The organism is Paenibacillus ilasis, from assembly GCF_043195395.1.
GTDB classification, from domain to species: domain Bacteria; phylum Bacillota; class Bacilli; order Paenibacillales; family Paenibacillaceae; genus Paenibacillus_AQ; species Paenibacillus_AQ lautus.
Map to the genome: position 1 here is coordinate 173,015 of NZ_JBHDJG010000004.1, position 115,343 is coordinate 288,357.

At 50.1% G+C, this 115,343-nt stretch carries 109 protein-coding genes and 1 other annotated feature; of the genes, 60 read left to right on the forward strand and 49 right to left on the reverse strand.

The window, feature by feature from the left end; all coding sequences use genetic code 11:
* Window positions 1-3 precede the first annotated feature (3 nt).
* The 4 genes from ACETK5_RS28200 to ACETK5_RS28215 all read left to right on the forward strand — a co-directional run bounded on the left by ACETK5_RS28200 (window position 4) and on the right by ACETK5_RS28215 (window position 4,375).
* Window positions 4-366 carry a hypothetical protein gene (locus ACETK5_RS28200; RefSeq protein ID WP_394059243.1) on the forward strand — a complete coding sequence of 121 codons (363 nt, stop codon included), beginning with the start codon at window positions 4-6 and terminating at the stop codon, window positions 364-366.
* Between the two features lie 137 nt (window positions 367-503).
* A complete protein-coding gene (locus ACETK5_RS28205; RefSeq protein ID WP_100541234.1) occupies window positions 504-1,244 on the forward strand; it encodes a Bax inhibitor-1/YccA family protein in 741 nt (246 codons plus the stop codon).
* Between the two features lie 407 nt (window positions 1,245-1,651).
* A complete protein-coding gene (locus ACETK5_RS28210; RefSeq protein WP_394059245.1) occupies window positions 1,652-3,130 on the forward strand; it encodes a protein adenylyltransferase SelO in 1,479 nt (492 codons plus the stop codon).
* 255 nt (window positions 3,131-3,385) lie between these two features.
* The gene (locus tag ACETK5_RS28215) at window positions 3,386-4,375 is read left to right on the forward strand and encodes a phosphotransferase family protein (protein WP_394059247.1); all 990 of its coding nucleotides are present in this window, start codon (window positions 3,386-3,388) and stop codon (window positions 4,373-4,375) included.
* 50 nt (window positions 4,376-4,425) lie between these two features.
* Here ACETK5_RS28215 and ACETK5_RS28220 read toward each other — a convergent pair whose 3' ends face one another.
* Both ACETK5_RS28220 and ACETK5_RS28225 read right to left on the reverse strand, forming a co-directional pair.
* The gene (locus ACETK5_RS28220) at window positions 4,426-5,274 is read right to left on the reverse strand and encodes an SDR family NAD(P)-dependent oxidoreductase (protein ID WP_326111216.1); all 849 of its coding nucleotides are present in this window, start codon (window positions 5,272-5,274) and stop codon (window positions 4,426-4,428) included.
* Between the two features lie 17 nt (window positions 5,275-5,291).
* Window positions 5,292-5,687, reverse strand: a complete 396-nt coding sequence (locus ACETK5_RS28225; RefSeq protein WP_394059249.1) for a MerR family transcriptional regulator — start codon at window positions 5,685-5,687, stop codon at window positions 5,292-5,294.
* A 189-nt stretch (window positions 5,688-5,876) separates the two neighbouring features.
* Between ACETK5_RS28225 and ACETK5_RS28230 the strand changes: the two genes are divergently transcribed.
* Together ACETK5_RS28230 and ACETK5_RS28235 are read left to right on the forward strand one after the other, a co-directional pair.
* Entirely contained in the window at window positions 5,877-7,013 is a 1,137-nt protein-coding gene (locus tag ACETK5_RS28230; protein ID WP_394059251.1) for a VanZ family protein, read from the forward strand.
* A gap of 134 nt (window positions 7,014-7,147) precedes the next feature.
* Window positions 7,148-7,675, forward strand: a complete 528-nt coding sequence (locus ACETK5_RS28235) for a DinB family protein (protein WP_394059253.1) — start codon at window positions 7,148-7,150, stop codon at window positions 7,673-7,675.
* Between the two features lie 192 nt (window positions 7,676-7,867).
* On the opposite strand, the gene ACETK5_RS28240 is transcribed toward ACETK5_RS28235, so the two are convergent.
* The 4 genes from ACETK5_RS28240 to ACETK5_RS28255 all read right to left on the reverse strand — a co-directional run bounded on the left by ACETK5_RS28240 (window position 7,868) and on the right by ACETK5_RS28255 (window position 12,914).
* A complete protein-coding gene (locus ACETK5_RS28240; RefSeq protein WP_394059255.1) occupies window positions 7,868-9,031 on the reverse strand; it encodes a glycoside hydrolase family 18 protein in 1,164 nt (387 codons plus the stop codon).
* A gap of 6 nt (window positions 9,032-9,037) precedes the next feature.
* On the reverse strand, window positions 9,038-10,129 hold the full coding sequence (locus tag ACETK5_RS28245; RefSeq protein ID WP_100541227.1) for an acyltransferase: 1,092 nt from the start codon (window positions 10,127-10,129) through the stop codon (window positions 9,038-9,040).
* A gap of 30 nt (window positions 10,130-10,159) precedes the next feature.
* Window positions 10,160-11,512 carry a glycosyltransferase family 2 protein gene (locus ACETK5_RS28250; protein ID WP_394059257.1) on the reverse strand — a complete coding sequence of 451 codons (1,353 nt, stop codon included), beginning with the start codon at window positions 11,510-11,512 and terminating at the stop codon, window positions 10,160-10,162.
* A gap of 487 nt (window positions 11,513-11,999) precedes the next feature.
* Window positions 12,000-12,914 carry a phosphatidate cytidylyltransferase gene (locus ACETK5_RS28255; protein ID WP_326118565.1) on the reverse strand — a complete coding sequence of 305 codons (915 nt, stop codon included), beginning with the start codon at window positions 12,912-12,914 and terminating at the stop codon, window positions 12,000-12,002.
* 106 nt (window positions 12,915-13,020) lie between these two features.
* On the opposite strand from ACETK5_RS28255, the gene ACETK5_RS28260 reads away from it, so the two are divergent.
* The 4 genes from ACETK5_RS28260 to ACETK5_RS28275 all read left to right on the forward strand — a co-directional run bounded on the left by ACETK5_RS28260 (window position 13,021) and on the right by ACETK5_RS28275 (window position 16,153).
* The gene (locus ACETK5_RS28260) at window positions 13,021-13,557 is read left to right on the forward strand and encodes a hypothetical protein (RefSeq protein ID WP_009591201.1); all 537 of its coding nucleotides are present in this window, start codon (window positions 13,021-13,023) and stop codon (window positions 13,555-13,557) included.
* 205 nt (window positions 13,558-13,762) lie between these two features.
* Window positions 13,763-14,512 (forward strand): class I SAM-dependent methyltransferase, encoded by a 750-nt coding sequence (locus ACETK5_RS28265; RefSeq protein ID WP_100541224.1) that lies wholly within the window; start codon window positions 13,763-13,765, stop codon window positions 14,510-14,512.
* A gap of 88 nt (window positions 14,513-14,600) precedes the next feature.
* On the forward strand, window positions 14,601-15,548 hold the full coding sequence (locus ACETK5_RS28270) for a helix-turn-helix transcriptional regulator (RefSeq protein ID WP_100541223.1): 948 nt from the start codon (window positions 14,601-14,603) through the stop codon (window positions 15,546-15,548).
* 62 nt (window positions 15,549-15,610) lie between these two features.
* The gene (locus ACETK5_RS28275) at window positions 15,611-16,153 is read left to right on the forward strand and encodes a DinB family protein (protein ID WP_100541222.1); all 543 of its coding nucleotides are present in this window, start codon (window positions 15,611-15,613) and stop codon (window positions 16,151-16,153) included.
* Window positions 16,154-16,181: 28 nt separating this feature from the next.
* On the opposite strand, the gene ACETK5_RS28280 is transcribed toward ACETK5_RS28275, so the two are convergent.
* A complete protein-coding gene (locus ACETK5_RS28280) occupies window positions 16,182-16,319 on the reverse strand; it encodes a hypothetical protein (RefSeq protein ID WP_165789781.1) in 138 nt (45 codons plus the stop codon).
* Window positions 16,320-18,728: an S-layer homology domain-containing protein gene (locus ACETK5_RS28285; protein ID WP_100541221.1), complete on the reverse strand. Its 2,409-nt coding sequence runs from the start codon at window positions 18,726-18,728 to the stop codon at window positions 16,320-16,322.
* A 263-nt stretch (window positions 18,729-18,991) separates the two neighbouring features.
* Here ACETK5_RS28285 and ACETK5_RS28290 point away from each other — a divergent pair, with 263 nt between their 5' ends.
* Both ACETK5_RS28290 and ACETK5_RS28295 read left to right on the forward strand, forming a co-directional pair.
* Window positions 18,992-19,492: a cupin domain-containing protein gene (locus tag ACETK5_RS28290; RefSeq protein ID WP_100541220.1), complete on the forward strand. Its 501-nt coding sequence runs from the start codon at window positions 18,992-18,994 to the stop codon at window positions 19,490-19,492.
* A 269-nt stretch (window positions 19,493-19,761) separates the two neighbouring features.
* Entirely contained in the window at window positions 19,762-20,805 is a 1,044-nt protein-coding gene (locus ACETK5_RS28295; protein ID WP_100541219.1) for an SDR family oxidoreductase, read from the forward strand.
* A 63-nt stretch (window positions 20,806-20,868) separates the two neighbouring features.
* Here ACETK5_RS28295 and ACETK5_RS28300 read toward each other — a convergent pair whose 3' ends face one another.
* Together ACETK5_RS28300 and ACETK5_RS28305 are read right to left on the reverse strand one after the other, a co-directional pair.
* A complete protein-coding gene (locus tag ACETK5_RS28300; protein WP_100541218.1) occupies window positions 20,869-21,678 on the reverse strand; it encodes an ABC transporter permease subunit in 810 nt (269 codons plus the stop codon).
* On the reverse strand, window positions 21,675-22,562 hold the full coding sequence (locus tag ACETK5_RS28305; RefSeq protein WP_100541217.1) for an ABC transporter ATP-binding protein: 888 nt from the start codon (window positions 22,560-22,562) through the stop codon (window positions 21,675-21,677). Before ACETK5_RS28305 ends, ACETK5_RS28300 begins: the two co-directional genes overlap by 4 nt.
* Window positions 22,563-22,722: 160 nt before the next feature.
* Between ACETK5_RS28305 and ACETK5_RS28310 the strand changes: the two genes are divergently transcribed.
* Both ACETK5_RS28310 and ACETK5_RS28315 read left to right on the forward strand, forming a co-directional pair.
* On the forward strand, window positions 22,723-23,316 hold the full coding sequence (locus tag ACETK5_RS28310) for a TetR/AcrR family transcriptional regulator (RefSeq protein ID WP_100541216.1): 594 nt from the start codon (window positions 22,723-22,725) through the stop codon (window positions 23,314-23,316).
* A gap of 84 nt (window positions 23,317-23,400) precedes the next feature.
* Window positions 23,401-23,742 carry a zinc ribbon domain-containing protein YjdM gene (locus tag ACETK5_RS28315; RefSeq protein WP_100541215.1) on the forward strand — a complete coding sequence of 114 codons (342 nt, stop codon included), beginning with the start codon at window positions 23,401-23,403 and terminating at the stop codon, window positions 23,740-23,742.
* A gap of 108 nt (window positions 23,743-23,850) precedes the next feature.
* Here the strand turns inward: ACETK5_RS28315 and ACETK5_RS28320 are convergent, their stop codons facing one another.
* The 4 genes from ACETK5_RS28320 to ACETK5_RS28335 all read right to left on the reverse strand — a co-directional run bounded on the left by ACETK5_RS28320 (window position 23,851) and on the right by ACETK5_RS28335 (window position 28,496).
* Window positions 23,851-24,963, reverse strand: a complete 1,113-nt coding sequence (locus tag ACETK5_RS28320; protein WP_100541214.1) for a glycosyl hydrolase family 8 — start codon at window positions 24,961-24,963, stop codon at window positions 23,851-23,853.
* Window positions 24,964-25,228: 265 nt separating this feature from the next.
* Window positions 25,229-26,506, reverse strand: coding sequence for a polysaccharide deacetylase family protein (locus ACETK5_RS28325; protein WP_100541213.1), 1,278 nt, complete (start codon window positions 26,504-26,506; stop codon window positions 25,229-25,231).
* Between the two features lie 38 nt (window positions 26,507-26,544).
* The gene (locus tag ACETK5_RS28330) at window positions 26,545-27,285 is read right to left on the reverse strand and encodes a hypothetical protein (RefSeq protein WP_100541212.1); all 741 of its coding nucleotides are present in this window, start codon (window positions 27,283-27,285) and stop codon (window positions 26,545-26,547) included.
* A gap of 224 nt (window positions 27,286-27,509) precedes the next feature.
* The gene (locus ACETK5_RS28335) at window positions 27,510-28,496 is read right to left on the reverse strand and encodes a glycerophosphodiester phosphodiesterase family protein (RefSeq protein ID WP_100541211.1); all 987 of its coding nucleotides are present in this window, start codon (window positions 28,494-28,496) and stop codon (window positions 27,510-27,512) included.
* 207 nt (window positions 28,497-28,703) lie between these two features.
* Here ACETK5_RS28335 and ACETK5_RS28340 point away from each other — a divergent pair, with 207 nt between their 5' ends.
* From ACETK5_RS28340 to ACETK5_RS28350, 3 genes are read left to right on the forward strand one after another with little or no spacing between them, the layout of a single operon-like run.
* The gene (locus ACETK5_RS28340; RefSeq protein WP_394059264.1) at window positions 28,704-29,396 is read left to right on the forward strand and encodes an FHA domain-containing protein; all 693 of its coding nucleotides are present in this window, start codon (window positions 28,704-28,706) and stop codon (window positions 29,394-29,396) included.
* A 38-nt stretch (window positions 29,397-29,434) separates the two neighbouring features.
* Window positions 29,435-29,587: a hypothetical protein gene (locus tag ACETK5_RS28345; RefSeq protein WP_165789780.1), complete on the forward strand. Its 153-nt coding sequence runs from the start codon at window positions 29,435-29,437 to the stop codon at window positions 29,585-29,587.
* On the forward strand, window positions 29,584-31,212 hold the full coding sequence (locus tag ACETK5_RS28350; RefSeq protein WP_394059266.1) for a glycoside hydrolase family 9 protein: 1,629 nt from the start codon (window positions 29,584-29,586) through the stop codon (window positions 31,210-31,212). Before ACETK5_RS28345 ends, ACETK5_RS28350 begins: the two co-directional genes overlap by 4 nt.
* A 77-nt stretch (window positions 31,213-31,289) precedes the next feature.
* On the opposite strand, the gene ACETK5_RS28355 is transcribed toward ACETK5_RS28350, so the two are convergent.
* The gene (locus ACETK5_RS28355; RefSeq protein ID WP_100541208.1) at window positions 31,290-31,748 is read right to left on the reverse strand and encodes a hypothetical protein; all 459 of its coding nucleotides are present in this window, start codon (window positions 31,746-31,748) and stop codon (window positions 31,290-31,292) included.
* 371 nt (window positions 31,749-32,119) lie between these two features.
* Here ACETK5_RS28355 and ACETK5_RS28360 point away from each other — a divergent pair, with 371 nt between their 5' ends.
* The 5 genes from ACETK5_RS28360 (at window position 32,120) to greA (ending at window position 38,087) form a co-directional block, all read left to right on the forward strand.
* Window positions 32,120-33,553: a PTS mannitol transporter subunit IICB gene (locus ACETK5_RS28360; protein ID WP_394059268.1), complete on the forward strand. Its 1,434-nt coding sequence runs from the start codon at window positions 32,120-32,122 to the stop codon at window positions 33,551-33,553.
* A 74-nt stretch (window positions 33,554-33,627) separates the two neighbouring features.
* Window positions 33,628-35,697: a BglG family transcription antiterminator gene (locus ACETK5_RS28365; protein WP_394059538.1), complete on the forward strand. Its 2,070-nt coding sequence runs from the start codon at window positions 33,628-33,630 to the stop codon at window positions 35,695-35,697.
* Between the two features lie 16 nt (window positions 35,698-35,713).
* Window positions 35,714-36,154 (forward strand): PTS sugar transporter subunit IIA, encoded by a 441-nt coding sequence (locus ACETK5_RS28370; protein ID WP_100541206.1) that lies wholly within the window; start codon window positions 35,714-35,716, stop codon window positions 36,152-36,154.
* Window positions 36,151-37,320 carry a mannitol-1-phosphate 5-dehydrogenase gene (locus tag ACETK5_RS28375; protein ID WP_394059270.1) on the forward strand — a complete coding sequence of 390 codons (1,170 nt, stop codon included), beginning with the start codon at window positions 36,151-36,153 and terminating at the stop codon, window positions 37,318-37,320. Before ACETK5_RS28370 ends, ACETK5_RS28375 begins: the two co-directional genes overlap by 4 nt.
* 290 nt (window positions 37,321-37,610) lie before the next feature.
* Window positions 37,611-38,087 (forward strand): transcription elongation factor GreA, encoded by a 477-nt coding sequence (gene greA / locus ACETK5_RS28380; RefSeq protein ID WP_100541204.1) that lies wholly within the window; start codon window positions 37,611-37,613, stop codon window positions 38,085-38,087.
* A gap of 118 nt (window positions 38,088-38,205) precedes the next feature.
* Here the strand turns inward: greA and ACETK5_RS28385 are convergent, their stop codons facing one another.
* From ACETK5_RS28385 to ACETK5_RS28395, 3 genes are all read right to left on the reverse strand, one after another.
* A complete protein-coding gene (locus ACETK5_RS28385) occupies window positions 38,206-39,411 on the reverse strand; it encodes an MFS transporter (RefSeq protein ID WP_326111189.1) in 1,206 nt (401 codons plus the stop codon).
* Between the two features lie 283 nt (window positions 39,412-39,694).
* Window positions 39,695-39,985 carry a transporter gene (locus ACETK5_RS28390; RefSeq protein ID WP_100541202.1) on the reverse strand — a complete coding sequence of 97 codons (291 nt, stop codon included), beginning with the start codon at window positions 39,983-39,985 and terminating at the stop codon, window positions 39,695-39,697.
* A gap of 33 nt (window positions 39,986-40,018) precedes the next feature.
* Complete coding sequence (locus ACETK5_RS28395) at window positions 40,019-40,330, reverse strand: hypothetical protein (protein ID WP_100541201.1); 312 nt, start codon at window positions 40,328-40,330, stop codon at window positions 40,019-40,021.
* Between the two features lie 154 nt (window positions 40,331-40,484).
* Between ACETK5_RS28395 and ACETK5_RS28400 the strand changes: the two genes are divergently transcribed.
* From ACETK5_RS28400 to ACETK5_RS28420, 5 genes are all read left to right on the forward strand, one after another.
* Window positions 40,485-40,841, forward strand: a complete 357-nt coding sequence (locus ACETK5_RS28400) for a nucleotide excision repair endonuclease (RefSeq protein ID WP_100541200.1) — start codon at window positions 40,485-40,487, stop codon at window positions 40,839-40,841.
* A gap of 268 nt (window positions 40,842-41,109) precedes the next feature.
* Window positions 41,110-41,445, forward strand: a complete 336-nt coding sequence (locus ACETK5_RS28405; protein WP_394059273.1) for an ArsR/SmtB family transcription factor — start codon at window positions 41,110-41,112, stop codon at window positions 41,443-41,445.
* Window positions 41,446-41,470: 25 nt separating this feature from the next.
* Window positions 41,471-41,980: an SRPBCC domain-containing protein gene (locus tag ACETK5_RS28410; protein ID WP_326118578.1), complete on the forward strand. Its 510-nt coding sequence runs from the start codon at window positions 41,471-41,473 to the stop codon at window positions 41,978-41,980.
* Between the two features lie 264 nt (window positions 41,981-42,244).
* Window positions 42,245-43,306, forward strand: a complete 1,062-nt coding sequence (locus tag ACETK5_RS28415; RefSeq protein WP_394059275.1) for an LLM class flavin-dependent oxidoreductase — start codon at window positions 42,245-42,247, stop codon at window positions 43,304-43,306.
* Between the two features lie 101 nt (window positions 43,307-43,407).
* Complete coding sequence (locus ACETK5_RS28420) at window positions 43,408-43,836, forward strand: phosphoethanolamine transferase CptA (RefSeq protein ID WP_243391005.1); 429 nt, start codon at window positions 43,408-43,410, stop codon at window positions 43,834-43,836.
* A 34-nt stretch (window positions 43,837-43,870) separates the two neighbouring features.
* Here the strand turns inward: ACETK5_RS28420 and ACETK5_RS28425 are convergent, their stop codons facing one another.
* Together ACETK5_RS28425 and ACETK5_RS28430 are read right to left on the reverse strand one after the other, a co-directional pair.
* Window positions 43,871-44,599, reverse strand: a complete 729-nt coding sequence (locus ACETK5_RS28425) for a zf-HC2 domain-containing protein (RefSeq protein WP_100541196.1) — start codon at window positions 44,597-44,599, stop codon at window positions 43,871-43,873.
* Entirely contained in the window at window positions 44,596-45,084 is a 489-nt protein-coding gene (locus ACETK5_RS28430; RefSeq protein WP_100541195.1) for an RNA polymerase sigma factor, read from the reverse strand. Before ACETK5_RS28430 ends, ACETK5_RS28425 begins: the two co-directional genes overlap by 4 nt.
* 323 nt (window positions 45,085-45,407) lie before the next feature.
* Here ACETK5_RS28430 and ACETK5_RS28435 point away from each other — a divergent pair, with 323 nt between their 5' ends.
* The 9 genes from ACETK5_RS28435 (at window position 45,408) to ACETK5_RS28475 (ending at window position 53,856) form a co-directional block, all read left to right on the forward strand.
* Window positions 45,408-45,998 carry a TetR/AcrR family transcriptional regulator gene (locus ACETK5_RS28435; RefSeq protein WP_100541194.1) on the forward strand — a complete coding sequence of 197 codons (591 nt, stop codon included), beginning with the start codon at window positions 45,408-45,410 and terminating at the stop codon, window positions 45,996-45,998.
* A 91-nt stretch (window positions 45,999-46,089) separates the two neighbouring features.
* Entirely contained in the window at window positions 46,090-47,454 is a 1,365-nt protein-coding gene (locus ACETK5_RS28440; RefSeq protein ID WP_100541193.1) for an MFS transporter, read from the forward strand.
* A 42-nt stretch (window positions 47,455-47,496) separates the two neighbouring features.
* Window positions 47,497-48,111, forward strand: coding sequence for an FMN-dependent NADH-azoreductase (locus ACETK5_RS28445; RefSeq protein WP_100541192.1), 615 nt, complete (start codon window positions 47,497-47,499; stop codon window positions 48,109-48,111).
* A gap of 156 nt (window positions 48,112-48,267) precedes the next feature.
* Entirely contained in the window at window positions 48,268-49,455 is a 1,188-nt protein-coding gene (locus ACETK5_RS28450) for an amino acid deaminase/aldolase (protein WP_100541191.1), read from the forward strand.
* The gene (locus tag ACETK5_RS28455; protein WP_100541190.1) at window positions 49,452-50,786 is read left to right on the forward strand and encodes a D-arabinono-1,4-lactone oxidase; all 1,335 of its coding nucleotides are present in this window, start codon (window positions 49,452-49,454) and stop codon (window positions 50,784-50,786) included. Before ACETK5_RS28450 ends, ACETK5_RS28455 begins: the two co-directional genes overlap by 4 nt.
* A gap of 274 nt (window positions 50,787-51,060) precedes the next feature.
* The gene (locus ACETK5_RS28460) at window positions 51,061-51,489 is read left to right on the forward strand and encodes a MarR family winged helix-turn-helix transcriptional regulator (protein ID WP_100541189.1); all 429 of its coding nucleotides are present in this window, start codon (window positions 51,061-51,063) and stop codon (window positions 51,487-51,489) included.
* Window positions 51,482-52,714: an MFS transporter gene (locus tag ACETK5_RS28465; protein WP_100541188.1), complete on the forward strand. Its 1,233-nt coding sequence runs from the start codon at window positions 51,482-51,484 to the stop codon at window positions 52,712-52,714. Before ACETK5_RS28460 ends, ACETK5_RS28465 begins: the two co-directional genes overlap by 8 nt.
* Before the next feature lie 119 nt (window positions 52,715-52,833).
* Window positions 52,834-53,232, forward strand: coding sequence for a hypothetical protein (locus ACETK5_RS28470; RefSeq protein WP_243390994.1), 399 nt, complete (start codon window positions 52,834-52,836; stop codon window positions 53,230-53,232).
* Between the two features lie 138 nt (window positions 53,233-53,370).
* Window positions 53,371-53,856, forward strand: a complete 486-nt coding sequence (locus ACETK5_RS28475; protein WP_100541186.1) for a DinB family protein — start codon at window positions 53,371-53,373, stop codon at window positions 53,854-53,856.
* Between the two features lie 79 nt (window positions 53,857-53,935).
* Here the strand turns inward: ACETK5_RS28475 and ACETK5_RS28480 are convergent, their stop codons facing one another.
* The 4 genes from ACETK5_RS28480 to ACETK5_RS28495 all read right to left on the reverse strand — a co-directional run bounded on the left by ACETK5_RS28480 (window position 53,936) and on the right by ACETK5_RS28495 (window position 58,426).
* The gene (locus ACETK5_RS28480) at window positions 53,936-55,885 is read right to left on the reverse strand and encodes an FtsX-like permease family protein (protein ID WP_100541185.1); all 1,950 of its coding nucleotides are present in this window, start codon (window positions 55,883-55,885) and stop codon (window positions 53,936-53,938) included.
* Window positions 55,875-56,636: an ABC transporter ATP-binding protein gene (locus ACETK5_RS28485; protein ID WP_100541184.1), complete on the reverse strand. Its 762-nt coding sequence runs from the start codon at window positions 56,634-56,636 to the stop codon at window positions 55,875-55,877. The genes ACETK5_RS28480 and ACETK5_RS28485 overlap by 11 nt, the downstream gene beginning before the upstream one ends.
* 99 nt (window positions 56,637-56,735) lie before the next feature.
* Window positions 56,736-57,740 carry a sensor histidine kinase gene (locus ACETK5_RS28490; protein ID WP_100541183.1) on the reverse strand — a complete coding sequence of 335 codons (1,005 nt, stop codon included), beginning with the start codon at window positions 57,738-57,740 and terminating at the stop codon, window positions 56,736-56,738.
* On the reverse strand, window positions 57,737-58,426 hold the full coding sequence (locus ACETK5_RS28495) for a response regulator transcription factor (protein ID WP_100541364.1): 690 nt from the start codon (window positions 58,424-58,426) through the stop codon (window positions 57,737-57,739). The genes ACETK5_RS28490 and ACETK5_RS28495 overlap by 4 nt, the downstream gene beginning before the upstream one ends.
* A gap of 259 nt (window positions 58,427-58,685) precedes the next feature.
* Here ACETK5_RS28495 and ACETK5_RS28500 point away from each other — a divergent pair, with 259 nt between their 5' ends.
* From ACETK5_RS28500 to ACETK5_RS28520, 5 genes are all read left to right on the forward strand, one after another.
* Window positions 58,686-60,197, forward strand: a complete 1,512-nt coding sequence (locus ACETK5_RS28500) for a copper amine oxidase N-terminal domain-containing protein (protein ID WP_394059282.1) — start codon at window positions 58,686-58,688, stop codon at window positions 60,195-60,197.
* A 263-nt stretch (window positions 60,198-60,460) separates the two neighbouring features.
* Window positions 60,461-61,414 carry a DMT family transporter gene (locus tag ACETK5_RS28505; protein ID WP_100541181.1) on the forward strand — a complete coding sequence of 318 codons (954 nt, stop codon included), beginning with the start codon at window positions 60,461-60,463 and terminating at the stop codon, window positions 61,412-61,414.
* A 134-nt stretch (window positions 61,415-61,548) separates the two neighbouring features.
* Window positions 61,549-61,791, forward strand: a complete 243-nt coding sequence (locus tag ACETK5_RS28510; RefSeq protein WP_071220536.1) for a helix-turn-helix domain-containing protein — start codon at window positions 61,549-61,551, stop codon at window positions 61,789-61,791.
* Between the two features lie 4 nt (window positions 61,792-61,795).
* Window positions 61,796-62,314, forward strand: coding sequence for a peptide deformylase (gene def / locus ACETK5_RS28515; RefSeq protein ID WP_100541180.1), 519 nt, complete (start codon window positions 61,796-61,798; stop codon window positions 62,312-62,314).
* A 228-nt stretch (window positions 62,315-62,542) separates the two neighbouring features.
* Window positions 62,543-63,520: a ring-cleaving dioxygenase gene (locus tag ACETK5_RS28520; RefSeq protein ID WP_100541179.1), complete on the forward strand. Its 978-nt coding sequence runs from the start codon at window positions 62,543-62,545 to the stop codon at window positions 63,518-63,520.
* Window positions 63,521-63,606: 86 nt separating this feature from the next.
* Here ACETK5_RS28520 and ACETK5_RS28525 read toward each other — a convergent pair whose 3' ends face one another.
* Window positions 63,607-64,011 carry a YybH family protein gene (locus ACETK5_RS28525; RefSeq protein ID WP_100541178.1) on the reverse strand — a complete coding sequence of 135 codons (405 nt, stop codon included), beginning with the start codon at window positions 64,009-64,011 and terminating at the stop codon, window positions 63,607-63,609.
* 126 nt (window positions 64,012-64,137) lie between these two features.
* Between ACETK5_RS28525 and ACETK5_RS28530 the strand changes: the two genes are divergently transcribed.
* Both ACETK5_RS28530 and ACETK5_RS28535 read left to right on the forward strand, forming a co-directional pair.
* Window positions 64,138-64,479, forward strand: a complete 342-nt coding sequence (locus ACETK5_RS28530; protein WP_100541177.1) for a winged helix-turn-helix transcriptional regulator — start codon at window positions 64,138-64,140, stop codon at window positions 64,477-64,479.
* A 128-nt stretch (window positions 64,480-64,607) separates the two neighbouring features.
* The gene (locus tag ACETK5_RS28535) at window positions 64,608-66,158 is read left to right on the forward strand and encodes a BCCT family transporter (RefSeq protein WP_100541176.1); all 1,551 of its coding nucleotides are present in this window, start codon (window positions 64,608-64,610) and stop codon (window positions 66,156-66,158) included.
* Window positions 66,159-66,234: 76 nt separating this feature from the next.
* On the opposite strand, the gene ACETK5_RS28540 is transcribed toward ACETK5_RS28535, so the two are convergent.
* The 5 genes from ACETK5_RS28540 to ACETK5_RS28560 form a co-directional block, all read right to left on the reverse strand.
* Window positions 66,235-66,639, reverse strand: coding sequence for a hypothetical protein (locus ACETK5_RS28540; protein WP_100541175.1), 405 nt, complete (start codon window positions 66,637-66,639; stop codon window positions 66,235-66,237).
* A gap of 162 nt (window positions 66,640-66,801) precedes the next feature.
* On the reverse strand, window positions 66,802-67,812 hold the full coding sequence (locus tag ACETK5_RS28545; protein WP_326111161.1) for a FecCD family ABC transporter permease: 1,011 nt from the start codon (window positions 67,810-67,812) through the stop codon (window positions 66,802-66,804).
* Entirely contained in the window at window positions 67,809-68,819 is a 1,011-nt protein-coding gene (locus ACETK5_RS28550; RefSeq protein WP_394059287.1) for a FecCD family ABC transporter permease, read from the reverse strand. Before ACETK5_RS28550 ends, ACETK5_RS28545 begins: the two co-directional genes overlap by 4 nt.
* A gap of 69 nt (window positions 68,820-68,888) precedes the next feature.
* Entirely contained in the window at window positions 68,889-69,866 is a 978-nt protein-coding gene (locus ACETK5_RS28555) for an iron-hydroxamate ABC transporter substrate-binding protein (RefSeq protein ID WP_326118596.1), read from the reverse strand.
* Window positions 69,790-70,662 carry an ABC transporter ATP-binding protein gene (locus ACETK5_RS28560; RefSeq protein ID WP_100541171.1) on the reverse strand — a complete coding sequence of 291 codons (873 nt, stop codon included), beginning with the start codon at window positions 70,660-70,662 and terminating at the stop codon, window positions 69,790-69,792. Before ACETK5_RS28560 ends, ACETK5_RS28555 begins: the two co-directional genes overlap by 77 nt.
* A 324-nt stretch (window positions 70,663-70,986) precedes the next feature.
* Here ACETK5_RS28560 and ACETK5_RS28565 point away from each other — a divergent pair, with 324 nt between their 5' ends.
* Window positions 70,987-72,036, forward strand: coding sequence for an NAD(P)/FAD-dependent oxidoreductase (locus tag ACETK5_RS28565; protein ID WP_127592644.1), 1,050 nt, complete (start codon window positions 70,987-70,989; stop codon window positions 72,034-72,036).
* 76 nt (window positions 72,037-72,112) lie between these two features.
* Here the strand turns inward: ACETK5_RS28565 and ACETK5_RS28570 are convergent, their stop codons facing one another.
* Entirely contained in the window at window positions 72,113-72,724 is a 612-nt protein-coding gene (locus tag ACETK5_RS28570) for a TetR/AcrR family transcriptional regulator (RefSeq protein ID WP_394059291.1), read from the reverse strand.
* Between the two features lie 171 nt (window positions 72,725-72,895).
* On the opposite strand from ACETK5_RS28570, the gene ACETK5_RS28575 reads away from it, so the two are divergent.
* The 6 genes from ACETK5_RS28575 (at window position 72,896) to ACETK5_RS28600 (ending at window position 79,492) form a co-directional block, all read left to right on the forward strand.
* On the forward strand, window positions 72,896-74,074 hold the full coding sequence (locus tag ACETK5_RS28575) for a YhgE/Pip domain-containing protein (protein ID WP_394059293.1): 1,179 nt from the start codon (window positions 72,896-72,898) through the stop codon (window positions 74,072-74,074).
* Window positions 74,075-74,279: 205 nt separating this feature from the next.
* Window positions 74,280-74,924 (forward strand): response regulator, encoded by a 645-nt coding sequence (locus tag ACETK5_RS28580; protein ID WP_394059295.1) that lies wholly within the window; start codon window positions 74,280-74,282, stop codon window positions 74,922-74,924.
* Entirely contained in the window at window positions 74,921-76,045 is a 1,125-nt protein-coding gene (locus ACETK5_RS28585) for a sensor histidine kinase (protein ID WP_394059297.1), read from the forward strand. The genes ACETK5_RS28580 and ACETK5_RS28585 overlap by 4 nt, the downstream gene beginning before the upstream one ends.
* Window positions 76,046-76,257: 212 nt before the next feature.
* Window positions 76,258-77,193 carry an ABC transporter ATP-binding protein gene (locus ACETK5_RS28590; protein ID WP_394059299.1) on the forward strand — a complete coding sequence of 312 codons (936 nt, stop codon included), beginning with the start codon at window positions 76,258-76,260 and terminating at the stop codon, window positions 77,191-77,193.
* A gap of 29 nt (window positions 77,194-77,222) precedes the next feature.
* Complete coding sequence (locus ACETK5_RS28595; protein ID WP_100541163.1) at window positions 77,223-78,341, forward strand: ABC transporter permease; 1,119 nt, start codon at window positions 77,223-77,225, stop codon at window positions 78,339-78,341.
* A complete protein-coding gene (locus tag ACETK5_RS28600) occupies window positions 78,341-79,492 on the forward strand; it encodes an ABC transporter permease (protein ID WP_100541162.1) in 1,152 nt (383 codons plus the stop codon). Before ACETK5_RS28595 ends, ACETK5_RS28600 begins: the two co-directional genes overlap by 1 nt.
* 160 nt (window positions 79,493-79,652) lie before the next feature.
* On the opposite strand, the gene ACETK5_RS28605 is transcribed toward ACETK5_RS28600, so the two are convergent.
* The 5 genes from ACETK5_RS28605 to ACETK5_RS28625 all read right to left on the reverse strand — a co-directional run bounded on the left by ACETK5_RS28605 (window position 79,653) and on the right by ACETK5_RS28625 (window position 87,397).
* Window positions 79,653-81,362, reverse strand: a complete 1,710-nt coding sequence (locus ACETK5_RS28605; protein ID WP_100541161.1) for a DUF4855 domain-containing protein — start codon at window positions 81,360-81,362, stop codon at window positions 79,653-79,655.
* Between the two features lie 27 nt (window positions 81,363-81,389).
* Window positions 81,390-83,627, reverse strand: coding sequence for a helix-turn-helix transcriptional regulator (locus ACETK5_RS28610; RefSeq protein WP_100541160.1), 2,238 nt, complete (start codon window positions 83,625-83,627; stop codon window positions 81,390-81,392).
* A 106-nt stretch (window positions 83,628-83,733) separates the two neighbouring features.
* Complete coding sequence (locus ACETK5_RS28615; protein WP_100541159.1) at window positions 83,734-85,380, reverse strand: extracellular solute-binding protein; 1,647 nt, start codon at window positions 85,378-85,380, stop codon at window positions 83,734-83,736.
* A 164-nt stretch (window positions 85,381-85,544) separates the two neighbouring features.
* On the reverse strand, window positions 85,545-86,453 hold the full coding sequence (locus ACETK5_RS28620; RefSeq protein ID WP_100541158.1) for a carbohydrate ABC transporter permease: 909 nt from the start codon (window positions 86,451-86,453) through the stop codon (window positions 85,545-85,547).
* A gap of 11 nt (window positions 86,454-86,464) precedes the next feature.
* A complete protein-coding gene (locus ACETK5_RS28625; protein WP_100541157.1) occupies window positions 86,465-87,397 on the reverse strand; it encodes an ABC transporter permease in 933 nt (310 codons plus the stop codon).
* Window positions 87,398-87,729: 332 nt separating this feature from the next.
* On the opposite strand from ACETK5_RS28625, the gene ACETK5_RS28630 reads away from it, so the two are divergent.
* The 3 genes from ACETK5_RS28630 to ACETK5_RS28640 are packed head-to-tail and all read left to right on the forward strand — an operon-like array spanning window position 87,730 to window position 91,457.
* Window positions 87,730-89,142 carry an MFS transporter gene (locus ACETK5_RS28630; protein ID WP_243390990.1) on the forward strand — a complete coding sequence of 471 codons (1,413 nt, stop codon included), beginning with the start codon at window positions 87,730-87,732 and terminating at the stop codon, window positions 89,140-89,142.
* On the forward strand, window positions 89,139-89,963 hold the full coding sequence (locus ACETK5_RS28635) for a MerR family DNA-binding transcriptional regulator (protein WP_100541156.1): 825 nt from the start codon (window positions 89,139-89,141) through the stop codon (window positions 89,961-89,963). The genes ACETK5_RS28630 and ACETK5_RS28635 overlap by 4 nt, the downstream gene beginning before the upstream one ends.
* A gap of 12 nt (window positions 89,964-89,975) precedes the next feature.
* On the forward strand, window positions 89,976-91,457 hold the full coding sequence (locus tag ACETK5_RS28640) for a cellulase family glycosylhydrolase (protein WP_100541155.1): 1,482 nt from the start codon (window positions 89,976-89,978) through the stop codon (window positions 91,455-91,457).
* A 209-nt stretch (window positions 91,458-91,666) separates the two neighbouring features.
* On the opposite strand, the gene trpS is transcribed toward ACETK5_RS28640, so the two are convergent.
* On the reverse strand, window positions 91,667-92,650 hold the full coding sequence (gene trpS, locus ACETK5_RS28645) for a tryptophan--tRNA ligase (RefSeq protein WP_100541154.1): 984 nt from the start codon (window positions 92,648-92,650) through the stop codon (window positions 91,667-91,669).
* 51 nt (window positions 92,651-92,701) lie between these two features.
* Window positions 92,702-92,977: a binding site (T-box leader), on the reverse strand.
* Window positions 92,978-93,101: 124 nt separating this feature from the next.
* Between trpS and ACETK5_RS28650 the strand changes: the two genes are divergently transcribed.
* Together ACETK5_RS28650 and ACETK5_RS28655 are read left to right on the forward strand one after the other, a co-directional pair.
* Complete coding sequence (locus tag ACETK5_RS28650; protein ID WP_100541153.1) at window positions 93,102-94,076, forward strand: hypothetical protein; 975 nt, start codon at window positions 93,102-93,104, stop codon at window positions 94,074-94,076.
* Between the two features lie 66 nt (window positions 94,077-94,142).
* Window positions 94,143-95,723, forward strand: coding sequence for a sigma-70 family RNA polymerase sigma factor (locus ACETK5_RS28655; RefSeq protein ID WP_394059305.1), 1,581 nt, complete (start codon window positions 94,143-94,145; stop codon window positions 95,721-95,723).
* A 182-nt stretch (window positions 95,724-95,905) separates the two neighbouring features.
* Here ACETK5_RS28655 and ACETK5_RS28660 read toward each other — a convergent pair whose 3' ends face one another.
* Both ACETK5_RS28660 and ACETK5_RS28665 read right to left on the reverse strand, forming a co-directional pair.
* Window positions 95,906-96,670, reverse strand: coding sequence for an SDR family oxidoreductase (locus ACETK5_RS28660; protein WP_326118605.1), 765 nt, complete (start codon window positions 96,668-96,670; stop codon window positions 95,906-95,908).
* A 179-nt stretch (window positions 96,671-96,849) separates the two neighbouring features.
* A complete protein-coding gene (locus ACETK5_RS28665) occupies window positions 96,850-97,728 on the reverse strand; it encodes a MerR family transcriptional regulator (protein WP_394059307.1) in 879 nt (292 codons plus the stop codon).
* 15 nt (window positions 97,729-97,743) lie between these two features.
* Between ACETK5_RS28665 and ACETK5_RS28670 the strand changes: the two genes are divergently transcribed.
* The 4 genes from ACETK5_RS28670 to ACETK5_RS28685 all read left to right on the forward strand — a co-directional run bounded on the left by ACETK5_RS28670 (window position 97,744) and on the right by ACETK5_RS28685 (window position 100,129).
* Entirely contained in the window at window positions 97,744-97,872 is a 129-nt protein-coding gene (locus tag ACETK5_RS28670; RefSeq protein ID WP_279300490.1) for a hypothetical protein, read from the forward strand.
* Between the two features lie 38 nt (window positions 97,873-97,910).
* Complete coding sequence (locus ACETK5_RS28675; RefSeq protein WP_100541361.1) at window positions 97,911-98,366, forward strand: SgcJ/EcaC family oxidoreductase; 456 nt, start codon at window positions 97,911-97,913, stop codon at window positions 98,364-98,366.
* Between the two features lie 22 nt (window positions 98,367-98,388).
* Window positions 98,389-99,195, forward strand: a complete 807-nt coding sequence (locus ACETK5_RS28680; protein WP_394059310.1) for a phosphotransferase family protein — start codon at window positions 98,389-98,391, stop codon at window positions 99,193-99,195.
* Between the two features lie 244 nt (window positions 99,196-99,439).
* Window positions 99,440-100,129 carry a hypothetical protein gene (locus tag ACETK5_RS28685; protein ID WP_394059311.1) on the forward strand — a complete coding sequence of 230 codons (690 nt, stop codon included), beginning with the start codon at window positions 99,440-99,442 and terminating at the stop codon, window positions 100,127-100,129.
* Here ACETK5_RS28685 and ACETK5_RS28690 read toward each other — a convergent pair.
* The 5 genes from ACETK5_RS28690 to ACETK5_RS28710 all read right to left on the reverse strand — a co-directional run bounded on the left by ACETK5_RS28690 (window position 100,124) and on the right by ACETK5_RS28710 (window position 106,064).
* Window positions 100,124-101,212 carry a DUF418 domain-containing protein gene (locus ACETK5_RS28690; RefSeq protein ID WP_394059313.1) on the reverse strand — a complete coding sequence of 363 codons (1,089 nt, stop codon included), beginning with the start codon at window positions 101,210-101,212 and terminating at the stop codon, window positions 100,124-100,126. The genes ACETK5_RS28685 and ACETK5_RS28690 overlap by 6 nt on opposite strands.
* 2 nt (window positions 101,213-101,214) lie before the next feature.
* Window positions 101,215-103,146, reverse strand: coding sequence for an ABC transporter permease (locus ACETK5_RS28695; protein WP_394059315.1), 1,932 nt, complete (start codon window positions 103,144-103,146; stop codon window positions 101,215-101,217).
* On the reverse strand, window positions 103,121-103,891 hold the full coding sequence (locus ACETK5_RS28700) for an ABC transporter ATP-binding protein (protein WP_100541146.1): 771 nt from the start codon (window positions 103,889-103,891) through the stop codon (window positions 103,121-103,123). The genes ACETK5_RS28695 and ACETK5_RS28700 overlap by 26 nt, the downstream gene beginning before the upstream one ends.
* A gap of 464 nt (window positions 103,892-104,355) precedes the next feature.
* Window positions 104,356-105,366 carry a sensor histidine kinase gene (locus ACETK5_RS28705; protein ID WP_394059317.1) on the reverse strand — a complete coding sequence of 337 codons (1,011 nt, stop codon included), beginning with the start codon at window positions 105,364-105,366 and terminating at the stop codon, window positions 104,356-104,358.
* Window positions 105,363-106,064 carry a response regulator transcription factor gene (locus ACETK5_RS28710; protein ID WP_100541144.1) on the reverse strand — a complete coding sequence of 234 codons (702 nt, stop codon included), beginning with the start codon at window positions 106,062-106,064 and terminating at the stop codon, window positions 105,363-105,365. Before ACETK5_RS28710 ends, ACETK5_RS28705 begins: the two co-directional genes overlap by 4 nt.
* 195 nt (window positions 106,065-106,259) lie before the next feature.
* On the opposite strand from ACETK5_RS28710, the gene ACETK5_RS28715 reads away from it, so the two are divergent.
* The gene (locus tag ACETK5_RS28715) at window positions 106,260-107,675 is read left to right on the forward strand and encodes a hypothetical protein (protein ID WP_394059320.1); all 1,416 of its coding nucleotides are present in this window, start codon (window positions 106,260-106,262) and stop codon (window positions 107,673-107,675) included.
* A gap of 43 nt (window positions 107,676-107,718) precedes the next feature.
* On the opposite strand, the gene ACETK5_RS28720 is transcribed toward ACETK5_RS28715, so the two are convergent.
* The 5 genes from ACETK5_RS28720 to ACETK5_RS28740 form a co-directional block, all read right to left on the reverse strand.
* Window positions 107,719-108,924: a Ger(x)C family spore germination protein gene (locus tag ACETK5_RS28720; protein WP_100541142.1), complete on the reverse strand. Its 1,206-nt coding sequence runs from the start codon at window positions 108,922-108,924 to the stop codon at window positions 107,719-107,721.
* Window positions 108,921-110,030, reverse strand: a complete 1,110-nt coding sequence (locus ACETK5_RS28725) for a spore germination protein (protein ID WP_100541141.1) — start codon at window positions 110,028-110,030, stop codon at window positions 108,921-108,923. The genes ACETK5_RS28720 and ACETK5_RS28725 overlap by 4 nt, the downstream gene beginning before the upstream one ends.
* Window positions 110,031-110,060: 30 nt before the next feature.
* Entirely contained in the window at window positions 110,061-111,728 is a 1,668-nt protein-coding gene (locus ACETK5_RS28730) for a spore germination protein (protein ID WP_394059322.1), read from the reverse strand.
* 238 nt (window positions 111,729-111,966) lie between these two features.
* On the reverse strand, window positions 111,967-114,159 hold the full coding sequence (locus ACETK5_RS28735; protein ID WP_394059324.1) for a GH92 family glycosyl hydrolase: 2,193 nt from the start codon (window positions 114,157-114,159) through the stop codon (window positions 111,967-111,969).
* A 33-nt stretch (window positions 114,160-114,192) separates the two neighbouring features.
* Complete coding sequence (locus ACETK5_RS28740) at window positions 114,193-115,287, reverse strand: GntR family transcriptional regulator (RefSeq protein ID WP_100541138.1); 1,095 nt, start codon at window positions 115,285-115,287, stop codon at window positions 114,193-114,195.
* Window positions 115,288-115,343: the final 56 nt, after the last annotated feature.

Sequence of the window (115,343 nt, forward strand, 5' to 3'; positions counted from 1 at the left end):
AGAATGCAATATCTGAATGTGTTGTTAGAACCTTTGGATGATGAGAATCAGGCATATTTCTATGGGGAGCGCTTAAGAATCGATTATGTATTGCTTACAGCTATTCAGCGTGAAGCTGAAGAGGCCAATAAAAAGCTTCGTGAAGAGATTTATCGTCTGATGAATAACATCGTTGGGAGCCTTCACATCAATTTGTTTATCGTTAAAGTAAATTACCTAGTGGACGAAGCCATCCTTGCATTTATGGATGTTTGCGGGAACAAAAGGCAAGTTCGATGTGTTGCAAAAAAAAGACTAATGGTGTGGGTTGCAGAAGAAGATCGTCATGACTTTCAGATCTACGGATTTTATCGGCTTCATCCATAGAGTTCCCCCTTGGATTAGAGTTCCTCCTTGGATTGGTCCCATATTCGGATCATCCGTAATGCAATATTTTTCGTATCCTAAAATATTCCAAACTGTGCTAAAATGGTTACAAAAAAGAAAGTTAGGGAGGCATTTAATTGATAGGGCGCAGTGGAAATCCGACACTAAACGAAGAAACATTTGAGAAGAGTGGGTATTACAACGGCCAGGAAACGATGACGATTGGCGGAACGGTGAACAAATCGTTCATGCTGCTCGCGCTGCTGATCGGGGCGGCGGTCATTTCATGGGTTATGTATTTTAATGGGTATGATGTATTCCCGTTCATGATCGGGGGAGCAATAGGCGGCTTTGTTCTGGCGCTGATCATCAGTTTTGTGCCGAAGGCAGCGCCTTACTTGGCACCGATCTATGCGATTGTGGAGGGATTCTTCCTCGGGGCATTATCCGCACACTATGAATATCTGTATTATGGAATCACATTGCAAGCGGCTTTACTGACGATGTGCATATTCCTGGGTATGCTGCTAGCTTATAAAACAGGTCTGATCCGGGCGACCGCAGGCTTCAAAAAGGGGATCATTGCAGCAACCATCGGCGTTGCGCTTGTATATTTGTTTAGTATGGTTCTCGGCCTTTTCGGTGTGGCGGTGCCTTACCTGCATGACAGCACCCCGATCGGCATCGGAATTTCGGTTGTAATCATCATCATTGCTGCCCTGAATTTCATACTCGATTTTAACTTTATCGAAGAGGGAGCACAGCAAGGTGCACCCAAATATATGGAGTGGTACGGTTCTTTCGGTTTGTTGGTTACGCTCGTATGGTTATATATCGAAATTATCCGGTTGCTGGCGAAGCTGGCGAATCGGGATTAATATCCGGATTGGTAGGAGTAAAATCGCTGTCGAGGCATTCTCGACAGCGATTTTTTTAAGATATCAGAACGTATAAATTTCGGAGGATCTGCTGCCTGATATCGCAAGAAAAACTACCACTAAACGCGGTCCTTCTGCTTGGAGAGTATGTCGATAGACGTTTTTCTTAAGAGATAAGAAAGTATAAACATCCGAGGCTTAGCATCCTTATCTCGCAAGAAAAACTTCCGCTACATGCGGTCTGACTAATGAGAAAGTACGTCGATGGACGTTTTTCTTATGGTATGAAACGTAGCTTTAAACCAGCAGAATAATAAATTTCCTTCAGTAAACCCTACAAAGAGCGACTTGTGTTTAAATAATAAGTAGATACTGTCATCATCAACCTGCTTGAAGAAGGAGATCCCATGACCCATAAGAAAGCCATGATCGATATAGGATGGAATTTTGACAACAGTTATGCCGAGCTGCCGGAGTCCTTTTTTACCAAACAAGATCCCACGCCTGTGCGCTCACCGGAGTTGGTAATCCTTAATGAGCCGCTGGCGGCATCTTTAGGTTTGAACGCCGAGGGGCTGAAGAGCCCAGAGGGTGCAGCGATGCTCGGGGGCAACGAGATACCCGAAGGGGCCGAGCCGCTCGCCCAGGCATATGCCGGGCACCAATTCGGGTATTTTACGATGCTGGGCGACGGCCGTGCGGTTCTGTTGGGTGAACAAATCACGCCGCAGGGTGAGCGTATGGATATTCAGCTTAAGGGCTCAGGCCGGACGCCGTACTCCCGTGGAGGCGATGGTCGAGCGGTTCTGGGTCCGATGCTGCGCGAATATATCATCAGCGAGGCGATGCATGCGCTGGGGATTCCGACCACCCGCAGCCTGGCGGTGGTATCCACCGGCCAGCCTGTCACTCGTGAGAGAGAGCTGCCGGGTGCGATTCTGACCCGTGTGGCCTCAAGTCATGTGAGAGTGGGGACGTTTCAATATGTAAGGGGAGCGGGCACAACCGAGGATTTGCGGATTCTGGCGGACTACACTCTGCAGCGGCATTACCCGGAGGCTGACTTTAGTGACGGCGCCAACCGTTATCTGATCTTGCTTCAGGAGGTCATCAAGCGTCAGGCGGCTCTAATCGCCAAGTGGCAGCTCGTTGGTTTTATCCATGGTGTGATGAACACCGATAATATGACCCTCAGCGGCGAAACGATTGATTATGGCCCCTGTGCCTTCATGGATACCTTTGACCCGAATACGGTATTCAGCTCCATCGACTCCCAAGGCCGCTATGCTTATGGCAACCAGCCTTATATTGCGGCCTGGAATCTCGCAAGATTGGCCGAATCCCTGCTGCCTCTGCTGCATGAAGAAGAGGAGCAGGCCGTCAAGCTGGCCGAGGGTGCGATCGGAGCCTTTACTGATCTGTATCACGAGCAGTGGCTTGCAGGCATGAGAGCCAAGTTGGGAATCTTCCATGAAGAGGAGGATGACGAATCCCTGATCGAAGATCTCCTTAAGATGATGAAAGATCATCAGGCGGACTATACCAATACCTTCCGTGCGTTAACGTTTGACAAGCTGGAGGATACGCCTCTAAACGGCACGCCGGAATTGGCTTCCTGGTATGAGCGCTGGCAGGCGAGACTTGACAGCCAGCAGGAATCGAAGGAACAATCTCATCAATTAATGCGCAGCAGCAATCCTGCGGTCATTCCGCGGAACCATCGGGTGGAGGAAGCGCTGGAAGCAGCGGAACAGGAAGGGGACTACAGTGTGATGGAGCAGCTGCTCCACGCGCTGTCCGATCCATATGCGCATTCCCCGGAACAGACGGAATATGCGATCGTGCCTGAGCTGTCCCGTCCTTACCGAACCTTTTGCGGGACGTAAGGGTGCAGGGATGCTCCAAGAACCTCAACGAGGCCAAGCAAGAATTACCTTGCTTGGCCTTTTTCATCATTCATGAGTCGAGATGCATCAAAAAAGCCCTTGGACCGGTGTCCAAGGGCTATAAATCGCGTGGCTATTTTTTTCGAGACCTTATTCAACATCATAGCAGAACCGAAAGAAACAGTCTATATTTTTGCCCGGAAATGCCATAGAGTGGGGGAGCCGGCAAAAACAAATGAAATGGAGCGTGGTTTCATGAGTTGGACTTGTCACCTCGATGAAACAGATGTACAGGAGTATGTCGGGAAGGTTTTGGGTACCGGTTATGTGGTGGCGGATGTAACGAAGATGCATGGCGGGGCGCAAAAGGTTGTCTATAAGATCCAATGTCAAAATGGATTCCCATGCGTGTTGTATGTGTGGGATTTGACGAAGAATTATTTTCAGGAAGAAATAGCGAACGAGAGTATGCAGGAATGGTCCTTTGGGGGCCATTCGTTCGAAAGCAATAACCGATGGTTAAGGGATCATGGTATTTCTACGCCTGCTCTATATGATCTTCACACGGAACAGGACCGTTACCCGTTTGACTATGCTCTTGTTGAATATATAGAAGGACAGAAGGCGGAAGCTTACTTTCAGAACCCGGATCAACGGGTTCAGGATGAGGTCTTCGAACGGTTGGGTCACATGATCGAACGCATGCATGCAAACCACAGACAGAACTATGGAAAACCCGATCAAAGCGGGAATCAACGGGAACGATGCCATCATGTGCAGTTGAAAAATGCGAAGGAACAGCTGTCCTACATCGTCCTGCATAACGAGAGTATCCGGAAGAATCACGACAGGCTGCTCGCTGTATTGCATGAGCTGGAATCCAGGATAGATTCCCGCAAGCGATATGGCTTTATCCACGGCGAGCTGGGACCCGATCATATCCTGGTGACAGACCGTTTAGAGCCCTATCTGATTGATATTGAAGGTGCGCAATTCTTCGACATCGAGCATGAGCATACCTTTCTTGAGCTTCGATTCGGGGAGCATTACCGGTATTTGCGACATGATGGACTTGATCCGAATCGGATGTTATTTTACCGTCTGCATCACTATATCTCATTAACCTCGGGCGGCCTGAAGCTGCTTCACCGTGGATTCCCGGATCAGGCATTTGCTCGAAATTTAGCCGATTATCACGCACGCAACACGCTGCGATTCATGGAGGAATGGCAGCAAACCCGATAACAGGCCTTCATGAGATGGTCTGAAAACATCATTAACTCTGCTGCATGGGTTTAAGATATGGCTGCAAACGCCTGCTTATAGATTAGCTCTATCGTGCTAAGCAGCTCCGAACCTTGGCTCGAGAATTTCAAAGGCGTTGCTTTACCCTTGTTGAGGAAAACTCCCGTCGATTGTTGGGAGCTGCCCAGCGCTGCTTCATACAGCCGTGAAGCTCCTTGACTGGGATGGGAGAAGAACAGGTTACGGATCGGGATCATAAATTTTGGCATCCCGGCGTTTTTGGTCATGGTTGTTTTATTCCCTCCCGGACAGACGCTCCGGATCGTAATGCCATCCTTCTGTACGGCAGTGGCGATCTCCTGAGTCCACAACGATAGGGCTAATTTGCTCGCCGCATAAGGCCCAGTCAGCTTCTTGAACCCGGCAGGGGACGCCAATGTATGGTGATCGAACCGTTTGAGATACAACAACGCATTCGAAGACGTATTGATTACCGTCTTGAGGCTGCCCTTCTCTAGAAGCTCTTTCATTTCCATCAAGATGACATATGGCACCACGGAGTTTACCTCAAAATGCATCTCGCGCCCTTGTTTAGAGTAGGATAACTCGCCAAAGGAGACACCTGCGTTATTAAACAGCAGGTCGATATGATCCTCGTGTTTCTTGATCTGATCCAGCGAGGCTTGGAGATCCGTGAAATCCGACAAATCGGCCGTGTATACTCTCAGCTGCTGTGATCTAAGGCCCTCTTGTACAAGGGAATCGTCGGATGGAAAGGCAGAACGGATCAAAGCGAGGACCTGCCAGCCTTCGGATAACAATCGCTTGGTTAGCTCCAAGCCAATGCCGGAGCTTGCGCCCGTGATTAGGGCGACGCTATTATTTCTTTTAGGTGTCATGTGTATATCTCCTTTACTTAAGATTCTTCGCTGGTTGCCCTATCGGGTTTAAGCAGGGACTGATTATGGTTCAACTTGTCGTCGATGAACTGCAGTATGCGCTGCAGGTCCGAAATCTGATCGCTAATTTTCTGACGGTAACTCTGGAGCATGGCGTTCAGTTCCGGAACGGATTGAATATTTTCCTTGAAGGGAAGATGCACATAGGCTTTCATATCCTCCAGCGACATGCCGGTCTTCTTCAGGCACGTGATCAACTCCATCATTTCGGCATCCTCTATGTGATAGACACGATGGCCGTTATCTTTCCTTTTGGGAGAGGGGAGGAGCCCGATTTTCTCGTAATAGCGAATGGCATCCTCGGTCAATCCGGTTCGTTCAGACACTTGTTTGATGGAGAATGTGTCTCCCATACGTTCACCTCTTTTCTGCAACAGGGAATCCGTTGCCATAATATCGTACAACTTGGTGTTAACACCAAGTCAATATCGATTTTTACGCTCTCGTGCCCATTGGTGAAATAGATCGTAAGGTATTGCCAGCTCAATCTTTTGGAAATACTTATAGAAAGAGAAGAGTAGCTTTTAGAAAGGGAGAAAGAAATGCAAGCCTATGTATTGCCTGTTTTCATTGCACTCTCCATATGTTTTTTATTAGCGTTCTTTCTGACGCTCCCTTGGGCTGTTTATCAATATCGTAAACATGGGTACTTTAGCTTTTGGAAAACATTACTTATCTTAAGTTTTATCTTTTATGGATTAAGTGCTTTCTTCTTAGTGATTTTTCCAATACCCAGTGCTCGGAGCAATTGTACTTCGATCGATCCCGGCACGATTTTCATTCAAAATCGTCCTTTTCAATTTATACGGGATATTCAACGTGAAAGTGGATTTCATTGGACGGTCCCTTCAAGTTATATCGATTTGTTAACAACGCGGGCCTTTTATCAAATGTTTTTTAATGTTTTGCTTTTGTTTCCATTAGGTGTGTTTCTGAGGTATTTTTTTAAGGGGAAAGCGAAATGGTTTCATGCTGCTCTTATTGGCTTTGGTGTTTCACTTTTCTTTGAAATAACTCAACGAACCGCTTTGTTTGGCTATTTTGAATGCCCCTATCGTATATTTGATGTAGATGATTTGTTGACGAATACGGTGGGGACTGTCGTTGGCTTTATACTCGCTCCCATGTTGTTGGCGTTAATTCCATCGAGGGAAACCCTTAGTGAACAAAGCCATTTCTTTAACAATCAGAGAAAAGCAACCTTTGGTGCCCAACTTATGGAGGTTCTTCTAAATATTATTTTTGCCAGAGTGATAACCAGTTTTATATTCGGGCTGCTAAAGAGACCAGGAGTACTTGTTGACGAGATCATCTTTGCCATTGTTTTCTTTGTGGTTATGGTCGTTATCCCTGTGATTTGGAAAGGAAATACGGTGGGCTCTAAGATCGTTCGCATGAGATTACTTCCGAAAAAGGGGAATGGGTTAGGAAGCTTCAGCCGACGTTACAGCATTGTTTATATGCCTTTATTATGTTCGGCATTGTCGAAGATATTTTCTAATCAAATGGGTGAAGATCTTCTAGCTAACCTCTTTATAATTGGAGTGGTTTTTCTTACAGGTCTGTTATGGTTCTTTATCTTCTGTCATATCGTGATCAGATGGATCAAAAAGGACAAAGCCCTTTATTTTAATCGATATAGTCACATAGAGGCTGTAAGAATCACTGGTGAAGTGTGATAAACGGAAATATAGGATACGGATTCATGTGGAACTAAGAATAGATCGATTACGTTATTAATTCGAGACGATTCGAGTTTCCATTGGAAGTGGCACGGTGAATATGGAATGGATGGAAAGGGAGCTGAGGATTTATGAATTTTGACATCAAGGAAGCCGTTGAGATTCTGGAGCGAACGCCTGTCACCCTGGAGCACATGTTATCCGGTTTATCGAAAGGATGGCTTAAGAGCCATGAAGGGGAAGGCACCTGGAATGCCGTGGAAGTGATCGAGCATCTCATTGAAGGAGAGCGGACCAATTGGATACCACGGCTCGAATTCATGCTGCAGGAAGGCGAGGGCAAACCGTTCCCGCCCTTTGACCGTTACGCTCACTTAAACGAGGATACGGAGCGATCCATCGATGATAAGCTGCAGGCATTCAAGGCCATCCGTGCTGACAATCTGGCTAAGCTGAAGGTACTAATGGAATCCGAGCCTAGCCTCGAGCAGACCGGCCTGCACCCGGCATTCGGTGTGGTGAAATTGAGAGAGCTGCTGTCGACTTGGGTGGTGCACGATTTAACGCATACGTCTCAAATCGTGCGGGTTTTGGCCGAACGCTACCGGAATGACGTGGGGCCTTGGATCGAGTATTTGGGGATCCTGAACAGGCGTTAATGCTGATAGAAGGCAACCCCTCCCCTTGATACGACCGGGGGTAAGCACCGTGGGAGTCTTGCTGCATATAAAAAAGCCGATGATCCGCATACGATGGCGATGATCACCGGCTTTTTTCACGTATGGAGGGGTTGCTGCAGGATTTACACTCCTCCAACAGGGGCGGTCGAGCTTAATGGCAGGCACCGTATGTTACGGTTTGGCTGCTTGCTGCCTCTCGTTCAAATGCTCCGCCAGATACTTCACGATGCCGTCCTCCGCGTCTTGGGAGTACTGCCAGACCATCGCGCCTCCGAGATTCTTACTCTGGATGTAGGCCACCTTCTCCTTCAAGGCTTCTTTATCCTCGTAGCTGATGAAAGTATGGCCATCATAGAGGTAGGCGGCTTTGGCTTTGTTGTCGAAATAACGCGTGAAGCCATTTTTGTTCAGGTAGGCTTTCTCGATCTGCTTGTAGTTGAGGTTCACCTTGTCGATGTCGATAGGCGTTCCGGGAGCGAAGAGGCCGTCCTTGGTACCCTTGGCTTCTTTGACGTTTTTCCAGCCGTACGAATAAGCAGGCACGCCGAGCAGCAGCTTCTTGCTGTCGATATCATGGTCCAGATACATCGAGATAATGCCATCAATGGAGTGTTTGGATTTCCCTTGACTGTCCCCATACAGATTGGAGTTAAAGCCTGTGGTGTCGGACCACTTGCCTGTCAGGTCGTAGGTCATGACGTTGATGTAATCGACGTATTTCTCCACTTTTTTGACCTCGACATTTTGGAAATACCAGTCCTGGGTCCCAGAGGCAAACGTCAGCAGATATTTCTTGTTTTTGTGAGGCAGCCTGTAGAGCTTCTCCCGCAGTTCCTTCATCAGACTGGTGAAATTCTTCGTATCCTCCGGGCTCGCTTTCTGCGTATTCCAGGCATGGAACGCCGGATACTCCCAGTCGATATCCACGCCGTCCAGGTCCAGTTCCTTGACCAGGTTGATAATGCTCTCGGTGAAAAGGTACCGGTTGCCGTCCAGCGAAGCGTCGGAGAAGCCGTCTGCCCCGTAACCGCCTACGGCCAGCACCATCTGGGTCTTCGGATTCGAAGCCTTCAACTGCTTGATGTTATCTTTGATCTGGTTGTTGGTTGTACTGTTTTCATGGAAATAGAGATCCGTTCCTTTGATCTTGGCAAAAGCGATAAACGCGATATCCACGCCTTTCTCCGATAGTTTGATGTTTCGGTAATCCTGCCAGGCCTCCACATATACTGCGGTGATTTTCCGGTCTTCCGCCGCGGAGATCTGATAGAAATAGAGACCCATGCCAGCAAGCAGCACCACAATGAATATTTTCGTATATATCGTTATTCGCATCGTCCTTTAACCCCGCCCGCCGAATAGAATGTAGGTTGCCGTTTTGCTTAGGTTCAGCACCTTGACGGTGATGTAGCTGATGGCGAAGATAATGGAGATATTCACGATCAGACTGAGGGAGGCTTCCAGGAACGTGGCCTCGACCTCGGTTCGGCCGGATAACATCATCTCGACCAGCAGGTGAATCAGATAGATGCTGAAGCTAGCCCGGGAGACCGAGCTGATCAATTTCTGGATTTTATGGTTCACGTGATCGCTGATCGCCGCTTCCTTCTCCTTGAAGAAGATAAACAACCCGACAGCCATGAAGAAGGTGGTGACGGAATAGTTCCCGTAAAACATCTCGTCCAGGACACCGCTGCGCAGCGAGACAAAATAGGTGGCCACCGGCGTGATAAAAAACGAGATGATGCCCAGATTGTATAGGATGTTTTTGGCTTTGAGCGGCAGCTCAAAATGGAAGAGATAGTATCCCAGGATAAAATAGCCGAGGAAACCCATGAAGAACGGGATGTTCATGATCGGAATGTTGATGTATTGATCCGTTGCACGGAATACGGCATCCGAGATGAAGCGATAGGCGATACTGACGATGAACCAGAGGAGCAGATAATACCGCAGATCCTTTTCGCTGCAGGATTTGATGAATTTGCTCATCAGCGGCACCGTCATATAGATGGCAATAATGGCGTACAGGAACCACAGATGCACATAATTCCGGTCGGTCAGCAGCCGATAGCCGAAGTCAACAACGAACTCATAGGCATTCAGCTTGCTTCGCATCAGATAGTATTGATTGTACAAGCCATAAATAAGCGACCAGGTCAGAAGGGGAATGAGCAGCGGTACGACGCGTTTGGTATAGAACTCCCGGTAGGATGTAATCTTTGTGCGCAGGATCATTGCTCCGCTAATCATGAAGAAGACCGGAACGGCAAAGCGGGATATGGAGTTGAACCCGTTGCTGATCCACCAGGAGGAGGAATGGAAATCATTCGTGCTGGTGAGCACCTCCGCTGTGTAGTGCAGGATAATGACGGCAACAATGGATAGAATTCTTAGAATATCGACATAGATAATTCTTTTATTGGGAACCATGCTGTTTCAGGCAGCCTCCTTCACCATAAGTTAATTCGATCCTGCGGCAATGTTCTGGCTGATGGCAGCTACGCCTTTGCGCTCCACGAAGCCCCAGCCCTCATCATTGTCAAAATATTTGAACGTCCCCGCAATGTTAATGTACAGCAGCAAATTTCGATAGGTTAACAGCTCCGCTTGGCTGAACAAGAACATCTTTACATAATCGGAGAATGTATAGGTGCTGCCATATTTACGGCATAAGTACAGGGCGATGATGATCTGTGCCGCATTCAGCAGCACGCTCATCAGCAGGAAGATGATCGCATGCAGGATGTTCCCGCCAACGATCAGGGTCTGCCCCAGATAAAATATCGTGGTAAACGCCGAGAGCGTCCCCAGCATAAATCCGTCAATCGCAAAGAACAGGCTCACGCTGACGCTGAATTTCCGGGACAGCCTGGACCAATAGATGAGAATGCAGTCAATGAACGCCTTCTGCCAGCGAATGCGCTGCTTATAGAAATTCGGAAGATTCTCCGGACATTCGGTATAGCATACCGCTTCGGGGGCGTAGACGAGTTTTTTCTTCAACTGATTGGCTTTGATGTACTCGTGAATTTTCAGCGTAATGTCGATATCCTCCCCCACCGTGCTGCGGAAGCCGTTAACATGAACGAGAACGTCTTTATAAAAGGCGCCAAAGGCGCCTGAAATCACCACGATGGAATTAAAATACGATTGCGTAAGCTTGCGGACGTAGAAGCCGTGCGTATAATTGATGATCTGGCTCTTAATGAGCCCTCTTCCGCGGAACTTTTCAACGATGGCACCGTTCTTATCCCGTACGGCACCTTGTACAATTTTGACGGTACCTCCCAGCGCAATGATGTCGTCATCGTGAAAATATTGATTCACATACATGAGCGAATCGCCCTCCAGCATGCTGTCCGCATCCAAGGTGATCACGATATCGGAGGCGGCATAATCGATGCCCGCATTCAGCGAGTCCGCTTTCCCGCCATTGACCTTATCAATAACGTAAATATGGCGGTATCGACTCGAGCGATAGAATCCTTTTATGGGCTTGTAAGTCAGTTTACAGTCTGCCATCCTGGCATCCGGCTCCAAATCCAGGAGTTCGTCAAGCGCGGATAACGTCCCGTCCTTGGAGCCGTCGTTAATGATCATGATTTCATAGTTGCTGTAATGCAAGCCGGCCATGGCATCGATGCAATTCCGGATCGTCAGCTCCTCGTTGTAAGCGGGGACGAGCACAGAGATTGATTTTTCGGCGAGATCGGGATTCAGCTTCTTCACCTTGCTGCATAACAGCGGGATGAACGTATACAGGGTTTGAAACACGAGAAATACGCCGGCTAATCCATAAAAAAAGTACTGCAAACTCCTCACTCCTCTCTTCTCTGTCTCTCTTTGTAATGAAGACCAGTATGGTGCGCCTACTCTATGGGACTTGGATTAGGTATGCGCTGTTTCTATAGCAAGCAATGTCAAGGGATAAAATTCAGGTTTAAAGGGATAATATCATCCATTTAAAACCTTTAATTACATATAAACCCATATGACACTCTATGTAATAAACTATCGTAATTGGCTCATAAATGTAAAACCGCTCTATGGAGCAAGAAAACGAATACATAGATGCTTTTCGAGAGCAGTCTCTGTTTTGGTTCGACTTTCTATATTTTAGGAGGCTAAAGCGATTTGGCATGGTAGCCCATGGAGAACAAGGATTCAAGGGTATCGTACTAATAGGAGGATTTCATGCATTGAAAAAAGCCATAACCAAGTTGAGCCTAAGCTCGCATGGTTATGGCTTCTAAAGGTTGCAGCGCCCCGTGCTGCACCTGAGAGGTTGTCTGGCACGTAACTACATAAAGTCGTAAAAGTAACGGATGAAATGAAAAAAGATCGGTGAGGTATAGGTCAGGCTGTCGACCCGGCTCAAATAGCTTTTTTTCAAGGCATCGAATCGCCCGTCATCCCCGATTAACAAATCGCGCTTCAGCACCGAAACCGTCAAGCTGCCGAAGAAGCCGCCGAGGCTGATCAGCATGCCGGACAGAAGGCCAAATGTCGAGCTGAGCGGCGTCAGATAGGGATAGATGAGATAGGAGCTCGCGGTGGTTACGAGAAACGCGCAGGCAAAGCCTTCCCAAGTCAGATTCGGGTTCGAGGTCGGCACGATTCTTCGTTTGCCGAAATAAAGGGAGGCGATCGTGTGCACCACATCGTTCAGCTGCGTTAAGACGACGAGAAACAGCACCAGCCCTGCTCCATACTGGGGCGTGGCAAACTGGAAATAGGCCAGGTGGCTGAGACCGAACACCATGAGCATCAGGCCCCATTGGGTTGAGCTGACGCTGCGCATAAATCCCACAGTGCCTTTATTGATCAATCGCGGAAGCGGCAGCACCAGGAATACATAGATCGGAATAAACACGATAAACATCCCGTACCATTCGATGTAGATCCAATAGAATTGGACCGGTATGGTTAAATACGCCCACAGAAATAAGCGACGATCGGCTTTTCGTGTTTTGATCATCGAGAAATATTCTTTGAGCGTAAAGAAGGTTAACACCATAAGGGATAGCAGGGAAACCACCGGATTCAGAAGCGTCGCCAAGCAGAAGATGACCAGCATGCCCCACCAGGTTTTGATGCGAAATCCGACTTCGGTATAGTCGATATTCGGCTGCGTCTTGCTCATCACGTAATAGAGGAGCTGGATGACCGATAAGACGGAGAATATCAGGATTAAGGTTAAAAGCGAGCTGTCCATATGCCTATCATCACCAACTTGTCACGGGTATCATTCTTGTTCTACTAAAGGAATCATATGTTATTATGAAGGAATAATTCAATATGAATAAGGGGAAATTTCGTAAATGGTAGACGATCAATCGGTCTTTATACTGCTTACCAATACCGGAACGCTCTTTACGAAAGTCATTCAGGGCTACACGAGAGCACCTTACAACCATGCTTCGATATCCTTTAACCGGGAGCTGTCGGAGTTATATAGCTTCGGGAGAAAGAATCCGAACAACCCTCTGAACGGCGGGTTTGTAAAGGAGGATTTGAAGACGGGAACGTTCAGCAAATATCCCAACACGACGTGCGTCATCTATGAGCTTCAGGTATCGGAACGCGACATCGCGAAAATGAAGCGGGTTCTGCAGGCTTTTATCCGAAAGGACAAAAAATATTTTTATAATATATTGGGCGTCCTGGGCATCGCGCTAAAGGAACCGATCGAATTCAGCAATTCCTACTTCTGTTCGCAATTCGTGGCGGAGATTCTGCAGCGGTCCGGAGTCAGACTATGGGATAAGCTGCCCGCCTTGGTGACGCCGGACGATTTCCGCCAAAGCGAGCGCCTGCAGCTGATCTATGAAGGGAAGCTGAGCGAGTATGAGCCCTGAGTCTGTAACCAGATGATATCGGGCTTTTTTGTTGCTGGTGCAGGATGACATGAATTGGCGGAAGCCTTGCCCAACAATAAATGCTGGCTACTAAGCGAGTGTTATTATAAAATGGAATTGAAAATGAAATCGAGTTTCATCTAATGGAACTGTGATAATGATGGTCTGGATTTCGCTTATAACTTGGATGGGAGCGTGGTTTAGGATGAACAGCAAGGAACGGTTTTCGAATCGCGTCGATTCGTACACGAAGTATCGCCCGAGTTATCCGCAAGAGGTCATGGATTATTTGTACGATACGGTAGGATTGGACGGCAGGATTGCCGATGTGGGTGCCGGGACGGGGATATTCACGAAGCTGCTGCTGAAACGGGGGAGCCGCGTTACGGCCGTGGAGCCCAATCAGGCGATGCGGGAAGCTGCCGAATCGGACCTTGGAGGCGAGCCCGGCTTTCGAATGGTCTCGGGTTCAGCCGAAGCGACGGGGCTGCCTGATCAATCGGTGGATCATATCGTGAGCGCCCAGGCTTTTCATTGGTTTGACCGTGACGCGGCCCAATCGGAGTTCCGGCGGATCCTGAGACCGGGCGGGAAGGTTGCCCTGATATGGAATTCCAGGCTCACGCAGGGAATGCCGTTCCTGGAAGCGTATGAGCAGCTGCTCCTAACCTATGGCACCGATTATAAAGAAGTGGATCAGAAGAACATTGCGCACGAAACGCTGGCTGCTTTTTTCCGGGCAGGGGACATGAAGGAGGCAAAATTCTTCAATCGGCAGACGTTTGATTATGAGGGATTATGCGGCCGTTTGCACTCGTCCTCTTACGCTCCGCTGCCGGGGCATCCGAGCTACGATCCGATGTTGAACGAACTGCGCACGATATTTGAACGGAATGAGCAGGATGGCTGCGTGTTTTTTGATTACGAGACGAAGGTGTACTGGGGAAAGGTTTAAGCCACACCTTCTATTCTGGCAGAACTTCCGCCGGAACGGAAACGAACTAGACTACAGGCTTTCATCATGGAACGGGAGGTTCAGCAGCATGAACAAAACAGATCGGATGCTGGCTATCGTGCTTGAGCTTCAGCAGCGTAAGGTTGTGCGGGCTGAAGATTTGGCGTCCATATTCGAGACGAGCGTCCGGACCATCTACCGGGATATCCAGGCCCTTAGCGAAGCGGGCGTACCGGTGATGGGAGCTCCCGGGCAAGGATACTCGTTAATGGCGGGGTATTTTCTGCCGCCGGTCATGTTCACGGCGGAGGAAGCGGTGGCACTCCTCATCGGAACGGATTTCATCGAACAACGCTTTGACGCAGGATATGGTTTGAAAGCTCAGGCTTCCCGCAAAAAGATAGAGTCTATTCTGCCGGAGCCTGTCCGTGCAGATGCCTCCCGGGTTCGGAAGACCATGCGGCTGATTACTCCCGGTAACAAGGCAACTTCAGGGGAAGAGAAGGATTATGTTGGAATGGTTCGCCGCGCCATACTGGAAGAGCGTAAGGTTGAATTCCATTATGTGAAGAAAACGCCCGATTCCAAAGGCGACCGAAAGAGCTTTCGGTCGGCAGCTCCTTATGGGCTGGCATTTCTTCAAGGTTCATGGACATTAGTTGCCTGGTGTGACCTCCGGCAAGGCATTCGTCATTTTCGGCTGTCCCGTATGAAGGAACTAAGGGTCCTTGAGGAGCGTTTTGAGATGCCGCCGCATTTTAACTTGGAGGACTATCGACCTCCAGATGACCGTAACCTGTGGGTTCGGATTCTGGTAAATCCCGAGATTGCGGATCGAGTTAAGGAAGCAGGCAATTATTACATGGAGACAGTGGAAGAATGCGAGGACGGGCTGCTTGTGAGCTTTCGCATTCGCCGGCCGGAGGAGATCATGCAGTGGGTGCTCGGCTGGGGATCGAATGTCGTTGTCCTTGAGCCGGAATCCTTCCGTGACCGGATCCGCAACGAAGCGGAAAAGATGTTAAAACGCTACTGACATGACGTTGTCAGTAGCGTTTTTATATATTGGGTACAAAGACGATTAAGGGAGTGGTTGATATGAATACAACGGAAGTTTTGCAGCGGTTTGAAGAGACGGTGCAGGTTTATCTGCAGGAGCTGGATGGCTTCAGCATGGAGGAGCTAAAGTACAGACAGGCAGCGGACGAGTGGTCGATCGGGCAAATGTATCAGCACTTGATTCAATCTGCGCTATCCATGCATCTGCGAAATATTGAGTTATGTTTAAACCCGACCGGGGATGCACCCGCCTCTCCAACGGGAAAAACGGAACAAGGTATGGCGATATTCGAACAGGGCAGTTTCCCACCCATCCGCATTCAGGTTCCGCCGTCTCCTCAATATACGCCGGAGCAGCCTGCAACCAAAGAGCAGTTGATGCAAGGTTTGGATACCGTCATCCAACGAATGAGACAAACCGAGCCGAAGCTAGGTGAAGCATCCCTGCAGCATACCGTCCCCCATCCGAGGTTCGGAGGATTGCATGCCCAAGAGTGGTTTTTGCTCATCGAGATGCACTACCGTCATCATTTTCGGCAGCTGAATCGGTTAAAACAGACTTTAGAGCAGCAGCGTGTATGATGACATATCAGGCTATGGCTGTGGAATATCAGGACGTGACGCTGGGAGAAGACTTTTTTGGTGGAATAGCCAGGTAACCGCCGGGCGGCTCCAGACGCTGGATCCGCGGCAGTTCTCCCAGGATAACAAAGGACCCGTTCCATACATGGATACCCGGTGCAGGCAATTATCGAGCAGGAACGTGTACGATCCTCATCTGCCAATTCATTGCCAAATCACTCATCCCATTGATGGTAAGTCGGAACGTTCCTCCTGGGAGCTGAGTGGACAGTTTCGCTACTCCTTTCGGGGTAAGGGATATGCTGATTCCACTTCTGTCGTTGATGATGTTGTACATGAAATCTTCCTCAAGGATTAATGGGAAAATATCGATTGAGTTGCTGCTAAAATCATTATTTCCTGAGTAGTCAACAAGAATCGACAAAGGAATCGTGTCACTGTATGAGTAGACAAGTTCATTTGACATGAGGGTGAATGTTCCCTGGCTGCTGTCATAGGTGGCTTGGGTCACCGTTGGTGGCGTAAAGTCGAATGTAACAGGCAATTCGACGCTGCCGGTTTCCTTGCCGCTCTCGATGATTTTAAAGCGAAGCGATGCCGTGGAGTTCTCCTGAGCGCCAAAGATCGGTTTAACCGTTATACCGTTTGGAGACTCGCCCGATACCTGTACAAGGGACGGATCCGAAGACTCGATCTCGATATGGCCGACAACTTCATTGTCTTGAAGTATGTTCATTTCTAATTTGCCTTGGTTGTATTGATAATCGATCTGTGCGTTGCTTCCGTCACGTTTGACCTGGATCAGTTTCTGGATGCTCCGTTTATTATAGGTATCATCCACGCTTGTATAACCGGAAATAACGGTATGGGTGCCTTGTATTTTGGGGTTGAGAACAAAGGATGCGTCTTGGGCAAGCGATACCGTTAACGGCTTAACCTGAAGGCTCCGGAAAACTCCCATAAAGGAAGAAAGACCGTTATAACCTTCAGCGAGACTCTGGGGCGTTGCATCCGGATTCTCAGCTGCGGAAGAAGCGAATTGAATCGCCCCGTTAAGGCTTTCGACCGCATGTTGCGGATATTTGCCCAACGTGTTTCCGATCTCGGCGCTTTCCATGAGTGTCGTGGCTTCCTCAATCAGATCGTCCAGCATTTCCTTTACGTTGTCCGGCAAATAGGTAACGGATGCGGGACCTACGACGGGGGAAATTTTCCCCGTGAGGCTGCGGACTGATGCACCAGAATCAAGAGGGTTAAAAGCTGCCTTAACGGATCTCCCCAGCGGCAACGTCTCCGCAAGCGTGACTTCCACCTTATTCTCTATGATGCGTACACGTTCTATGGCTTTCGGGAATTTTAGAATTCCATCCTCGGTATAGACGGAAAAGTCTTCAACCGCAGGAACGAACAGAGGATTCAGGTTTTCGTTATAGGCAAATACAAGGGTGCGTTGATCGGAAAAATAAAGGGTAGGCTGTTCCATAACCCGTGCCTGCAGCACGATTGTAGAGGTAGCCGCAGATACGTTGCCTGCAGAATCCACTGCGTAGACTTTATAGTCGCCCACGGCCAAATGGGTGGTAGCTATGGCGGTTTCCGCATTGGCGGATATGACGGTTGCCTTGTTAGCGAGCTTCTGGGCAACCAAGGATTCCAGTTGGGCTTTGGTATTGGCCGTCTGTGAAGCGGGAACGAGATACACGGTGCCTGATTCGGAGCTTTTAACGACGACGTGCAGATCAGTCATGACCGGAGAGGTTGAAACCATGGTCACCGTAGGCGGTGTCGTATCGGATTGGCTGGGCGTGCCCGGATTGCTTGGAGCGGTAGGAACGCCGCCGCCGGAATTGTTGTTGGTAGATGGTGGTGGCACAGGCTTTTCAGTGGATGGAGGAGGTGTTGGATTGCCTGGCTTCGGGGCCGGATCGGGAGTTTGAGGGAGCTCTTCCTTGGCTTTTAGGAAACGGCTTGTCACTAAGGCCACGGATTGCCTGTCCGCACTGCCTGCAGGATTAAACGAGCCGTCCGTGCGGCCATTGATTAACTGCAGCTCGATAGCCGCAGCAACGGCATCCTTGGCGTAGTTTGAGATCGAGGCTGCATCGTTGAAATTCAAATTACCCAGCTCGGCAGCCTTTCCGCTTGCATCTACGCCGAGAGCCCGGATGAACAGGACGGCCATATCCTGGCGTGACAGGTTCTCACCAAAGCCAAATTCCCCATTTCCCTGGCCTTTGATTAAGCCGGCTTTGGCTGCAGCCTCCACGAATGTGTAAGAATAATGAGTGGCCGGAATGTCGCTGAATGTTGGTGACGGAGGAACCGATGATACATCCAGGGACAACGCCTTGGCCAGGATAATGGCAAAGTCCTGTCTGTGAATCTTACCGGTAGGATCAAACGTGCCATTGCCTTTCCCGTTGATGATTCCTTTGTCGACCAGCTCCAGAATGGCATCCTTTGCATAGGAATTGGAGATGTCCTTAAGCGATGTCGGAGCTCCGTACGCTGGGAAGGCGCAAGCACTCAGCAATGCCGCTGTGGTCATCATTTTTACGATTAATTTGTGTTTCAAGCATGTTCCCCCTTGTTTTGATGAATACTGTAATCCAGCTGTTTCGCTGGATTCGTGATTCTATAATATAGTTCCAGGTTCTGGGTTGGCAATCACTTTTTCCAGACTAAAGCACTAGTGAATCTAATACAGAGAATCGGGGACGATTCCTTCCCATTTATGGGGGCGTATACGGGAATTTTCTTGCAAGAATATGGTTTGAGACCCGCTCGGCCCGGGTACTGGTACACGAGTGAACAATGAGTCGAAAGGAGCGGATAGTCGTGGAGGTACATGTCAGATCATTTTTCGTGAATGATGATGGAGAGGTTCCCAACAATCCCGATCTGCCCGTCATTGTGTACAATGGGGTATTCGCGGATGACCCGAGCGGGCTGGAGGCAGCCTTTAACCGGCATCACTGGAGCGGCAGCTGGTCAGGCGGCGTATACGATTACCATCATTATCACAGCAATACGCACGAAGTCCTGGGCGTGCGATCCGGAAGCGCGACGGTCCTTGTGGGCGGCGATGCAGGGGAGCGGCTGGAGCTTGCTACAGGTGACGTGATCGTCCTGCCGGCGGGCACTGCACATATGAAGCTTACCAGTACGCCCGACTTCGAAGTGATCGGTGCCTATCCCGAAGGGAATACGCCGAATATGAGGGAGCGGAACCCGACGGACCGGGCCCAGGCGATCAACGAAATCCGAAGCGTGCCTGTGCCGGATACGGATCCTGTCTTTGGAGAGGAAGGTCCACTGCTGCATAAGTGGGTGAAATAACATAAGAATGAATGCGATATTATGAAAACGAAAAGACTTCCTCCTGCCGCGAACAGACGGGAGTCTTTCTGCACGTCACAACAGCTTATACATTCGCCTTCATGCTGGTTCACGCACGACCTCTGCAATGCTTCCTACTCCACCCTCTGCGCAAAAATCCTGTACGGTCCAAACCTTTTGGAAATTGTAATGCACCCGTGCCCATGCTATCGTAAGGGATAGAAGGTCAAGTTGCAGTCTTCTCATTATTGCTACCGGAGGTGCAGGTTATGAAAGCGCTGTTTATTGGAGGAACGGGAACGATCAGCTCGGCGATTACGAGGCAACTGCTGGAACAGGGGTGCGAGCTTTACCTGTTGAATCGGGGAAATCGAAATGACGTTCTGCCGGAAGGTGCACATATTTTGCAAGCCGATATCCATGACGAGGGTCGTGTAGCACAGCTGATTCAGGATCTTGAATTTGATGTGGTGGCTGATTTCATTGCCTTTGAACCGGCCGATCTGGAAAGAGATTACCGTCTGTTTGCGGGCAAAACCAAGCAATTCATCTTTATCAGCTCCGCTTCCGCCTATCAGACGCCACTATCCGATTATCGCATTACGGAAGGCACGCCTTTATCCAATCCATACTGGGCCTATTCCAGGAATAAAATCGCTTGCGAAGACTATCTGATGAAGCAGTATCGGGAACATGGCTTCCCGGTAACGATCGTAAGGCCTAGCCATACGTATGATGAGCGGTCCATTCCACTCGGCGTGCACGGCAGCCAAGGAAGCTGGCAGGTCGTGAAGCGGATGCTGGAGAATAAACCCGTCCTCATTCATGGGGATGGAACGTCGCTGTGGACGTTGACGCACAACACGGATTTTGCAAAAGGCTTCATTGGTTTACTGGGCAATATCCATGCCATTGGGGAGTCGGTGCAGATCACATCGGATGAGTCGCTCACCTGGAATCAAATATACCAAATGATTGCCGATGCCCTTGGCGTGCAGTTGAACGCGGTCCATGTGTCTTCCGAGTTCCTGGATGCCACGAGCACGCAGGACTTCCGCGGCTCGTTATTGGGAGACAAAGCGAATACCGTTGTGTTCGATAACAGCAAGCTGAAGCGGCTGGTGCCCGATTTCGTAGCAACCACTCGCGCCGATCAAGGAATCAAGCAGACGGTGGACTATATATTAGCGCATCCGGAGCATCAGAGGGAAGACGAAGAGTTTGATCTATGGTGCGATAAGGTCGTTTCGGCATTGGAGCAGGCAAAGTCCATTATCACGGGGGAAGCGAATAATAGAATACTAGCAGAATAAATATAGAGAGGGCATCCAATTAGGGTGCCCTTCTTGTCTTTCAGTACAAATACATATGCTGGATTACAGCGGCAGATCACGTTTTCGAAATAACACGACGGCCAAACCGAATGCGATGAGGCCGATGGCGGCTAACACGAGGGAGGTTACCGTGGAATCCCCCGTCCCGTTTACGATATCACCAGGCTGATAGAGAGAGAAGAGGGTAAGGTTGCGCATCCATTCGATCTTCTCGCTGAATTTACTGATCACATCCAGACTGAAGAACCCAAACGTAATCAACCCGGAAATGCTTCGTGCCTTCTTCTCGTCATTACAGAGCGAGGACACGAGAAAACAGATGCTGGAGATGGCAAAAAAGAGCAGGAACGCCGCTGCGTTCATCTGGATGAATCGGGCGGTATTAAATTCGTAGGAATCCCCCAGCAGCCAAGCGCTTCCGGCGAATCCGGCCAACGTCGTGACAGCCAAGATAAGGAAGAGCCCACTCGTCATAACCATGGCCTGCGTGAGCGCCACTTTCCCTCTTGTCGTCGGGGCGGACAGCAAATAGGCCATCGAGCCCTGATCGACCAATTTGGCCATAAGCTGGGTCGTCAGCTGCACGCAGACGATAGCCAGGATAAGAACCAGAATTAATCCGTAATATTCCCCGGAGATAAAAGCTTCCGCTGTACCGAAGCCATTGAGGCCGAAGGCTTTTCCGACGCCTTCCGGCATCGACGCGACCAGATCATCGATGGCTCCTGTGTTCTTGGCAATGCTGGGATATAACCAGAACATCAGGAGGATATAGAAAGCGGACCCGAAAGCGTAGTTCATCAAGCTTTTCATATAGACTTTCATCATCTGTTTATATAAGGTGACATTCATTCCGATATCCCCTTCCGATCATAATAGTTCATGAAAATATCCTCGAGGTTCTGGGTGAAGACGTCGATACTGCGCACAGGGTATTTGCCCGTCTCTTGGATAAACTGATCGTAGTTGCCCTGGACGGCTACCCTCACCCGATTGCCTTCATAAGATTCGATAAGCAGCCCCGAGCTCCGGAAGGCCTCGGCATCGCTTGGATGCACGAAGTTGACTTCGAACAGCTTCCGCTGCATGGATTGCAGCTCATGGATGTCCTTAACGGCTATGATGCCCCCGTCCTTGATAATGGCGGCTCGGTCACAGGTTCTCTCGATTTCCTGAAAGCTGTGGGATGACATCAAGAATGTTGTACCGCGGGCTTTCTCCTCAAGAACGATCTCAATAAACACCTTCTGCATCAGCGGATCGAGTCCCGAAGTGGGCTCATCCAGGATAATGACCTTGGGATTATGCATGAAGGCAGCGACGATCCCGACCTTTTGTTTCATTCCTTTGGACATTTTACGAATCGGGGTCTGAACATCGAATTGTAGACGATCGATCAATTGATTCCGCTTGGACAAGTCCCGGATCCCCTGCATATCGGCCATGAAATCCAGAAAGGTCTTTCCGGTCATCCCTTCGATAAAGGAAATTTCTCCTGGCAGATATCCTACATCCGATTGAAACTTCCCTTGTTCCCTCCAGGTATCCAGTCCATTCACCTTGACGTATCCCTGATCCGGCTTCATAAAACCCATGATGTGCCGAATCGTCGTTGATTTTCCGGCGCCATTCGGCCCTAAAAAACCAAAAACCTCGCCCGGCTCGACCGAAAATGATACATCGAAGATGCCCCTTCCGTTGGAAAATGTCTTCGTCAAATGTTGAACGGTTAACATGCCGCCACCTCCGGAAAATAAAAAATGAAATATTATAGATCGGATATTTCATATGTTATAATATACCTGGCTTGTGGTATCGTCAATGATTTCATGAAATTAATTTACGTATAAATTTCATTAATTACATAATTAATCTTAGGAGTTAGGATGAAGGGAAATGAACGGTTTTGAGAAAAGAGCGAATCTGATCAAAGAGAAGATTATGAGAACCACCTTGGAACTGGTCCGAACCTCGGAGCTGAAGCGGATTCGGATTGCCGATATATCCAAGGCAGCCAAGGTATCACAGGTGACGATTTATAATTACTTCGGCAGCAAGGAGGAGCTGCTGCGCGAGGTATTTCGCAACTATTTTGATAAGGCGATCCGGGATTTTGAGGAATATATGAGCGAAGGCCATTCCTTGAAGGAGAAGATCGAGCACATTATTTTTCTGGAGAAGGAGTCCTACAGTGATTTCCCGCCCGGATTGATCAAAGAGTTGTTAATCGATGACGAAGAATTGGCCCGTTATATGGAGGAGCAGTACAGGAACAAAGCCATTCCGCTCACCATCCAGATTATTGAGGAGGGCAAGGACAGCGGTGAGATTTCACCGGAGGTGTCGACGGACCAAGTCCTGGCTTTTATTCAGCTGTTCATGAATCAATATGAATCGATTCTGGCTATGGCCCAGCAAAGTGATGATATGGACGGCTTCCTGGAGGGAATCGTTCATATGTTCTTCTACGGTGTCTGCGGGAAGAAATAGTCCTCGTGTAAGACAAGTACTTGGCCAGCATAGGTTTCTAATATAGGGTATAGTTAGTATAAAACGAATGGAGAATACGAAACGATGTCTACTTTGCCGAATTGCCCGAAATGTAATTCTGAATATACATATGAGGATGGGAACCTCCTGGTTTGCCCGGAATGCGCTCATGAATGGGCCTTGGGGTCCGAAGCGGAGCATGATGAAGATACGAAGGTCATCAAAGACGCGAACGGAAATGTCTTGGCTGACGGCGATTCCGTAACGGTCATCAAAGATCTTAAAGTAAAAGGCAGCTCCTCTGTGTTGAAAATAGGCACGAAAGTGAAAAATATACGTTTGGTCGATGGCGATCACGATATCGATTGCAAAATCGATGGATTCGGGGCTATGAAATTGAAATCGGAATTTGTTAAAAAGATATAAATAACCAGAACGCAGTCCAAATATTCACCTGTATCATTGTAATCTTTACGGGTGTGTATATGCTCATCGGAAGTCTGTTAAGACGCTAGAGGTTCCAGCGACGAGCGATTATTTCACGGTTGGTTCTAACAGCGTCTCCGCGAGCAGAGGAAACAGATTATCAAAAGCATGCGTATTCCCATCAAACACATACCCTCCCGGATATGAGGGATCTTGGCCTCGGAATTGGATCATTCGATCATGCAATTGCCGGGCCCAAGGGAGGTCATTGGATTTCAACGCCAGGATAATAGCCAGGCCGTAAACGCCAGGCGATTCATATGCCGCGTCGGGCTTTCGTGTCTTCCGGTTGTAGCGGCCTACCAGCTGCTGATTCTGCTGGAATTCTCCCTTCAGGAATTGCATGAGCTCCTTGGGCGGCTGATCCATCTCCGCCAGATGGATGCCAACGATCAGCTGGTCAATCAGATTGACCGATGCGTCATACTCATATCGACCGGAGCCGATCTGATAGGTTTTGGGATAGAATACACCGTCGGAAGGCATGTGGGAGAGCAGATCCTGATACTGCTCATACTCTTGGCGGGACAGGATTCCGTTATTCTGCATTTCGCGCAGTGCCGATATGTCCGCGTAGACCAGGCTCAACACGGCTGCCGATTCATTTCGCTTAAAATCATGATAATCTACTAAATATCCTTGGGTTTGAGCGGAGGCCTGCAATGTGGAGCCGATCTCCTGCGCCAATTGAAGGTATTCTTCATCGCTCCAGCGCTTGAACGCCTTCAGCAGGGCGTCGAGAATTCGAAGATCATCACCCAGCGCATTGGTCGTTACCTCGGATTCACCGTCCGGCGTAAGCTTCCACCGGATATAGGGTTCCGGCTCCTGATGGAGAAAATAGGTGGTGAGAAGCTGGACGCTATCGTCGAACCGTGATCGATCACCGGATATGACGGCGTACAGCATCCAAAGCCCAAGTGACTCGGATAAAGCTTCCCTTCCGGCAACGATGTCCGGGTGCTCGGAGGAAGCGGGCTTGAGATAGGTGGCAATGGTACCATTATCGTTGGTCATATGCTCTTCAATGAACGCTGCTGTCACGTCGGGATTCTCCTTGCTGTGGATGATAGAGTAGGCTATGAAGACGATGCCGGTAAAAGCTAGAACGGCGATGATAGCAAGAATGGCTTTCTTGCGGTCAGAAATCCAGGTTGTCATAGGTTCACCTCGAACATACTTATTCTACGCTTTTGTTCCTAAAGCCTTTAAGAAGGCCGGGGGACGAATAATTATAGCTTCTCGGACCATCGTTTGTTTATCCATAATAAAAGGCCGTACCCGATGTTTACAGAACAACGGGTACGGCCTTTTCTTAAACTTCAGAGGCTAACCATTCTTATCTCGCAAGAAAAACTTCCACTAAATGCGGTCTGTCTGCTGAGAAAGTTAGCCGATAGACGTTTTTTCTTAAGGCATAGGTTGATTATTGCAAACTGACGATAGTGAGCCCCTGATCCTGCAGGTGCTTAATAATCTTCGGCAAGGCGTCCACAACAGCCTGCGATTCATGCAGGAGTATGATGGAGCCGGAAGCCTCGATATGCTGGACATAATCGAGGATTTTATCCTCGTCGCGGGTCAGCCAATCCTCGGGGTCCCGGTTCCAGAGCACCATTTTACTGCCTTGCTGCCGGCTTAACGCCTCGGTCCGATCGTCAAAGGCCCCGTAGGGCGGGCGAAAGAGGACCAGCTTCTCGTCGGTAATATGCTCGATGAGGTTGGCCACGCGGGTCAACTCTGCCTGCTGCTGTTCATAGGCAAGGCTTGGCATCTGGCTATGGGTCATGGAATGACTGCCGACGGAGTATCCGTTCGCATGGATGGCCCTGACATAGTCGGGATGCTTTTTCACGTTGGTGCCAACGAAGAAGAACGTTCCGCCAACCTTGTATTTTTTTAAGACGTTCATAATATCGATGGAGTGCTTGGATGGCCCATCATCGAAAGTAAGGGCTACATAGCCTTTGGGCAGGCCGAACGAGATGAAATCCTCCAGCTCCAGCTGCGGAAGGGAGGCAGAGGGGTTGATATCCTTCGGTTTGCTCTCCGCTTCTTTCGCCCTTAAGGCTGCCACGGGTTTCGCGATGAGGGCGCTCCGGTTCTCGGCAAGCAATTGGATGACGGTCTCTGCTTCCGCAGTGGCCGTTACTGCAGGGTGAGGACGTATGTCACCGGGATATGAGTAGTTAAATGAACTTAATAATACAACAAAAATCAAGCTCATCATGACGGCGCTTACCAGCTTAAGCGGAAGATGGCGCCGTTTCCTTGCGAAACGAGAGGTCTTTATGTGCTCTTCGGCTTGCATCTCCTCGGGCTGATCCGCTTCGGATCGATGCGTGGACAGGAAGGGCAGCGTGTGCAAGTCATCTACATGTCGGATCTTCTTGATGGACTCTAATTCGTTCCTGAAATGAACGGAGCAGGCAAATGAAAACCGCTCACTATGATCACGATATGTACGCGTAATGGAACCTATGTACTGCTGTTTGTTTGCATCCCATGCGGTATGCAAGGATAATCGGTATTTATGAACCCCGTCGAACTCCGACACGGCTGTTATATTCGCTATGGTTTCGTTATCGGTTAACCATATTAGCTCCGCCGATTCTATAAGGGATAGGTTGATTCGTAGACCGAATGCTTCGGTATCCCTCTCGATCGCCAGCAGCTCTATGATTTTGCCATAGGATTCTGACATGATGGCCCCCCTTTCTCTAGCTGTTCATGCGGATATGATTATTCCGATGGTGTATTGGAAGCCGTGGTTTTCGGTGAGAAGGAGAAGGACATCTTCTCGGTAAAATCATTGATGGTCTGCATAAGCTTGGCTTTATCATCCAGAATGTTCTGGTATTGCTCCGCGTACTTCTGGTTGGCAATCTCCAGCTCCCGGACCTTCTCTTCAAGGGAGTTGATCTTGAGCATGCTCTGATATTGCGTATTGTTAGACTCCTCATAGAGCTTGTTGTACTTGGCGGTCTCGGTTTCCAACTGGTTGGAGAGCTTCTCATACGCCAGGTTCGACGTTAGCTGGTATTCCTTGTAATCCTCCAGCAGCTGGTCGTAGGTCATCTGTTTGTTAGTCAGCACGTTCTCGAGTTCGCGGATTTCCTTGTTCTTCTCCTGAACCAGCTGATCTCTCTTGATCTGCTCATGCTTATACCGGTTGATCGTTTCGTTCGCGGTAAAGAGCTGATCCTCCAGGCCTCTATTCTTATAGGTCAACAGTTGCCGTTCCTTCAGCATGTTCTCGATCGAAACAATGACATCGAGGCCGATCTTGTCCTGGTTATCCTTGGAGAATAGCTGTTTGTTTCCTTCTGCAGCGGGCAGTTCAGGCTCCGCGGAATAAGCCGCCTCTTCTTCTGCCGCTACGGCAATATCCTCTTGTTCGGTACTGTTCTTCTCGGGCTGGTTCTGATTCGAGCGGGCACTCTTAAACCACGCCATTCCTTTTTTCTCTGTTTCCCTGGCCAAAATATCAACTCCTATATATTCAATGATTCTAGTATGTAATTAGGCTAAAAGACCCCTATTAATAGTAATCGGTAAAAACGTCCCAAAAACTTTGCCTTTCACCCCGTGAAAATAAAAAAAGCCCCGCAGCGGGGCAGGAGCTTTTTAGCGGGCGGATATTCCGGTTTACGCGGGTTATCAACACGCCCGTATGGATGAGTTGAATGACATAGGGGACCCTTCGATTATTCATTCTTCTTGATGGTCAGCTCGGGGGTGATAACGTCAACCCGATTCGTCCAAATCCCGCCGCTGTAGTCTTCCGGCAGTCGCTCCAAATCCGCTGCGGAGTCAAAGCCTTCCGACCAGCCGCCGTCCCCGGCGACGAGGATGACGCGTGTATTGATGCTGTCCATCCGGTTCAGAAATTTATCCGGCCATCCCCACAAGTAACGGGCATATTTTTCCGGTATATGCAGCTGGGTGTTTCGGCAAACCGATGGAAGGTAGCCGCTCCAGCCGGCTCCGGCGTAGGATACGAGACAGCTCTTCAGCGTACCCATCGACATGACGCGCAGGGAGGGAAGCTGTGATTTTAAAGCACGAATCGGCTCATCGTCTCCGTAAACGGTCAGCTGGCTGAGACGCTTCACCGGCAGTCCGGAGAGATACTCTGCCAGGAGTTTTCCCTCTTCGGGGTCGGTGCTTTTGATATGGATCAGGAAGGAGCCGTCAGGGAATGCCTCTAATACCTCGTCTAACGACGGAATCAGCCCGAATCCCTTTCCCCGAAAAGGATAAGTTGCTCCCTGATCGGCCGTGTAGCCATACCCGATGTCTATGTTTTTTAGCTGCTCCATGGTATAATCCTTGACCGAGCCCTCCACGTTGGTGCGGCATTCCAGGGTCCAATCATGGAAGACGGCGAACTGGCCGTCCTTGGTTGGTTTGATGTCCAGTTCCACGATATCGGCGCCTGCTTCGAATGCGGCTTTCATGGACGGAATGGTATTCTCCAGGTAAGCATGCTCCGGCACATAGATGCGGGAGGCGGTGCAAGTGTCAGCTTGAATGCCTTCCATCGAGAAGGTCTGGCCAAGCCCGCGGTGCGCCAGCAGCAGCGGCTGGGCGTCCCGGTCTTTGGTGAACAGGGATGTATTATTTACAAACAGAAATACAAACAGCACAAGAACAAACAGTATGATCTTCTTCCATCTTTTTAGTTTTCGCATGATCCAATCCCCCAAAATCGTATACAATATGCAGTAGTAGATTATATTTATCTCTATCTATATCTCTATTTAAGTTCTCTATTTAAATCCTTCTTTCCTAAATCTTAGTGATTTTGGGCGCATACTCAATAGCTGGACCATAACAATTGCATAATAGCGAACTGATAAACACAATGAGCAGTTATAATAAGAACGGGAGGGAGCATGATGGACAAATCCTCCTTTTTGATGGTGGAGCGGGGGAACCCATATGAACGTGGAGACGTCATAGCTATGACCAAACCCATAACAGTGCTTGGCCGCAAGGGCCAGCATTTTGATCCGGATATCGCGTTTGATAACATTTTTGTATCCCGGCGGCATGCAGCGCTGCTGTATCGAAACGGGAAGTTCAGCATCAAGGATCTAAACAGCAAGCATGGTACCTTCGTCAATCAGAAACGGCTGGATCCCCATGATGAAATTCCCCTTCAGCATGGAGACACCATTGTACTCGCTGGAGATCTGATCGTGTTGTCCTTCTCCATCCTCAGCATGGATGAGACGATGGACATTACCCCGCTGATCAAGCAGCTGGCGGCGGTTGAGGCCTCCGGCGGGCTTAGGCTGAATCCTTTCAAGCAGGAGCTGGTATACGGCGAGGATGTGTACGCTTTTTCGGAAAAAGAGTACAAATGCATGGAGCTGCTGGTCAACCACCAGGGGCAGTTCGTGTCCAAGGATCAGCTTAAGGTATACATTTGGCCCGAGCGAAGCTGCGGAACGGATGAAGTGCCCGATGTCAGCTCCGAGGAGCTGAATGCGCTGATCTATCGGGTGCGTAAGAAGACGCGAGGCATTCTGGACATTGAAAGCATCCGGGGAAAGGGTTATATTTTGCAAACACAAGCGGATGGATAAACGTGATCGTAAGTACACGATGAACTCAAGATGAAAACATGAGAGACAAGCTCTTCCTCACCGGCAGGAAGGGCTTGCTTTCATTCCAGTTCTATTTATCAGCGGATAAGAGGGAAATGACCATAGCTATCGAAGTTGTAAAGCATGGAAATTTCGAATTGACAATCGGAAGGGATGAGCAGAGGAGATGAACAAGGAGCACGTACAGCAAAACGGCATTGCCGTTAACCAGTTGGGTTATCGGAGCCGGGACGCCAAGATTGCCGTTATTGCCGGTCAGGGCGGTCGGTTTCACGTCGTCGATTCCCTGAATGGCGAGGTGGTTTGGCAGGGGCAAACCTCTCCGGCCATCGAGGATGCTGCCAGCGGGCAGATCGTAAGCCGGGGAGATTTCACCGCATGGGCAGTGCCAGGCACTTATCGGATCGAGGCGGAGAATGGGCAAGCGTCCGTTCCTTTTGTCATAGCCGACGAGGTATACGAGGATGCGCACCGCGCGTTATTGAAAGCGTTTTATTATTTCCGCTGCGGGGCGAAACTCGATGAGCTGCATGCCGGACCCTGGCATCACGGAGCATGTCATCTTACGCCTGCCTTCGTTCATGGAGACGAATCGCGACAGGTGGATGCCTGGGGTGGATGGCATGATGCCGGCGACTATGGCAAGTATGTCGTGCCTGGTGCCAAAGCGGTAGCCGACCTGCTGCTGGCTTTCGAGTTTTACCCGGAGGCGTTTGCTCAGCCGCTCCCACTGCCGGAAAGCGACGGCCGCCTGCCGGACGTGCTTCATGAATGCCGGTATGAGCTGGAATGGATGCAGCGCATGCAGGATGAGGCATCGGGAGGCGTGTTCCATAAACTCACCACCTTGCGGTTTCCGGCGGGAGACGTGATGCCGGAAGACGATACGGCCCCGCTGTACCTGTCGCCAATCTCGGCAACGGCAACCGGTTGTTTTGCCGGAGCCATGGCGATGTCGGCGCGGGTATATTCTCCCTACGACGAAACCTTCTCTGGGAGCTGTCTGAGAGCAGCGGAGCGCGCTTGGGCATGGCTGGAGGAACATCCGAACGCGCCGGGCTTCCGCAATCCGGCTGATATCGCTACAGGTGAGTACGGTGACGCCCAGGATGAGGATGAACGGTACTGGGCCGCGGCAGAGCTATACCGTACAACGGGGGAGGCGAGGTATCATGAGGCTTTTCAAGCTTTAGCCAAGCAGGACTCTTTCGAAAAATACGAATTGGGATGGGCGGACATGGGCGGCTATGGAACCTTCGCCTATCTGATGTCGGAGCGGGAAGAAGAGCCCGAGCTCGCGCAGGAACTGATGACGGGCCTGCTTCAGCGTGCGGATGCGCTTGCCGCTGTCAGTGCTCGGGACGGTTATGGGATCTCGCTGCTGCCGGATCAATATATTTGGGGCAGCAATATGGTGGTATTGAATCATGCGATGCTCCTGCTGGTGGCGGGAAGACTGTCTGGCTCTGAAGACTATGAGCGTCATGTGCACGAGCACATACACTATGTGTTCGGGGCCAACGTGGTGGGGATGAGCTACGTAACAGGGTATGGGGCTAAGCCAATCCTGCACCCGCATCATCGTCCTTCCGAAGGCGATGGCGTGGAAGATCCAGTCCCGGGTCTACTCTCTGGCGGTCCGAACAAGGGACTTCATGACGATTACGCGCGTGAGCACTTGGCCGGCAAGGCACCCGCAGCCTCCTTTGCCGATGTGATGGACAGCTATTCTACCAACGAGGTGGCCATCTATTGGAATTCGCCGGCTGTGTTCGTGTTATCTCATTTTGTGTAGAAGCATAAAGCATGCTAAAGAAAAAGAAACGCCGAGAGATTCTCGACGCTTCTTTTTTTGTATCGACCCGTTCATGGTTAGCGTCTTGATCGCCCCTTCACCAGCGGATGAAGCACCGTGGCTACCATACCTGAGACGATGCCGACCACTGTACCTGTCACCATGCTGCTGATGAAGGCAAAGGCTCTGGTCAGAAAGCTGTTAGCTGCTGCCGGTAGATCAGCCAGGTTGTCGCCCAGGGCCGGCGGCGTTTCGAATGCCATATTCCACAATAGCTGATGGGTAATGCCCAAGAGCAATCCATAGACTGCGCCGATGACCATTAAGGGTACAAAAGGATGTTTTACGCTATGCCGCTTCCCGAGTACATAAAGAATCCAGATGATCGGGGGAATAAAGACAAGCAGCCGGTTGATGAACCCATGGGGATCGACCCATTGCAAATCATGGGCAATCACGCGGGGCACACCGAGCAAAGCCAACAGAATGATAGTAAACATCGATAGGCCGATGTGATTTCTTGCTGGGGTGTTCATTTTGCGGGAAAACCTCCATCGTTGTAAGTTCGGATTCACGCTGTTATCCGTTATGAGGTTCAGTTTACCGAAGGAATGTTGTGAACTTATGACGGGGATGTACGCAATCCGTGAAATTACGTGGCTTAGGCGTGAAAGCTTGGAAATTACAGAATCAAGGGACGGGCTTGCTCTACGAATGAAACCGCGGTGCAGCGGTATTTTCAAAAAAACGACATGATCCTTTTAAAAGTTGTCAACAATATTCTTGACGAAACTCGCTTTTCCTTTCGTTGAGCCTTTTGCCGGGCTGACTTAACATAGAGATGTCAGATGATAGCGACACAACAACATTCCGATTTATTTTCAAATATGACTAGGAGGTCTATACGATGTCCAACGAGACAAATACAAACGCTTCCAAAGGCATTCGCGTAAGGGTACAACAGCTCGGCCGTCTCCTTAGCGGTATGGTGATGCCGAATATCGGCGCGTTTATTGCTTGGGGTCTGATTACGGCTCTGTTCATCCCGACCGGCTGGTTCCCGAACGAGAATCTGGGATCGCTGGTTGACCCGATGATCAAGTACTTGCTCCCGCTCTTGATCGGTTACACGGGCGGGCAGATGATCCACGGCAAACGCGGTGCGGTTATCGGCGCGGTTGCCACGGTCGGGGTTATCGTCGGAGCGGAGATTCCGATGTTCCTCGGGGCTATGATTGTCGGTCCGCTGGCTGCATGGGTATTGAAGCAGTTCGATAAGCTGATTGAAGGCAAAATCAAATCCGGCTTCGAAATGCTGGTGAATAACTTCTCGCTCGGCATTATTGGCGGCGCGCTCACATTGGTGGCGTACACCGGAATCGGGCCGCTTGTACAGGGCATTACCCAAGCGCTGTCAGCCGGTGTTGACGTATTGGTCAATGCCAACCTGCTTCCGCTGGTCAACATTATCGTTGAGCCGGCGAAGGTATTGTTCCTCAACAATGCGATCAACCACGGGATTTTCAGTCCGATCGCCACAGAGGAATCAGCACGTATCGGCCAATCGGTTCTGTATATGCTGGAGTCGAATCCCGGTCCGGGCCTAGGCATTCTTCTTGCCTATTGGTTCTTCGGACGTGGATCTGCCAAGTCTTCCGCGCCGGGGGCGGTTGTCATTCACTTCCTGGGCGGTATTCATGAGATTTACTTCCCGTATATTCTGATGAAGCCGGTTCTGATCCTGGCTGCTATTGCAGGTGGTGTTGCCGGCACCTTCACCTTCCAGATTCTTGGAGCCGGATTGGTGGGCCCTGCGTCGCCGGGCAGCATCCTTGCTTACTTCGCCATGGCGCCTAAAGGTGGTCTGATTGCGGTCCTGGCCGGTGTTATTGTTGCAACGGTGGTCTCCTTTGCTGTAGCGGCATTACTGCTAAAAACAGGCAAACAGACCGAAGAAGAGCCGAATTTGGAAGAAGCATCCGCCAAGATGAGAGAAATGAAAACCGGCGGCATGAACGACCAAGTCGCCCCTGCTTCGGCGGCTGTAGCTAATCTGGACAAAGAGAATGTGAATAAAATCGTGTTTGCTTGCGATGCCGGCATGGGCTCCAGCGCAATGGGCGCCTCGGTATTAAGAAAGAAACTGCAGCAAGCGGGCGTCGACATTACGGTTGTGAACTCGGCGGTCAGTGAAATACCGGATGACGCGGATATCGTCATTACCCAGAAGACACTCACCGAGCGGGCCATCGCGAAGAATCCGAATGCGGAGCATATCTCCATCGACAACTTCCTGAAGAGTCCGAGGTATGATGAGCTGGTGGAACGACTCAAAGACTAACATAAGCCTAAAACCATATGACACGCTGGCGTAGTAACGCCGGCGTTGTCTTTCATTTCATGAAGAAGGGGGCCATGCGTCTGGGACACATCACTGCCCGCCAGCGACAAATCCTTCTGCTCCTGATGAGCAGGAACGAGGGCATGACGGCTGCAGAAATAGCCGCTGAGGTCGGGGTCAGCGTCAGGACGGTTCACCGGGAAATGGAGGAGATTGAGAAGGAATTGCAGGGTACGGGCGTTCTGCTTCATAAAAAGTCGGGAACGGGTATCCGGCTGGAAGAGGAGACGCTTGGGGAGATGGCTCAGCTGCGGAAGCGCCTGCTTGCAGGAAAGCCGGCCGATTATTCCGTGGAAGAGCGCAAAATCCTTATGATGTGCGCCCTGCTTGAGGCGAATGAACCCATCAAACTGTTTGCTTTGGCTCATAGTTTAAAGGTCACCGTGCCGACCGTCAGTAATGACCTGGATGAGCTGGAGCCATGGATGAAGCGGTTTAATCTTAACCTTATTCGCCGCAGAGGCTATGGTATCGAGATTGAAGGCTCGGAAGGTGTAAGGCGATCGGCGATTTGTCGGCTTGTTGAGGAATATCTGGATTATTCCGATCTTGTCGGGGATGGATATCGTGATCAAAGCGAGCCTGTGACCGCCCGTCTGCTCTCCATGATTGATAAACCGGTGCTGCTGGATGTAGAGAAATGTTTATGGGATATGAACTGGGATTGGACCGAGGGGCTTAGCGAAAGTGCCTATACTGCCATGCTCATAGCGTTATCGGTTTCCGTAAACAGGATCAAGCAGGGGCGGAGCATAGAGACAAGGGATATTGCGGGATATGGCAAATCCTCCGCTTCAGTGGAGGAGGCAAAGGCTTTCGCGAGTCGCCTTGGCCAAACCTTGAAGATTGACTTTCACGATCCTGAAATGAAATATATCGCTCATTTGTTCGAATCTGCGAAGGACATGTCCGAGGTCAGCGAACTGGCTCACACGGATGTGGAGATGGTGGAGATCGCCCAACGTCTTATCGAACGGGTTCAGGGGCGCACCGGCATTCCGTATCAGGAGGACCGCACCCTGCGGGCAGGTCTGGTGGAACACATCGGGGCTGCCATGAAACGGATTCGGGAAGGGACCCGGATCCGGAATCCCTTGCTGAGCCCGATTCGGAAGGATTATGAGGAGCTGTTTGGAATCGTCCGTCGTTCGGTTGACGAGCTGAAGCTGGGTTTGACCATCCCGGATGAAGAAATCGGGTTTCTGGTTATGCATTTCGGTGCTTCCAGCGAACGTCTGAACCAGCTGGGGCACCATTTGAAGGCCATTCTGGTATGTTCCAGCGGCCTTAGCTCCTCAAGGCTTCTCGGGACACGACTGAATAAGGAGATGCCGCAGATTGAGGTGCTCGGCAACGTCTCGTGGTATGAAGCGGCCCGGATACCGAAGGAGCAATATGATCTCATTATTTCGACCATTGATCTTCCGCTGCCGAAGGATCGGTATGTGAGATTAAGTCCGCTGCTCACGGCGGATGATAAAGAGGCGCTGCTGCAATTCATCCAGAGCACATCCTTGACACCGGCCGGAAGCATGGCTGCAGATAAGCGAATCGAGGTAGAGCATAGGGTCGCATCATTCGAGCGTCTACGCATGCAGGCTGCCCTGATGAACGAGATCGTAACGCTTTTGGGTGGCTTCCATGTATACCACCTGGATAATCGGCAGGATGATTTGCAGGGCACATTGAACGAAGCCTTGGCTAAGGTGGTTGAACGCGGGGCTGTCCGTGATGCGGAGAAGGTGAAGGAGCGTTTGCTTGAGCGCGAACGGATGGGCACCCAGCTCATTCCGGATACGACGCTGGCCTTGTTCCATACGCGCAGCCGCTATATTTCCTGGCCGTCTCTAACCTTGTTCCGGCTGGCGCACCGAGCGCCGCTGGAGGACGGGGCGGAGGCGGGTGTCATTCTGCTGATGCTGGCACCGAAGCAGCTTCCGAAGGAGAGCTTGGAGGTGCTCAGTGAAATCAGCGCCATGCTGCTTCACTCCGAGCTGATTGAGCTGATGGAGCGGGGCAGCGAGGAAGAAATCCGATCCTATTTGGCGGAAGAGCTTCAGCATTTTTTCAATCACAGACCATAGAAAGAGGGAGATCAACATGAATAACATACTGTCCAAAGATAAAGTCATACTGAACGCAAAGGCTGACAGCAAGAGCGAAGCCATCCGCATGGCGGGAAATCTGCTTGTACAGGCAGGCCATGTATCCGAGGATTACGTGGATAAAATGCTGGAACGCGAAGAGATTGCGTCCACTTATATGGGCGGAGGACTCGCGATTCCCCATGGCACGAAAGAGGCGAAAGGCATGGTCCTCTCCACGGGATTGTCGATCGTCCGCTTCCCGGAAGGCGTAGATTTCGGAGGGGATGAGCCGGCGTTTATTGTTATTGGTATTGCGGCTGCCGGCGGTGATCACATGGAGATTCTGACGAATGTGGCGATGATCTTCACGGATGACGAAAGCATTGAGAAGGTGATGAACGCTTCCAGCGAAGAGGAGATTCTGGCGATCTTCGAAGGAGGAATGGGCGCATGAAAGCAGTCCATTTCGGAGCAGGTAACATCGGGCGCGGTTTTATAGGGCTCTTGCTGTCACAAGCCGGTTATGAGGTTTGTTTTATCGATGTGAACGAAGAGCTGGTATCGGAGCTGAAAGCACGCGGGGAGTATCCCGTCACCTTGGCCAGCGAAGGGCAGGAGACCACGATCGTTAAAGGTATCACCGCACTCAACAGCGCCTCGGAGCCCGAAGCTGCCGCACGTGCAGTAGCGGAAGCGGATCTCGTGACGACTGCGGTAGGCGTGAACATTCTGAAGTTTATCGCCGGCACTATTGCCGAGGGGCTGAAGCTTCGGCTGCAAGCGGAGTCTGCTGCCCCCCTTCATATTATTGCATGCGAGAATGCCATCGGCGGCAGTACGCAGCTGAAAGAGCACGTCTACGGGAAGCTTGATGACGAGACGAAGCAGAAGGCCGACCAGCGCGTGGCTTTCCCGGATGCAGCCGTAGACCGGATTGTGCCGCTGCAGCAGCATGAGGACCGTCTGAAGGTCGTGGTGGAGCCGTTCTATGAATGGGCGGTGGATCGCTCGCAGATGTTTGAGGATTATGTCCCTGTGGAAGGCATTCACTACGTGGACCGTCTGGAGCCGTACATCGAGCGCAAGCTGTTTACGGTGAATACCGGACACTGCTCGGCCGCGTATGTAGGGTTTCTAAAAGGCTACGAGACCATCCAGGACGCCATGAAGGATGAAGAGGTAGCGAGTCATGTCCGTGCTGTGCTGGAGGAGACGGGAGCTGCGCTCATGCATAAACACGGCTTCAACCCTTCCGAGCATGGAGCTTATATCGATACCATCCTGGAGCGGTTCCGCAACCCGGCACTAACTGACGAGGTGTCCCGCGTAGGCCGCTCTCCGATCCGGAAGCTGTCCCCGGGCGACCGCCTGGTGTCGCCAGCCATGCTGGCATTCGAAAGCGGGCTTGCGTACAAGAGCTTGGCGAAATCCATGGCAGCGGCTCTGATGTTCGATGTTCCGGAAGATCCCGAAAGCGTGGAGCTGCAAGCATCGGTCCGGGATATCGGTGCAAGCGACACGGCTTCCCAATATACCGGCATTGCCGGTGAGCATCCCATTCTGGGTGAGCTGATGGAGCAGTATGAAGCGTTGAAGGCTGATATCGAAGCGAGTTCGTAAGATGCACGTGCCGATAGGCCACGGCATTCTATCTATCTTATATAGCCCCTGGTTCTCCTTGCAGAGAAATCAGGGGCTATTATGGTTCTAACTCGGGGTATACAACGATCCTGATTTGTTCAAAATAATCCTTCATGTAGCTGTCCAAGTGGTTTAATCTTGGCAGAGGCAATCCCGTCATTGTAATTAAATTCCAAATATTCCATCCATCGATTTTCAGAAAGTTTTCGCTTATTTTCGAAATAAAGAGTACACTAGAAATAAGAAATTAAAAAGTGGATGTGATGAACATGGCAGAAGAACTGATCTTGACCCAGGAGGGCTATGATAAACTCCAGGAAGAACTTGATGACCTCAAGTATGTAAAACGCAAAGAGTTAGCGGAACGGATCAAGCTCGCGATCAGCTATGGTGACTTGAAGGAGAACAGCGAGTACCACTCGGCCAAGAACGACCAAGCGTTTATGGAAACGCGCATCATCATCCTGGAAAAAACACTCAACAGCGCCCGGATTGTCGACGCCAAGCATGTAAGCTCGAAAACGGTGAATGTTGGTTCGAATGTCGTCCTGAACGACATCGAGTTTGCAGAGAAGCTTGAATATCAGGTCGTAGGACCCGCCGAGGCAGACGTATTGAACAATAAGGTCTCCTATGAAAGTCCGCTTGGCAAAGCACTAATGGGCAAAGCGGTAGGCGATCAAGTCAACGTGGAAGCGCCGATGGGTATCGTCAAGTACGAGCTGCTGGAGATCAAAGCTCTGTAATCGCAGAGGGATAAATGAATATATAAATAAAGGCGTAACCGGGGTGCAATGTCCGGTTACGCCTTTTCAACATGGTTCGTGCTCCGTATGGCAACGAGAGTTTTGCAGCTATTGGAAATTAAGCATTAGCCGTTACGGCCTTGCGCTCATACATATAGCAGGCTGCTCCCAGAATGAAGGCGAGTCCCACCAAGCCAGCGCCCACCCAAGGCAGGGCCGTTAAGCTTAGATGGGTAATGACCAACCCACCGATAAAAGCCCCCGCCGCATTTCCGAGATTGCCCGCAGAGTGGGTTGCGGTGGAGGCAAGAGCGGGAGCGGACTGGGCCAGACTCATTACACGCACCTGCATTCCCGGCATAACGGCGAAAGAAGCAGCACCCCACAACACGATGGTCAGTACAGCCGTGACCGGGTTATGGATCGTCACGGTAAGGATGGTCAGAATGACGGCCGTCGCAAAGTAAACGCCGAGAATGGAGGGCAGCAGCTTCCAGTCGGCCAGTCTTCCGCCCACGATATTACCGACGGTTACGCCGATACCAAACAGGATCAGAATCCAGGTGACGCTGGGTTCGGCAAAGCCGGTGATCTCAATCAGCAGCGGCGCAATATAAGTGAAGACGGCGAACAGGCCGGCGTTACCAAGCGCTCCGATCAGCAGGAAGAGAAGGAGTTGTGGTCTGATAAGGGCTGTAATTTGCTGAGCGATGCTTGAAGCTTGTTCCTGCCGTAGCTTCGGAATAAAGATCAGGATGCCGATCAATGCCAACACCCCCATAACGGCAATCGCGCCGAATGAAGCACGCCAGCCCATCGTCTGGCCGATGAAGGTGCCGATCGGAACCCCGATGATATTGGCTATCGTTAATCCGGCCATCATGATGGACACCGCCCCGGCACGCTTGTCCGGCCGCACCAGGTTCGAAGCGATGACAGCTCCCACACCGAAGAAAGTACCGTGCGTCAGCGCGGTCAGCATTCGGGCACCCATCAGAACGGCATAGCTCGGAGCGAAGACCGAAATGCCGTTACCCAGAATAAACAGGCCCATGAGCAGCAGGAGCAGTTTTTTCTGTGGTATTTGGTGGGTTAGAACCGTTAGAATAGGGGCTCCTACGGCTACCCCGAGAGCGTACATCGTAATCAGCTGCCCAGCCGATGCAATGCTGACATTCAGATCATCCGCGACATTAGGGAGTATTCCCATGATAACGAACTCCGTCATGCCAATGGCAAAAGCGCCAACGGTGAGAGACAGTATAGAGATGGGAAAGGGCTCTCTGGCGCCTTTTTTCCCAGTAGCGTGTTGCGATAGATCCATGGTGTTCAAGTCAACCTTTCTGCTGTGTTGGTTAAATTTATAATCCCAATCTCCATTATCGGTTTTAAAGAGGGACTGTTACATATTATTTAATGTTGTCGGAGGATAATCAAGAACTTTATTTTTTGGGGAAAATGGATACCCTGAAAAGGGAAGCCTCTACTGAGGAAAGCTTGTCCATTATGCAAGAACTCGAGAGCGCCGAAGGGGCACTCTCGTGATAGCGGGCAGATCATTGGGGCCATTGAACGTACCTGCCGACTCCGTCCCTTAAATATTAGGGTTAAAAACAGGTGAACGACTGGATTCTTCTTAAATCGAACCCCGAGTAGACCCATCTTCTTCCTGTCCATCGGAAACCGGCGACCGAGGTGCGGCCGACGAAGGTCGGAAAAAACCAGAAGCCGGGCCCGAATCTCGGCCAAATATAGGTGATGCGAAACAAACATCCTCTGATCGCTCCCGGGTCAACAGCAAAGGCACTCGCCATAGGTTGTTGGGGGATCGTGGTTGGAGGCGGGGATAAGGGCCCTTGCAGTGGTCCCTGAGGTCCTTGCGGCGGCATAAATGCCATATTGGGTTCACTCCTTAATCGGGTTATATGGGTTTAGGTGTACAGCAGCGTGATGACAAGCAATTCGAAGAGGACAAGGGGCAGGATGACATTATTGTAGTAACCGGGGCCGAAGCCGCGCTGGTTTTCGTAGCCGGACAGACTCAAATACAGAATCCCCTTCTCGCAATGCATGATCGTCCCTTCAAAAACATCACCGTCGAGCGTTTCGACGCGAACCATCTGATTCGCATGCTGCTTGCAAAGACGGTGAATATGATCGCGAACCGATTTGATGTTGTGCATCATGTTGGGTTCAGCTTGATACAAGGTTTGTTCCTGGTGTCCGGGATATTGAATGCTCATATTGAAAAAGACCCCCATCGTTATTAGTCATACCTAGTTTCCATCCTATGCGGATGCCTAGAGAGGGGTGCTCTTGAATTTCCCGCATGGGCAAATAAGCAGATTAGTGATACGATTTAGATCAATATATGAATTGAGGAAGTGAGCGTTAGTCGTGATCAATATAACCATTCCCAAGGTGGACATTACCATTACCAAGCAGGCTGCTCCGGAGTTGAGCCACATTTACGGATTTACGGATTTTCACCTGATTCCAAGAGATCGGGGCGGGATTTTCATGTTCTACAACAGCAAGGAGGAACTCCTGTTTGTTGGCAAAGCAAGAAAGCTAAGACCGCGGATCAAGAAGCATTTTGAAGATAACGTCTCTCCGATGAAGGAGCATCGGGATGAGGTGACAAGAATCGAGGTCTGCGTCATTGAAGACGCCGTTCATCGAGAGATCTATGAAACCTATATCATTAATGAATTCAAGGCCAAATATAATGTAGACAAGGTGTTTTTTAAGTAAGGAATACGAAGGATAAAAAAACAAGAAGCAATAGACGTGGCCCGAGTAAAGCCCCGCGTTTATTGCTTTTTTTGTGTTGTGAAAAAAAATTAAAGAAATATTTAAATATTCCTTTACAGGAATATTCCTATCGTGGTATATTGTTATCAGGAAGTACGGCACCATTAAATCAGCAAAAAAAAGAGGTGATGATGGTGACATGGACAGAGAGAACAGACCATCACCGTAAACGCTATAGCAGCGGGTCTGTACCAGTCATCACAACAAGATGGAACTAACAACATTTAACGCTTTAGCCGAACCGAACCGTTTTCGTATTGTGGATCTCTTGCTGAAGGGGCCTTTAACGGTTGGAGAAATCGCTGAACGTCTTGATATTCGGCAGCCACAAGCCTCCAAGCATCTGAAGGTGCTGCTGGAAGCCGGGCTGGTGGAGGTAAGGGCGGAGGCGAACCGGCGGAACTACATGCTGCGGTCGGAGCCGTTTGTAGAACTGGACCATTGGCTCCATAATTACCGAAGCATATGGAACGAGCGCTTTGACAACTTGGATAACTACTTAGAGAAACTGCAATCGAAAGGAACAGGTAAGAAACAGGATTAACACCTAATATGAGGAGGAATGGATAATGACAAACCAAATGATTACGCGGGTTGAAGGGGAAGTACTTGTATTGGAGCGTGAGTTTAATGCACCTAGGGAGCTGGTATTCAAGGTGTTTACGGATGGAGAGCATCTTAAGCAGTGGTGGGGGCCTCGTGGATGGGAGGTTACCGTATCCAATATGGATTTCCGTCCGGGCGGCTCGTGGCATTACTGCATGAAGTGTTTGGATAAGAACCAGGGGGATTTCTACGGCATGGAATCCTGGGGCAAATCGGTGTACCAGGAGATCGAAGAGCCGGAGAAAATTGTTCTTATCGATTATTTTTCCGATGCGGAAGGCACCATTGCTGAGGGAATGCCTGCCCCTATCTCTACGATGACCTTTATGGAGCAGGATGGGAAGACCAAGCTGATCAACCGGGCAGTGTACGATTCTCCGGAGGCTCTCAAAACCGTGCTGGATATGGGAATGGAAGAAGGCATTACCCAAACTTGGGATCGCCTGGAGGAATACTTGGCAGCAAAGCAGTAAGCCAAGCTCAAATACAGGGTTAAAAGGAAACATGAAATGGCCGGAATCCGCATGGATGCCGGCCATTTTTGAATTTCTTATGCATCGAATCCACAGGATTCTCGTTATCAGTTAACTTGTAACTTGAAAAATCCCTGTTAAAAGTTCAATATAAAGATAATTGAATGATAGATAACGATGTTGACTGTCCTAAGGCATGAAACAACGATAACCTTTTGCCTGCGGTTCTAACCCTGCGGCAAAGCATAATAGGAGGAAATCATGATGGAGATTGGAGTTAGCTCGTTCGTAGAGAATTGGCCGGATGTGACGACAGGCGAAGTGATGAGCCATGCACAGCGGCTGCGCGAGGTTGTTGAGGAAATCGTGCTGGCTGATCAGGTGGGATTGGATGTGTATGGGGTAGGCGAGCATCACCGTAAGGATTATGCGGCATCTTCGCCTGCGGTTGTGCTCGCTGCGGCTGCGTCGCAGACGAAGTGGATTCGGCTAACCAGTGCGGTGACGGTGCTGTCCTCCGCTGATCCGGTGCGGGTGTTTCAGGATTTCGCCACCTTGGATGCCATCTCGAACGGCCGTGCCGAGATTATGGCGGGCAGAGGTTCGTTCATCGAATCGTTCCCGTTATTCGGCTATGATCTGAGCCATTATGATGAGCTGTTCGAGGAGAAGCTGGAGCTGCTGCTCAAAATCCGCGAGTCGGAAAAAGTAACCTGGCAGGGCGGGCATCGCCCTGCGATTCATAACTTAGGCGTCTACCCGCGGCCGGTTCAGAATCCGCTGCCGGTGTGGATTGGCAGCGGAGGCAATTCGGAATCGGTCGTAAGGGCAGGCCTGCTCGGTTTGCCGCTGGTGCTGGCAATTATCGGCGGCAGTCCCCTGCAGTTCGCGCCGCTGGTCAAGCTGTATAAAGAAGCGGCAGCTCATGCCGGGCACGATGTATCGAAGCTGCCGATCGGCTCGCATTCCCATGGATTCATTGCGGAAGAAACCGAGCTGGCAGCGGACAAGTTCTTCCCATCCACCCAAGCCAGCATGAATGTATTGGGACGGGAGCGGGGCTGGGGATACTATGACCGCGCAAGATTCGATGCGGCACGAAGCTTCGAAGGTGCGCTCTATGTGGGGGACCCGGAGACGGTCGCCCAAAAAATCATTCACCTGCGCAAGCATGTGGGCATTACCCGCTTTATGCTGCACGTGCCCGTCGGAACGATGCCTCATGATGAAGTCATGCGAGCCATTGAACTGCTGGGAACCGAAGTCGCCCCTCGGGTGCGCAAGGAAATCGACCGCTGGGAAGCGGCTGGTGAACCTGCGGAATAAGCTGGCAGCACTTTTATTGCGATGAAACGGAAATAAACGTAACTTTTTTTCGGACCCTACCGTTTATGAATTAAACGGACAAGGTGGTGTACATCTTGCGGGTGGCCAAATATTTTGTGCTGTGGTTCGTATTTATATGGATGTTTACCGGTGCGATCGTAGGCTTGGAGTATATCGAAGGATATAAGATTGCAACGACGGAATATTACGGCCTTCGTAATATGGGTTTGGTGTTGGTGATCATCCCGATCTTCTTATCATCGATCCTATATCCGGTGATCGTGCTCCCGTTGTCGTGGCTAATCGGCATGATTCGACGGGTTAGGACTTCACTCATCCTGTATGCTCTGCTGTATGCCGTGCTATGGGCCGGGGCTGGGGCTTTCCTGTTTTACGAATTCTATCAGGTTCGATTCATACAGGAATATGAGCTCCATGTCAGCACCGCAGTTATTCTGTTCGGGGTGGTCGGCTCGGTCTACGCTTGGATCGAGTGGAGATTATTGCATAGATTTGTTACGACGGTTTGAGGTTCAACAAGAGACCGCTTCGGGGCCCAAAGGGCTACCCTGGCGGTCTCTTGCTGTCATTCTCCTCGCTATTAAACTGCATCTCGACGGACTCGCTTGCCGCAGGCAGCTCCATGCCTTGTTCCCAGATGAGAATCCGGTCATCCGGCGTCCCCAGATAAAGGGCCTTGATCTGAACGCCTTCGCCAAAGCTCTTCTCATAGGCATTCCGCTCTTTAATATCATTGAAATAGTACATGTTGGATAATCCCATATTCGCGAACTTTTTCGACTTGATGATGGGACGCTTGGGTGTCATATACAAGTTTCCGTCGGCATCCGAGTCGATGCTAGCTTGATTGACGTTGTAGCCGTCGGTCATCTTCACATGATAGACAATGCGCCCATCCTTCAGCTGGCTGATATCGGATACTTGCATAACGCGGGTAGGCACGCTCGTAATGTTCCATTTGAACAGACCGACATACACGAGGAACAGGAGTCCAACCGCTAGGCAAGTAATCAATAAACCCTTGGAAAACGAGATCCACTTGGTGCGCGACCACTGGGCGGCAACTTGCTGCAAACCGGCTCCCTCCTGTTTGTTTTGCTCGATTGTTTGGGCCGGCAAGGGCATAGGGGAACTCATATGGCTCAGCACCTCACGGCAATCCGGGCAATCCGCTAGATGCCCTTCTACCAGGGCTTTGGTGTCCGCGCTGCACACATCATCATAGTACAAGGGCAGCAAATCCTGAATAATATCACACGAAACTCGGCTCACGGTCGGTTCTCCTCCTTGTACAGGCTTTGAATTTTTTGCTTGGCTCGAAAGAAGGTGACTCTTGCCCAGCTCTCGGTTTTTTCGAACAGCTGACTGATTTCGCCAAAAGACAACTCCCCGAATACCCGCAGCGTGAACACCTCTTTATACGGCTCGTCCATCAAGTGCAGAATCTGGTGGATTCGGAAAGCCTCTGCTTTATCGACGGTTTGCCATGCGATATCCAAATCGCTGCTGTGCTCGACCTGCGGTGCCGGCTCATATCGCTTTTGCTTATCAAGATAGGAGAAGTATGTATGTTTAGCGATTTGGCAGAGCCAAACGCTTAGTTTGCACGTACCTTGAAACGAATCGATATGCTTCAGCGCTTTGAAAAACGTCTCCTGTGTGAGTTCTTCCGCAACATGTTCATCTCTGCTAAGCGACAGCAGGAACAGATACACATCTTGAAAGTGTTGATGGTATATCTGGTGCAAATCCGCCACCTGTTCACCTCCTTGCCTATATGACCGGGCCGTGGCCGATTCGTTACAAGAACTTGAGAAAAAAGTTTTAGCCGGGCGATCTTCTTTATAGCGGATACCATTCGAAGCCGCCTCTATGTCGTTGGGTTGCTCCTTTCTCTTCTGGACAAATGTCCTTCTCATTATACGATCAACTGCCATGATAAGAGCAACGAGAAGAAGATGCCGGGGGAAAGGGGCCTATTTTTTGTTAAATGCTTGACAGAGCATACCCAAGAGGAATATGATAAGCTCATCAAATGACAGTAAGTACTGACATTCCTGTAGAAAGAGGGAGGGCCTTCATGGAGCATAGTGACAACCTGACCACGGATGATAAGCTGCTGCTGGCCGCGATCGACCTCATCTCTCGGAAGGGCTACAACGGGGTAACCACGATGGAAATCGCTACGGCTGCCGGCTTAAGCGAGAAAACCTTGTTTCGTAAATTCGGCAGCAAGCAGAACCTCCTGGAAACGGCTTTTGAACGCTATCATTATGGTCAAGAAATGACAAAGCTGTTTGAAGAGAAGCTGGTAGGAGACTTAAGCGAAGACCTGCTGCTTATCAGCCGGACGTATCACGAGCTGATGATTCGGAATCGGAAGCTGATCACGATCAGCGTGAAGGAGAACGATAATTTACCGGGCTTGCGGGAGATTACCAGTAAACATCCCAAACAATACATGGATGTATTGACGAAGTATTTTACCGTGATGACGGAGAAGGGCAAAGTGATCGCAGGGGATCCGGAGCTGCGGGCCATTTCGTTCATGATGATGAACTTCGGGGCGTTTATGAATGAGCTCGACTCGGAGGAACTCTTCTCTTCCGTGACGCTGGATGCCTTTATCGAGGAAAGTGTACGGATTTTTGCTAGGGCGTTAACCCCCTAGTATTTTTTTCAAACGTTATGTCAGTAAGTACTGACAGTCAATATGGTTGCCTATCGAATTCATAACAAGGTAATGAGAGGTGGTTCAGGAGATGGAAACACAGAGATTAATGCGCGTCGTGATGTTCACATTATGTCTGTCCGCCATGAGCGGATTGATGTTTAACTTCGTGCTCCCGGACATGCGGGAGGAATTCGGCCTGACGACAGCTCAAGTCAGCTGGGTCAGTTCTTCATACTCCTTGATCTATGGTGTTGGAACGGTCCTCTATGGGAAGCTCACGGAGCGGATTCAACTTCGAAATCTGATTACGATCGGTCTGCTCTTGTTCGCGGTCGGATCGCTGGTCGGCCTGTTCTCGCAGGTGTTCTGGATGGTGTTGGTCAGCAGAAGTCTGCAGGCCGTTGGAGCTGCGGCGATTCCGGCAACGGCGATGTTAATTCCGGTACGCTACATTGCACCCGAGCGAAGGGGCTCGGCTATGGCTACGGCATTCGTGGGATTGTCCATCGGCAGTGCGCTGGGTCCCATTGTGTCTTCGCTTGTAGCCAGTATTGCGGACTGGCGCTGGTTATTCAGTATTCCGCTGCTGATCTTAATTACGATTCCTTTATATCGGAAATATTTGAAGGAAGAAGAACTTCAGTCCTCCGGCCCATTCGATTGGTTAGGAGGCGGATTGTTAGCGGCGGCGGTCACCTTTCTCCTGCTTGGCGTCACGAACGGATCCTGGTGGCAGCCTCTTCTTGGGGTGCTGGCTATAGGGCTGTTGATCATACGCATTCGCACGGCTGCCGCACCGTTTGTAGATCCAGGCTTATTCCGGAACAAAAGCTATACCATCCGCTTAATCGTGATGTTTATCGTCAGTGGCATCGGGTTCTCTCTGCATTTTCTAAGTCCGTTGTTATTGTCGGAGGTGCAGGGGCTTTCACCGGGGTGGATCGGATTTGTCATGGTACCGGCTGCAATCGCATCAGCCTTGCTGGGTAAGGCAGGCGGAAGACTTGCGGACGGGAGGGGGGACACGTATCTCTTCCTTGTGGCCGTCGGATTATTGCTGGCATGCTTTGCGCTGCTGTCTTCCTTCATTGGCATATCGCCTGTTCTGATCGCGATCTTCCTAATCTTCGGACATGTGGGGCAGACGTTTGCGATGATTGCGTTATCCAATTCCGTTTCGCTCAGCCTGCACAAGGAACAAGCGGGAGTCGGGATGGGACTGATGCAGATGCTGAATTTTATATCGGCAGGCATGGCCTCAGTCGTGTACGGCAAGATGCTGGATATCAAGTCCGGCATCCACTGGAATCCCGTCCATCTCTACACGGAAGGGAATCTCTATAGCAACATATACCTCGCTTTGGCTGTGCTGCTGATAGCCATCATGCTGTTCTATTATGTTCAGTTCGGTCAAAGAGAGTCCAAGGGGATTGGATTGGAAAGTCCAAATTAAGCATTTCATGCAACATTATCATACATTATGGAGGAGATTTACATGACAACGACCTTATTTATCAAAGCCAATAACCGCCAAGGGTCCGTAACGGGGAGACTATACGACGCATTCCTGGAGAGCTATCAGGCGGCCCATCCGAAGGATACGGTAATTGAAGTGGATCTGTATAAAGAGCATATCCCGTACTTGGATGATGTGATGATAAACGGGAATTTCAAGTCTGCTATGGGAATGGACCTTACACCCGAAGAAAAGGCGATGAGTGATATTGTCACAAAACATCTGGAGCAGTTCATAGCCGCAGACAAGGTCGTGTTTGCATTTCCGCTATGGAATCTGACCGTTCCCGCCGTTCTGCATTCGTACTTGGACTACATGCACCATCCGCGCAAAACCTTCAAGTATACGGAACAAGGCTTGGTGGGGCTCTTATCCGATAAAAAGGCGGCATTGTTGAATGCTAGAGGCGGCGTATATGCGGAAGGAGACACATCCGAGATGGCGGTAAGCTTCGTTAAGAATCACCTGAATGTATTCGGCATCACGAATGTGACGACCCTTGTGATTGAAGGGCATAATCAATTCCGCGACCGGAGTGAGGAGATTATCGAGCAGGGACTGCGGCAAGCTGCAGAAGCAGCTCAAGGATTTTGAGACAGGGTGCAGTAGATTAGAAGGGGAGTTCAGCCAACCACCGGCTGGGCTCTTTTTTATTTGTATGGATGGTTGTACGCAGAAGGATAATCCGCAACCTTCGAGAATATCATGTGGCATAGGCGTGAGGGGAAACGGGAAGGTGTTGATAGAGGGATGTCGACATACGAGTATTATAAAAAGATATTCGCGGAAATCCCGAGGCCGTTCGCCTTGGTGGATCTGGACATGCTGGATGACAATGTACGGGCGATTGCGCAGGCTGCTGGGGGCAAGAAGGTACGGCTGGCCAGCAAATCGATCCGCTCCGTGGACGTGCTGCATCGTATCCTGAATTCGGATTCCATGTTTCAAGGGATTATGTGTTATACCGCAGCGGAAGCCGTATTTCTGTCAGGGCAGGGCTTCGATGATTTGCTGCTTGGCTATCCGCAGTGGCAGCCGGCAGCCATTCGATCCATCGTGGATCTGGTCAGCGAAGGCCGCTCGATTACCTTCATGGTGGACAGTGTGGAGCATGTTGAGCACATCGAACAGTTCGCCAAACAACAGAGAACCGTTACTCCGCTATGCATCGATCTGGATATGTCGGTTCATTATCCCGGCCTCCACTTCGGTGTATGGCGATCGCCCGTCGATTCGTGGGAGAGCATGTATCCCATTGTAGAACGGATTATCCGCTCCCCTTGGCTTCGTCTGGACGGCATCATGGGTTACGAGGCTCAGGTAGCGGGCGTGGGTGATCATGCCGCCGGAAAATATGTAAAGAATACGATGGTCCGGTGGCTGAAGAGCCGGTCCATCGTCGAGGTTGCCAAGCGGAGGCAGGAAGTTGTGGAGCGGCTTAACGCCATGGGAATCCGGCTCCGTTTCGTCAATGCAGGGGGAACCGGAAGTTTGGACAGCTCCCGGAAGGAAGCGTGGGTAACCGAGATTACGGCCGGATCGGGCTTCTATGCGCCGGGGTTGTTCGACCATTACGCGTCATTCCGTTATAAGCCGGCAGCAGCTTATGCCATAGAGGTGGTACGCATACCGAAGGCAGGGATCGTGACCTGTATGGGCGGGGGATACACAGCATCGGGAACAGCGGATAAGGATAAGCTGGCGAAGCCTTATTTGCCTGAAGGACTGGAGCTGTTCTCGCTGGAGGGCGCCGGTGAGGTGCAAACGCCGCTGCGCTTGCCTGCCCATGTGAAGCTCGGCCTGGGAGATCCGGTGTTCTTCCGTCATGCGAAGGCCGGGGAACTGTGCGAACGATTCAAGCTGCTGTATGCGGTGTCGCAAGGTCGTATCGTGGGTGAATATGCCACCTACCGTGGAATGGGGGAGTGTTTTCTATGAAGCAGGTCCAATGGTCCAATTGGTCAGGGTCGGTACGAACCAATCCAAGAACGGTGCTGTATCCTGCATCCATTCCGGAAGTCGTGAAAATGGTCCAGATGTGCCGGCAGGAGGGCAGGCGGCTGCGAGTGGCCGGCTCAGGACATTCTTTTACTCCCATTGCTGCATCCGAAGACTGCCTGGTCTCCCTGGACGCCATGCAGGGACTGGTCCATGTCGACGCTGAAGCCGGAACAGCCACCGTGTGGGCGGGGACGAAGCTGAAGCTGCTCGGCGAGCTGCTGTTCCAGCATGGGCTGGCACAGGAGAATCTCGGCGATATTGATGTGCAATCCATTGCGGGGGCTATTAGTACGGGGACGCACGGTACGGGCCGGGAATTCGGGAATATATCAACGCAGGTTGTCGGACTTATGGTGGTGACCGGTACAGGCGAGGTGCTGGAGTGCAGTAGGGAGTCGCACCCCGATAAGTTCAAGGCGCTGCAGGTTTCCCTTGGGTCACTCGGCATTATCGTGCAAGTGACGTTGAGGCTGGAGCCGGCTTACAAAATCGAATATGAAAGCCGGAGAGTAACCTTCGACGAGTGTTTGAAACAGCAGGCTCGATTAGCGGAGGAGAACCGTCATTTCGAGTTTTATTGGTTCCCTTATGCGGAGCCGTGCCAGATCAAGCTGATGAATAAGACGGATCAAGAAGTGACGGAACATCGGGTCAGGGATTATATCAGTGAAGTGTTGGTGGAGAATACCCTTTTCGGTCTAATCTCGGAGCTTTGCCGGATGGTACCGAAGGTAAGCCCGTATGTCAGCCGTTTCTCGGCGTCACAGGTTCCGCTCGGGCGTAAAGTGAATTACAGCCATCGTTTGTTTGCGACCCAGCGGCTCGTCCGTTTCAACGAGATGGAGTATAACATTCCGGCAGAGTCGATGAATGCGGTTATTGAAGACATGCGTACAGAACTGTCGCGTGGCAAGTTTCACGTGCATTTTCCTGTGGAATGCCGCTATGCCAAGAGCGATGATATTTGGTTAAGCCCCGCTTATGGCCGGGATTCCGCCTACATTGCGATTCATATGTACAAAGGCATGCCGTATGAAGACTACTTCCATGCGATGGAGCGCATCTTTCTCCGGTATGGCGGCCGGCCGCATTGGGGAAAAATGCATCATCTTGAGGCTGCCCACCTGAGGGAGCTGTATCCGATGTGGGAAGCATTCCGTGCGGTTCGGGAAGAGCTGGACCCGGATGGTATTCTGCTGAGTGATTATATGGGCAGGCTGTTCGATGTGTCGGGGACTGTCTCCGATTCGGTCAGTGATATTGGCTAGAACCTTATCAATCCACTTGCATAAAATCGTCCTTAGATGGCTGGCTTGTTTTCCATCGCCCAAGGGCGATTTTTTTGTTGTTCGATGTTCGCTCCCGAAAGGCGGCAAGAAGCGAATAGATCACTTCTGAAACAGGGAGAATAAGCGTCGTTATGCTGATTCGCAAGCAGCTAGCACTTGTAATTGGAAATCAATTGGGATGGACAAGGCAAAAGATCTTCTTTATAATCAATAAATAGTTACCGAAGGTAACCATTTTGAACGGAGGTCTCGTATGGACGCCCACAGACATTTTTTCCATAAATACTTTACGCTGTATCGCCCTTTCGTCAATGAGCTGAACCGTAAGCTTGAAGACTATAACCTGTATTATGCCCAGTGGTCCATTATGTACTATCTGGATGTTTACCAGTCGATGACTTTGGTGGAGCTATCCAAAATGCTGTACGTGGAGAAGCCCACGGTTACCAGAACCGTGAACGCGCTGATCAAACTCGACTATGTGGAGCAAATTCCGGTGCGTGATAAACGGGAGAAGCGCATTCAGTTATCCAAGACGGGAGTTGGCGTTGTCCAGCAAGTCCGCAAGGTGTTCGACCAATATGAACAGGAGATTATGGAAGGCGTCTCTACGGAGGATCAGGCCACGGTTATCCGTGTGATGGAGACGGTCAGAGACAACATTATTAGAAAAGGTGATTAACTTGGAGCAAGCAGACTCGCGAGAACGATTGTGGAGCAAGGATTTTTTGATTGTGTTTGGCGTCAACTTCCTGCTCTTTTTATGTTTTTATTTATTAGTGGTGATTATGTCCTCGTATGCGAAAAATGAGTTTCATGCATCAACAGGAATGGCTGGCCTGGCTTCCAGCATTTTTGTCGTGGGCGCATTGATTGGACGGTTGATCGGGGGCAGCATCATTGAGAGGGTCGGGCGCAAAAAACTTCTCTTTACCGGTCTGATCGCCTTCAGCGTTCTTATCGGGTTATATTTCATCGTAAACAGCTTGAGCGTGCTGCTCATTGTCCGGTTCTTCCACGGTATGGCCTTTGCACTCGCTTCAACGGCTACAGGCACGATTGCCGCCAGCCTGATACCGAACTCCAGAAGGGGGGAAGGCACGGGGTATTATGGGGTGAGTATCATTATCGCATCGGCCATAGGCCCTTTTATTGGCCTGATGATTAACGAACATGCTTCGATGACGGCTAACTTCACGCTGTGCGCGGTACTGGGTGTTCTCTCTTTGCTGTCCGCATTCTTTATCAATATACCGAAACTGATGCTGACCGCTGAACAAAAGAAGGATCTGCAAGGCTTGAAGCTATCCAACTTTATTGAACCGAAAGCACTGCCGATTTCGCTGGTCAGCTTCGTCATGGGTTTCGGATATTCCAGCATTTTAACGTACCTCATGATCTTTGCCGGGCAGATCAGTTTGGCTCAAGTAGCCAGTTATTTCTTTATTGTCTATGCCATTGTGGTCATTCTGTCGAGACCGTTCACGGGCCGGTGGTTTGACCAGAGAGGGGCCAACGTGGTGATGTACCCCGCGATTCTTTCGTTCGCGATTGGCATGGTGCTGCTCAGTCAAGCCCATCATGGTCCGACCTTGCTGCTCTCGGCCGTATTCGTCGGTCTGGGCTACGGTACGACGCAGTCCAGCGCTCAGGCCCTAGCCATCAAGCGTTCACCGGCTCACCGGATCGGACTTGCGACGTCGACCTTTTATATTTTCGTAGATGTAGGCATCGGGTTCGGTCCCTTTATTCTCGGCTTCCTGACGCCGCTTGTCGGTTTCCGGGGCATGTACATCGCGATGGCGATCCTACTCGCTGCGGGTATTGTACTGTATCACTTCTTAGTTGGGAAAACAGAAAAAGACGGAAACGATGGGCATGCTGTCGTGCAATCATCAACCATATAAACGGAGGAAAGACTGCCTTTGCGGCAGTCTTTTTTGTGTAGTCATGAACAGATAGGCAAGGTGGACTAAATAAGATGAGGAAGGAAATCCTAAGTAGAAAACGAAAAAGGTGAATGCACGTGAAGTCAAGTTTAACCTTCTGTCTGCTCCTTCTATGCGGCCTCCTCATCTCAGCCTCGGAAAGCCCAGCGCATGCACAACCAGAAGGAAAGCCTAGAGAGGAGCAGCTCGAGAAGGCCATGCTGCAGCAGTTATACCCGGTTATCCGATCAGCACTTCAGGATATATTGCACGAGACCTATCCTTCTTTTGGCTGCGAACGGATTCTATCCATCAACGAGCGGACAACGGTGACGGAGGATGACCATCATGCAAGTCCGGTTGATGCGATGCACGGGGCTAGCTATTTTGAGATTACGGTGGGCCTATGCAAGGGAAGCGGGGAGAAGATCGAGCTGCGTTTCAAGAATGATACGCCAACGGCGCAGTATTATTTGGACTTGTTCCATGTAAGGTAGACTCCTTCTGCTGACATGACTAGCCCAGAAAGAATGATTTTAATCATTTTCTGCGAATCACAGAGCTTCAACCTATAGTAAAATTAGTCATGATTTGTGATGCTGCTTGTTACAAGGCTATGAAGGAGTGAATGACCTATGGCGCATGCAAATGATGTTCTAATGAATCAACTGTTAGCGAATGCGAATGATCCCAGCTGGCATATCCCATTCCAGCAATCCGTGGAACATCTGACCGAGGATGAAGCGTTTTGGACACCTGCCAACGATAGTCACAGCATTGTCGAGATCATACAGCATCTGCTGTATTGGAATGAAACGTGGCAGTCCCGGTACCGCGAATCGCGGATCGATGCCGTGCCCTCGATTGGAGACAATCATCAAAGCTTTATCATTCCGGATAACGCAACCTTTACAGAGTTGAGAGACCGGTTGATAGCGGTCTTATTACAGTGGCAGGAGCTGCTGACAGAGAGCAAGCTGGAGCAGGTAGTGAACGGGTTTCCGGAGCCGGCCAAGTGGTGGGAGATCGTGAGCAATGCTGCTACACACAATGCCTATCATATCGGTCAGATTGTATATATCCGGAAGCTGCAGAAGAGCTGTAAAGCTTTGGAATGGTAATCTATGGTTTTTTACACCTGCACACGAAAAATGCATGGATGGAACCCGAATCATCTCTGGGCCCAACCATGCACCTCGCTTACAACGCTTCTTTAATTACCCGTTTATAGAACATGACCGATAACAATCCGAATATGGAATACAGCGCCGTATACAGCAGCATAACCATGACCATGGGCAGCCACAGCTCGGTTCCGAAGAAGAACCAGCCGGATTTAACGGCAAAGTAACTGTGGGACAACCCGACGATCAGCGGAATGCCGAAATTGAACAGCTGCTTGATCTGAATCCCCTTCAGCAGGTTTCCTTGAGTAAAGCCCAGTTTCCGGAGAATGGTATAATTCGGCTTCTCCTCTTCACCTTCATCCATCTGCTTAAAGTACAGGATGCATCCTGAAGTAATCAGGAAGGTAAGTCCCAGGAATCCCACGATGAACATCATCAAGCCCATATTGCTTTTCTGGTTGAAGGCCATTTCAGTCTGAGAGAGGTTCCCTGTTTCCTCGCTAATGCCGAGGCTCTTAAAGATCTGATTGGCCTGATCTACAGCGTTTGGATCCACAATATCAATGCCGAGATAGACATTAGTCTTCTTCTGGATCTTCGGATCCAAATCCTGAGCCAGCTTATCAAATACGGTCTGATCCACAATCGCTGTCGGAAGCCCGCCGCTTGCATAATAATAGGATACGTAGGCTTCCTTGTCCAAGCCGATCAGCTTCTGCTTAAAGCTTTGTTTAGGACTTATAAGTTCAATTTCTCCTGTGGTCTGAATCGCCATAAATTGCTGGATCGCGTCACTATATCCCGTGAACAGCGTCTCTCCGGGGGAAACATCCTTGCCCTTCACGCTGGCATCACTGATTACCGGGATGATCATGGAACTGGAATCCACTTGCCCAGATATCTCCAGGCTGGCCCCGATAATGTCGGATAGGTCCGCATTTACCTGGATTACGTCCCGTTCGGTCTTCTTAAATTCGATATCTTCATCCGTAAGTGCCTGGATAAAGGCAGAAAAATCCTTCTGGTCCGCTACCGCAAAATGGTTGGGTACGCTTTGCTCGGCCGATTTCTCCGCAGAATAGTAAGAAATATAGCTGAGTGACAGTAGTCCGATCGCGAGTGCGGATACGGTCGTAATGATGGTCAGCAGCAGCGCATTCGATTTCATGCGGAACATGATGGAGGAGAGGGACAGCACATCGTTCAGGGACAAATAACCGCCCTTGCTCTTTCGGATGGCGTTGAATAGAAAGCTGACCGACCCTTTATAGAACAGATAAGTCCCGATGATAACCGATCCCAAGATTAGGATCATAGCCATGAACAGCTCGTTCATGGTGGTGAAATCACCACTGAACAGCTTGGTCGACACATAATAACCGAGAAGTATGAGTCCGATGCCGAGCAATCCGAACAACATTTCGGCGAAGGACATTTTCTTAATTTGGTTCTCGGTTGTCGATACCGCGTGGAAGAGGGACAGAATGCTCTGTCTTTTGATGAACGTATAATTCATGATCATAATCAGCACGTAGATGACGGCAAACACAATGACGGTTTGGATCATCGCCTCGCTGGAGAAGGATAGAGCCGCCTCGGTATCAACGCCGGTGACCTTGAACAGAATCATCAAGATTAACCGTGAAGCCGCGAAGCCGGCAAAGATGCCGATGACCATCGAGCCGAAATACAGAATCAGGTTCTCTGCACTAAGGATTCGGAATATCTTGCCTTTGGTCAGTCCGATGAGCTGAAACAGTCCGATCTCTTTACTGCGCCGCTTAATGAAAATCGTGTTGGCATACAGCAGGAATATCGCCACGATGACTACTAACAGCACGGAGGCGGCGCCGAGCGCAGCCGCCCCCTTAACGGAGCCTTTCGCTTCATCCATCGCCGGATCATATTGCAGCGTGACAAACGCGAAGTACAGACCCACGCTGAAGATGAGCGCAAATACATACAGATAATAATTCTTGATATTTTTCTTCAAATTCCGGTAGATCAGATAATTAATGTTCATGCTGAACACCGCCTAGCACGCCTTGAGTCTTGATGATGTCATTGAAGAAGGCCTGCCGGGATTGCTCGCCCTTGTTCAGCTGGGTGTAGATCTGTCCGTCCTTAATGAAGACCACCCTAGTGCAATAGCTGGCGGCCACGGGATCATGGGTAACCATGATGATCGTGGAGTCGATCTTCTGATTTAATTCGCTTAGCTTATTCAACAGATCGGATGCAGACTTCGAGTCCAGCGCTCCCGTCGGCTCATCCGCAAAAATAATGCTCGGATCATGGATGAATGCACGGGCCGCGGAGGTCCGCTGCTTCTGTCCTCCCGAGATCTGGTTGGGATATTTATCCTTGAGCTCATAGATGCCAAGCTCGGTCGCGATTCTTTGGAACTTCTGATCGGCTTCCTTTTTGGATACCTTCTTAATGGAGAGCGGCAGCAGTACATTTTCCTTGACAGTTAGTGTATCCAGCAGATTGTACTCTTGAAAAATAAATCCCAGATGGTGCTTCCGGAACTCCGCCAGCTCCTTCTCCTTGAGGCCCGTAAACTCTTTACCCTCAATTTTGATGCTGCCGAGGCTTACTTTATCGATCGAGGAGAGCACGTTCAGCAGCGTGGTTTTCCCTGAGCCCGAAGCGCCCATGATGCTGACGAACTCGCCTTTGTCCACGCGGATGTCGATGCCCTTCAGCACTTCCTGTTTATTGAATTTGTTGCCGTAGCTTTTATGAATTTGGTTTGCTTCAAGAATTGCCAATTTCACTCACTCCTTTGTTATCTGTCCTTATCATAAAGGAGTCGAGGGGCCTTTTCCTTCGATTCGCCGAACAAAGCTCAAAAGCATGTGACATTGTTGTCACATGCCGGTAATGCTTACGACATCATTCCGTTTCGGAAAGATCAAGGTGAAGGTGGTGCCGATCCCCGGCTTCGATTCCACCTGGATGCGAATCAGCAGGGCATCGGCTACTTTTTGCGTCAGATAGAGCCCCATGCCGGTTGCGGCGCTGTCCTGATGCGAGGTGGTTGACGTGAAGCCTTTGTCGAAAATCCGGGGCATGTCCTTCGGATCTATGCCGCGTCCGGAATCCTGGATGGTGAGCCTGACATGATCATCCTTGAGATCGCTCTCGATGATGATGTCCGAAGCGTTGCTGTATTTGACCGCGTTGGTCAACAGCTGGCGGACGATAAAGCCCAGCCATTTCGCATCGCTGAGCACTTCCGTTACCTCAAGGGAAACGTCAAATCCGATGCCCTTCTGCATGCACCAGGACTTGAGCGCACGTATTTCCTGGAAGATGATCGGCTCCAGCGCGGCTACCTCGATCAACAGATCATTCCGGATAAAGGGGATGCGCTTCTGGTGCAGCTGCTGGTCAAGCAGCAGATGGATGCGGAGCCACTCATACTGGAGCTGCGCTTTTAACGTCTCATCTTCCATGCGTTCGATCATCAGCTGCATGGTGGTGAGCGGCGTTTTCACTTCGTGAATCCAGGATAACAGCTCGTCCTTCTCCCCTTGCATCTCCGTCAGACGCGTGGAGGATTCCTTCTTGAAGCGCTCGGTCTGAAGGGAGAGAATATCCATGGCAATCGCTTCAAAGGGACGCTCCGGTTCGCTGATGGCGGCTAAATCGTAGGTGTCATCCCACGCCCGGAGGCTTTTGTAGAACTTGGTTTCCCGGTTGTATCTGACGACCAGAAACACGATGAAGAACAATGTCGACAAAAAAACGATATAGAGGATGGACAGAAAAGGGATCTGGGAGTCCACGGCGGCTATGAACAGAAACAGCAGCTTCAGAAACAGGAAGAACAGAATCCAGCTTAGTCTTTCCCGGATGTAGGCCATCATCATGCATGGGCCTCTTCCGTGGCGATATAACCTTGTCCCACCTTCGTTTCGATGTAAGGATCAAGACCGAGGGGCTCCAGCTTCTTGCGCAGCCGATTGACGTTGACCGTTAAGGTATTATCGCTGACAAAATGCTCGTTGTCCCATAAGCTTTTGATCAGATCTTCCCGGCTGACGATTTGATTCTTTCGCTCCATAAGGATTTTCAGAATGAACATTTCATTCTTAGTCAGTTCAGCGGTCCCCTGAGGGCTGCTAATCGTATTTTTACCGAATTCGACGGTGGCTCCACGCCATGTTCTTAGCTCGGTCCGTTCGGTGTTGTAATTGTATACCCGGCGCAGCGTGGCCTGGATCTTGGCAATCAGGACATCAAAGTGGAACGGCTTCTGAATGAAATCATCGGCTCCAAGCTGCATGGACATAACCATATCGGTCGGATGATCGCGGGAAGACAAGAAGATAATCGGCACGTTCGAGTGGGAGCGAATCATTCGGCACCAATGGAACCCGTCAAACTTCGGCAGCTGGATGTCGATAATGACCAGGTCGGGTTGAACCGCTGTAAATTCCTGAAGTACGGCGCTGAAATCGCGGACGCCGTAAACGTCATACGACCATTGCGCAAGGCGCTCCTGCACTTCATGGAATAGGGTCACGTCGTCTTCGATTAACATAATTTTAAACAAGAGATTCACCACGCTTTATAAGGTTGTTCAGGTTGTTCAAAGCCACTTTGCAAACCTTCCCGGCTGAAAAGTTGACTGTTGAACTTGCACTTTAGGATCAGCATTTCATTCCCAGTGTATAGCAAAATGTCGATATGTGCTATCAGTGGGCACCCTTCCGCTGTGCGCATAGGACGAGGCTTAAATACCTATTTACAAACATTTCCTCCCTTCCCATAATAGAAATGAGCCTATGACCTGGGAGGGGAAAAATATCGTTATGTATAAGAAGTTCAAATGGTTGACTGTACTCGTTGCAGCTGTGCTGGTTGTCATGACAGGATGTCAGGCAGTCGGGGGACTGGATATCAACAAGGCGCTGCTTACAAGTCTTGATGTTAAATCCAGTGAATCCAAGGCAAGTATTCGATTCGAGGTGGTGCCATCAGACAAGGCCCTATCGACTGAAGATAAAGAAGCGATTGATCTCATCAATTCGTTATCCCTGAATATGGATCATGCCATCGTACAGGATAGCAAAACGGTGTCCATTCAGGGCAGTGTCCAATATTCGGACAAGAAGATTCCACTTCATATATCTATGGATTCCAAAGGAATGGCGATTCAATTGGAAGGCGCCAAGCAGCCGTTCTATCTATCGATGGATACGACCGTTCCCGGGCTGCCTGATACCAGTCAGTATGAGCAGGCGATTCAAGATGTCGTGAAGAAGGCGGCAGGGCTTGTGCTGAAGCATTTCCCGAATCCATCGACAATCACGGTGAAGTCCGCTCAGGAGAAGGTGAACGGGGAAAGCTTGAACCTGACGCATCTCCATATGGAGCTGACGGGCGAAGAGATCTTGAACATGGTTAAACCTTTCGCCGAAAGTCTGCTTAAAGACGAAGCCGGTTTGAAGCAGGTGATCGGCGATGCTTATGATGCCATTTATCCGATGATGACCAGCATCGGCGAGGCCTACGGCGAAGACGTAGAGCTCCTGCCGCAGGAATCCAAGGAAGAGGTCGTTGCGTCGCTCTACGATATCGTGCATGGCGGACTGATCGAATTCACGGAGAACTATGATGAACAGAAGAAACAGTTATTGGAGGAGCTTCCGGGATCCGAAACCGTATTTGGCAAGGATACCATCCTCAAACTGGACTATTTCTTCGATGACCAGCTGAACACACGCAAGAGTGCGCTGGAGCTGAACGTTGCACTTCCGGCTTCCGAGGAACTGCCATTGAAGTCCTTCAAGGTTTATTCTGAGAGTGAAGCATGGAACATCGGCGGTGCGGTAAAAGCGAATCAGGTAGACACGTCCAAAGGCGTGCTGGACGTCCTGAACGGAACGGTGACGCCAGGCCAAGTGCTGCGGAACTTCGAGAAGGATTCCATCATCTATAACGTGTTGAAGGATGACCTGAAGATTACGCAAAAAATGATGTTCCTCAGCCCCTCGAGCGATGATTATGGATATGGTGTCATCAAGAAGAACAATCAGAGCTTCGTTCCGCTTCGTTACCTGGCAGATCAGTTGGATGCCGAAGTAAAGTGGGTCAAAGGCTCGAAGAAAATTACAGTCATCAATGATCTGACAGGGGAAGAAATCGTATTGACCGTAGGCTCCAAAACAGCCAGCGTCGGCGGTAAAAATGTGACGCTGCAGGAAGCTCCATTCGTTCATAGCAATGGATCTACCTACGTTCCGCTCCGGTTTATGGCAGAAGCGCTCGGTGCAACGCTTCATCTGGAGGGCGACGGCTGGATTTCGGTTCAACGTGATTAATGATGATGGTTATTGGTAACGGGCATGCCTAGGTATGCCTGTTACGAAACGTATACAAGTTAAAGTAGGGGGCTGTTTCCTATCATCTTGGGATGATGGAAACAGCCTTTTTGTCATTATACTTCCTTCATCGGATTTAACTGTACCGGTACAATTGGTATTATTTCAAATCGTAACGGAGTTCTTCCTGCCGTAAGATAAGTAGCAAATGCATCAGCCTTCTGGTTGTCATGCAAAAGAGAAGATGAAGGAGAACACATATCATGAATACACCGCATACAAGCCGTGCCTATGCCGCTGCGTTAGGATATACGGCTATCATTGGTTTTTCGTTTATGTTTGTGAAGTTGGCGCTGATCGTTGCTAACCCGCTGGATACGCTGGCACACCGGTTCACCATTTCGTTCATTGTTGCATCGATTGCGCTCCTCATGGCCCGTAGAAAGGTCAAGCTGGATCTGAAACGGCTGCTGACCATCGTGCCGCTGGCCATATTCTATCCGTTCCTGTTCTTTACGCTGCAAACCTTCGGTTTGGTTTACACCTCCTCGGCCGAGGCCGGGATCATACACGCTACCGTACCGATCTTTACGTTGCTCTTGGCGTCACTGTTTTTGAAGGAACGCTCCAGCTGGGCACAAAAGCTGTTTACCGTGTTGTCAGTGACAGGGATCATCTCTATATTCGTGCTGAAGGGCGTTTCCTTCGAGACATCAAGTACGCTCGGGATTGTATTAATTCTGCTGTCGGCGCTTTCCAACGCGATATACAGCGTGATGGCCCGCAAGTTGACGCAGAAGCAGTCGGTACTGGATATTACGTTCATCATGTCACTGATCGGATTCGTGCTGTTTAACCTGATGTCGGCCGCTCAACATGCTGCGCAGGGGACGATCGTACATTATTTTGATCCGTTTTTGCATCCGTCCTTCGTATGGGCCGTTCTGTATCTTGGCGTGTTGTCCTCCCTTGGAACATCGCTACTGTCAAATTACGCATTGTCCCAGATGGAGGCATCCCGGATGGGCATCTTTAACAATCTGGCCACCGTGGTCACGATCTTTGGAGGTGTCGCCTTCTTGAATGAAGAGCTGGCTTATTATCATGTCATCGGGGCAGCGCTCGTCATTATCGGCGTGATCGGAACCAGCCTTGCAGGGAGAGCCAAGAGCGCTAGGCGGAAATCGCTCGAACGGAACGAATCCAAACCTGCTTAAGTGTCCCGAAGGGTCATCAAGATTTGTAGAGAACTACTTTCGTTAGACCCCTAAAAAATAGGCTTGAGATATTAGGCAGTACCTAATAAAATAAGGTGTGAGCTAATATTTGAATGGAACGGGAGGGGGACCCTTTGCTCGAATGGATGCTACGTAATGTGATGGCGGAGAGAGGGATATGGTCGGGAGCGGCTTTGGCGCGGCTGATGAAAGAAAAGGCGAATTACAGCCTGTCAGCTGCTTCCATTAGTGCCTTGCTGACGAACCAGCCCAGGCAGATGAAGGCAGAGACGTTAGATGCCCTTTGCACAACCTTAGAGTGTACTCCAGGTGACTTATGGGTGCATACACCTCCTTCTAGAACTAAGGGGGCTTAAGGAAATGACGGTAAAAGCTATTGTGCCATTCGGTGATCCGATCTTGCGAAAGATCGCCCGGCCAGTCGATACCGTAAATGCCAGAGCATTGAAGATTCTGGATGATATGGCTGAGACGCTGTATGACAGCGAAGGGCGCGCTGGTCTTGCCGCACCACAAGTCGGTATATTACGAAGACTTATTGTCATGGACTGCGGAGAAGGATTGATCGAGCTGATTAATCCAGAAATCGTAGAGATGGACGGGGAACAGATAGGCCCCGAAGCTTGTCTCTCTTATCCAGGGTATTATGGATATGTGAAGAGAGCCAATAAGGTTAAGGTAAAGACATGGAATCGTCAAGGCGAGACGGTGATTCTGGAAGGCGAAGATTATCTGGCCAGATGTATGCAGCACGAGATTGATCACCTGAACGGCATATTGTTTGTGGACCATGTACGGGATGGATGGTTGTATCATGAGGAGACCCATCAACGTATCGAGCTGTTTCCTGTCATTGGGTTATCCAATACAGGGACATAACGGACATGTAGACTCTCTTATGAGAAAAAATAGAACGGCCGGTTGTTTTTATATCCGGCCGTTTTTGTATATCATGCACGGCTATACTGGGGTCATAAATTTAGAAGGTTGACGGAACAGAATTGTCGTGATATTATTATCTTAAATTAAAGATGTTTTAAATCAAAATAATAATTCATGAAGGTTGGGCAAACACTTTCTAAATAGAAGAGACGGAGGAATTTAATCATGAACGGATTAAAAGGAATTCACCACGTAACAGCCATTACGAGCAGTGCCGAGAAGAACTACGAGTTTTTCACCTATGTGCTTGGAATGCGGCTCGTGAAGAAGACGGTTAATCAGGACGATATTCAGACATACCACCTGTTCTTTGCAGATGACAAGGGCAGTGCCGGCACAGATATGACCTTCTTCGATTTTCCGGGGATCCCGCAGGGCAGACATGGTACAGACGAGATTTACAAAACCTCGTTTCGTGTCCCTAACGATGCAGCGCTCGAATATTGGGTCAAGCGATTTGACCGGATGGATGTGAAGCATCAAGGCATTCAAGAGTTGTTTGGCAAAAAGACACTCGCCTTTGTGGATTTTGACGATCAGCAGTATCAGCTCATCTCCGATGAGAACAACGAGGGTGTGGCTTCAGGAACTCCTTGGCAGAAGGGACCAATTCCGCTGGAGCATGCGATTACAGGACTCGGCCCGGTGTTTGTACGGGTGTCCAACTTCGATCATTTCAAGGAAATGATGGAGAAAGTACTCCAATTTACTGAAATCGGCAAGGAAGGTTCGCTTCATCTGTTTGAGGTGGGTGAAGGGGGCAATGGCGCACAGGTGGTTGTCGAGTACAACGCCGTGCTTCCTAGAGCCCAGCAGGGCTTCGGCACTGTACACCACGCGGCCTTCCGGGTCGAGGATCGCTCGGTGCTGGAACATTGGATCAAGCGTCTGGACGACTTCCAGTTCCATACGTCAGGCTTTGTAGACCGCTATTTCTTCCAGTCCCTGTATGCGCGAGTTGCACCGCAAATTCTGTTTGAGTTCGCAACCGACGGTCCGGGCTTTATGGGTGACGAGCCATATGAAACGCTGGGCGAGAAGTTGTCCCTGCCTCCGTTCCTGGAGCCAAAGCGCGAGCAGATCGAGCGTATGGTGCGTCCAATCGATACCGTTCGCAGCACGAAGGAATTCGTGAAGGAATAATGTAATGAATCTCAAGAAGCAATCCGCTTGTTTACGACAAGGGCGGATTGCTTTTTTTGTATCGCTGAAATAATGGCTCTTACTATTCATTTCACTTCATCCGAACCAAACGGATGATCCACGATATACAGCCAGCTTCCGTCAGGTTGCTGTCTCACGATCTCGGAGGTATGTCCTTGCAGCACCAGCGGTTGGCCATCCGGGTCTGTCGTCTGCAGGGTGAACCGAGCACGCATCATAGCGATATTTTCAAACGGGATACAGTATAAATTGGTGGAGATCATCGTACCCTTCAGATGCAGCAGTTCCTCCAAAGTATGACGAAAGGAATGAATTCCGATCTCCAAGCTTCCATTGCTGTGGACATGAATACTGTCCGGTTCATACAACGCCAACACCTGATCGATGTCCCCTGAGTTATACGCGTCAGCAAATGCAGCATTCATATCCTCGGGCTTCCAGACTCGGATTGCGGGAATGGATGGTTTCATTGAATCTCCTCTTTCTGTATGATGATAGCAATAGCCTATCTGAAAATGAAAGCTGTGATAAGTACGCACAATTTTATGACATAGTCATCTATTTATGACAATGACCAAGGGGGTTAAGCAATACATATGCCATATCAGGATGAGAGGTATGGGTGCCCGGCTGAAGTGGGCTTGCACATGATTAGTGGGAAGTGGAAGCCCCGAGTACTGTATGAACTGTTTCAGGAAACCCTGCGTTTTGGTGAGCTGCATCGGAGAATACCTGAAGTATCAAGGCATGTGCTTACTGTGCAATTGCGGGAGTTAGAGGAGAGCGGCATCGTAAAACGGACGGTGTATCAAGAGGTACCTCCCAAGGTGGAGTACTCGATAACGGAGTTCGGTACCCATTTTAAAGCAGTGCTTGAGCAAATGGTCAATCTAGGCCAATTGTATATTGATTCTCAACAAGTCCCAAATAACGAATAGTACTTCAAGATAGCCTTGATCAAGAATTACCCCATGCTGCACACACTTACCGATTAAGTACATCAATTCTGGTTTAAATACAAATACTGTATAGGAATGGATGACTTAATAGCCTGAGGTGGAGCATTATGAAAGGGAGTTTATTCAAGAACATTGTGTTTACGGTTTCGGCCGTTATCATTGCCATTCTTGCTATTCTAGGGGCTGCTATGCCCGGAGCTTTCGGTGAAGTGGCAGGGTATTTGTACAGGTTCACAACGAATACGTTCGGCTGGTTCTATCTGCTCTCGATCTTTGTGATTATTATTTTTCTGATCTGGGTGGCAGCCAGTAAATACGGCACGATTCGTCTTGGCGGAGATAAGGAGAAGCCCGAGTATCCGTTCTTCACCTGGATCGGAATGCTGTTCTCTGCGGGGTTTGGTGTAGGGCTGGTATTTTGGGGCGTGGCTGAACCTATGAGCCATTTTTTTAAGACACCCTTCGGCGGCGTCGAAGCACAAGGTGTGGACGCGGCACGTGTGGCTATGGGCTATTCCTTTTTTCATTGGGGCATTAGTCAGTGGTCTGTGTTTGCCCTTGTCGGACTTGTGATCGCGTTTCTTCAGTTCCGTAAGCAGAAGGATGGGCTGGTGTCTACAGCGCTTGAGCCTGTCACCGGCTCGAAGCGTAGTGTGAAGAATACGATTGATATCCTCGCGGTGATTGCAACTGTCATGGGCATCGCGACCTCCATAGGACTTGGCGTTCTGCAGATGAGCGGTGGTTTGAACACCATTATGGGGGTGAACAACGGTGTCGGGTTGCAGTTAATGATGCTGGGGCTTATTTTCGTTGCTTATATGATCTCGTCGACAACGGGGCTGGATAAAGGGATTAAATACTTAAGCAACCTGAACCTCGCGATGGCGCTCATTTTTTTATTGTTTGTGTTTGTTAGTGGCCCCTCCGTTTTTATTCTGGAGACCTTTACATTGGCACTGGGCGACTACATTACGAACTTCGTATCGTACAGCCTGCGGCTTCAACCCTACGCCGAAGGCACATGGGTACGGGAATGGACGATCTTTTACTGGGCTTGGGCGATTGCTTGGTCGCCGTATGTAGGAGCTTTCGTGGCGAGGGTATCCAGGGGAAGAACGGTTCGCGAATTCATTGTGGGCGTGATGGTCGTGCCGCCGGTCATTGCTTGTCTGTGGATCGCTGTGTTTGGCGGGACCGCCATCTGGTTTGATCTTCATGAGAACACCGGGATTGCGGCAGCCGTTAATGCGGATGTCACGTCGGCACTGTTCCAATTGTTCAACCAATTGCCGTTTTCATCCGTCATGAACGTGCTGGCGATTATACTCATTCTGACGTTCTTGGTGACATCGGCCGACTCAGCAACCTACATCTTATCCAGCATGACCACCTACGGCAGCCTGAACCCTCCTCAAATGGCAAAAATCGTGTGGGGCACGCTCATGGCAGCCATTGCCGGCGTCCTGCTGTTTGCAGGCGGACTGGAGGCATTGCAGACGGCTTCGTTGATCGCGGCCTTGCCATTCACGGTGCTGCTGCTGTTGTTGATCATTGCCGTGGTGAAGCTGCTGAGACGCGAGCCGATTCCGATTCGGAAGGCCGATCTAAAACGGTTCCGCCGTCTGGAGGAAGCGGCCAACCGGGACAGGAAGTGAAGATAAGGGCGAGGCGGAACGTTTTTTTATTACCTGCGCGACATAGAGGGCATCCATGTGGTGCCCTTTTATTTTTTTAGGAGATAAGCTCGGACAAGACGGCAACCATAGCCAAACCAATACAAGAACAGGAAGGACATATGCAGGTAATAGGCATCCCATGAGGATAGCCCGAGGGATGGAGGATTCGTTTCTTTAAGGATCCGGACTTTATGTCGTCACCGGGGGTGTAGGCTTGCTCTCCAACTACATCTGTTCGATCCAGATCGACATACAACTCGCCGGCAAGGTAACCTATGAGGTACGTTCCTACGATGGCGATGTTGATCCAGCCTGCATTCTGTCGAGGCAGCCCGAGGTCGATCAAGAGGCCGAATATCCAGAATATGCATAGTAAACTGATCGTCACGATGATCCATAGAGGAAATGTTAACATCCATCGCTTTGCAGCTGAATCGATCACTTCCTTTGATTTTGCCATAGTACCTCCCTTTTGCTTACCGAGTTAATTATCCTTATATTACCTTATTTATGAACTCTATGTATGAGATGAAGCCATTCACTGTATATAAAAAAAAGCCCTTATTACACCTGAAAGAGTGCAATGAGGGCTTTAAGCGTTCAGTTGAAAAGAGAATAACCATTATTTTTTCTTAAGCAGCAAATACACAAAATACGGCGCGCCGATGATAGCAACCATAATGCCTGCTGCGATACCGTCGGGATCCACGATGTTGCGTCCGATCGTATCTGCGAGCAGCAGCAGCCAGCCCCCGATCAATATAGCAATCGGAATGTACATCTGATTCCGCGGGCCAACCAGCGCTTTGGCAATATGAGGGCCCATGAGTCCGATAAACGTAATGCCGCCCGTAACCGACACCGCGGATGCTGCAAGCGCGACGGCGGCCAGAAGCAGCACAATGCGTTCCTTCTCAATCGAGACGCCGACACCGATGCCTACAGGATCGCTTAACCCCAGCAGATTCATGCGCTGCGCTTTGTACAGGGTGAACGGGACCAGGATGATCAGCCAGGGCAGCAGAGCCACAATGAAGGGCCAATCGGTGCCCCATATCCCGCCCGCCAGCCACTTGGCGATAAAATCGACCTTGGTCCGCTCAGCAGACGACGTGAGCACAATCATGACGCCCGAGAGTGCCATGGAGAACCCGACACCGGTAAGCACCAATTTAACGGGCTGCAGGCCTTCGCCTTTCCGGAAAGAGAACAGGTAGATGCCCACGGCCGTTAGCACAGCCCCGATAAATGCCGCCAAGGGCAGCATGTAGATAAAGGAGCCGGCTTCGATCGGGAAGAACAGGAAAAATACGGCCACGCCGACCCCGGCCCCCGAGTTTATTCCGATAATGCCTGGATCCGCGAGATCATTTCGGGTAATGCTCTGTAGAATGGCACCTGATAAGGCGAGCGCCATTCCGGCCAGCAAAGTAATGAGCATGCGTGGCAGGCGCACATCGAAGATAATGAATTTCTCTTTGAAGCTGCCTTGGCCCAGCAGGGTTGGAATAATCCGATCATAACTTACGGACGAATAACCGAGACCCAGACCAACGAGGATAGTCACCACTGTAAGGATCAACAAGACCAGAAACGTAATACGCTGTTTTCTTAATAACGACGGATGAATCATGACAGTCCCCGGCCTCCTTTGCGTACGATAAACAGGAAGAAGGGCAATCCCATGATGGCGATCAGAGCGGCTACGGGCGTTTCGTAAGGAGCATGCAGCGTTCGTCCGACCGTGTCGGCAAACAGCATGAAGATGGCGCCCACCATGGCGGACATCGGAATGACATGGCGGTAGTCGGTTCCGACGATACCGCGGACGATATGGGGAATCATCAGGCCGAGGAAGGCCAAATTCCCCACCAAGGCCACAGAGGTTCCTGCCAGGAGGACAATCACGACAAACAGGATGCCTTTGATAGCAGCAATGTTCTGTCCCAAACCGGCGGCAACTTCTTCGCTCAGGCTAAGGATGGTCAGCTGTCTTGATAACACGATGGCAATCATAATTCCAATAAGAATAAACGGGAATATCGTCTGCAGCTGCCCCCATGATGTGCCGATCACACCGCCTGCTGTCCACATGGACACATCCTTGGATATTTTAAAATAAATGCCGATTCCTTCGGCGATGGCGTACAGGAATGCGGATACAGCTGAACCAGCCAGCACCATCTGCAAGGGAGAGAAGCCGCCTTTTCGCATGGCTCCGATGCCGAAGACCATCACAGCACCGACCGCTGCTCCGATGAAGCAGGCCACCATCATGCCAAAATAATTGGCAGCCGGCAGAAAAGCCAGTGTGAAGGCCAGCGCTGCATTTGCCCCGCTGGTAAGGCCGAGCAGGCTGGGATCCGCCAGCGGATTACGAGTAATGCCCTGCATGATAGCACCGGAGACCGCGAGCGCGGCTCCGACCAGAATGGCGGCAACCTCGCGGGGCAGGCGAATTTCGCGAAGAACGGATAATTTCTCGCCCTCCATCGAGGTGGTAAGGGCAAACCATACATCCTGGATGCTGGTTTCAGCTGCGCCGAACAGCATCGCAACGACAAACATGCCCATAAATACGATGATGCCCGCAATCAATTTGACGGAAAAAGGAATGGACCGTTTCGTAGGCATTGTCATGGAATCATCTTTTCATCTTAAAGTTGGAGTATTCAATCTAAATAAATCGGAGTAATGGCAGCCTATGTCCTAGTTGCCCAAAAAGTGTTCCGTAATGAACTCAAGCTGGTACTCCAGCGTGGTTGCATCATTAAAATAAATACGGTTTCCGTCTGCTTCGAACACGCGGCCATTCTTCACCGCCGGGATTTGCTTATACGTCTCGGTTTGCTGGAAAGACGTATCGGCATCGGCAAATTTGCTGAGAATGACATAGTCGCCGGCATATTCCGGCAGCACTTCCGCAGAAAGGGCATAATAGCCGTCCTTCAATGCCATTTCTTTCACTTTTTCCGGCATTTTCAGCTTCATTTCCTGATACAGGATTTCTGTACCGCGCCCCCAGTTATCGCCGTATACATAAAGCTGCTTATCAAAACTCTCGATCACGGACACGGTTGCGTCTTCGCCGATCTTCGCGCGAATTTCATCGCCGGCTTTTTGCGCCCGCTGCTTGAAATCGTCGATCCAGGCTTGGGCTTCTTTTTCTTTGTTCACCAGCTTGCCGATTTCAAGATGCTGCTTCAGATAATCAACTTTACCGTAGGTGAAGGTAACGGTTGGGGCAATCTCTTTCAGCTTATCCACGTTCTTGATATTGGACAGGCCGATGATGAGGTCGGGATCCAGTTCGATGATTTTTTCCAGGCTTTCATCCGTTACTTCTTCGGCATCCTTGATTTTGTCCGCAAATGCGGGATTGGCCTTGGACCAGGAATCCACGCCCACCATGTTGACGCCGAGTGCAAGCAGGTCGCCTACGTAGGAGGACAACACAATGACGCGCTGCGGATTGGCAGGCACCTCAACGGGTCCGTTCTCGGACTCGTATGTAATGGTCCCGGATGGGGCTTCGCTTTGTTCCGTTTTAGGTGTTTCGGCCGTACCTGTATGGTTGCTGCTTGTCTCCGCAGGCTTGCTGCTGCAAGCACTAAGAATGAGCAGCAGCGCTATAAATGGGATGAGTAGTTTCTTCGTAGGTGTCGTTTTGCTGTGTTTTGAGTACATCCTCTTTTTCCCCTTTTAAAAGATTGTATGTGATACAGATCGGTTTTGCCGTGCGCGGATCGCGGCCGATCTCGGCATCGATATGGAATACTTTCTTTAATACGTCATGTGAGATGACGGCTTCCGGATCTCCGGCCTGAATGATATCTCCATCCTTCATCGCGATAATGTAATCCGCGAATCTGGCGGCTTGGTTTAAATCATGCAGAACCATAACAATGGTACGCTCCTGCTCGATGTTAAGCCTCTCCAGCAGTTCCAGGATCTCAAGCTGATGCGCCATGTCCAGATACGTGGTCGGTTCGTCAAGGAAGATCATTTCGGTCTCCTGAGCCAGTGCCATCGCAATCCATACCCGCTGTCTTTGCCCACCGGACAGAGCATCCACCGAACGATATTTGTAATCCTGGGTTCCGGTAACCTCCAGCGCCCAGTCAATTACTTCCATATCCTGCTTGGTCAAGCGGCCAAAACCACGCTGATGAGGATATCGGCCATAGGAGACAAGCTCGCCAACCGTCAATCCGCCCGGTCCTTCCGGAGTCTGGGGCAGAATGGCCAGCTTTTTCGCCAGCAGCTTGGTGTTCATCTTGGCGATTTCTTCTCCATCGAGAATGGCAGCGCCGGACTGGTAAGGAATAATGCGGGTAACAGCCTTCAAAAGAGTGGATTTGCCGCAGCCGTTAGGCCCAATAATGGTTGTGATTCTTTTATCGGGAATATCTACGTTAAGACGATTCAAAATCAGATTCTCGCCGTAACCGACGCTTATTCGATCTGTACTTAGGCGAATCATCATTTCACCTCCAGAGTAGTTAGCTATCAAACGATAATGATTCTCAATTTCATCCATAAATATAATGGGGGGCCGCGTCATTGTCAATAAATATCTTAATGGAAATTTTAAATAATATTCATGTTTCAACCGAATTATATCCATATATAGATTGGCTGGGTGTTACACACCTATATATAGGCGAAATTGTGACAATATGAATTTTTTCTAAATGTTTGATTGTAAAAAGGTTGAAGGCAACGTATACTAATTGATAATGATAATCATTTACGTTACAAGGTGATCACAAGCAGCCTTTTAATCTATAGACCGGGAGTGAAATGCATGAGTGGGAAAGAGATATTTGATGTAACGGTTATTGGTGGAGGACCAGCAGGATTATATTCTGCTTTTTATAGTGGACTGCGCGGCATGAAGACCAAGATTATAGAATATCAACCCATGCTTGGCGGGAAGGTTCACGTCTATCCGGAGAAAATGATATGGGATGTCGGCGGACTGACGCCCGTTCCGGGCGCGAAGCTGATCGAACAGATGGTTCAGCAAGGTCTGACGTTTAATCCCGAAGTGCTGTTGAACGAGAAGGTTGAATCGATCGCCCGCAATGAGGAAGGGCTGTTCGAATTACATACGGCGAACTCCGGCGTGCATTTGTCTAAAACGGTTATCGTGGCGGTCGGAGGAGGCATCCTGAATCCGCAGAAGCTGGAGATTGAAGGAGCCGAGCGGTTTGAGGTGTCGAACCTGAACTATACGGTGAAGTCCCTGCAGCATTTTAAAGGCAAAACTGTCATTGTGTCCGGTGGAGGGAATTCAGCCGTAGATTGGGCGAATGAGCTGGAGCCTGTAGCGAAGAAGGTGTACTTGGCCTACCGCAAGGACGAATTGTCAGGCCATGAAGCCCAAGTCGAGCAGCTGATGAACAGCACGGCCACGTGCCAACTTAATACATCGATTACGAAGCTCATTGCTTCGGATAATCATGAGGTAATTGAGCGGGTAGAATTGACCAATAATGCGACAGGGGAAATTTCCTATCTGGCGGTTGACGAAGTCATTATTAACCATGGCTATGAACGGGATATGTCGCTGCTGGAGAACAGCGAGCTTGATATTCACCGGGTGGATGACTACTATATCGCGGGCAACGCAAGCTGCAATTCTTCCATACCGGGACTGTATGCTGCCGGCGATATCCTGCATTTTGACGGGAAGCTGCACCTGATCGCAGGCGCCTTCCAGGATGCCGCGAACGCGGTGAACAGCGCGAAGCAGTTCATTGAACCGGATGCCAAAAAGTACGCGATGGTCTCTTCGCATAACGAGATGTTCAAGGAGCGCAATCGCGAATTAGTGAAGCAATTGATCAATTAGTGATTGCAGTAAAACGAATAGATCTCATTAAGAACGAAGAAGCGAGGGGATCCCCGCTTCTCTTTTTTGCGTTTCTTTACGATTTTGGGATAATCCCTGAAGTAATCAACGGGCCGTAGTTGAGCAGCTGCGTCATCATGATCGCCATTTCTCTTGCGGATTTATTCATGCCGGACTCGATCCAGTGGATAACTAAGCCGATATTGGCCGAGGTCATATAAGCAATCAGGTAATCGCTCGGAATGATTTGATTCTCGCCTGCTGGCATTCTGAACGCATGCTTAGCAAACATATGCTCCTTCATGAACTCCCTGAATTGGCGAACGAAGGATATGTCCCCATTCGGGCCGACGATGGCCCGGAAGAAGGCGGCATGCCGGATGAGCTCCTCGAATATTTGTTCTGACGCCGGATAAGGCTCCCCCTTTACCGCATAGTCTCTGGAATCCCTGGGATCGATATGGATCACGATGTTCTCAATTTTCTGAAGCACCTCTTCTTTGATTTTATCCAGCATATCCGGCACATCCCGATAATGCAGATAGAAGGTACCCCTGTTGATATTTGCGCGATTGGCGATATCGGTGACGGTAATCGCGCTTATGTTTTTTTCGCCCATGAGCTCAAACAAGGTTTGCCGCAGCAGCTGGTTCGTCCGGATTTGCCGGCGATCCGCCTTCTTGGTCAAGGAATTCCCCTCCAGTACAATTTGAACACTTAATCAACAGAAGGCTCGTACACTGATGAGTAATGAACACTCCGCTGAAAGCTGATGATTGAACATATTTCTCTCTTCATTATAATTAACGCTGTGATCATTAATCAACGGTTTGTTCATTAACAACGAGGAGTGGTAGATATGGGTTTCTTAAGACAAAAAACGCTGTGGATCGGCGCATTGGTTGTCATTCTGGTGCTGTCGATCTTCGGCGTAGCCATGATGGGATCGATCGTGGGAGCGAAGCCGAAGTCCCTGCCCGTTGCACTGGTCGTCTTGGATCAACCGGCGGAGTTACCGAACGGCGAATCCCTTGCTGTTGGCGACATGATAAAGGGGATGCTGCAGGGAAACTCGCAGATGCCCATTCAGTGGGAGATCGTGAATTCGGAAGCGGAGGCACGGGAAGGGCTCGACAGCCAGAAGTATTATGGAGCCCTCGTACTGCCTGAGAACTTAAGCGCGGGCATCTTGTCGCTGCAGTCGCCTGCTCCGAAGCCCGCTGTGGTTCAAGTGCTGGTGAACGAGGGGATGAGCACGCAGGCATCCGCTGCAGTGAAACAGATGCTCGGGCAAGCGATGAAGATGGCGGGAGCGCAGCTCTCCAAGCAGGCACTGACCATGATCAGCGTGCAGACGGATATGCTGCAGGTAACAACAGCGCAGGCTCTCCTTACCCCGTTTGAGGTTCATGAGGAGGTTGTTCACCCTGTCGGGGTTAACCATGCAAGCGGCAATGCGCCGGGCATGCTGGTACAGATTTTATGGATCGGGTGTCTGATCATTAGCGTATTCTTGTTCCAGGCGCTGCAGAAGGCAGTGGCCGATGGCAGCAGCAGGGGAACCTCGATCGTGCTGCAGGGCGCTGCAGGTTTGCTGCTGGCCGGCCTGGCTTCCGGTTTTCTGGTGTGGATGGCATCCTCCTGGTATGGCATGGAGCTCGCGGACGGGGGCGGTGTATGGTTGATGCTGTGGCTGGCGGGTTCCGCCTTTTTCCTCCTTCAGTCGACCCTGCTCAACTGGATGGGAATCCCGGCAATGGGGATTCTGGTGCTCCTGATGTTCTTCTCGATGCCGCTTCTCAATATGGCACCGGAGTTTCTGCCGCAGGCAACGCAGGATTGGCTGTACTCGTGGACGCCGCTCCGCTTTGCTGCTTCGACTCTAAGAGATGTGATGTATTTTGATGGAGTTTCCGCATCTTCCGCGAATGCTGCCGTACTATGGTCTATTGCCGGAGGTTTCCTTGTTCTGCTGCTTGCCTCGGTGCTGAAGAAGGGGAGCCCTTCCGATAAAAGAAAGTCGATGATCGCTTCTTAATAGAATAGCTAGTGAATGGGCAGTGTGGGGTGTGCACCCGCACTGCTTTTTTACTTTGCTTAAGCAGGTTGGTTCCTACGGCTGGGTACATGACATGGCAAAGGTTAGCAACGTGACGGTCACCCTTTTCTTCAGGTGAATAAAATACTATCGTTCTTCATGATGACAGCCTGTATAATCCTGAATAAGGGAGCGTGAGCGTAAGTTGAAGATTAAAGTGATCATAGCGGACGATAACTCTTTTATCAGGGAAGGCATGAAAATCATTCTGGCCACGTTTGATGAGTTCGACGTGGTAGCAACGGTTGAAGACGGCCAGGAAGCGGTGGCCTATTGCGAAGCGCATGAAGTGGATGTGGCGCTGATGGATGTCCGGATGCCGAATCTAAACGGCGTTGAGGCCACGAAACAGCTCACGGAGCGTACCAAGACCAAAACGCTGATCTTGACGACCTTCGACGACGATGAATACATTACCGACGCGATCCTAAACGGCGCCAAGGGTTATCTGCTGAAGAATAACGATCCGGAACGGATTCGCGATGCGATCAAAACCGTGTACCACGGCCATCATGTGCTGCAGGACGTCGTGTTGGATAAAATCAAATCCGGGCTGAAGCCGGACAAGGAAGACAGCGGTACCAAGTTCGACCGGAGTCTGTTCACCGAACGGGAACTGGATATTATGGCGCTTATCGCCAAAGGGCTGGCCAACAAGGAAATCTCGAAGAAGCTGTTTATTTCCGAAGGCACCATTGCCAATCACATCACTTCGATTCTCAGCAAGACAGGTCTTGAGCATCGAACCCAGATTGCGATTTTTTATCTGACGGGGGAAGTGAATAAGTGAGCGAACGCCGAAATTATGCCGAATCGTGGATCATCGGCTTTAAAACGATTCTATTCCTGTATGTGATCGGCCAATCTTATGCCTCAGATCTTGCGATAACGCCGTGGTATATCCTTGTCATTCTGCTCTACCTGTCCGTGAATGTATCCGTCTATATTTTCAAGAGCCGGAATGTACAGCCGTTCTTCATGGTACTGGCTGTTCTTGTTGTCGCGGCTTCCTCATTCTACATCCATCCGCTGTTGTTTATGCTGCTTCCCGCGAACTTGTACGAGCTGCTGTCTTTATGCCTTCGCAGGAGCTGGATGATCCTGGTCCCCCTGTTGGTTCCAGCGCTTATGGTGCCTCACGAACTTGTCATTACCTATGTCTTTATATCCGTTTTATCCTATATCTATCTCACGATGCTAAGAACTTTTGTAAGCCGAGTCGCAACCTATCAGGAGCAGAATGAGCACATGCATCTTGAACTGGATCGGCTGACCGAGCGGCTGAGCGAAAATAATGAGTACATCCGGCAGTTTGAATACATGTTCAAGCTGGAAGAGCGAAACCGGCTGTCTCAGGAGATTCATGATAAAATCGGGCATTCCATGACGGGTGCATTGATTCAGATGGAAGCGGCCAAGCGCTTGATGGCAGCGAATCCGGACAAGTCCGCCGAGCTGCTGCAGAATGCCATCTCGATCTCCAAAGAAGGCATTGAGAGCATCAGGCTGGTCCTGAAGAATGTGAAGCCGCCTACGGAACAGCTCGGTATCAACCGGATGCGTTTATTTCTGGAGGAGTTCTCCGCTCAGCATTCGATCAAGACCGTATTGACGCATGAGGGTAATGTCGATCGAATCACGCCGCTGCAGTGGAAAATCATTCAGGATAACACCCAGGAAGCGTTAACCAACACGATGAAATATGCTCATGCAACGGCAGTCTCGTTACATATTGAGGTTCTGGGTACCATGATCAAGGCCAAGGTCAGCGACAATGGCAAGGGCATGCAGAAGGTCATCAAGGGTCTTGGGATCGTAGGCATGGAGGAGCGCGCCGCGGTCGTGAATGGAACCGTGATCGTAGATGGCTCTAGCGGCTTCTCGGTGACCACTTTGATTCCTTACAGCTAACACCCGGTAGGCTTGATTTGGCGGACTATGGAGATTGGGCCGAGGGAATTTCCTCTCCTCAAAAGGGTGAGGATTTGGGTCCTCAACAACATGAAGATTCTCATGGATAAGGATGAACTTGTGCACTATCGCAAGGGCATCCTTTTTTCGTACGATACATACAGATCAAGTCCACCGGTTGATGCGTGGATGAATATGGAGGCGAAAAACGTATGAACGTGCTGGAGATCAAAGGGCTCACGAAGAAGTTTGGGGATTTCATAGCGGTAGACCAGTTGTCGTTGAATATACGGGAAGGCGAGATCTTCGGCTTCCTCGGCGCGAACGGAGCAGGCAAGAGCACAACCATCAACATCATATCGTCGCTCATGCCCGTGACCAAAGGAGAGGTTCATATTTTGGGCAAGAATCTGATAAAGCATCGAAAGTTCGCGAAGCAGCAGATCGGCATGGTTCCGCAAGAGGTCGCGATATATGAGGATCTGACCGCCTATGAGAATGTTCATTTTTTTGCCGGATTGTATGGATTGAGAGGCTCGGAGCTTAGGAGCAGGGCAGAAGAGGCGCTTGCCTTCGTCGGACTTAGCGACAAACACAAGATGTACCCGAAGAGCTTCTCCGGAGGCATGAAGAGACGACTGAACATCGCCTGCGCGATTGCCCACAGACCGAAGCTGATCATCATGGATGAGCCGACCGTCGGCATCGATCCCCAATCGAGGAACTATATTCTGAACTCGGTCAGGAAGCTGAACGAGATGGGCAGCACGATCCTGTACACGAGCCATTATATGGAAGAGGTGGAGGAGCTCTGCACCCGGATTGCCATTATCGATCACGGCAAGATCATAGCGGAGGGCACGAAGGCACAGCTGAAGGCTATCATCACGGACCAAAAGGATATCGGAATTGAAGTGCAATCGGCCGCCCATCTCGAAGTGAGTAAGTTGGAGGAGATTGCAGGCGTCAAAACGGTAGAAGTGAAGGAAAATATCGTGCACATCAGCTCCGATGCAGAGGTTAATAACCTGAATAAAATCATTCAACAATTCACGGCGCAAGGCATTGAAATTCGTTCCGTTCAAGCCTCCGAGCCGAATTTGGAAACGGTGTTCCTGACGCTGACCGGCAGGAGCCTCCGGGATTAACAGACCAGGGAAGGGGGAGGTGGAAGGACATGAACGTACTAAGAATCGCGCTGAAGGAGATGAAGATCGTCCGGGAGCCGCGGATGCTGGTATTCATGCTGGCAACCCCGGTGCTGCTCATTCTGATCCTGGGGACGGCGCTTTCGAATGCTTTTAACGGGAGTACGGCGATTGGAGACATCCGGGTGTTATACCATAACAGCGGAACGGAACCCGCGCTTACGGAACAATGGCAGGCATTCATGCAGGAAGCGGAGCGCTCATCGGGCATCGTCTTTGAGCAAGTCAGGGAAGGCATGGACGGAGGGCAGGAAGTGAGAAACAACCGGTACACCGGTTACGTGGAAATGGACGGCCAAGGGATCCGGTATGATGGAAACAGCCGCAACAGTATGGAGAACGGGATTGTGCAGGCGATGCTGTCCGCATTTGCCGACCGGTACCGGCTGTCAGCCGAAGCCGCGAAGATGGATCCGGAATATAAGAACAAGCTGCTTGTTAATGATGGAGAGAGCTATGTGGTTGAGTCTTCCATTCAGGGAGCGAGGCAGCCGGGTTCACTTGATTATTTTGCGATTGCGGTGACTACGATGATCATTCTGTATAGCGCCTTGACGGCAGGCGGATTAATCGATAGTGAGCGAAAGCGAAATACCGCGCAGCGCCTATTGGCCTCACCGGTAACGAAAGCCGAGATTTTTGTCGGAAAAATATTGGGCACGCTCGCAATCAATGCCGTATTTGTCATTATCGTTGTGCTGATCAGCAAATATATGTTCAATGCTTACTGGGGGGATCATCCGGTCATGGTGTTCCTAGTATTGTTGAGCGAGATTCTGTTTGCGCTCAGTCTCGGGCTCGGGATCAGTTACGTGCTGAAGGGAAATGCCGCCGGGGCTGTCATCATGGTCATTATTCAACTGGCTGCGTTCTTTGGCGGAGGGTATACGCCGGTTGCGAGCACAACGGGATTCATGAGGGAGGCCGCAACGTATTCTCCCCTGCATTGGTCCAATGAAGCTCTGCTGCAGTTGATCTATTCCGGTAACGGGTCGGCAGCCATGAATGCGATGATGCTAAACGTCGGTTTTTCCATCCTGCTATTAGCTGTAGCCATGATTTCAATGCGAAGAAGGGAGGGGCTGTAATGATGAAGGATATGCTCTGGCTCATTCGTAAAACGATATTGACCTCGTCGAAGGATTATAAAAATCTGCTGCTTGTGATCGCGCTTCCTATTGTCGGCATTCTGCTATCCACTTTAATCTACAAGGGTTCCGGAGTGATTTCCGTCACCATTGGCATCGTGAATCACGATGTTGAACAGAAGGTCACGCAAGATACGATCGATTTTATGGCTCAATTAGAACATACCGAGACTTCGATCATTAGGGAATCGGAAGCGGATGACTTGATTCTGTCGGGTGAGCTCGACGCGGTGCTGGTCTTCCCGGAGGGGTTTGCGCGAGGCGTAATGCTAGGGACACCCGAGCCGGTTCGGATCGAATCGATTAAGGGAGCTCAGGTTACGGGGTATGTAAAGTCATATCTGAACGCATACGTCCAGAATATTTCATCCATGGGGAGGATAGCGGGTGGCGATGCCGCCGCGTTTAACGACCTATACAGCGGTTACCAGAATTCAACGTTTCATTTGTCTACGGCTACGGTTGCGGATCAATCGGCCAATCATGATGTCACCAACCGGACGATCGGTTACTTGGTTGTGTTCATGTTATTCTCCGCCGTGAATCTATCGGCATTGACGATCCGGGATCGCGAGAATCGTACGTACTATAGGCTATTATCGTCACCAATTACGGCCCGCAGCTACGTCTTCTCTAATGCCATCGTGAACCTCGTTCTGATGATGATTCAGATTGCGGCCACCTTGTTTGTTTTGACCCGGTTCTTTCATATCGAGCCAGGCATCCCGTTATGGCAGATGTTTCTGATTCTGTCGCTGTTCGCTCTGGTCGCGGTCAGTTTATCGCAGGTCATTGTTGCATTCTCGGACAGCACCATGATGGCGAACGGAATCCAGACGATGGTGATTATGCCAACTTCGCTGCTGGCAGGGTGTTTATTCCCGATCTCCGTGATGCCGGAAGCGATTCAGCGAATCGCCGACTTCCTGCCGCAGTACTGGCTGCTCGATACGTTCGGCAAGCTTCAGCAAGGAAGCGGGCTAAGCGATATTATGCTAAATGTGGCGATTCTGCTGGCTTTTGCCTTGGCCTTATCGCTGGTTGCTACCTACAAGTTCGCAAGAAATAGAGATACACAGAGCTATATTTAAAAATTTAATGGTGGGGTCTCCTTGTACTGCACATAGGATGGCCGACTATAAGCGATCAGGGGCTTGATGTGTTCTTGAAGTATTAAATTAAATAAAGCAAGGCCGTCCCAATCGGGATGGCCTGTGTATAACTCAAAATGGTATGAATGGCCCGGGCTATTTATGGCCTGTACTTGCCCTTTATGAGCCTATACATGTCATCATAGGTGGCGCGAACTGCCGGTTCATCAGATCGTGCCGCTTGGAGCAATGTGTCATTCCCTTGATAGTAGGCTCTAAAAGTATCCTTTGCATAACCGAGTTGGATAGCACCGTTAAGATAGTCATAATATTTCTGCCGGAAGTTGGCATCTGTCAGGATACGCTCATCGAACTCCATCTCCATCCCCATCCCGAGTGATTTAGCCCAATCAGCCGCATCCCGTACACGATCCAGCGGACTATCCGCTTGGAAGAAATAGTTTGGCTGATAGGCCACGGCATCAAAACCTAATTCTTTCCAGGTGAAGAATTGATAGCCACGCAGATGTGGAATCCAGTAGAATAACAAGTCGTTGTCATGAACGATGTTAGACGCGTGTTTTATCAACTTTGCATCATTCGTACCGTCCGGCGCTACTTCTTCGTTTAGCCAATATAATCCGGCAAGGTTAAGATTATTGTAACCCTTCGCGTCCCAGCGCTGGATCAACTGATCGATATACCAGTCGACCGCTTTCTTCTTGCTTGCGAGCGAAGCATCGGCACCTACTTGAGCGGCGTTAAAGTTCTCCGTAATACCGTCACCATCTACGTCTCCAAAATTAGTCTGTGGTTCAGCCGGGTAGGGAACCATAAGAACCACCGGGTATTTGTCGGTGGATTTACCGCCGGGCTTGCCGAGCTCCTTCATTACTTCTCCCACTGCAACGTTCAAGGCATCCAGATCTCCGTCGGTGGCGAATGTCTTATCCAGATACCATTTCCAATCGTCCCAATTGGACCCGTTAAAGGACATGGCGAATGAACGGCCAGCAGGCGAACCGAGACCCAAATAGAGAATGCCATCGAATAACCAATCACTCGGCGTTCCGTTCTGATCTACATGCGCGAGATAAGGAATCAATTTCTCCGTTGTCCAGTCCCCTAATCCCTTATTGTAATGTCCATTATACAAAAGAGCCAAATTGGAGATACCGCCGGTCTGGGCGCCAGGCTGCAGATATAGTTCCTTCTCATTGGGAACCGTTGCCCCTTTGATATGTCCATCCTGGCCCATGACCTGAATTTCGTCAAGAAGCACCCAATCCTTGGTCGTAAACCGGACTTTAACATAACGGGAGAAGACCGCTGACGACGACTTATCTCCTCCCCCCGGAACGCCGTCTTTCACAGCGTCCCATTCGAAGGTGTATTGGGGAGGGTTAACACCGATCCAGAATGCCACAGGTGGTCCGGCATGCTTCAGCGCCGTCCAGTCTTTCCCGTTTTTCGAGGTATAGATCGACACCGCGTTCGGATATTGGATCTTTGCGGATGGGATCTGCAAGAAGTTCGCGCGAATGGACGAGACCGATTGATCGCTGCCAAGGTCAATCGTGATGACTCGGCTGGAACCCTTGTAGAATCCGGTCCATGCCTCGTCGGCAGGGTCGTCGCTTGCCAGTACGCCGTCGGTCAATTCGCCGCCCGTATCGGGGTACGGATCATTCGCCGGCTCCGAGACAGTATAAGGCTTGCCTAGCGCTACATTCATTTCGTAACCTCCATCTCCATTATTGCCGGTCGATGTTAACTGCGGATGCGATGAATCAGCTTGAGCGACGGGCGGCAGAATGCCCGTCAACAGCAATGCAGATAGAAGATAGCTTCCGATTCGCCTAAATTTCATTATGATTCCTCCTCAGATTGGATATGATCACATCGCCGAATCCATATATTCATCCGGCTTGATGCCTTCATAACGGGCAAATGCGCGTTTGAAGGAATATACATTTTCATAGCCTACACGGCGGGCGATGTCATCGATGCCGCATTTTCTTTCTCTCAACAACTCCTTAGCCATTTCCATACGAAGCCGGCATAAATAATCATAAAAATTGATTCCGGAAACTTCTTTAAAGATTTTGGATACCTTGGATACCGACATTTGGAATATTTCAGCGAGCTGCTTTAATGAAATGTCGGCGCTGGTGTAATTTTCGTTGACATACTGCAGTAATTGGCTGCCTGCTTCCATTGTCAATGATGTGTTGGAATACCGGTTCCGCTCGCAAATCAATGTTCCCAATTCATATACATAGCTCCACATCTCCCCGATATCTTCTCCTTTAACTCTATTAGCAAACTGTTTGGAGTAAATGCCTATATCGAGGTTAAGCTCATATAATACTCTCAGCATTGTTTCCATTAACAATGAAACCAGATTGTTCATACTTGCTTTGGACAAATTGCGTTTTCCGTTTTCAGTACTGATTTCGTGCAGGATTTGCATCGATGTATCCAAGTTCCCGATCTTCAGATTATTAATTAACTGCACCTCCCAATCTGTCGGATAATAATAGTCGACAATGGATTGGACAGCTTCCTCCTGTGATACGGGAAGACGATCTCGCGAAAACAAAATATACTGCAGGTTTTCATTGGCCGCATAATACGATTTACTGATACCGACAAGCCCTTTCTCAACGGTTCCTGACAATACATAAGGATGAAATCCGCAGGTCTGTTCGAGCTCCGCCGTAATGCTGACGGCCACTTTCTCCATTATGCCTTCCTGCCCGAAGTTGCTCTCGGAGGATAAAATCAGCGCTTTATCCGCATTGGTCACTTCAAATAGTTCATAATCGAACCCGTACCGGTTCATAACTTTTTCGACAATCACAATCGTCATCATTTCGATTTTGCGTAAGCTATCGTAATTAGAGATATCGCGAATGGCGTGGAAGCTGATCAGCAATGTGCAATAATACATTTCATCGTTATAACCGATGCCGAATTTTTCTAATCCATTGATCTGCTGATCATCTGTAAAATAACCTTTGAGCAGGCGATGGAACAAGTTGGATTTAGCGGCCTTTTCATAATCCTGCATCGATCGCTGAAGCTTTTCATTTTCATGGAGCAGCCGGTCAAACGACTTTTCGATGTAATTGTATTCGGAATAGAAGGTCGTGCTGTCTTTGACGTCATCATAACGGATCGATGCAGAAAGCTTACTCAACAAAGCCCCCAGCGGACGATAACTGATTTTGGCCAACAAAAAGGCCATTAAGGTACCAATAGCGACAGAAATTAAAATGGCCAGCAGCGAACTGAAGAGATTATTAATACCGATCACACTAGTATTAATATAGGATATTTTATATTCCAGATCGCTTTCTTTCGAAGGCACTACAAACTCATAACTTTGACGGTCCTCACCTCCCTCCACGGCTACACCCCGGGTCTGGCTGTAAATCGGTTCTCCATGGGTTGTAATTAGAATTTCTTTGAATTCAATCCCTCCGAAACGGTGCATATAATCCGTGAAGTAAGCGCTATCAATAAAAAGAACAAGCACTCCCCGCGGATGATTTACAACCTCCAAGCTTTGAAAGATCGGGATCACACGTTTGTTGTTTCCCCACAACTTCACCGCTGTCGGCGGCATAATCTTGAAATATTGTTGCTCAAGAGTCGTATTTTGGATCATTCGCCGTATGTCGTTATCAAATACTGCGATGCTAGAGAAAAAGTCATCTTCCGCAAAGGCCCCCCATGAAGAAAAAATCTGCTTTTTCTCCGGAAACATAATCATCCCGAAAGACAGAATGTTCAAAGAGCTGACTGAATTTTCGAAATTCTTGCGGATTTCTAGCATTCTTATCAAATCAAACTCATTATCATACACATTCGTATTTTGCATCATCTTCTTAACCCATGATTCACTGCTCAACAGATTGCCCATATTTTTAAGCTCGTTTACTTTGTTATCGACGACCGCTGCAATCCGGTTGGCATCCGAGGTGTGCTTGTCATGTAACTGCTGCCGTTCCTCCTTGATGTTCCGCTGTACATTCAAGGTGCTGAACACGATGATTGGAATCAGCAAGATTGCGGTGTAAGACAAAAAGGTCTTTCTAAGCGTGCCACTTCCAAAGTTTCCATGTCTCAAAGGCACCCCTCCTCAGGTTGAATTCCACTCCATCATGAAGCAGAAGGGGAAAATGGCGAACTCCCCTTGCTGTCGGAGAGAACGTCCATTTTCCCAAATGCATGCGTTACTGGATGCTGTTATATCTGTCAAGCAGTTGCTGATCAATTGCAATTAAATCATCAAGTCCTAGCTTTTTCATTTCGGAGATATATTCATCCCAATTGTCGAGCGATTTTTGACCTAGAATAAGCTTGGTTGCAAGCTCTTCCGAATAAGTCCTGAGGTTCGTTAAGATTTTTGTTTTCGCTTCAAGCTGCTTTTCATCCGGAATTGCCAGATAGTTACCGTTCATATTGACGAAATATGGTTTGTATTTCAGTATATTCATCTCATGGTCGGCTTTTTCTTTAGACACATCGGACAACTCGAATTCCAGGTTAGCAAATTGAACGCGAGGGAACACCGTATCCCCAAATAACAGACGTCCGGCAGTTTGGCCTGTTTCGGCCTTTTCTGCATCCGATGTACTGTTGATAAATACTTTCGCCCCATTGCTATCCTTTTTATAAGTTTGCCCTTCGATTCCCCAATAAAGAAGATCAGCATATTTGTCCGAATAAATCATATCGAAAAATCTGATGGCTGCTTCCACGTCTTTGCAGTCTTTCGTAATTGCATATTTCTGCCATACCAGGAATGGCGGTTCGACCTGTACGGCTGGAGTAATATTGTCAACTGCACTGAGTGGCATCAATGGGAGAAACTCTCCTCCGCCATTGATGGTCGGCTCTAAAAATGTTTCCAAATTGTAGTCGGTTACAGAACCGACTTTGTTTTCCGTCATTTTCTGTTGTCTTTGCTCTATGGTCGCACCAACTAGGCTCGTATCGAGGATCCCCTCTTTTACAAGCTGCTGCATATATTGAAAGTAATCCTTGATCCCTTCCTGGTACCATGGGGAAACGACTTTTTTATTTTCTACATCCACCGCTGTGATGTCTGTACCAAGTCCGAACCATTGAGCTATAGCGTCCTCAAATTTACCTGTATCGTAAACCAGAACTTCGTCTTTATTACCGTTGCCGTTCGCATCCTGATCTCTGAACGCTTTTAACGTTTCTAAATATTCCTGAGCATTTGTCGGTACCGGAAGACTCAGCTTATCAAGCCAATCTTTGCGGATCAACACGGTCCGGGCTACCGGAGCCGGATCTTTGTCCTGATATGTTTTTTTATGCAGATTACTGAACCAGTACATCTTACCGTCAGGGGATGTTGTCGTTTTCTTAGCATAAGGGAATTCTTCATCATACATTTTTTTAATGTTGCCGTTGCTATACTTCTCAATCAGTGGCTTCAGATCAAGCAGAACCCCCTGCTTTGCCAAATTCAGCACGGTCGTGTTATCCAAAGCCGAAATGTTGACTATACCAGGTAGAGATGAACCTGACGCCATTCTCGTCTGGATGACCACATTGTATTGCTCATTTGGAACCAGTTCATATTCCAGATCCAAATTGGCATCCTGGATCATCTTCTCCATTTCTTTCCATACAGGGTATTTATCTCTGTCTTCGAATTTGATGTATTTGTTGCTACCGGTTGGACCCAGCAATTTAAGTTTGCTTGCTGTTGTCCCGGAAGCAGAGCCACCAGCTTCCTCCTTATTACCGTTTCCATTACTGGAGCCTGAGCTTCCGCATGCAGTGAAGGTCCCGATGACAAGAACTGCCACCATGATGGACATCAATGATCTTTTCCAACGTTTCATATTCTAAGCTTCCCCCTTAAAATGTAATAACGCTACCAGATACTTTTGATACAGTTTCCTTCGTTAGACAAGTGCGTGTTCAGAAAGGGTGGTTTTCAGCACTTTTGAATAATCTCATTAAGTAATCGCTTTCACAAAAATGTAAGCTAGCTTTATCCTCAGATCTATTCCTTCAAAGAACCGAGAAGCGCTCCTTTGATGAAATACTTTTGGAAGAATGGATACGTAAAAATGACCGGTAACGTTGTAAAGACGATGATTGTATATTTTAGTTGAATGTTGGACAGCATGTTCGCTACCGCATTTTTGGTATCCTCCATCGAGAGCATCTTCAGATCCACGGACTGCTGCACGATGACTCGGTATAAATACATTTGCAGCGGATGAAGCTTCTCATTCGGCAAATATACGAGCGCATCGAACCAGCTGTTCCAAATGCCGACAATCGAATAAATAGCGATAACCGCAAGAATAGGTTTGGAAATCGGTATGATGATCCTAAACAGCAGCTGCAGATGGGAAGCGCCATCGATAAAAGCGGATTCCTTTAGTCCATCCGGAATGGTGGTGAAAAACGTTCTTACCAAAATGATATTCCATATGCTGACCATCCCAGGTATAATGATCGCCAACATCGTATTGTACAACCCTAGTTTATTCACCAGCAGGAAGGAAGGAATCAAGCCACCTCCGAAATACATAGGGATCAGTAGAAACGCGACCACCCATTTTCTCCCCTTTAGATTTCGCACCGTTAACGGGTAGGCCCCCAACACAGCCATCAAGCAGTTCAATATGGTACCGACTCCAACGTAAATCAACGTATTGGAATATGCCCACCACATTTTCAGATCTTTCACAATCACTTCATAAGAGCTGAGGTTGAAGCCTTTAGGGAACCAAAAGACATTCATTGCCGCTACTTCTGAAGGCGAACTGATGGACATGATAATGACAAAATAAAACGGATATAGTGTGATTATACAGAGAATTAATGCAATCACTAGAAGGATGATGTCGACCACGACAGAGCCTTCCTTGATCTTGTTCGGTTTTCTACGGACCAAGGCCATGATACTCCCCCTTACCACAAGCCGAAATCTGCAAATTTTCGACTTAGCGAGTTTGCGATATACAGCAGCGTGAAGTTAAGAATCGATATGAATAGCCCGACTGCTGTTCCCATGCTGAAATTGCCGCCAAGCAGGCCATCGCGGTACAAATAGGTGCCAATAACATCCGCTGTTTCATACACAATTGGATTGTAAATCAACAGAATAAACTCGGTATTTGCCGAAAACAGACCGCCAACCGCGAAAATAAGCAGAATAAAGATGGTCGGACGAATGGATGGCAGCGAAATATGCAGCATTTGTTTAAAGCGGTTGGCCCCGTCCATTTTGGCTGCTTCATATAAATGAGGATCAACGGAAGACATGGCCGCCAGATACAAAATACTGCTCCAGCCGAATGACTTCCATATGCTCGAGATGGTATAAATGGCCGGGAAATAAGCCGGTTCCGTGTTTAACGCAATTGCTGTGCCACCAAACATTTTGATAATAACGTTAACGATGCCATCAACATTGATAAAGGACAACACCATACCCGCTACAACGACGTTCGAAATAAAATGCGGTAAGTAACTAGCTGTTTGCACAAACTTTTTAAAGAAGCCATTTCTCAGTTCGTTTACCAATAATGAGAATAAAATAGGCACCCAAAAGCCAAACACCAGAATAAAGAAACTAAGTAAAAACGTGTTCCGCATCAACCTTCCAAAATAAGGCCCATTGAAAAAATTGATGAAATGCTTAAATCCAACCCAGTTCGTTTCCGTAAATGAGAAGAACGGTTTTCCTGGGAAATAATCCTGAAACGCAATAACAAGGCCATACATGGGTATATAGCTGAAAATAAAAATTTGAAGCAGAACGGGAAGCATTATCAGGTAAAGCTGAACATTATCACGGATGTGAAATGATCGGCGTTTTCTGGGTGGATCGATTGTTTTCATGATCTTCCCCTTCCATTTGGCGATTTCGGTTATTTCGGGCCCGCTTCCGCATCTCCAATGATAGTCGCGTCCCGATTTGGATAGCAAGAAACATAATTTTTCTCGGGTTCGCAATATTTTCGCAGGCCCCAAGCATCGCTATTCAAGTGAATTCCAGAAGTCTCTGGTGATCCAAATAGACCAGAAATATGACACAATCAAATCCGCTCTTTCGGGGAAAAAACGATTAGAAAAAAATGAACAAAGCTATTTCATCTGGAGTTACTCCATGGTTTACAATGAGTTCAGGATCCAGGATCTGGTTGAATCGTTGAACGATCGGGGGATGGTAAATGTTAGGTAAAGCGCGAAGTGCCTTGCGGCAAGCCTTTCGCTTCACTGCTGCCGGACTGACTCTAGGGGAGAAATGGCGTCTGGCTCTTCCTGGTCCGATCCTGTCAGTCGGAGGAGTGCTCATCCACAATGTGTTCTTGAAGTATTACACGGATATCATCGGTCTTAGTCCGAAGTATGTCGCATGGGTGTACATTATCTATAACATCTGGAACGCGATTAACGACCCGGTGCTGGGCGTATGGATTGACCGAATGAGGCATCGCGCGCACCGTGGGAAATACGTCTATATCATGAGAGTGACGGTGCCGTTCATGATCGTTGCCTCCTTCCTCATGATGCTGTCGAATCCGGCTTGGGATCAGTGGTTGATCTTTCTGCTGTATACCGGGTTGCTATTTATTTACGACACGGCTGCAACCGCTTACAGCATAGCCTATCAATCGTTTGTGCTGATCGCAGCGCCAACCAAGGAGGAGCGCATCGATGTTGGTGTGATCCAGAACTACGTATCCCAGGCGATGTCATTTCTGATCACCTTGATTCCGACGCTGCTGCTCGTTGGGGACGGAAAGCAGGAGGTTATCATCCCGATCTTCTCTGCCGTAATTGTGGCAGAAGCGATATTCTTTACCTGGGCCCTGAGGGGACTGAGAGAAGATGCCCAAATGTACGAATCACTGGATAAGCAGCATATCGATACAAAAGAGGTTTACAAAGAAGCCTGGCAGATCATCAAATCCAGGCCTTTCCTCACCTTTATTACATTTACCATCGTCACCGGCCCCGTGTTTTTCTACTTTACGCCGTTTCTCTACTACATGGACAGCGTAGTGCAATCAACGGGTATCGAAGCTACCGTCATCGATGTGAGTACGCATGTGATCGCGCTCCTGTTCTTGCCGGTCATGGGATCCATCGTCAAGGAAAATGGAACGAAGAAGAGTGTATACCTGGGGACCATCTTCGTGGTGCTCGGATACGGCGGGATTTTTCTTGCTGACGGCATATGGAGCGCGGCGGCATCCTACGTCCTAATCGTTTTTGCTGTGAACTATCTTCGAACGGCAATATCTCCTGTAGGGGCGCTGCTCATCGACGAAAATGAACGCACGACCGGCGTGCGGAAAACCGGGCTGTTCAACGGATTGTTCTCGTTATTCACGGTTGCCTTCTCCAGCCTGCAAACGGTTATCTTCATTAATGTCATCGGGGCATACGGATATGACGGTCTTGCGGCGGAACAGTCCGAGTCCGCCATGCTAGGCATTCGGGTAGCAACCGGGTTGATTCCGCTGGCCGCTTTTCTCCTCGGATTAATTCCGCTGGCATTGTACCCTTTTGATAAGAAAAAAGAGGATGACATCTCCGCGTTCAGCAATAATGCCAGAAGAGGGGGGGTGAAGATGTGAAGCAATCGGCGTTAAATTTGAATTTTACGATTGGCGAAGTGTCCAAAATTTTGGATATCCCGATCGATACCTTGCGTTATTACGATAAGATCGGACTCCTTCATTCCCGCAATCGGGACGCGAACAAGTACCGCTATTATGATCTTGAACAGTTCGATTCACTCATCACGATTCGAATGCTGCGGGCCATGGATGTGTCGATCGAGCGAATCCAAGCGCTGCTTCGGGACAACAGCCTAAACGCTATGCGCAGACTGCTCTCCGACAAGCGGCAAGACATCGATCGCCAACGGACTTATTTGAAGCATTTGTATCACAAGCTGGACGTGTTGGATGTTCAGCTGCAACGGTTCGATAACACGGAGGTCATTGAGCTTGTACTAAGCCACCCGTGCTGGGTGCTTCTTACCGATTCTATCATGGAGAGCGCCGATCAAGGACTCGGGGGAAAAGTACAGGAACAGGTTCGCAGAATCAATGCCAGGGAATGGCTTGCATTCTGCCATACCATATCGATCGTGTCGCAAGATAACCTTAACGCAGGCCGTTATCACAATTACCTGTACAATGGCATTCTGTCCACCTTCCCGATGGAGGATGACTCTTCCGTCTTTCAGAGACTAGAGCCTCGCTACTGTGCCAGAAAATGCGTGATTATCGGCAGGGACGACTATGCCAAGATGGATGATCACTACGATCAGATGAAAGCTTTCATTCGCAATCGCGGACTACAGATCGCAGGCCATTCTCTTGAAGTCAATCTTTATAACCAGTACGACAATCATTACATTGAAATTTACATTCCGGTAGAAGAACGGTAGGGGGAAGCAGACATGAAAAAATTAGTGGTCGACGGACAACGATTCTTAAATGAAGACGGCGCTCAAGTGATCCTGAACGGCATCAATCTCGTATGCAAGGACAAGGCAAAAGGATATGTTGAGCCCTGTGATGCAGCTCTGTTCGCCTGGTTTCGCGAACAAGGCTTTAACGTTATCCGTCTAGGTTTAATATGGGATGGCGTCGAGCCGGAGCCTGGGGTCTACGACGATGCGTATCTGAGCAGAATCAAGCAGCAGGTTGTATGGGCTGAGCAGAATGATCTCTATGTTTTTCTGGATATGCATCAGGATTTGTACAGCGTGCACTACGGCGACGGGGCACCAGCGTGGGCGACCCTCTCCGATGATCTTCCTCATGTTACCGGACATATTTGGAGTGACGCCTACCTGGAAAGTCCGGCTGTGAACCGCGCTCTGGATCACTTCTGGCGGAATACGTCCGCTTCCGACGGGATCGGCCTGCAGGATCACTATGCAGCGATGTGGAAGCATGCCGCACAGTTTATGGCTGATTGTCCGAATATTATCGGTTATGACATGATGAACGAGCCGTACCCCGGAACAAGCGGACAGGAGGTGCTCGGCACCATCATTGCCGCATATGCGGGGCATGTGATGCGAATAGCCGACCCGAACATGGAGCAGCTTGCCGGACTCTGGTTTGACGAGGAAAAGAGGCTGGAGGTTCTTGCCGGGATGGCGGAGATGGATACGTACCGCATACTCGTCGACAGCGCCAGAGAAGTATCGCAAATCTTCGAAAGGGAGGTTCTCGCGCCCTTTTTCAGCAAGACGGCGGCAGCCATTCGCTCCGTTTCCCCGGACGGATTTTTGATGCTGGAAACGAGCTATTTTTCGAACATGGGGATCGAGTCCGGCTTGCAGCTTGTGCAGGATCCAGCCGGTCAAACCTTACACCATCAGGTGTTCGCACCGCACGGCTATGATCTGGTGGTCGATACGGAGCATTATGACATTTACAATCAGGATCGCGTCCAGCTGATTTTTGCTACCCATCGCAAGGTGCAGGAACGGTTGAACGTCCCGGTCCTGGTCGGGGAATGGGGAGCATTCTCCAATCATCCGGCAACCTTTCAGCTTTCCAGGCAGATCATTGCGATATTCGAGCGGTATCTTTGGAGCAATACATACTGGTGCTGGTGTGACGGCTTCAAGGAAGCCCCATATGCCAAGGCGTTGAATCGCGCGTATCCGCAAGCGACAGCCGGCGTGCTCTCAGCATACCGTTATGATCATGAAAACGGCAGCTTAAGTATAGATTTCGTTTCGTCCGTTGGAGAGACATTGATTTACCACCCCCATTTGGAGTCGATATCCAGAAGCGACGTGGCGGTTGCCGGTACGGACGCCTATCAAATCGAGCTGCGCCCTTTCCCGGATTCGAAGAGCGGCCTCTTGGCGATCACCATTCCTGATCAAGGGAATAAGATTACGGTTACGATAGGGAGATGATGTCAAGGGGGCGACAGCGACATGGCAGGCATCTCAATAAATAAGTCGGGAATCAGAAGAACCATGGGGTATAGCGAGGCAGGACAGACTAAAGCGGTGTAGACGCTTGTGTGCAACATAACAAGGCCAGCCGACAAAAATAGGCAGGGCGTCCCTTGTTCTGATTCCCGATAAGGAACAGTAATCAAGGGGACGCCCTCTCGGTTCTTTCAGAACATGACCAATCCCATCGCTTTCTTGGCGGCGAGCAGTGTCGGGACTGCGGTTTCGGAAGCCCGCTTCGCTCCGTCCATCAAAATGCGATCAAGCTCGGAGGAATTCACGATTTGATGGAACCTCTCCTGGATCGGTTGAAGTTTCTCGATGACCACTTCGGCTAATTCCTTCTTGAACGCACCGTATCCTTGGCCTTCATACCGTTTCTCGATGACGGAGATGGCTTCCTCGGAGAATACGGAATAAATCTCGATCAGATTGCTGACCGCCGGCTTCTGCTCCCAGTCATGCCGGACCTGGCCATCGGAGTCGGTAACGGCCCTGGAGAACTTCTTGCGGATATCCTCCGGCGTATCCATCATGTGGACGCAGCTGTTCTTATTCGGGTTGCTTTTGCTCATCTTCTTGGACGGATCGTCAAGCCCCATGACGCGGGAGCCAATATCCTGGATGATCGGCTCAGGCACCGTAAACGTGCGGCCATACCGGTTATTGAAGCGCTCGGCCAGATCGCGTGTCAATTCAAGATGCTGCTTCTGGTCGTCACCGACAGGCACATGCGTTGCCTGGTAGAGCAGCACATCGGCAGCCATCAGGACCGGATACGTAAACAACGCGGAGCTCACGGCATCTTTTCCGTCCGATTTCTCCTTGAATTGGGTCATGCGCTTTAATTCACCAAAATGCGCCTGCGTCTCCAGCAACCACCCGAGCTCTACATGTGCGGGGACCTGCGATTGCAGAAAGATCGTCGCTTTATCGGGGTCAATGCCCGACGCAATGTACAGCGCGGCAATGTCCCGCGTGCGCTGGTGCAGCTCCATGGGATCCTGATAGACCGTGATCGCATGCAGATCCGGCACGAAGAAATAGGATTCATACTCATGCTGCAGCTTCACATATTGACGGAGGGCACCTCCATATCCGCCAATATTCAAATCCCCGCTCGGCTTGATGCCTGACAATAATCGTTGCATAAAAAACACCTCCCTGATAGTTTGCGAACAACACAAAAACACCTCATCCCTCTATGGGACGAAGTGTAACTTCGCGGTACCACCCGAATTCGACTGTACGGTCGCTCTTTAGCATGACGTGGAAATGGTGAAATGCACCATGATTCCTGCCATATCTCCCAAAGTAACGGTGGAGAGCCGTCAAGGCCTACTGCTCCGGCACAGCTCGGAGGTTCGGGTTGAAGCGAGAAGATCCATTCACTTATTCCGGAGTACCGGGCCTCGCACCATTCGCCGGTTCGCTTGGACCCCGAGAGATAAGCTACTATTTCTTCTCATCGCCGTGTGGTATGTTGTTCTTAAATTCATCTGCGCAGCTCTTTTCGAATCTGAAGAGAGAACAAGATGAGTTGAAGAGTATCATTACATAGGTGTTAAGTGAATGTCAAGAGGGGTGTGGGGAGGACTCGTGATGAGAGATAAGAATACGGCGATTCTCGTTGACGGATTATCCATACTGTCGCAGAGTAGACGGCAAACGGGAGATATTTGGCAGGCCCATTACGGAGCGGCAGCGATCGCGGGTTATTTTTTTATAAAAGAAAACCATTTGTCCGGGAAGGTTGAAGAGGCTGTGGCAGCGGAGAATCGGAGGATGATCGGCAAGTATTTGCAGCCGGGAACGGTGCCAGAGGAAAGCCTGAGCGTAGACAGCGCCGAATCACGGATTCTTGCAGCCCTTGACGGTACGATCGATGGTTTGCACTGGGTCGGGCACAATGTGATCTATGCCGCAATAAGTCTGGCTGCACTCCACGAGCTTGGAGGTGGTCTCCGCCATGAAGCAGCCGATATTGCGGAATTGGTCTCCTCTTTCGCGAAGACAATTCCGGGAAGGTCCTGGATCGGATATTCTGCAGCCGAGGTTAAACGGTTGACCCTGGATGAACATGACGGGATGCCTGAAATAACGGACGGCGATCAGCTGTCGGCCTTTATTTTGAATGAACTGGCCACTTATTCGGTAATCTACCGAGCGGAAGCCCATCATGATTTGATGGGGCATATGCTGACCTACTCCCATGCCTTAAACATATTGTATGATCTTGGCCACCATGCTTATTTTCGCAGAGGCATGCCGGGTGTACTCAAAATCGCGAAGGTGCTCCGTGCCAGCCGCCAGCTGGACCCAGAAGAGCCGATTCGAATCGTATCGCCCGTGGATCGGCTGCCTCTCGTGGAGGCTGCAAGATCGTCTTATTTGCCAGATCAGCCGGAGTACTGGGCATCAGGTATCGACGGGGCTGTAATCGACTGGGACTTCGGCCATCTCTTTAAATTCCCATATAGTTTCTATCATCATTGGAACCGTGTTTCGGAGGCGCCGGCGAAGGCCATGGAGAATTTTCGTTATATCATCCATCCGGTGCAGACGGTCATTTCCTGAAGAGAGGTAACCTTTTTTATACGAATCGGCACTTAAGTGTTAGAGACACCGGGAAGGGAGGTTTAAGTGAACGTGTTCCAGTGGATTGAGGAAGCCCGGCGGGGCAGTGCGGAGGCCCAGGAAAGCTTGGTCCGGCATTTTACCGGCATGGCGCTGGCTGTGGCCTACGATAAATTGCGTGATCCCCATTTAGCGGAAGATGCCGTGCAGGAGGCCTTTACGGAGGCCTTTGCGAATCTGCATAAGCTGCAGGATTCCCGGCGTTTTCCCGGATGGTTCAAAGTGATCGTGGAGCGGCAGTGTTACAGGGACTTGCGCCGCAAGCAATTTCAGACGTTACCGCTGCATGAGGTTGAGCTGCCGGCTGGAGATCAGCGAAGCTTAGAGTCGGTCGTGGAAAAGAGAGAAATGATCGGTCAGCTGCATGCCACGATCGCGGATTTGCCACCCGGCATGCGGATTGCGGTCCAGCTCTATTATTTTCAAGGCTACAGCCTGCGGGAGATCTCGCAATATTTGGATATATCCTTGACGGCTTTGAAGAAGAGACTTTTTGATGCCCGGCGGAAGCTGAAGAACACGCTTCATGTAGCCGACTTTGTATCGGTGTTCACCGATCTGTATGAGGGAGGCAGGCGTATGCTGCATATCGTTAACGGGGATTCAGTAGGGGATAAGCTGAAGCAAGGGAACGTTCAAGGAGATATCCTGGTGTGGAGGGAGCTTTATTCGTTTGGTCCGGTCTTCACGAAGATGGACGAGCCGGATCATCGGAGCGCAAGAGCTCAGTATCTGGAGCAAACGCTGGGAATTCCGCAGAAGGAATATGTAAAGACCTGCGAGTCGCAGGAGAGGAAGCTTCAGGATTTTAAAAAATATGATGAAGTCGTGCTCTGGTTTGAGCATGATCTGTTTGACCAGACGATGCTGTCTTATTTGCTGCATTGGTTTAAGGATCGGCCACTCGGAAATACGAGGCTTAGCCTGCTGTGCATTGGCGCATACCCGGGCATCGAGCTTTTTCGCGGGCTGGGGCAGCTTAGCACGGAGCAACTCGAGACGTTATCGGGCACATGGCACGCGATTGGAGAAGAAGAGCTTATGCTGGGCAGCGTGTTGTGGGAGGCCTATACCTCGGAACTGCCGGAGAAACATCAGCGCATGCTGGAGGTTGATTCCTCGGCACTGTCTTTTGCAAGCGATGCATTCGAGGCTCATCTGGCACGGCTGCCCTCTGTGAGCAATGGACTCGGGATCATCGAGCAGACGACGTTAGAGGCTGTAGCGGGCGGAATCCATAAGCCTTATGAGTTATTCCGAAAGGTAGGTGATAAGCTCCATACACTCGGAATGGGAGATCTGGAGTTCTGGTATTACCTGGCGAAGATGACGGAGGGGCCGGATTCTTTGCTGGTTATCGATGGTACAGCACCGTTTCCCGACTTTAAGCTGGCTGTACCCCATTTCCAAGATCGGGTGCTGCAAGTGACGAGTTTGGGGCATGAGGTGCTAGCCGGGAAGGCCGACTATGCCTGCACCGGAACCATCGATAAATGGGTAGGAGGCTTGCAGGTGAGGGGGAAGGATCCGTTATGGCGCTGGAACCCGGAGCGGAAGTCGGTTGTGCGGATGGCCGAAACCGATTAAACAACTGAAACAAGAAAAAGGGCGATCCTTGCTTGGCGTTGATGCCAGGCAAGGATCGCCTCTTTTTAAGATATCAGAAAGTATAAACTTCGGAGGATCTGCTGCCTGATATCGCAAGAAAAACTACCGCCAAACGCGGTCTGTCTTCTTTGAGAGTACGTCGATTGGCGTTTTTCTTATAGTTACAGATGAGAGCCGCCGGTTGCGTCAACCATTTGGCCCGTCACCCAGCGCCCGTCGCTCGATGACAGAAACGCTACGACATCCGCAATATCCGACGGCTGACCGATTCGGCCAAGCGCGGACATCTCCGCGGCATGCTGCTGCCCTTCCGGCGTATGCAGCCATGAAGCATTCACATCCGTATCCACGATGCCTGGAAGAACCGCATTCACCGTGATCCCGCGTGGACCAAGCAGCTTGGCGAGATGCAAGGTGAACGTATTGATGGCACCCTTGGTGATGTTGTAAGCCATAATATGCGGATAGGCGATACGCGTAACACCGGAGGAGATGTTGACGATGCGTCCGCCGTCACGAAGGAGCGGCAGCGCCTGTTGGACCAGGAAGAACGGTGCTTTTACATTGACGGCAAGCAGCTCATCGAAGCTTTCCTCGGTCGTCTCTTCAAAGGTGTTGGAGGTTCCGATGCCTGCGTTATTCACCAGAATATCGAAACGGTTGTCCCCCGTTACGCGAACAAGTTCCTCCTCCAGAGAATGAATGAGTCCTTTTGCTCCGTCTACCGATTCCAGTTTGGCGCCTAGGGCGATAGCTCGCCCACCCTGATCTTGTATGGTCTGGACAACCTGATCCGCAGCATCCCGGCGGGTTCCGTAATGCACAACGACAAGAGCCCCATCTTCCGCTAACCGAAGGGCGATTCCTTTGCCGATTCCTCGGCTTCCGCCTGTAACCAATGCGATTTTGTCTTCTAATCGTTTCATGAAACCCCACTCCTCTTGTTCGATTTAACGCTACTGTACACTCTCCTGTTAAGGGGAGAGTCAAGAGGGCGGGAAGAGTTTTATTCAATAACAAAAAAAGATCTCGGATTACTGCTGCTGCAAGCACGGATGGAGGCCGGGTCGAGTTTCGTTTCGGTAGCCCTCACGGCAAGGAAGGGTTACTCCGCGTTACCTTGTAGGGGGATAAGCAATTCCGCAGGGCGCTGCTTACCATAGATATCTTTATCCGAGGTGAGATAGATCTCGCGGATCGGCTCCCGGTCCGATTGAACGAGGCCTTGGGACGAAATCCACGCCTTGAGCTCGGGTATAACGGGGCAGCTATGGATGCATGGATCACAACGATGTACAAGAGATGCGGCAGATATCAGCTGCGGCAGAAAGTCCACACGAACGCGCCCATTAGCAGGGATGTCCCTGGTTATGGGGACTGCGACCTCAATATCGGCGATGTCGGCATTCCCGCTGCCGTGGTCATGCCAAAGAATGGTTAGCTGCCTGGCTTCCTCTTCTCCATAAGAGGCAGCATATTTCGTAATCTCATCCAGCAAGAGACATAGCTGGCTACGGGGGACTTGGTCACGAATGAAAGCGGCACGCTGGAATGGGACTTCCCGGATAGTGGGGCCACCCGGATTCCCTGCTTCGGATCGTTCCAAGCGCGTCATCCTGCTGTTCACTTCATCCAACTGCAGCTGGAGGCTCCGCATCGCATGCTGAAGCTCCGTCATTTTATCCGCAAGTTTGTTCTTGACGACATCGGTTCCTATATCCTCTTCAAAAAAAGGCTTGAGCTGTTCCAAGGTAAACCCCTGTTCCTTGTAGGCGGCAATCCGCTTAACGATCAGAAGCTGCTCCTCGGAATAGTAACGGTATCCGCTTTGTTCATCAACATGGGCCGGCTTCAATAGGCCCAGCTCATCATAATATCGCAATGTTTTGATGGAAATGCCGCTGACCTTGGCAAAAGCGCTGATCTTCATCATGCCGGTTGCAACCTCCTTTACGATTCGGTCTCTCGTCGATAACGATATCATATCTCGCGCTCCTGCTTGCGTAAAGAACGCAACTCGCCGGATCTGAAGGAACAACTCGGTCCCAAGACCGAGCCGGTTTTCATCCCGTGGCGGGAATTCAATTCGGTCGGATTATCGTACAATGTGTTCAAAGAAGATTCGTGATCCCGCTTAAGAGCAAGAAAGGAATGGGGATGAGGCTGATGAACGGAACGTACGAGGATCGCCAGGCGATCCAAACGTTATTCGATTCGCTGTCCAAGGCGTGGGGAGAAGGGAATGGCCGGGCTTATGCGGAATGTTTTACGGATGATGCGGATTACGTCACGTTTAGCGGACAACACTTGAAGGGCCGCAAAGAGATCGATGAGGTTCATCAGAAGCTGTGGGATGGGGTGCTGCGAGACTCCAAGCTGGTTGCGGGACCAACCCCGACCCAACTGCGTTTCCTGACCCCGGAGCTTGCGATAGCCCAGGCTACGGGAGCGGTGCAGCTCAGATTTCATAAGAAGCCGCCCACCGGCCGCTTTTCCATTAATACCAACGTGCTGATCAAGGTGAACGGGGAATGGAAGATATCCGCATTTCATAACTGCCGGATTCAGAGGCCAGGCTGGATTCAGCGGTTGATGATGCGTTCGAAATCAAAATCCAGCTGACGTAGGAAGCGGAGGAAATGCTTTGAAGAAGGGTATAGAGATTGGAAGAGGCAGGAGCGCAGAGGTGTATGAATGGGGAGAGTCTCAGGCTCTAAAGCTGTATTATGAAGGGTACCCCCCGGAATGGGTGACCTATGAGGCGGAGATGGGCCGCATCGTTGCGGAAGCGGGCGTGCCTACCCCTGCCGTCTTTGACATGGTGGATATCGAGGGACGAACGGGACTGGTGTATGAACGGGTGACAGGACCGTCGATGCTGCATCAGGTTCAATCGTCACCGCGCAAGCTCACGAAGTGCGCCCGTGAGATGGCACGGCTCCAACATGCGATGCATGGCTGCACGACAACCTTGCTGCCGCCGCAAAAGGAAAGGCTGGAACATGCAATTCTTGATGCAAGCGGCATCCTGCAGGGAAAGGCGCAGGCCATATGCAAGGTACTGGACTCTTTTCCTGAGGGGGACTCCATCTGTCATGGCGACTTCCACCCGGACAATGTGATCGTGGCGGAGAGCGGATACCGGGCGATCGATTGGAATAACGCCACGATTGGTGACCCTCTATGCGACGTCGCCAGGACATCCCTGATGTTTCAATCTCCTTTTCATCCGCTCGAACAGTCGAGCCTTATGGCGATTCCGCTTCGGATGGCCCGAATCCTGTGGAATAAAATATACCTGAATGAATATCGTCGATTATCTCATGCAAAGATGGAGGAGATCGACCGCTGGATGCTGCCGGTAGCGGCAGCCAGGCTGAGAGAGGATGTCCCTGGAGAAAGAGCATGGCTGCTGGGTCTCATTGATGATCGGCTGCGTGTTTATGCTTAATAGAGATCAGGACTCATAAGATATTGTACTTCCTGGGCTGTCCGCAGACAGGACTGTAATCGAACAGGAGATCAGGCGCCTGGAGCGGAGGATGAAATAGCGGGAGGGAACAGGAGGGATAAGAAGAGCGCTATGCAGGGTCACCTTTCACCAATGTTGCCGGAATATCTCAAGCTTCTAGTTTCAATACCGAACGGGAAGTATAAGGATAGATAGACGACGAAGCAGGAGGCGGGAATCCCTCATGAGCAAATGGAAGGAAAATACGCAAGTTAGCCGTTATGCAGGCATCAGCATTTTATTGGGCGGCGCGCTGTTTGTTATAGCTACGCTTATGCACCCTCCAGCTACCGATCCGTGGACGGGTCATCATGTCATTTCTATGATTCCGGACATGCTGACCTATTGGCAATGGGATCACAGCCTGATGCTGACAGCTATATTATTATGGCTTGGAGGACTGTCTTTAGGGGAGACTGTGGCCGGTAGACGCCCGGCTGCGGTGATGGCTGCCCGCTTGTTCATTGCGGCGATGACGATATGGGTGCTCATACTCGCGATGGAATTAACCGTTCTCCCGGTGCTGGCCAAGGAGTGGGACTCGGTTCAAGATCCAGGAACGTCCGCCTTGGGTGTCGGGTTATTTGCTTTCGGTATTATGGCCGGAGATTTTGCCATGATGCTGGCCTGGATCGGAATTAGCCTGCTTGGCATGTCGCTGCTCTCTGAAGGTAGTATGAAACCGTTTATGGCATGGGTAGGCATAGGAGCAGGGGTGTGGGGAGCGCTTGGAATACCTGTAGCACTGCTGCTTCCAAAACTCAGTGTTATCATCTACCCGGTCACCTCGGGTCCTGTTTTTATATGGACGCTGATATTGGGAGTTTATATGGTCACTCGGCAACAACAAACCCAAAAAACAGGGGCCCTATAGGACTCCTGTTTTTTTGCGAATTGGCACGATGGTCCAATAGGTACCGCATCGCCATATCCATTCGAGAGGTCCGTATTGGTACCAACGCATCCACAGATTGCTGGCTATGATCTGGAAGACCACAATCCCTAAGGAAACGAGCGTGGATACGACATACGTGGTGGGCGAGGTGTTTAGGATCAAGCGCTGAATACCTACCAGAAAGACGGTCTGCCCAATGTAGTTGGTGAGCGCCGTCCGCCCATATGCCTGCAACGGATACAGCATCTTTGCACCTAGGCGGGTACGCTCAAGCATTAAGAGCGAGCTTAGATAAAATACAGATACGAGAGGGCCTGTCGCCACCCCGATATGTGCCAGAGTAAAGGCCGCTTCCATGGCTGGTGACGGCGGCACGCCCTCTACCTCGAATAAAAAGGAAGGCATAGGCTCGGAAGGTGCCACCCGCCACATCGTGGCGATGACGATGATCGTTCCTAGCAAAGACAGTACCCAAATCATGCGCAACGAGCGTAATCTAAATCCATTGTGGATCGCATCGAGTAATCGATATTGGCCTGCGGCCAGCCCTAACAGGATCAGAAACGGGATGGTAAGCAGCTTGAATCCCATGACGGCCGCAACCGTAAACCCGGCCAATCCGATACCAAGATTAACTTTCCGCGGTGCCCAATAAAACGGGATCGCCAGCAGACCAACAATCGCATAATAAAACAAGGCCTCACCCGATTGATATAACTGATGTATGACGCCGATCAGAACCAGAACGACTAACCGGCGAATATACAGCCGAAGTCTTGGCCGTCCATCCGTCGCAGCGCTTCGGGATAGGAACATATAGAACCCGAGTCCGAACAGGAACGTGAAGATGGTGTAGAATCGGGCTTCCACGAAAAAGTTAAGCCCTCGCTGCAGCCAAAAATCCGCTGCGGTTTCCGGCGTGGCGATGAGCCAGAGCGCCAATACGTTAACAAACGGCAGACCAAGCAGGGCAAACCCCCTGAACTGGTCTAAAAAATGTAATCGTCCCTTTCCAATGGCAGGCCGATGCTGAGCTGCGGTCCCGTGTTGTCCTTCATGCATGATCACACCATCATCCTGTTCACGGATTTAATATAACGGGCTCTGGCGATCAGGAAATAAACCATTTGGGCGGCCAGGAATGCCGATGAGGCTGCCAATACAGGTCCGTTTACATTCGGAACATCCAGGTATCCGAGAATTGGGTCGAGCACGACCAAGGACTGCAAGGCTGCAACAAGGATGGGAATAAAGAACAGCACGGCAATCTGAACGGTTGCGGAGATGTTCATCTCCCGTGTGCTCAGTCCGATCTTGGACAGGGAGCGGTACATCGCCTGGTCGGCCGAAAGCTCCGTATGCAGCTTGAAATACAGGAAGCTTGCGGTTGAGATCGAGAAGATCAAGGCGACAAACACCCCGATAAAGCTGAATAACGAAAATCCTTGTTTATTGGTGTAATAGTTCTCCGCCCTGGATTCTATATAACCTTCACTGAGTACACTTCTGTTCCACTCCGACAGCTCAAGGCCGAGCTTGGTTTCAGGATCATCCTTCTGGGGGAGTCCTTGGGAATCGGGAAGAATAAACGGATACGTATGAGTCACACTGATTTCATCTGCTTTGGGCCCGCCCCGTAGCTCTTCAAACATGGTATCCGTCACGACCAGCAGCCTGCCGCTGTATACCACAGCCGCAATCCGGTCTGTACGGTTCTCCAAGCTGAAAGAGTAGGACTGACCGGATAATTCGATCTCCGTCTCCGTTAGCGTTCCTTTACTCTTCTTCGCTGCATTCGGGGTTTCCGCCAATAAGGCTTCATTCTCGCCGAGTGACCCAACCGGCTTGGCATTCGTGATGGCGGCCAGATGATCGTAATAGGATTGCGGCATGATGTGTAAGGAGCCCTCCCCGTTCGCAGACAAGCGATAGTAGATGGTCTCGACGCCCGCCCGTTTATAACTGAGCCCTTCTGCCTGCAGACGATTTTCGATCCGGGCCAATTCTTCCTGCGCCTTCGTCTCGTCGGCATTGCTATAGTAGCTGTAGTTAAGCGCATACGGATTATCCAGATATACCGATTTGATTGATTGCTGCATGGCCAGCACGAAGCCGGTGCTCATGGAAGCGAGCGCTACGACAACCGTGACCAAAAACAGCATGCGGGCATTATCCTTGATCTTGTAACTCATTTCGGAAATCCACAGCAGGTTCGTCCCTTTCCAGGTTGTCGCGCGGTTTCGCTGCAGCATGCGGACAACCCACACGGATAGCTGGGAGTAGAAGAAATACGTGCCCATGATTCCCGTAACCGCAGCGATCATCAGTCCCACAGGGTCTAACTCTTTGACGCGAAGGACGGTAAAGCCGATGGTAAGCAGCACCACGCCCAAGATGGCCAGGAATAGATTGGCTTTCGGTTCGGTTTTCGGTTTGCTGGTGCCTTTGAGAAGCTCCAGGACTTGATTCTTCCGGATAAACAACAAGGTGAAGAGCGAGATGACGAGAAACAGCGCAGTGAAAGCACCGGCTGTCAGCAGCATGGCTTTGAACGGCCAATAGAACGGCAGCTCGTCCATATCGATCACTTTGGTGCTGATGAGCAGGAATACCTTGGATAGAAGCATTCCGCTGGCGATGCCCGTTACGATGGCAATGGCGCCAATCAGAACGTTCTCCAGGAAGATCAGCCAATTAATCTGTTTGGCTTCCGCTCCAAGGATCGTAAGAATGCCGAATTCGCGGTTCCGCGACTTCAGGAAGACGCTGATCGAATACAGCACGAATAAGAACGCAAACACATAGACGATCACGGTGGCAATGGTCATTCCCGTACGCGTCATAGTACCCATAGGCGAATTCTCGATGGCCGGATGATAGATGAATACCGCATACGTAAAGAAGATCATGACCATGAACGAGCTGCTAAGCAGGTAAGCGAAATATTGACGCGCGTTACGCCGGACGTTGTTAAACGCGAATTGAGGAAAGCTCACTTGTATTCCCTCCCCAGAACGATAGCGTATCGATGATTTTTTGGAAAAAGGCCTGCCGGTTCTCTCCGCGGTGAATTTCGGCGGCCAGCTTGCCGTCTTTAATAAAGACGATGCGGTTGCAATAGCTTGCGGCCAGAGGATCATGCGTAACCAGCATCAATGTGGTGCGATCCCGCTCATTGATCTCGGCTAACGACTCCATCACGATCCGTGAGGAGTTGGAATCGAGTGCTCCTGTAGGCTCATCCGCAAGCAGTAACAGAGGCGCGCCGATGATCGCCCTGGCAATCGCGGTGCGCTGTCGTTGACCTCCCGAAATCTCGTACACGCGTTTATTCAAAATTTCGCGGATGCCAAGACGGGAAGCGGTTTGCTGCAGCATTGACTCCATGTCCTTGAGTGGACGGCGGTCCAGCGTAAGCGGAAGCACGATATTCTCGGCAACCGTTAACGTATCGAGCAGATTGAAATCTTGAAACACAAAGCCGAGCTGTCTCCGGCGGAAGTGGGCAAGCTCGCTTTTTTTCATGGTATAAGGATTTTTGCCCCCGATCTTGACCTCGCCCGAGCTTGGACGATCGATGGTGGATACCATGTTCAGCAGGGTGGTTTTACCGCTGCCGGAAGGGCCCATGATGCCGACGAATTCACCCTCTTGAATGGTGAGATGAATATCGGTAAGAGCTTGTGTCGCCACTTTGCCCGCATATACTTTGTTTAATGCTTTTACTTCAAGAATATCCATAACCCCGAAGCCCCTTTCTGTATACCTCTTTAGTGTGCGAGTTCAAAAAGTCGGATTTTCAGCACCGAAGCGTATGCTTCCGAAGTGCGTTTTTTCAAAACACTTTAGGTTGGATGAAGCTAGGGAGTGAGGAGCGGAGCTACACGTTTTCGCAGAAAACGACATCGGAAGCATCTGCTTGTTTTGGGTACGTGAGCACCTGAAATGTTTCCGCAGGAAACATACTTCGGAAGCATCTGCTTAGGCCCGGCTGAATTCAAGATTCGATGCCGAGTTACTTCTTGACTCCCTTCGTGATCAAAAGACGACTTTTTGAACAACATCTTAGTGTAACCTAACTTTATCGTATACTGACTTGACCGTGCTATGGATTTAGGTGAACCGGAGCTTACATCTGCCATAAGGTTATGTTCGCATATTCTGTTCGTATGCTGGGGATATCGCGAAATGAAATGAAGACACACCTAAGTTGGAGATGTGTCTTGATTTACTGCTTTCCGCAGCGTCAAGGTGACGGTGGTTCCCTCACCAAGCGTGGATTCCAGTTGAGCGGGGTGATTAAGCTTATGGGCAATTTCACGAACAAGATACAGGCCCATGCCGGTGGATTCATGATATTGCCGACCACGCTCTCCGGTGAAGTAAGGATGGAACACCCGGTTGATGTCCTCCGGCGCAATGCCGATACCCTCATCACGTATATGAAGTTTGATGTTCTTCCCCGCTGCTTCTGCGGTTAATTGAATCTTCTTGCCGGGGCTGCCCGAGTAGTTCACGGCATTCGTCAGAATCTGGCCCAGCATAAACCGGAACCATTTGGCATCCGTATAGACGGTGATTTGATCATCGATTTGGAACACCGGCGTAATGCTTTTACGAATGAACAGCTTGCGGTTCTCCACGACGGATTCGCTTACCGCGGCACGGAGTCCGACGGCTTCTACCTTGAAATCCTGCTCGAACCGGTCCAGGCGTGCGGTATACAGCACCATTTCGAGGCCTTTGCGAATGCGTTCAAGCTCTTCCCGTATATGTTCGGCGGGTGCCTCTTCGACTTCATCGAGTGTTAGCTGAATCACCGACAGCGGGGTCTTCATCTGATGTACCCAGCGGTTGACGAAGGCCAGGTGCTGGTCGGTTCCGCTTTGATGCCGATGCAGCTGCTCGCGGTATAAGCGCTCATAATGGCCGATCCGCTCGTGAATCGCTTCCGGCAGCGGCGCTTCACCCAGGGGAGGGTTAGAGAATTCCTTCTTCGAGAGCTCCTCGGAAGAAAGCTCTTGATACATCGTGCGATGGGAAAGATACCGGTATGCAAGATAGAGAAGCAGCACGACACTGCTTAACAGCACCCCGTATAGCACGACAGTAAAGGGTCTGCCTTCACCGGTAAGCCAGTACAGCAGGGGGACAAGCAGCATTTGAACGGTAAAAAACAGCATGAGCGGGAGATGCTCCCGCAAGAAAAGTTTCATAAGGGCTCCCTGCCTGTCATGAACCGGTAGCCTGCTCCCCGGACGGTTTCGATAAGATCTCCGGCGCCAAGCTCACGAAGCTTGCGGCGAACCCTTGTAATATAAACATTTAACGTATTGTCATCAATGAAGTGCTGATCTTCCCACATCAGGTCCAGCAGCCGCTCGCGGCTGACCACACGGCCGTCTTTTTCCATTAGCATCGTCAGCAGGGCTGCTTCCTTCTGGGTAAGCTCGGCTGACTCGTCTCCATAAGTTACAACGAATCGCTCTGGATAGATGATGAGACCGGCGCTTTCGACGGTTTGCTCATCCTCCTGACCGGAGGCATAGGCACCGACTGCACGGCGCAGGTGGCTGCGGATTTTGGCCAGAACAAGCTCCATGTCAAACGGCTTTGTAATATAATCATCCGCCCCGTTTTCCAGCGCCATGATCTGATCCATGCCGCTGTCGCGTGCCGAGATGAAGATGATCGGGCAGTGCGATTGGGTACGGATTTGCCTACACCAATAATACCCGTCGAATTTCGGCAGATTGACGTCCAGCAGAACCAGGTCCGGCTTCGTATCCGTAAAAATGTCCATCACACGGCTGAAGTCTTCGGTAATCCGTACGTTGAAATCATATTTGGAAATAGCCGATCTTAATTTATCCGCGATTCGTTCATCGTCTTCCACAATCAGGATGGTATACACGGTTTCAGCTCCTTTTAACTCCTAAACTACATCATGTACTTACTATACCGAATTGGAGATGACGTTGGAAATCCAGTGGTCCCAGATTCCGAATAGGAGGCAACCACTTGGTCGATCTGAATTAACCTTTGCCCAGGCCCATGCATAAGATGTAGTCACATAAAACCTGCTGCCTGGGAAAGGGCGTGGCTTCATATGGGAATTCATTTAACTGCGATTCACTGGGTGTACCTGGCGTTTATCGTCTTGATCATGACGCTGTTGATCCGGCGGCGCGATACGACGCTGATTTGCATTACCGGAATATTCGCGCTTGGCCTTCTGGCAACGGAAACGCTGAGCGGCTCGGTCTCCGGTGTCTTTCATTCATTCATCTACGCGACCAAAGAGCTGATGGGCACAATCATGATCATTTCCATTATCGTGGCGATGAGCCGGGTCTTGATCAAGACGGGGATCAACGAGACGATGGTAGCCCCGTTAACTCGTTTTCTCCGTACTCCCGCGATGGCATACTGGGGCATCGGCATCATCATGATGGTTACATCCTTTTTCTTCTGGCCGTCACCGGCGGTGGCGTTGATCGGGGCGGTCCTGCTCCCTGTTGCCATCCGGGTGGGGTTGCCTGCCCTGGGAGCGGCCGTGGCGATGAATCTGTTCGGGCACGGCATCGCGCTATCGGGCGATTATATTATCCAGGGTGCGCCTAAATTGACTGCCGATGCCGCCGGATTGCCTGTATCCAGCGTCATGGCCGCAAGTGTGCCGCTCGTGATCGTGATGGGACTGGTGACAACCGTGGCGGCATTTTGGATGATGAAAAGAGATCAGCAAAACGGCAGCTGGAGGGATGGATTGGTCACCATCAAAAGAACGGGAGAAGCGCTGACCACGCGTACCGATGAGGATGATACCGCGGCCCCCATTTCTCCCGGCATGAAAAAATGGCTGGCCATCGCGATCCTGCTCCTGTTTGCGGCAGACGTGGCGGCTATGTTCATCCTGAAGCTGCAAGGCGGTGACGCCACGGCCCTGGTAGGCGGAACAGCCGTCCTGATCCTCAGCGTCATTACGCTGGTCGCTCATCGCAACCGCGGATTGGAGAAGGTCACTTCGTACTTGATCGAGGGCCTTATGTTTGGTTTTAAGGTATTCGGTCCCGTCATTCCCATTGCGGCTTTCTTCTATCTGGGGGATGCAGCGTTCACCGATTTGTTCGGCAGCGTGCTTCCGGAAGCATCCCATGGGATCGTGAACGACCTGGGGGTTGCCCTTGCGAATGCGGTGCCGCTTAACGGGGCGGTGGGTGCGGTGACATTGACGATCACCGGCGCTATAACGGGTCTTGACGGTTCGGGCTTCTCGGGTATATCGCTTGCCGGCTCGATCGCGCAGTTGTTTGCAACGGCCATCGGTTCAGGGGCGGCTACCCTGACGGCGCTTGGCCAGGTTGCCGCCATCTGGGTAGGCGGCGGCACGCTCATCCCATGGGCATTGATCCCGGCTGCAGCCATATGCGGGGTCAGCCCGTTCGAGCTGGCAAGGCGGAATCTGAAGCCGGTGCTGTTGGGCCTTGCCGTTACCACGGTTGTTGCGATGTTTCTGGTGTAAATTAAGCAAAAATAAGAGCGCTGACTATGTTGTCAGCGCTCGTTTAATCTGTTGAGGAACCGAAATCCGTGATGTTCATGCTGACCTCATACGTAATCGGGACATGGCTAAAGGTTTCATCCCAGTCCGATTTTAGTTTCTTCCATAATTGTGGATGTTTGATCCGGAGCTCCTCTCCAAAGCCCCCTACGTCAACATGATAGACATGCTGCATTTTATTCAGGACTTGTTCGATCTGTTTACGGGCCTCATCTTCAAACTGCCGCTCCATTTCTTTGATGTATTGCCCGGATGAGGGGATTTCCGGAAAGCTCCAATCCTCGATTAATCTGCCTTCTGAATGGATCTTGATATGAAATGAAATTTCATCTCCCCGAACCTTAGGAATGATGGTGCTATGGGAATTCTTGGGCTCATAGGTTACGGTATGCCCCGTCTTATGCGCGTACGTCTTCAGCGCCCCACCCATCACGTCCTCCTTTATCCAGGATAAGCCTTCAAGATCATATTGGCTTAGTTCCCCGATCCATTTTTTGGTCTTCCCTTTAAAAATGGCCGCCCCCGAAAATTTATGCTCGTTTTGGGCCGTCACGACATTCTGTAATAGAAAGCTCGCCCCTGATTGCATGTTGCTGTCGAGTTTGATCAGTGACACGGGGGGGAGGATCTTGTTGGAGCGATACCGGTTATCCACGAGTCCCGTTAAATAGAAGGCAGGGATTTCCCCGGGTTCAGTGGAGCTTAAAGCTTCAAACGCGCTTCGGTGGCTTACTACTACTAGGCAGCTAGGGCGTATATCGTTATCGCGGAGAATAAAGTCAAATACTTGTTCCAGGCTGTACTTTCTGGCTAATTCGCTCGAAACCACGATGACCTTGAGATGATGGCCGATAAGCGGACGGTCTCTTCGCAGTGAAAATTGGCGGAAGATCTGAATGAGGGAATCTCCCGTTAATTGTTCATTCAGATAGGCCTTGCTTGGCGAGGACGAGCCGGAGCCGCCTTGCTTCTCGTTCTTACCCGTAATCGGGGGTACAATCTGAACCGTTGCCGTCAGCACTTTCCTTTTGGGGTAGGATGCCCCTTGTTTGTTGATATCCCGTTCGAATTTGGATTCGTTCGCTGCATCGAGTCCCAAACCTACATAGACGCTGACATCCTCGATCTCGTTGCTGCTCCAGCAGCCGGTTGTCAGCAGCAGCAGGACGCTGGCCGTTACTGCCGTCACATATCGTGCATATCTGTTCATTTCGGCTTCACACCTTTCTTGCGGGCGATGCTGATCAGTAATAGTATGAGCGGCAGTCCGCCGAATAAATAGATCGACATGTTGCCTACGGTATCTCCCATCTTGAATGTTTCCGAAACGTCCTTCGGAATCATCGAGATGAGGAAGATGACAGGAAGCAGAATAAAGAAAAAAGGTCGTATATTCGTCTTCAGCAGCTGAGACCATCCTAGCGAGGCTGCGTAATGCGTTACCGCAAAGGTCGAGAATATTTGCATGATCCAGATGACAAGCAGCAAGGACTCAAAGCGCTCGAATATCAGTCCCTGGATTTCAAAACTCCGCATTAAGTCCAGTGTCGGCCATGTTCTTGTCTCAACTCCGTTTATGGACAGCCCGCCAATCACCATAATGACGGTGATTAAATAGATGGCCAGGGGAACCGTAATGCCAACGAGCATGGCTTTTGCACCTTTTTTGGGAGATTTCATAAACGCCATGGCAACGAACATGATCTCGTAACCCGTAAAAGATAGCAAAGATGGCTTTAACCCCCGAATCACGGGCATAAACCCTGAGCCGAGTACCGGCCTTAAATTTTTGATGTCAAAAATAGTGCTGCTCAATAGGATCGCTATGAGGAAAAAAACCAGCGTAATCGGCAGAATGATCTCACAGATTCTGGCGATGCTGTTGATCCCCCCGGTGGTCAAATACAGACCGATCCACATAAAGGTCATCACGATGGCCCAAACGGGTGTGCCTTCCAGCAGGTATAACCCCGTTACCTCCGCCATAATCCGGATCTCAAAAGCGGCAATGGTGATGAAATAACCAATAAACACCAGACCTAAAACAAAAGCCAGCCATTTCCCGGTGATCTCAGGCACAAACTGAAACCACGTTTTTCCCTGAAATCTTCGGCATAACGCCACGACGATCCACCCTGCCAATAGGATGATCAAACCGGAGATGAGGATTGAGATCCACACGTCCGGCGTTTTGACAGCCTCGACCGTCGTTCTTGGTAGCGTCAGGATACCGGCACCCAGCATGTAGTTAATGATCATGACGGCCGCTTGAGATGTGGTGATCTGATCATGGGTGCTGTTAGTAATGCTGCTCATGGTCTTAGCCTCATTTCGTGCTTAGGATGATTAATTTCTGCGGTCAGGGTCGTTCGGCTTTAACATTTGGGGTCGTTTCTTCATCACTTTCAGCGGGAACCGAATGAAGAAGTCCTTCAAGTCACTGATGCCGTAAGGCACCATGGGGCTTGCGTAAGGCACGCCAAAGCTCTTCAATCTGACCAAGTGACTGCAGAGAAGAAGGAAGAACATAACGACTCCAAACAGTCCAAGCACTGCCGCAAAGAACATCGCGGTAAATCGGAGAACGCGCAGTGTAATGCCGGCACTGTAGACCGGGATGGTGAAGGAGGAGATCGCGGTTACGGCCACGACAATCACGAGAAACGGACTGACAATTCCGGCATTTACAGCAGCATCGCCAATAATCAGACCACCTACGATACCCATGGCAGGTCCGATTGGTTTGGGCAATCTGATACCGGCCTCCCGTAATATTTCAATGGCAATCTCCATGATGAGCGCTTCGATAAGTGAAGGAAAAGGCACACCTTGCCTAGTTTCAATAATTGTTAACGCTAGCTTGGTCGGAATTAGACCGGGATGAAACGAAATAAACGAAATGTACAGTGCCGGAGCAAGAAGTGCCAACAGCGCGGATAGAAAGCGCAGCAAGCGGACAAAAGACCCCGAGATCCATCTCTCGTAATAGTCCTCCGGTGATTGCAGCAGCATACTGAACGTGACCGGCACAATTAAGGCAAACGGCGTTCCGTCGAGAAGGATAGCTACCCGCCCTTCCAGTAAAGCCCCGATTACCCTGTCAGGTCTTTCCGTGTTCTGTACTTGCTGAAAAGGACTCATGACATTTTCCTCAATCAGTTGCTCGATGTATCCCGACTCCAGAGGATCATCAATTTCGATCTTCTGAATTCGCGTCACGACCTCATCGATCAGCTTCGGGTCGGCGATATCTTTCATATAGGCGATGACCAGATCCTTTTTTACCCGGTTTCCTACCTCGAAACGGGTGAGCTGAAGACTTTCGTTCTTTCCGTGAAGCCTAAGCATGCCTGTATTGTCTGACAGTCTTTCGGTAAACCCGATACGGGGACCACGAAGAAGGGCTTCGGATAGAGGCTCCTCCAGACTTCGACTCTTCCCCTTGGCTGAACCAACCAGAAAGGCTCCTTGCATTCCATCTACCAACAAACCGGTTGTGCCCGCAAGAACAGCTTGTACAAGTTCCAATAGTCCACTGATATGCTTTATCTCACTTACAGGAAGCATCTGGCTGCTGATATAGGCTTTAATCGAGTCACTTGAATGATTGAAGTTATCCTGCTCCGCTTCCGGAATTCCCCCCAACATGAGGGGTCTTATGAGATGGGTGTCCATAAGATCGTTGTCCATCAATCCGTCAACAAAAACGATAGCTGCACGCGTTCCCGTGCCCCGGATCGTAAATTCCCTGATTTCCACGTCTGCATTGTTACCGATGGCTTTACGGACGGACATTAAATCCGTATCGTAAAGTCCTGTAATAAGAACTTGCGGCGAGACACTATCCTCCCTCTTGGGGGGAGAAGGCTCGCTCGGCTCGAGGGAGTAACTCGAATTAATAGATTTCCGAAACCAATGGGTCAACACCAGAAAGAGGATGGGTACCAGCACGAGTAGAAAGGCTTGAACCCATAGCGTCCACTTCGGAATATGAGATACAATGACGGACCACAACGGAAAATCACCCCGCAATTTCTTAGCAATAGGATCATAATGTGAATCATGTGTATTGTTACCCGAGGTGATCTTGAAAATTCCTGTTTTTTCATTATTAGAGAAGGGGACCCACGGGACCGACTCCCCCGATTATGAAAGAATGACTAAACAGCTGGATGCACAAAAAAGAGCATCTCCAGGCCGTTGACCTGATGGGATGCCCCTTGTTCTTATTATGCAAGTTAAGCTGTAGTTCTTACTTTTTCGATATCGAGAACGGCAGTTCCTCCGCACTGTAATGACGGTAGCTTGGAGCCAGTCCAAGGCGGAATTCAAGGGACTTGCCTGCCAGAATATCCTCATGCGTAATGTACAGTTTGGTGTAATCCTGTCCTTCCAATTGAACGTTTGCCACGAAATTGGACTGTGGATTGTTGTTGTCGGTATGAATCAACATCTGTTTGCCGCTTGGCAGCTCAATGCTCACGCTGTCGAATAGCGGGATGCCGAGAACATATTCATTGCTGCCCGGACATACCGGATAGAAGCCCATGGAACTGAACACATACCATCCGGACATGCTGCCGTTATCCTCGTCGCCCGGGAAGCCGTCAAAGCCGCTGTTGAACAGGTTCGACATCAGCTGTTTGAGGACAACCTGGGACGATGCGGGCTGCCCTACATAGTTGAACAGATAAGGAATATGGAAGCTCGGCTGGTTGGAAATCGCCAGCTGGCCATAATCAATGGCAGCCATCTCACTCATCTCATGAATTTCAAAGCCATAGCCCCGCACGTCGAAGTCCGGTGCTTTATTGCACAGTTGGGTGATTTTGTCGAAAAAGCGTTCCTTCGAACCGTGCGCTTCGATCAAGCCCTGGAAATCCTGGAATACCGCAAAGCTGGTCTGCCAGGCGCTTCCTTCGGCATAATCGAGACCCCAGCTCGTATCATTGAAATCCGGACGGAACTGGCCGTTCTGATCTTTTGCTCGCATGAACCCGGTTTCCGCATCGAAAATATTCTTGTAGTTGAGCGCGCTTTGTCTGTACTGTTCGGCTACATCCGACCGGCCCAATACGTCGGCCACGCGGCTGATGCAGTAGTCGCTGTATGCGTAATCCAGCGTGTGGTTCACGCTCTCGTGATAGCTGCTCGGAACGTAACCGTACTTGATGTAGTCCAGCGTTCCTTGACGTCCATAGCAATTCTGCCCGCTCTGCGTAGTGGCTGCGGTCAGCATGGCCTCCAATAGTTCCGGCAGCAGATGCTGGGCCAATCCCTTAGCCGCTGCATCCGCAATGACGGCGTCAATAAGCGTGCCCGGCATCAGTCCGCGCTCATCCGGGGACAGCCATTTCGGCAGGAAGCCGGTCTCGCGGTAGGAATTCAGGAAGCCTTCCAGCATTTCCTCATATTCCTTCGGCGCGATGATGGAATAGAGCGGATATACGGTTTTGTAAGTATCCCAGAAGCCGTTATTGGTATAGAGAACGCCTTTTTTGACGGATCGGGCGGTTGTATCGTAATGAACCGGCTCCATGTTGGCATCAAGCTCATAGAACTTCTGCGGGAACAGGAACATGCGGTAAAGGCAAGTATAGAAGGTGCGCATATATTCTTCGTTCGAGTGAGTGACCCGGATTTTGTTCAGGTAATGATTCCAGGCTTGTGCCGCCAATTCCTTCTGCTCATCCAGGGATGTGTTCCGTTCGCGTGCAAGGTTAAGCTCCGCTTGCTCCAGGCTGATGAAGGAGGTCGCCAGCTTAACATCCAGCGTGCCCCTTTCGCAGTCATTGAAGCGAATGACGACATGCTGGTCCACATTGCCAAAGGCAACCTCAGGGAAGAACTGGCCTTCGGCGTCGTAATAACCTGTCGTGGAGAGATCCATGTCCTTGCTGAAGCTCATGGCCACGTACATACGGAATTCTTTATCGTGACAATCTGCGAAGTTGCTGACAAAGCCGGTTAGTCTGCGCTGGGCTGCATCCAAGCGGAACTCGCTTTTGTTATGAACGTTCAGCACGAAGCCTGCCTGCTGCCCGGAATTGTATTTGATGCGCAGTGCCGCACCATAGGTGCTGGGAGCCAGCTCTGTGGTGATGTTATAACGCTGCTGCTTCACTTTGAGATAGTGGGGCTTGAATATCGCTTCCTCGGGACGGTAGGAGCTTTGACAGGTGAAGACGGACCCTCTGATTTTGTCGTCCGCAATCGGAGTCATCAGGAAGTGGGCGAAGTCGCCCATCCATGGACTTGGCTGGTGTGTCAGGCGAATGCCTTGGAAGACGCGGTCATTGGGGTTGAAGAACCAGCTTCCTTCGTTTTTGGTCTGGACAACAAAGTGGTTCATACCGAAAGGTACACCCGTATAAGGGAGCGCATTCCCGTTGGAATAGGTGTATTGGTTGTTGGTTCCTTGCCTTGTATCGATATAGTTCAGCATGTTAGAGTCTCCTTTGGTTCATAAAAATAGGTGTTACAGCTTCTTCACGGTCTGACGTTCAATGAGACGAACGGGAACCACGGTATTCTCATGAGGATGATCCAGGGGATTCTCGATCAGGGTGATGAGGCTTCGCGCAGCCTGATATCCCATCTGTTCGAAGTCCTGGGATATGGTGGTCAGCTTGGGTTCAACGAAGCCCGCGAGATGAATGTTGTCAAAGCCTACTATAGAGAAATCATCCGGTACCGACAGGCCCAGTTCTTTGGCAATCTGAATGATCTCGATCGCAATCAGGTCATTCTCGGCAACAATACCCGTAATTCCCTGTGTCACAACGGATTGAATAAACTGAATATAGTATTCTCTGCCGTTGTCGTTGTCATGGGTTAAGTACCGGTCGGTCAAGTCATTGACGCTGTAATCGATCAGGCTGTAATCATATAGAGCCTTCAAATAACCGAAATACCGCTCTCGGATCGAGGAAGAGTTCTCTACCTTCAAAGAGGAGATAAAGGCGATTTTCTTATGATTATTCTCGATCAGATGTTTGGAGGCCTGGTATCCGCCGCCGAAGTTGTCGGAGACAACCGACTGGAATGGAATGCCTTCAATGCATTTATCCATCGTCACCAGCGGGTACTTTGCCAGGTGATACTGGTACAGAATGCCAAGATCGGAGATGCTGCTGATCGGGTAGAGAATCAGCCCCGAATTGGTGCTGTGAAGCGCGGACTCCAGCAGCTTCCGCTGTCCGACAATCGTATTGGACTGAATATTCAAGGTATAGTCGGTTGTTGCGAGAAATTGGTTGATGCCTTTTTCATAATCTCCAAGTCCCGGGTTATGGGCGAACGGCAGAATCAGCAGGATCTCCTTACTGGTCTTGCCCAGGGGCCTGTGAGGTGCCTTGTCTGTGCTCACGAAGCTTCCCTTGCCTTGGATCCGGTAGATCAGCTTGGCATTCTCCAGCTCGGTCAGCGCCCTCTTCGAGGTAATTCGGCTGACGTTGTACTCTTTCGAAATCTCAGCTTCGGTCGGAAGCTGATCTCCGGCTTGGAGTTCCCCGGATTCAATCTTGGCCGTTAGAGCATTTACGATATGTTGATATAGTGGAATTTGTTCCATAGCGGATTTCCTCTCTGAATTTGATATATCATTTTGTGGCGTTTATGTCAAAGTCT

Coding starts and splice junctions, on each gene's coding strand:
- ACETK5_RS28200 (WP_394059243.1), top strand. CDS start 4: ATGCAATATCTGAATGTGTTGTTAGAACCTTTGGATGATGAGAATCAG.
- ACETK5_RS28210 (WP_394059245.1), top strand. CDS start 1,652: ATGACCCATAAGAAAGCCATGATCGATATAGGATGGAATTTTGACAAC.
- ACETK5_RS28215 (WP_394059247.1), top strand. CDS start 3,386: ATGAGTTGGACTTGTCACCTCGATGAAACAGATGTACAGGAGTATGTC.
- ACETK5_RS28220 (WP_326111216.1), bottom strand. CDS start 5,274: ATGACACCTAAAAGAAATAATAGCGTCGCCCTAATCACGGGCGCAAGC.
- ACETK5_RS28225 (WP_394059249.1), bottom strand. CDS start 5,687: ATGGGAGACACATTCTCCATCAAACAAGTGTCTGAACGAACCGGATTG.
- ACETK5_RS28230 (WP_394059251.1), top strand. CDS start 5,877: ATGCAAGCCTATGTATTGCCTGTTTTCATTGCACTCTCCATATGTTTT.
- ACETK5_RS28235 (WP_394059253.1), top strand. CDS start 7,148: ATGAATTTTGACATCAAGGAAGCCGTTGAGATTCTGGAGCGAACGCCT.
- ACETK5_RS28240 (WP_394059255.1), bottom strand. CDS start 9,031: ATGCGAATAACGATATATACGAAAATATTCATTGTGGTGCTGCTTGCT.
- ACETK5_RS28245 (WP_100541227.1), bottom strand. CDS start 10,129: ATGGTTCCCAATAAAAGAATTATCTATGTCGATATTCTAAGAATTCTA.
- ACETK5_RS28255 (WP_326118565.1), bottom strand. CDS start 12,914: ATGGACAGCTCGCTTTTAACCTTAATCCTGATATTCTCCGTCTTATCG.
- ACETK5_RS28260 (WP_009591201.1), top strand. CDS start 13,021: ATGGTAGACGATCAATCGGTCTTTATACTGCTTACCAATACCGGAACG.
- ACETK5_RS28265 (WP_100541224.1), top strand. CDS start 13,763: ATGAACAGCAAGGAACGGTTTTCGAATCGCGTCGATTCGTACACGAAG.
- ACETK5_RS28270 (WP_100541223.1), top strand. CDS start 14,601: ATGAACAAAACAGATCGGATGCTGGCTATCGTGCTTGAGCTTCAGCAG.
- ACETK5_RS28275 (WP_100541222.1), top strand. CDS start 15,611: ATGAATACAACGGAAGTTTTGCAGCGGTTTGAAGAGACGGTGCAGGTT.
- ACETK5_RS28295 (WP_100541219.1), top strand. CDS start 19,762: ATGAAAGCGCTGTTTATTGGAGGAACGGGAACGATCAGCTCGGCGATT.
- ACETK5_RS28300 (WP_100541218.1), bottom strand. CDS start 21,678: ATGAATGTCACCTTATATAAACAGATGATGAAAGTCTATATGAAAAGC.
- ACETK5_RS28305 (WP_100541217.1), bottom strand. CDS start 22,562: ATGTTAACCGTTCAACATTTGACGAAGACATTTTCCAACGGAAGGGGC.
- ACETK5_RS28310 (WP_100541216.1), top strand. CDS start 22,723: ATGAACGGTTTTGAGAAAAGAGCGAATCTGATCAAAGAGAAGATTATG.
- ACETK5_RS28315 (WP_100541215.1), top strand. CDS start 23,401: ATGTCTACTTTGCCGAATTGCCCGAAATGTAATTCTGAATATACATAT.
- ACETK5_RS28320 (WP_100541214.1), bottom strand. CDS start 24,963: ATGACAACCTGGATTTCTGACCGCAAGAAAGCCATTCTTGCTATCATC.
- ACETK5_RS28325 (WP_100541213.1), bottom strand. CDS start 26,506: ATGTCAGAATCCTATGGCAAAATCATAGAGCTGCTGGCGATCGAGAGG.
- ACETK5_RS28335 (WP_100541211.1), bottom strand. CDS start 28,496: ATGCGAAAACTAAAAAGATGGAAGAAGATCATACTGTTTGTTCTTGTG.
- ACETK5_RS28340 (WP_394059264.1), top strand. CDS start 28,704: ATGGACAAATCCTCCTTTTTGATGGTGGAGCGGGGGAACCCATATGAA.
- ACETK5_RS28345 (WP_165789780.1), top strand. CDS start 29,435: ATGAGAGACAAGCTCTTCCTCACCGGCAGGAAGGGCTTGCTTTCATTC.
- ACETK5_RS28350 (WP_394059266.1), top strand. CDS start 29,584: ATGAACAAGGAGCACGTACAGCAAAACGGCATTGCCGTTAACCAGTTG.
- ACETK5_RS28355 (WP_100541208.1), bottom strand. CDS start 31,748: ATGAACACCCCAGCAAGAAATCACATCGGCCTATCGATGTTTACTATC.
- ACETK5_RS28360 (WP_394059268.1), top strand. CDS start 32,120: ATGTCCAACGAGACAAATACAAACGCTTCCAAAGGCATTCGCGTAAGG.
- ACETK5_RS28365 (WP_394059538.1), top strand. CDS start 33,628: ATGCGTCTGGGACACATCACTGCCCGCCAGCGACAAATCCTTCTGCTC.
- ACETK5_RS28370 (WP_100541206.1), top strand. CDS start 35,714: ATGAATAACATACTGTCCAAAGATAAAGTCATACTGAACGCAAAGGCT.
- ACETK5_RS28375 (WP_394059270.1), top strand. CDS start 36,151: ATGAAAGCAGTCCATTTCGGAGCAGGTAACATCGGGCGCGGTTTTATA.
- greA (WP_100541204.1), top strand. CDS start 37,611: ATGGCAGAAGAACTGATCTTGACCCAGGAGGGCTATGATAAACTCCAG.
- ACETK5_RS28385 (WP_326111189.1), bottom strand. CDS start 39,411: ATGGATCTATCGCAACACGCTACTGGGAAAAAAGGCGCCAGAGAGCCC.
- ACETK5_RS28390 (WP_100541202.1), bottom strand. CDS start 39,985: ATGGCATTTATGCCGCCGCAAGGACCTCAGGGACCACTGCAAGGGCCC.
- ACETK5_RS28395 (WP_100541201.1), bottom strand. CDS start 40,330: ATGAGCATTCAATATCCCGGACACCAGGAACAAACCTTGTATCAAGCT.
- ACETK5_RS28405 (WP_394059273.1), top strand. CDS start 41,110: ATGGAACTAACAACATTTAACGCTTTAGCCGAACCGAACCGTTTTCGT.
- ACETK5_RS28410 (WP_326118578.1), top strand. CDS start 41,471: ATGACAAACCAAATGATTACGCGGGTTGAAGGGGAAGTACTTGTATTG.
- ACETK5_RS28415 (WP_394059275.1), top strand. CDS start 42,245: ATGGAGATTGGAGTTAGCTCGTTCGTAGAGAATTGGCCGGATGTGACG.
- ACETK5_RS28435 (WP_100541194.1), top strand. CDS start 45,408: ATGGAGCATAGTGACAACCTGACCACGGATGATAAGCTGCTGCTGGCC.
- ACETK5_RS28440 (WP_100541193.1), top strand. CDS start 46,090: ATGGAAACACAGAGATTAATGCGCGTCGTGATGTTCACATTATGTCTG.
- ACETK5_RS28445 (WP_100541192.1), top strand. CDS start 47,497: ATGACAACGACCTTATTTATCAAAGCCAATAACCGCCAAGGGTCCGTA.
- ACETK5_RS28450 (WP_100541191.1), top strand. CDS start 48,268: ATGTCGACATACGAGTATTATAAAAAGATATTCGCGGAAATCCCGAGG.
- ACETK5_RS28455 (WP_100541190.1), top strand. CDS start 49,452: ATGAAGCAGGTCCAATGGTCCAATTGGTCAGGGTCGGTACGAACCAAT.
- ACETK5_RS28460 (WP_100541189.1), top strand. CDS start 51,061: ATGGACGCCCACAGACATTTTTTCCATAAATACTTTACGCTGTATCGC.
- ACETK5_RS28475 (WP_100541186.1), top strand. CDS start 53,371: ATGGCGCATGCAAATGATGTTCTAATGAATCAACTGTTAGCGAATGCG.
- ACETK5_RS28480 (WP_100541185.1), bottom strand. CDS start 55,885: ATGAACATTAATTATCTGATCTACCGGAATTTGAAGAAAAATATCAAG.
- ACETK5_RS28490 (WP_100541183.1), bottom strand. CDS start 57,740: ATGATGATGGCCTACATCCGGGAAAGACTAAGCTGGATTCTGTTCTTC.
- ACETK5_RS28500 (WP_394059282.1), top strand. CDS start 58,686: ATGTATAAGAAGTTCAAATGGTTGACTGTACTCGTTGCAGCTGTGCTG.
- ACETK5_RS28505 (WP_100541181.1), top strand. CDS start 60,461: ATGAATACACCGCATACAAGCCGTGCCTATGCCGCTGCGTTAGGATAT.
- def (WP_100541180.1), top strand. CDS start 61,796: ATGACGGTAAAAGCTATTGTGCCATTCGGTGATCCGATCTTGCGAAAG.
- ACETK5_RS28520 (WP_100541179.1), top strand. CDS start 62,543: ATGAACGGATTAAAAGGAATTCACCACGTAACAGCCATTACGAGCAGT.
- ACETK5_RS28525 (WP_100541178.1), bottom strand. CDS start 64,011: ATGAAACCATCCATTCCCGCAATCCGAGTCTGGAAGCCCGAGGATATG.
- ACETK5_RS28530 (WP_100541177.1), top strand. CDS start 64,138: ATGCCATATCAGGATGAGAGGTATGGGTGCCCGGCTGAAGTGGGCTTG.
- ACETK5_RS28535 (WP_100541176.1), top strand. CDS start 64,608: ATGAAAGGGAGTTTATTCAAGAACATTGTGTTTACGGTTTCGGCCGTT.
- ACETK5_RS28540 (WP_100541175.1), bottom strand. CDS start 66,639: ATGGCAAAATCAAAGGAAGTGATCGATTCAGCTGCAAAGCGATGGATG.
- ACETK5_RS28545 (WP_326111161.1), bottom strand. CDS start 67,812: ATGATTCATCCGTCGTTATTAAGAAAACAGCGTATTACGTTTCTGGTC.
- ACETK5_RS28550 (WP_394059287.1), bottom strand. CDS start 68,819: ATGACAATGCCTACGAAACGGTCCATTCCTTTTTCCGTCAAATTGATT.
- ACETK5_RS28555 (WP_326118596.1), bottom strand. CDS start 69,866: ATGTACTCAAAACACAGCAAAACGACACCTACGAAGAAACTACTCATC.
- ACETK5_RS28560 (WP_100541171.1), bottom strand. CDS start 70,662: ATGATTCGCCTAAGTACAGATCGAATAAGCGTCGGTTACGGCGAGAAT.
- ACETK5_RS28565 (WP_127592644.1), top strand. CDS start 70,987: ATGAGTGGGAAAGAGATATTTGATGTAACGGTTATTGGTGGAGGACCA.
- ACETK5_RS28575 (WP_394059293.1), top strand. CDS start 72,896: ATGGGTTTCTTAAGACAAAAAACGCTGTGGATCGGCGCATTGGTTGTC.
- ACETK5_RS28590 (WP_394059299.1), top strand. CDS start 76,258: ATGAACGTGCTGGAGATCAAAGGGCTCACGAAGAAGTTTGGGGATTTC.
- ACETK5_RS28595 (WP_100541163.1), top strand. CDS start 77,223: ATGAACGTACTAAGAATCGCGCTGAAGGAGATGAAGATCGTCCGGGAG.
- ACETK5_RS28600 (WP_100541162.1), top strand. CDS start 78,341: ATGATGAAGGATATGCTCTGGCTCATTCGTAAAACGATATTGACCTCG.
- ACETK5_RS28605 (WP_100541161.1), bottom strand. CDS start 81,362: ATGAAATTTAGGCGAATCGGAAGCTATCTTCTATCTGCATTGCTGTTG.
- ACETK5_RS28615 (WP_100541159.1), bottom strand. CDS start 85,380: ATGAAACGTTGGAAAAGATCATTGATGTCCATCATGGTGGCAGTTCTT.
- ACETK5_RS28620 (WP_100541158.1), bottom strand. CDS start 86,453: ATGGCCTTGGTCCGTAGAAAACCGAACAAGATCAAGGAAGGCTCTGTC.
- ACETK5_RS28625 (WP_100541157.1), bottom strand. CDS start 87,397: ATGAAAACAATCGATCCACCCAGAAAACGCCGATCATTTCACATCCGT.
- ACETK5_RS28630 (WP_243390990.1), top strand. CDS start 87,730: ATGTTAGGTAAAGCGCGAAGTGCCTTGCGGCAAGCCTTTCGCTTCACT.
- ACETK5_RS28640 (WP_100541155.1), top strand. CDS start 89,976: ATGAAAAAATTAGTGGTCGACGGACAACGATTCTTAAATGAAGACGGC.
- trpS (WP_100541154.1), bottom strand. CDS start 92,650: ATGCAACGATTATTGTCAGGCATCAAGCCGAGCGGGGATTTGAATATT.
- ACETK5_RS28650 (WP_100541153.1), top strand. CDS start 93,102: ATGAGAGATAAGAATACGGCGATTCTCGTTGACGGATTATCCATACTG.
- ACETK5_RS28660 (WP_326118605.1), bottom strand. CDS start 96,670: ATGAAACGATTAGAAGACAAAATCGCATTGGTTACAGGCGGAAGCCGA.
- ACETK5_RS28665 (WP_394059307.1), bottom strand. CDS start 97,728: ATGATATCGTTATCGACGAGAGACCGAATCGTAAAGGAGGTTGCAACC.
- ACETK5_RS28675 (WP_100541361.1), top strand. CDS start 97,911: ATGAACGGAACGTACGAGGATCGCCAGGCGATCCAAACGTTATTCGAT.
- ACETK5_RS28685 (WP_394059311.1), top strand. CDS start 99,440: ATGAGCAAATGGAAGGAAAATACGCAAGTTAGCCGTTATGCAGGCATC.
- ACETK5_RS28690 (WP_394059313.1), bottom strand. CDS start 101,212: ATGCATGAAGGACAACACGGGACCGCAGCTCAGCATCGGCCTGCCATT.
- ACETK5_RS28700 (WP_100541146.1), bottom strand. CDS start 103,891: ATGGATATTCTTGAAGTAAAAGCATTAAACAAAGTATATGCGGGCAAA.
- ACETK5_RS28705 (WP_394059317.1), bottom strand. CDS start 105,366: ATGAAACTTTTCTTGCGGGAGCATCTCCCGCTCATGCTGTTTTTTACC.
- ACETK5_RS28715 (WP_394059320.1), top strand. CDS start 106,260: ATGGGAATTCATTTAACTGCGATTCACTGGGTGTACCTGGCGTTTATC.
- ACETK5_RS28720 (WP_100541142.1), bottom strand. CDS start 108,924: ATGAACAGATATGCACGATATGTGACGGCAGTAACGGCCAGCGTCCTG.
- ACETK5_RS28725 (WP_100541141.1), bottom strand. CDS start 110,030: ATGAGCAGCATTACTAACAGCACCCATGATCAGATCACCACATCTCAA.
- ACETK5_RS28735 (WP_394059324.1), bottom strand. CDS start 114,159: ATGCTGAACTATATCGATACAAGGCAAGGAACCAACAACCAATACACC.
- ACETK5_RS28740 (WP_100541138.1), bottom strand. CDS start 115,287: ATGGAACAAATTCCACTATATCAACATATCGTAAATGCTCTAACGGCC.